The following is an 89,167-nucleotide window of genomic DNA, read 5'->3' as shown; positions in this document are numbered from 1 at the left end:
ACTGCGTCGGTATCAGAAGCATCGACGGGGACCAAAGAAACCTACCCCCAAACGCCAAGGCACTCAGCCCCATGTCAGTACCGCTCGACTGCTTGCTCAACAGAACTAACACCTTGAAAGGGGTGGGATTCTGGTGGTAGGCGACCCTCAAATGTAAATTGCAAATTGCGACGAACAAAGGGCTTCAGACGGAGCGGGCGAACGAGCGTTTTCGCAATAGTTGCTGAATCACGCCCGCCCGCTGAACCCTGCCGTTCGCCTTCAGAATTCTTTTTCCGCCGTCGGATCTACGCATGTGCTAAAGCCAAAACGCCATATCGATGTTGCCCGCGACCTGATTGGTGAAACACCGATCGGCGTCGTCGGTGCGCTCCTTCAGTGGCTCACGCTGGCCATCCTCATTTCTTTGGCTCTATGGACGAACTCTCTCGCACCGCGATCCGTAATCGCCTTGGCACTTGTTGGCGTGTCGTCGCTTATTGCAGGCATCGCCCTTTCGATTCGCGGTGACTCACTTGGGCCAATCGTCGTGATGCCCGGCGTAATCGGTATCGTAATTCTTGTCATCGTAACCGCGTTGCTGTACCCTATCAGATGGATCATGAACGAATCGACAGACAATGACCCTCCTGACCAATAATAATCGCGTGATGTGTGTCGACCGACTTTCGGTCATGCATGGCACTTAGCACTAACCGATGTCTTACATTCAATCGTATTGGGTGATCCACTCACGAAGGACCAGGCGAACCAAGCGTTTCACGCCGAGCCGCCGACGGCGCGTTTTCAAATATCAGAGTCACTCGCGGCGGCTGGGTTACCGCCAACGTTAATTGGCAAAAGAACACACATGGATTCGTGGAATCCCACACACGAAGAGATACGTGATTGGGGACGTGATCCGATCGCTGGCTGGCCCGATGAAGAATGGGACATGAGCGTCGCAATTAGCGAAAATGCAGATTTGATATTCCGCCTGGCCGATGAGGCATGCCCACAGGCCGACTTTTTCGTTCATTGTCTTTACGTGCTCGTGGGTTCTTTCGCTGCTGCCGGCCCTTCGTTTAGGTCAAACGGAGAAATCGAGGCGTTGGTAATGATGGCCGCAAGCAGCCACAATATTGACGTGCGGCGTTGGGGCGAACGATCAAGAGTATTCCCTGCCGATCCTGGCGCATTCGATCGTGAGTCTTGGGTGGAAGGTGGATGGGAATTGGACGACGAGATTTGGCGCTCAGACCGAGACGGAGCCAATTAACCATGCCGTGAACCGGAGCGGCCGAAAGCGACTTTCCTGAATGCCGAGCTCTTTGGCGGCCGCCCAGTTACGGCCCCCGTTCGCCACTTTTGATGTGATCGACAGGCCGAGAAATGATAGGCACCACGAAGGACACGAAGAGCATGAAGATGGAATTCGACGATTTATCCAACCGCTTAATAGGTTGCGCTATTGAGGTTCATCGACACCTAGGGCTGGAATTGCTCGAGTCCGCCTACGAACAATGCCTGGCTCATGAATTGAGTCGACAAAAATTGCCTGTCAGCTTCAACTTGCACAGCCGGTGCGATACAAAGACGTTATGCTCGACTGTGGATAGCGCATTGACGTCCTGGTTGAGAACCAGCTTATTATCGAGTTGAAGAGCGTAGAGAAACTGTTGGGCATTCATGAGGCCCAATTGTTGGCCTATATGACATTGGCGGAAATAGAGATCGGACTGCTGATGAACTTTAATGTCACCAAACTTAAAGCGGGCATCAAGCGTTTTGTGCTCTGATTTGCTTCGTGCTCTTGGTGTCCTTCGTGTTAGGATCTTCGATTGCAAACCTTCCCGGCAGTTCGAGGCTGCGGGGAAAGGCGGCGAACCATGGGATGCAAAAAAGTCGGCCAACAGTGCGTCTCGTCAAGGGTGAGTGAAGTGGTCCCCAATTCTTGGACCACGGAGGCGCGAACTTAGGCTACTTTTCGGATGGTCATCAGCTTGTCTGGGATCAGTTAGTGGTGGTGAAACTATGCACAATAAAATGCACGGGAGTCGCGGGCTGCGAGTCTTTTGATGGTCAATCGTTCGGCCGCAACCCCGTGGTTTTTGACGTTATACGGCCTAAATTTAGCATCAGCTAGTTTTTATTATGCGCTTCAAAACTCGACTGTTTGTCATTTTATGGTTCGCAGGCTTGGCGGGAATTCTCTCGTTTTTACTGGTTGACTTGGAAGGGCTATTAGCAATTTCGCAGATTCCGGCGGGAACAGAGATTCCGCCGATTCCGGTGTTGAAACTTTTGAGCTTGATTCAACAGGCGATTATTTTGTCAGTTACCGTTCTGATCGGAGTTGGTCTTGCTTCAAAAGTCGGTTTGTCGTCGCCAGTGGCGGAAGCGGTGGCGAGTGGCGGCGATTCGGTATCAGCCTTCAAGCCGCAAATCATTCCGGGCATCGTTGGCGGTTTGGCGGGCGGCGTTGCCATCGTTTTAATCGCTGCGGTGGCGAAACCGTTTTTGTCGCCCGAAGCTGTAGCGCGAATCGGGGAGTTTGGCAAATTGCTCCCGCTCCCGACACGCCTGCTATACGGCGGCATCGTTGAAGAATTACTGCTGCGTTGGGGGTTGATGACATTGCTCGTGTGGGCGATGTGGCGACTCCTGCAACAAGGACAAGACAGACCGAAGCCCGCTTTTGTTGTCAGCGCGATTCTGATTTCATCGCTGGTATTCGGTATCGGTCATCTGCCCGTCGCTTTGATGTTGTTTCCCGAACCCACGCCTGCTTTGACCGTGTTTGTTATCATCGGCAATTCAGCTTTCGGTTTGATTGCAGGTTATCTCTACTGGAAGAAAGGGCTTGAGTCAGCGATGCTGGCTCACGCACTAACGCACGTCGTCATGCTCATGGCGAGTTACTTTGGAGCGTATTTTTAAGTTTACCGTTTGTCGCTGTGCCGCGCACGGCGGCACAACAGCGTATTTGACCGGAGCACGCGAAGCTGATTTTGCATGGCTACTCGGCGTGTTTGTCGCCCGCCAGGTCAACACGAGTGTTCGTCAGGACAGTTGTACTCGTACTCGAAAGCAGCCTGATGGCTGAACCCACCTTCGACCAGCAACGACGGGACGTCTATCGAATCTCTCGATTGAGTACGTAGCATTCTCCTTTCAGATCGCGAATTCGCTTGGCGGGGCGAATCGACAGGCTTGCGATCAATGGCTTCGCACGGCACAATCGATTCCATTAAATATTGCCGAGGTAAAACTGATTTGAAACGGATTGTGTCGATGCTGACTCGATTGATTCAACGAACCGCCGGGAAGATTCTCCGGGGACACAGGGAAGATTCTCCGGGAACACAGCAAAATGGCAGGGGGGGGAATTCTGTAAGAGTTGAGAATGCCGATCAAAGAATGAGGCGTCACGCCCTTCCAGCTAGGTACCCGTATGGCCTATCACGCACTACACCTCTGCGCGCCGCTGATAGTCCCACTCCCCTTTGTGGCTCGGTGCCGTCGAGCGCTTCAATATCGACCAGACCACGGCGGGCGAGCTGGTCGAGGTCGGCACGTAAATCAAGAGAACCGGACGCTAGCGCGTTGCGGCTGATAATTTCCTCGACGGTGAGTGGTAGGCGAGCGACCGTGACGCGGGCTAGATCGTCGGCTTGATGTGTAATGAACCGACCGACTATGACGCTGCCTTCACCGTCGGCAATGTCTGGGCAGTCATCAATGGCGGTTACGGAGCCGGCGCCATCGACCTCCGGTTCGGGCCGCGAGTCGTCGTATGGCCAGGGCTTTGGATTCTTGGTGGGAACACAAGCTGCACAAGCCAGCCACCGGAGTGCAGTGTCCCCGGGGATATCCCCCAACCGGAGTGTAGTGTTCCCAGGGAGATCGCCGCCTGCTGAGACCTGCTGATGTTTCCACGGAAAATCAGGCGGCCTGAGGATTAGCAGGTCGTCGTTACTGCGCTCGGATCACACACCTGAAACTTCTTAAGCAGGGCGTCCGTAATTTCAGGTGCGATCTGTTTTTGGTGTTCGAGCTCCAGAATCGTATTCAGCGTTGCCAGTTCTTGGGCTTCCTTGTTAGCCTGTTGGCTAAGAAGATTGTTTCGTACTGCCCAATAGGCGACCTCGCACCAATAGTACAATGGTGCACCGTCGGTAATGTTGCAGGCTGGAGCAGGAAAACCGCCTGGTCCGCGACTGCCGGTGATGTATTGGTCGATCGCCTGGCGACTACGACCAAGCCGTCGACCGATCTCCGCTGGAGTCACCAAATTGCATGAGTCAATACGCATGACGCTGGCGCCAACATTGGCACGCTTGACGTCGCCGATGGCGCTGACAACCGCTTCGACCAAAGAATTGGCTTCGCGGCTGAAAGTGATGTAAACCCTGCCGTAGCGTCGTGCAATCGTAGCGTCGCTACAACCGGCTTCGACAAGCCGATCTACGATTGCGTCATCAAAATCAGTGAGACCTGACAGGATCAGGGTGAAATCAAATTCAGTCATTTGTCGTCTCATCTGGGCTGCACTCGCAAGCATCTACTTCGCTACAAAGGTGCCGCGCATGGTTTTGAGGACTCTTGGGAGTACAGAAAACCGAGGCCTTGCACCCATCCCTACTACGCCTGGGGCAGAAGATTGTTCCCCAACAATGGGCCGATCCGCCTGGGGATTTCCTGACTTTCCAGCCTCGCGACTCAGCGTATTTGGAGCGTTTGCTCGATGTGCTTGTCGGGATGGCGTGGGCGATCAGGCATGGCATATCCGATCGCAATCCTATGATCGGTTGTTGACATGTGTCAACTGTAGGGTTGATATCAAATTGAGCAGAATGCTATAACTGCCTAATAAACGAACGATTTACCGGTTTCTTTGGGATTCAGGGGAACGTCGCGGCATCCAGGCTAGTGCGGGACAATTCTACCACCGCCACGCTGGACGGTTGCGGGCCTAACTCTGTGAAGGAGATTGCGGTTAGCAGCCTTCGAGCGGGACATTGACGGAATACGCGTTGATTACTACGCTACCACAACAGCAACGCCGCATGGACTGAGTCGGATTCAACAGCATGTCCAGGAGTTTACTCGAATCAGAATGCGGCGGGCTGGTGCATCAAGTCAAATTTGTTCGTCGAAGCTATTTTGGAATTTTTGCAGGGAATTTATGGGAACAGAAAGAACTCGAGAACTTCGTCGTCGTCGTCATCGCAAGCAGAAGGTGGCTAAACTGCTGTCACGCGTAAAGAAGGGTGATAACTCGGTGGTCGTCGAAAAGCTGCGAAAGCTAACCCCTGGCGCGGCTGTGATTATTTCCGATCGCGGTCTGGTTAAGTAATCCGCCGGTCTGTTGGCTGCGCTTGTCGGACAAGTTGCCAACCTGGCACTTTGCCTACCTGACACTTCCGGCCAGTGTTTCCCATGGCCAGTCTTGTCCATGAATGAGGGGCCTAGTAACGTCAGCCACCACCCTCTACCCTCTGGCGACGGTAGCTAAAAAAACTACCGCCTGGCGAGGGTGGCAACATCAATCAGCAGCGAAAACCAGATTGGAACGCAGGTCGGTCAGTATCCGCCTGGCGATTCGAAGGTGGCGTAGTTGTCGAATTCGGTGTGGCGATCTGGAGCCCGATCGCTGAAGCGTGTGAAGTCCTTTTCCCACGTCAATTCAACCTCGCCGATGGGGCCGTTACGCTGTTTGGAGATAATCAGCTCGGCTTGTCCAGCATACGGCAACGCTTCGTCGCCACGATGGTAGTATTCTTCGCGGTGGACGAACATTACCACGTCAGCGTCCTGCTCGATGGCACCTGACTCACGCAGTTGGCTCAGTTTGGGGCGATGGTCTTTCCCTTCTTCGGATTGTCGGTTCAATTGCGATAGGCACAGCAGCGGCACTTTGAGTTGTCGGGCGAGGCCCTTGAGTCGTCTTGCGATTTTGGCGACTTGTTCCTGCCGCGGGTCCTTGGGATTATCTGGTTCGATCAATTGCAAATAGTCGATCACGATCAGTCCCAAAGACTTTTGTTGCTGCTTGATGCGGCGAGCCACGGCGGCAACTTCGCTGACGGTTCGGCTGGGCGTATCGTCGACGAACAGCGGTGCATTGCTGATTTCCATGGCCTTGCGAACCAGTCGCTGGCGGTCTTCGTGGCTAATGGTGCCGGTGCGAAGTTTATTTCCGTTGACGCGCGCAACGCTGCACAGCATGCGGTCAGCCAATTCAACACCGGACATTTCTAAGCTGACGAACAGGACCGGTTGACGTCCGATGAGTGCGACATTTTCCGCCATGTTCAGTGCCAAGGCCGTCTTTCCCATACTGGGGCGGGCAGCCAAGATAATCAGTTCGCCATGATGAAAACCGCCGCAAAGATGGTCGTATCCGACAAAGTGTGTGTCGATGCTGCCCGAGGCTGCGTCGCCTTTCATGCGGGCATCGATGCGCTCCATGGCCACCGTCAGTAGTTCGCCGATGCTGGGAGCGGACCGCTTGTTGCCGTCCTGGCGAATGTTCAATACCTGAAGTTCTGCTTTTTCCAGCAATCCCTTGTGATCGGCGGTAGCGTCATAGGCTTCGCGTAGGATTTCTGTACTGACGTCGATCAAGCCTCGCAGCGTCGATTTTTGACTAACAATTTCAGCGTAGTAGATCGCATGAGCTGCATTGGCCACGCTATTGGCCAGTTCGGCCAAATACGCGCTACCACCCACGGCTTCATAAACATCTTCGGTCTTGAGTCGATTGACCAGCAGCGTAATGTCTAGACGCTGCTGCTGTTCGACCATCGCCATCATGTGGTGGTACAGCTTGCGATGGGCGTCGTCGTAGAAATCATCCGCGCGCAGCAGCAAGGCCAACTCGTCACACACGTCGGGCATCAGCAAGATACTGCCCAGCACCGCCTTTTCCGCTTGCAGATCGCACGGCGGCTGACGGTCCAGAATGGGTTGATCGCGGCGCTGCGAGCCATCGCGCCACTTCTGCTTGCGAGAATCCGTTGTTGCCATCGCGTGAGAAGCTCCTAAAAAGCGCGGCTGACTTCAATATCCGTCGATCATGTCAGATTCTAACGACCGATTGCGCGATAGCCGAGATGCCAACTGGATTTTGAGGTCTCTCCCCAGCGCACCACAATGTATGGGTCGGTCTCTGGCCAAGAGTGACGGTTAGGGTGTCACTTCGACCCACACCGGCATACTGGCAATCCATTTTCCTTCCGCAGTCTGCGCTTTGGCTTGCAATCGAACCGGTCCCATACCTAACTTGGCGGGATCGACTGATAACTCATGGCGTGTACCGCTGGGATTTTCCAGGCTGACTAGCTGTTCCCAATGGTGCCAAACCGTGACTTGACTAGATTGCTCTGGCGCTTGCACCGTTAGCTGGATCGGACCGGAGCGCAAAGAGGCGGTCGGCTTGTCTGAAGCCAATGGTTTATCGCCTTGTGAAGCGGAACTTGGGGCAGCGACACTCAGACTGACCTGATCAACGGGCCCGATCCAAACAGGCAACATCTGACTGGACCGCTGATTGAGAGGGTCTTCGGCAATTTGCATGACATGGATTTCGTGGTATCCAGGCGAGAAGTCTCGCATATCCAAGTTGTAGCTCGGCTGTGCTGTTGCGGCTGTGGGGGCCGAGCCATCGACTTGGAACGCAAGGCGGGATGGGGCCAGGGCAGCAGTCCGCTTTGCAGGGGGGGCAGGCAGTTGCAGCCAGTCATCGTACGTCGGGCCGCTTAGATCGGGTTGGATTTGAACGGAACCCGGACTTTCCAAAATTCGCAGGCTGCTGTCCAACGATGCCTGCGGGGCATTGGAAAAAGGTTGGCATAGAGGGTCTCCCACGATCAGCAATTGATACGGACCGCTGACGCTTTGGTAAAATGCCTCAACCAGCGAGGCGCCTTGTGCATAGTGGACATACAGATATGGGGTTGGGAACTTGAACGCCAAGGCATAAGGTTCGATCACGGTACCGCAACTGCCGGCAGCTCCGACTTTGATCAGTTCGGTTAGTTTGGTTTGGCTGGGGTGAGTCAGCGCTCCGCCAAAACTGGTCAAATTATCGGCGATTGCACCCGGAACTAACGTGCTTCCGTATTTAGCCCAGTCAAACACGGCTTCACCAAATTGTGCTCCCAGCATCGACTTCTTCTTCAAGGGCAGCGGGGTGCGGACCACCTCGGCGTCGAAGCCTAGCTTTTTCAGCTCCTCGACCGCGTCGGCAAACAGTGGCGCGCGGGTAGTTGAGCGAACGTTATCTGTCGAGCAGAAGTAAAAGGTACCTTCGGGATGAGTGAAGTCGGCTGCTGCGGAGCGTTTCAGGGCCGCGATGGCTTCGGTCAGCGTGTTGCCGCTGCCTCGGGTAACACCCAAGACAATGCTCATTAAATACCGCATACCAGGAGCTTTTCCTTCGGCATTGGGCAGAAGCATGACGCCGTTGGGTGCCCAGAAGACGCGCTGATTAAAGCCGGCGGTCGGCTGCCATTTGCCTAAGTCATCATCCAAGGTTAATTCCAGGAGTTGATAATCATCACGGTTACGCAGTGACTCGAAACGTTCATCGCGTCTCAGAAAGCCCCGAGAATTCCAGCCCGCATTGATCGCAGATTCGAGCAATTTAATGGCGGTTTCCGGCTCCTTGGCGAGTGCAGCTTGAGCGGCCGCCAAATAGTGCAGCGGGAATTGGGCTGGCAGTTTTCGAGCCAAGTCTACTAACTGTTTGGCGGCCTCCTCGTGGTTTCGCTGGCGAATGGAAGACTGGATGGCTTTCCATTCATCTTCAATCGCGCCGCCGGCCGGATTCTCAAAATATCGCTCCATCGGCTGCCGCGCATAGAAATTGATGTCGGCTGTTACATACAAGGGATTGGCTGTCTGGCTCAGTTCGTACAGATAGGTCATGCTGTTGATCGAGGCAGCCGGGGTATATATTTGACGTGAATCGTTGAACTTGCCCAAGTCATTCTTGATGTCGATCGACGTCGGAAAGTCCGCAGAATAGGCGACGCACTGAATGTGTTTGTCCAAGCCGCGTTGAGTCAATTCGCTGAACAGTGGCTTGAGAATCAGCTCACGAAATTTTTCAGCCGTGGTGGACTCGGAATTGGGAACGTCCTTCAAGACGATGACGTTGGCCGACGGAATGCCCCGCAGTTTGACAAAATGATTGGCCAGCGTCCGCGAGTTCAGCGAGCCACCATTGACGACGACGACGACCTCCGAGGAGGTCAGTCCGGCCATGCACCAGCCACCCGACACCAGGCAAACCAGCCAAGCTAGACAAGCGGCAGCGGAGAGCCCAACCTTTGGCCGTGCCGCTGAGGCCTGAATCAGTGATCTTAATACTGGCGTAGTATGAAAAAGCAAGAAACGCCAACTGGATCGGGAAAGCCAACTCGCAGGGGGACGGCTCAAGGGTACAGATTGAGTAAATGGAGGTCGATTCACTGATTTTGGTCTCCGTTTTCAGCCGAACTAGAACGCTAAACCTGTCTTGCGTAGTCAAAGCCGAGCTTTATAATTCTCGACAACTGACGCGGCACGAGTAGAACTGCGAGTTCGCGTTGGCCGGTTCGATTTGTTAGTTCGGATTGAACCAATCAAGCCGATTAAGCGCGCCTGGCAGTGGCAGGAATTACCAAAATTCAGCTTGGATCGCTAGCGGCTTAAAAGTCTAAGGGATTGTATCCCGCAGCAAGTAGTTAAGACATACCGAATTTTGGACGGCAGGCTGGAAATCGACTCAAGTCTCAAGTCTCCCGCAGTGGGTAGACAGAAGTCGAAATCGCGGGCGTAGCTCAGTTGGTAGAGCACAACGTTGCCAACGTTGTTGTCGTGGGTTCGAATCCCATCGCCCGCTCTCACCAGCCTGCCGTTATTTGTTTTGATGGAGTGATCCAGCCATGGCTACCACGAATCCTGATGTTGAGTCAACCACCGACGAAAAGCCCGAGTTGACGCTGGACGTCAAGGTCGAGGTGAAATCAACTTGCGAACGTCATGTGGTGGTCACCGTTCCGCGAGCCGAGGTCGAACGTTATCGTCGCGATTCGTACGATGATATCGTTCCTAAGGCCGAGTTGCCTGGCTTTCGGGCCGGCAAAGCGCCTCGCAAGCTTGTGGAAAGCCGCTTCAAGGAGCAAGTCGCCGAGCAGGTGAAAAGCTCGCTGGTAATGGATAGTCTCCAGAAGGTAACATCAGGCGACTATTTTTCTGCGATCGGCGAGCCGGACTTTGATTTTGAAGCGGTTCAATTGCCTGAAGAAGGCGATTTTGTGTATCAGTTTCGCATCGAGGTTCGCCCAGACTTTGAGACTCCTCAGTGGGAAGGTCTCAAGCTGCAGCGACCAGTGTGCGAAGTCACCGAGAGCCATCTTGAAGAACGCTTGAGATGGACGCTAGCCCGATTCTTGCCTGGCGAGCCTGTGGATGGAGCTTGTCAAAGCGGTGACTCGGTAACGCTCAACGGTCAGTTTTCATACGAAGGCCGGAACATTAGTAGTTTTGACGAAGAGAAGGTTGTTGTCCGCCAGCGGTTGTGTTTCGGCGATGCTCAGGTCGCTGGGTTTGACGAGCTGATCTGTGGCAAGCACGAGGGCGAAAGTTTCACTACCACACTGAAGATTTCCGATTCCGCTGCCAATGAAGAGTTGCGTGGAAAGGAAGTTCAGGCCCAGTTTGAGATCGTTGAAATTCGACGGGTCAACGTAGACGAAATTGGTCCTGCCGAGTTGGATAAGTTGGGATTTGAAAGTACCGACGAACTGCGAGATTTCGTTCGTACCGAGTTGCAGCAGCAGTTTGGTTATCGCCAGCAGCAGTCGTTGCGTAAACAGATCGTGCAAATGTTGACTGCGGGTGCCAACTGGGAATTGCCTGAGTCGCTGGTTCGTAGCCAAACCAACCGCGAGCTTCAGCGCATGATCCTGGAGTTGCAGCGTAGCGGCATTTCCCAAGACGACATTACCGGCTACGTCAACATGGCTCGAATGAACGCTCGAGAATCAACGATCGCCGCCCTTCGAGAACACTTTGTCTTGGAAAAGATCGCCGAAGACCTCAAGCTGGAGCCATCTGAGGCGGATTACGATCGCGAAATTGGTCTGATCGCCGAGCAGAGCGATAGTACTCCCCGCCGAATTCGGGCTCGTCTGGAGAAATCTGGACAAATGGATGCTCTCCGTAATCAAATTGTCGAGCGGATGGTCATCGAGAAGGTTGTTGAGGCAGCCCAGTTACAAGATCAACAGGACACCGAATTCTTTAAGTCGCTGGGCAAGGACAGTAGCGATATCGACTTTACCATCGCCGGAGATTTCGCGATAATTCCCGAAGCCAAGCACGATAACGCTCCGCCTGAATTGCCGGGAGCTGCCAAGCTGCCGGAGAAAGATAAGGAAGACTAAATTGACACTGGATGTTCAAGCAGGCCATGTCTCGGCCTCGTACGCTGCCACGAGTTATCAACGTCAGCGCCAATTGACTTTGGGCGATTTGCTGTTGGAAAACCGGATCGTTTTCCTGCAGGGAGAGATCTATACGGGCAACGCCAACGAGGTGGTGATGAAGTTGTTGTACTTGCAGAGCGAAAACCGCCGCAAGGATATTCACTTCTACTTGAACAGTCCGGGCGGTGACGTCATTGCTACCCTGGCGATTCTAGATACGATGAAGATTCTCTCCTGTCCGGTGTCTACCTACTGCGTTGGTCAGGCGGCTAGCGGCGCGGCGGTACTGTTGGCTGGCGGACAAAAGGGCAAGCGATTCTGCCTGCCACATTCGCGAGTCATGATTCACCAGCCGGCTGGTGGCGTATCGGGCCAAGTTTCGGATATCGAGATTCAAGCCAATGAAATCCTACGCTACCGTTCGCTGCTCAACGAGATATTGGCCGAATCTTGCGGCAAGACTTCCGAACAGATTGCCCATGATTCTGACCGCGACTTTTTCTTGACGGCCCAACAAGCCAAGGATTACGGCTTGGTTGACGAAATACTCACCAAGCCGCCCGTCGAGGCTACCGAAGGCAGTAGTTCGTAGTTTTTTGCGCGGTGCCACGGTTGGCAGATGCGAGCTGCCGACAGTTCGGTGCTTGGTCCTGATGACATTTTCAACCGACAGGTTTTGACATGCCCAGTATTCCCTACGTAATCGAGAAAAGTGGTCGCGAAGAGCGGGTCTACGACGTTTACAGCCGATTGCTCAAAGACCGCATCATCTTCTTAGGGACCCAGGTGAACGATGAAGTGGCCAACGCGCTGGTGGCGCAGATGTTGTTCTTGCAGTCGGATGATCCCAAAAGCGACATTCACCTGTATATCAATTCTCCCGGCGGCAGTGTGTCTGCGGGCATGGCCATCTACGATACCATGCAATTTGTGTCCTGCGACGTAGCCACGTACTGCATTGGCCAAGCAGCTTCGATGGGCGCTGTATTGCTGGCTGCCGGTACCAAGCAGAAGCGGTTCGCTTTGCCCAATGCACGTATCATGATTCACCAACCGCTGGCTGGCATGCAAGGAACCGCAGAAGAAATCTTGATTCACGCAACAGAGTTCAAGCGCATCAAGCAAAAACTGAATGAGATTCTGATCAAGCACACCGGTCAGACCATGGAAGCCATCGAGCGAGACACGGATCGCGATCGCTTTATGTCGTCCGCAGAAGCTGTTTCTTACGGGCTGGTCGATCGCGTTGTAGAAAGTATGCCTCGGCCAGTCGCCGCAACCAATTGAGTACCGGCGCCGCAGCGATGAGTTTTCTCGCGTTGGTATGCGTCGAGGCTTCAGCTGAGCCATCTAATTCAGGGGGCAGACGCACATGCACGATAGCCATGTAGACTTGGATGACATCCAGGCCTACGACTATCATCTGCCGCGAGAATTGATCGCTCAATATCCCACCGAGCATCGTATTGATGCCCGGCTGATGTTGCTCGAACGACAATCAGGCCAGATTTCTCATTATTACGTGCGCGATTTGCCCGAACTGGTTCAGCCGGGCGATGCGCTGGTGCTCAATAATTCCCAAGTCATTCCGGCGCGACTGGTTGGAATTCGTACTGCCACCGGCGGGCGCTGGGAAGGCTTGTTTCTACGCGAGGATCAACCGGGAGTCTGGGAGCTGTTGAGCAAGACGCGCGGGCATCTGAATGCTGGCGAGTCCATTTCGCTGCAAGACCGTGAAGGTCGTTTGGCGCCCGCTTTGACCGTGTTGTCGAGTTTAGGACACGGACACTTGGCGGTGCGTCCTATCGAGTCGGACGTTGGACTTGCGCAATTCTTAGAGCGCTATGGTCGAGTTCCACTGCCACCCTACATTCGCGACGGTCAAATGGTCGATAGTGACCAACAGCGGTACCAAACAGTCTATGCGGATCAGCCAGGCTCAGTCGCAGCTCCAACCGCCGGGTTGCATTTTACTGCCGACTTGATTCGCCACTTGCAGCATCAAGGCGTGCAGACCGTTCCGGTGACATTGCATGTTGGCCTGGGAACATTTCGTCCGGTCGCTGCCGCTCGCCTCAGTCAGCATGTCATGCATAGCGAATGGGGTGAACTCAGCTCCGAGTCAGTTGCCAAATTGCAGCAGTGCCGATCCAGCGGCGGTCGAATCATCGCCGTAGGCACGACGTCAGCCCGGGTGCTCGAGAGTGCCGCCCAGGTTCACGGACGAGCGTTTCAGGCTTGGTCTGGGCAGACGAATCTCCTGATTCGCCCACCCTATCAATTCCGCGCTCTCGATGCGCTGATGACTAATTTTCACCTGCCCAGTAGTACTTTATTGGCGCTGGTTTGCGCATTTGCAGGCCATGAACTGACGATGGAGGCTTATCATACAGCCATTCAGCAGCGCTATCGGTTCTACAGTTATGGCGATTGCATGTTGATCGTCTAGTGTCGTCCAGGGGGGTCAAGAATGTCGGAAGAGCACGTTTTGGTTATTCCCGAGACTCGCTTACAGTTATTGGGCCAGTTTTATGGGTTTCGGCCCTTCTGTCCAGATACGTTTCAAGCGCTGCTGAATCCGGACTACATGGAATTCCGTCCGCGCAGCAGCGTCGAAGACGATCCGAGCTTCAAGCAGTTGATCCCCTACATCATCTTGCAGACGCACATCGACGGTTCGCCACACGTATTTCAATACACGCGCGGTTCTGGCCAAGGTGAAAAACGTTTGCACGCTCTGCGCAGCCTAGGCATAGGCGGTCATATTTCACGCGAAGATGCAACTGGTGCAGACCTGTATCGCAGCGGCATGATGCGTGAATTGACCGAAGAGACGATTATCGAGTCAGATTACCAGGAAGAGCTAGTCGGCTTCATTTATGACGACACCAGTCCGGTAGGTCGGGTCCACCTGGGAGTTGTCCATCGCCTGGTATTGCAGTCGCCAAACGCAAGGGCTCGCGAAAGTCATTTGACCGAAAGTGGATTTGCATGCGTCAGCGATCTAAAATCGGAGCTGGACCGCTTTGAGACTTGGAGCCAATTATGTTTGGTCAACCTGTTCTGATGCGCCATGATCTATCTTGATCACCACGCCACGACGCCCTTGGACCCACTGGCGCTCCAGGCCATGCTGCCCCTATTTCAGCAGCAGTTCGCCAATCCCGGCAGCCTAACGCACCAGGCCGGGCGCGAGGTTGCCGAAATCGTACAGTCATCCGTAGTGGAGCTGGCTAGGTTGATCGGTGCCCAGGCGGATGAGCTGGTGATGACCAGCGGCGCTACTGAGAGCAATAATTTAGCGCTGCAAGGTGTGATGCTGCATCCGCGCCAAAAAAGGCGAAAGATCGTGAGTGTTGTCACCGAACACAAAGCCATCTTAGACCCACTGCACCGCCTGTCACAGCAAGGCTTTCAAGTGGATCTGCTGCCGGTCGATGGCCAGACGAGTTCCACACCGGGCCGCATTGATCTTCAGCGATTGGCCGATGCAGTGGATGACCAGACGGCGCTGGTCAGCGTCATGCTAGCCAACAACGAGATTGGTGTGCTGCAGCCGATGGCGGAGATTGCAGAAATTTGCCGGAAGCGAGGCTGTTATCTGCACACCGACGCTTCGCAAGCCGTTGGCCGCATTGCCGTTGACGTGGATCGGCTGGATGTTGACCTGCTGAGCTTTTCGTCACACAAGTTTTATGGCCCCAAAGGCGCGGGTGGCTTGTTCGTTCGACGACGTGAGCGCATGGTACGGCTGCAAGGGCAAATCATGGGCGGTGGCCAGCAGCACAATTTGCGCTCCGGCACGCTCAATCCGCCTGGAATTGTGGGTATGCAGGTAGCACTCAGCAGCACGCTGGCCAGTTTGTCAGAAGATCAACGTCGCATTGGTCAGCTACGCGATCAGCTTTACCAGCGGTTGCAAGCCATGCCCCAATTGCAACTCAATGGGCCACCATTGATCGACTCGCAGCGTTTGAGCGGCAACCTCAACTGTTGTTTCTATCCGCTCGAAGGGCAGAGTCTAATGATGCACGCACCGGAGCTAGCCATCAGTAGTGGCAGTGCCTGTACCAGTGCCAATCCTGAACCCAGCCACGTACTGCGCGCACTCGGGCTCAGCGAAGATCATGCTCGCAGCAGTCTACGATTCGGTCTCGGGCGGTTTACCACCGCCACGGAAATCGATCAAGCCGCCGAAATGCTATTGGGCGCTGTCCAGCAGCTCGAACAATTGCGGTGAGGAAGGTAAATCACTGCGGCGCGTTGCTGAGTGTATGAGTCGGTGCTTACTCCGACCATCAGCGACAATGCCACTGCTGGTACCACCGATACGAGTTTTGTCCGAGATTTTGAGTCTACTGAAAGGCTTTGCAAGCATTAAGTGGCCGGCTAGACATCTTGTCCTGCTGGTAGGTGATCCTGTATTAGCCAAGGGCTATGATTAACTCACAGTCCATTCAGGATTCTAGCGGCCCGTGGCCCAGTCTGCGCATTCTGCGTTATGGCGCACCACGAGCGTTGGCTGTATTGCGGTTGGTGGGTGGGGCATGGCTGTGTTTGTGCTTGGGCTGCGGGGCTACCAAGCAGAATACCGCCACCGAGCAATTGCTGATGAGCAATGCGGTAGATGCAACCATTTCTAAGCTCGATTTCAGCGAACTTGCACATCGAAAGGTTTACTTAGACTCAGCATTCGTTAATAAGCCGATTACCACAGTCTCGCCTGTGGCTCAGCCGCTGGCAATTGACTCGAACTACGTTCTCAGTTCATTGCGCCAACAGATGTTTGCCGCTGGCGTTCTGCTGGTGGAGAACCGAGATGAAGCCGAAATCATTGCCGAACCGAGAATTGGTGCCTTGGGGATCGACGGTCATGATGTGACCTACGGCATCCCTGCTAGCAACAGCATTGCTACCGCCTCGTCCGCCGTTGCGGGTACTCCACTGTTGCCGCCCATTCCAGAGATTTCGTTTGCGCGCAAGGAAGATCGCATGGGCGCGGCCAGGATCGCAGTTTTTGCCTACTACCGAGATACCCGTGAGGCGTTTTGGCAAAGTGGGGTGGCTCAGTCCAATAGCGATTCCAAAGCGACGTGGATACTAGGAGCTGGACCGTTTCAACGTGGCTCAATACGCAGTGGGACGGAATTTGCCGGTTCACGCGTACTGGCGAGTCCAACGACGCCGGAGCTTAAGCCCAGCGACAATTTAGAGAAGTATCTTTCCAATCGCATTTTTGAAAAGTCGCCCTCCAAGGAAGTGGTACAACAAGCCAGCCATCAGCAGCAACCATCGCCCGAGCCCACCTCGAATCCGCAGTCCTCATCAGTGCCGCTTCCCGTGTTGCCGACATCGCAGTAGTCAGCTTTAGGTCAGCCAATTCATGGTGATGTCCAACTAAATTGAGATGGAATGGATTCAGTACAAGCATGTCGACAACTACCGTCCATACCAGCCGACCTCAACGTTGGGATCATCCTCTGGATGAAAGTATGGACGCGACGCAGGTCGCTTGGTTGATGCGGCTGTCGCCGTTCTCGCAGATGGATGCGAGCAGGTTTTCCGAGCAGGCACCGCTAGCTGATATTCTGCGGAATGATTGTCGTTTACTGCAACTTGAGCCAGGCGACATGGTATTTCGTGAGGGGCAATACGGCGGTTCAGCCTATCTTGTGTTGGACGGACAGGTGCGTGTTCTACTGACTAGATTGCTAACTGACGAAGAATTGCAGCGTCGCCGTCAATTTCGACAGAAACGGTCTGGGGGGCTGGGATGGCTAGGCTTCTCCCGGCTAGCTGTGGCCGGGCGCCAGGATAGACGTGCACAAAAGAGAACTCGTTCACAACCGCGAAATTCCAGCACAGGTGGACGCCAGGAACAGCCCGTTCGGCTGGCGTTGCGCCAGACGCGTGGGACAAGTCGTATCTATCTGCAAGACATTCCTGGCGTGCTGTCATCCCACCAGACGGCAGCAGTTGGGCCTGGGGAACTGTTTGGAGAAATGGCCGCAGTGACTCGCACGCCTCGCGAGTTCACTGCGATCGCCGAGAATAAATGCCTCGTATTGGAAATTCGCTGGCAGGGCTTGAAGTTGTTGCGGCAAGATCCTGCGTTTCGACAACTGCTGGACGAGCGTTATCGTGCGGAGGTTCTCAAGTCGCATCTGCGTGAAAGTCCGCTCTTTCGCTTTGTTCCTGACAAGAATCTAGATCAAATCGTCGCTGCGACGCGATTGGAGCAGTTCGGCGAGTTGGAGTGGTATGCCAAATATCGTCGCCAAGCAACGCAAGTCGCCAGCCAGCGCATTGCTGCCGAGCCGCTGGTTGCCGAGGAAGGGCAATACGCTGGTGCGTTGTGGATTGTACGCAGTGGCTTCGCACGGCTCAGTCGCCGACAAGGAGCCGGCCATCGCACGCTCTCGTATCTTGGTAAGGGCCAGATGTTTGGGCTGGCTGAACTGACGCACAACGCCTGCTACGCCGCCCATTGCCCTCCCCTGCCCTATCAAGAGTCGCTTCGAGCGATTGGCTATGTCGACTTGCTGTGTATTCCCAGGCAGGTCGTGGTGGATCACGTTCTACCGTACATCCGCAAAGAGAGTCGGTTGCCGCCTATCGAGTCGCCGCGCTACGAGTATGGACAGCCCGTCCTGGACGCTCCACTGGCGAGCAATCATTTTGCAATCGAGACAGGATTATTAGAGTTTCTAGTCGAGCAGCGCCTCATGAATGGTCGTCAGGCAATGATGATCGACATGACGCGCTGCACACGTTGCGATGACTGTGTCAGGGCTTGTGCGACAACACACGGTGGAACTCCTGTATTCGTTCGTCAAGGCCCACAGTATGGTCGTTGGATGTTTGCCCAAGCCTGTATGCATTGCGAAGATCCGGTGTGCATGATTGGCTGCCCCACCGGGGCCATCCATCGCGACATGCAAACCGGATTGGCAAAAATTAGTGCAGCTTCATGCATCGGTTGCAAGAGTTGCGCTGAGAGTTGCCCCTATGGCAACATACGCATGGTGGTTTCTAAAGATCATCGCGGCAGAGCCAGAGTCGATCAAGCCACCGGTCAACCGATTGTGCAAGCCTCCAAGTGCGATCTCTGCGCTGATGGTCCCGGTCAGGCTACATGTCAAACCGCCTGTCCGCATGACGCCCTGGTACGCATCAATCTGTCGGATATACAGCAGCTCAGCCAGCATCTGCAGCGGAGGGCTGCTTGATGCACAGCTCGCGCCGAATTCGCTCGCTGACCATTACGCTGGCCGCTGTTGTCCTGACAGTGCTGGGGCTGAGATGGACTGCTGGACGATTGGGTGATGAATCCACATTCTCTGGGATCGTGCTGTTGTTGGCGACGGCAAGCCTATATCTGTTGTCAGTTCGCAAACAATGGATTGCGCTGCGACTGGGGCCCGTGTCCGCCTGGTTGCAGTGGCACATGTACGCAGGAACACTGGCCAGCGTAGTCTTTTTGATGCACATGGGCTGGCCTACGGGTGGCACTTTCGAAATGTGCTTGGCGGCTTGCTTCGCATTTGTAGCCGCCAGTGGCATGGTGTTGGCAGTTATGAACCGTCGAACTCCGCAGCGGTTAGCGGCCATTCAACGCGACTACGCACTGGAACAGATTCCCGGATTGCAATTGGCCGTCGCTCAGGATGCGCATCAACTCGCGCTCAGCTCAACGCGTGTTGGCGAAGGCGCTACTTTGTCTGAGTATTATCAACGTCGTCTCGTTACATATTTTCACACTCCGCGCGGCTGGCTTTACCGTCTGATACCGACCGGGCTGCTGCGGAGGCAACTGTTGCGTGAACTTGAGGATTTGGATCGCTACTTGGCCCGTGAAGGCTTAAGACTTCGTCGTAAATTGTCGCTGCTTGTTCAGTCCAAGGATGATCTCGACTACCACCAAGCGCTGCAGTTGAGATTGCGGCTGCTGTACGCAACTCACTTTTCGCTCACTTGGACGCTGGTGATCTTGATCGCGGTTCACGTCGTTCTTGTATGGCGATTTTCGGGAGTCATGCTATGAATCAGCCAACTCCCAATCCACATCAACACGACTGGGCGGGGGTGAATCGACCGCGTCCCAATCCTGCCGCGCCATATCAATGTGGGCTCAGTGGACTTGGGACATCGTGTGCACTAGGACCGACAGCTTCGGGTCAGTGCTGCCAACAGCAATGGGTTGTACAGTGTGGCGACAAAGCATGCGCCACCAGTTGCACCGGAGCCAGCCAGTGTCCTGTCAGCCAACTCAAGCATTCTGGTTGCGAGGAGGACCGCCAAGATTATCAACCATGCCTGCCGATCAAAAACGTCTGGTATCGTCGAAATTCGTTGGCACTAAATCTGGCGATCTTGGCTAGCGGCGTGTTGCTGGTCTGGATGGCCTTGCCGGTTAGCGAGGCGCCATTCGTGCCTGGCGGTTTGTCTACGCCGCACGCACAGATTTTGGAAAACACTCTGGCAAACGAACGATGCAGCTTGTGCCATCCACCTACGCAGTTGTTTACGACCACTGTGACGCATGAGCAACTGTGCATGAAATGCCACGCGGCGACGATGCCTGCGGCAGTCGATGGAAATCCACACGACTTGCCGCCAGAGGTCTTGGTAAAGCTGGTTGCAGCACGATCCTTAAACTTGAATCCAATAGATGTGAATGTGGCGGCGACATCCAGCCCATTGAATCACCTATCTAAAGTTGAGACTACACGTTGCGCCCAGTGTCATACGGAACATCAGGGGAGCGGTCACGACTTAAAGGCAATCACGGATGTTCGCTGCCAGTCATGCCATCAACAGCGGTTTACCAGCTTCAGCGCCGATCATCCGGAATTTACTCAATTCCCGCAGCAACGCGAGCGACGTATCGCTTTTGATCATCGAGCCCATTTTGAAAAATACTTCGCACAGAAGAACACTACATACGATTGCAAGATATGTCATCAGGTTAACTTAGGAGGTGGTGTCGATGTGACTCGAACGGTCTCGTTTCAGGCGGCCTGCGCCAGTTGTCACGACCAACCCTTGCGCGCCGCTGCAGCCGACGGCTGGGCGATTCTACAACTGCCCAGCTTGCACCGCTCTGATGTCCAGTCTGGCGACCCTCAACTGGCAAAGTGGCCCCAAGGCGCACAATATGGCTACGACGGTGTGATCAGCTTTCCGCTGTGGGCGCTGTTAGCTAGTGATCCGCAAGTTGCGTCAGCCTTGGCAACCTTTCCCCACGGCGATTTGAGTCAAGCCACGCCATCAAATCCCAACCAAGTTGCTGCGATGCGGACGATTGCGGCTGGCCTGCGCCGATTGCTATTAGAAACCGCAGTGGAAGGTCAATCCGCTTGGCAGCGCCGACTCGTGGTGACCGCCACCGAAGTCCTGGGGCGACAACTCAGCGTTTCGGAGAACAGTCTTGTAGAAGCGATGGTCGTTGGACTGCCTCCAGACCTATTTCGGCACGTAGATTCGCATTGGTTCGGTGATCACTCATCGTTGGCCAGTATCCAACAGTCGCAGGTACCAGTGCGGCTGGTGGGGCTCCAAGATTTGTTGTTGCTGGAGGACGCTGAGGACAACGAGTCCCCAGAGGATTTATTGCGAGGTTCTTCGACGCAAGGTCTCAAGTACCAGCAGCAGTCGGGTAAATCGAGCCAGCAAGCGCCAACAGATATCCTGGACGCGGGCTCGGATACTACAGAATCTGTACATGAATTGCTTAGCCAACCGCTGAATGAGCGCTCGCGGCAGCAAGGCGTCCCGCCAAACGCCCCGTCACCTGAAACCTCGCAAGAGCCGGCAATCGCTGTACCCGGAGAAGGCAGTGATACGAAGTCAACCAAAGTGCCCAAGCTGATCGGTGCGAAGCACCTGTTCGCCGGAGGTTGGTATTTGGATTCTCAACTGTTTGCCTTACGTTATATGGCTAGCGGGCACGGTGATCCGGTGATTGCCGCTTGGTTGCAGTACGCGGCACTGGTCGCTGGTGCGGAGCGCAAAGAAACTATTGCAGATGGCACCGCAGTGGGCACGACATTGTTACGGACAGTGGCCGCAGGAATGTTAACAGGCGTGATGGCAGAGTGCAGACAGTGCCACTTACCTGCCCAGCAGCATAACCTGGTTAGCTCGCCTATGGTATGGAAGGGGCTATCGAGCCAGCCAGCCAAGCGTCTCACGCGGTTCGACCACCGGCCACACTTGATGCTGTCCGGCACGGCCGACTGCCGCCATTGCCATCGACTCAATGAAGCGGCTGCGGAAGGTTATACAGCGATTGTTAAACTACTTCAGGCCAACGATGCAACTGCACTGCACTTTCATCAGGTCGCCACACAGCAACATTTCCAGAGCGACTTTCGGGCTATGGAAAAGTCGCAGTGTACGGCTTGCCACCGTCAAGGTGGAGCGCCACAAGGCTGTACACAGTGTCACGACTATCACATCGGGCCGAATCAGTTGCCTGATTAGGTTCCGGTATCTTTGTCCAGGGCTTAGAAGTGTGGGACCAGTGGGGACGTCCTAGTGTTCCAAGACCTCCCGTCAACATGTTCGGTAGTAAACTTTAGAACTTCGACCGCGATGGGTTCGGCTCACGCGCAGGCTCGCCACCGTCTGGATGGCATACGGCGAGATCGCTGCTACGGTCGATAGGGTCCAAGACTGAACCAAGGCAGCTTGCGTTCATCGATGAGCGGGACAGATGGTGCCGTACTTGGTAGATCCTCTGGCGCTGGATAGACCCAGCCTTCGGGTGGATTTTCAAGTTGATGAGCCCGGTGATACATCCGTTGGTTGTAATCTAACCAAATCATTGTTTCCGCTGGCAACCGCCAACTCAGTGGTCCACGCGCTTTCCGCAGCTCGAGTTTGGCTGCCGGGAAATCCTCGCGCGCGGCCATGGCAATTGCCAGGTTATGATGCGCAGCCGGCGTCGGCAGCCACCAGTTGGTCCCCTTGCGCCAGTGATACTCTGCCATCTCCCATTGTCCCAGTTGTGCAGCGCGATTGCCGCGCTGTACTCGCCAAGCCGCCGGTTGTATCCAGGGGGACGACAATCGTACCCAGTCTTTTTGGACCGATGGCACAATCGACTTCCACGACTCGCGCGCAGCAGCGGTCAGCAACTGATTGGCAGGCTGGCCGGCAAGTGCGTTGAGATCAGGATACAACTCGGTAGCTTGACGCGAGTCGAGTCTGAATTGTTGTGAGGCCAGAGATTTTCCACTGGAAACATCCAACACATTCCAAGACATCAGGATGTGAAAGCCGGCGTCTGGCTGCAACTGAATCCCCAGGCGCTGGAAGAAAACTTGGTTCATATTGGGGCTAGATTCTTCCGGCTTGGCAACATCGCCTGTCAGGTCGATGTTACACGAGCAAACTTCGCCGTGTAGCAGGATGTCGGCTCCGGCAGCGCGCGCAGCTGTTAGCGCCGTCAGGTCATTGCTCAACGGCATTGTAGATGCCAAGCGGACTGGCGAAGCATCGAGCAATTGTTGGGTTGTTAGGACAGCCAAGTCACTGCGTGCGGTAGTGCGCTGCGTTAGCATGACAGCTTCGATCGCGGCGGCCAGTTCTGGTGACGCCACGACCGGTGCGAGCGCGATTCTGGCGTGGGGTTGTGCGGAAACCTTGCCAGGCCGCCAGACATGGATGGGTGCCGTCGATCGGCAGCCAATCAGCGAACTAAACGCCAGCAGACTCAGCATCCACAGTCGGCATGGTACCCTGCGACCACACTTCGGCAGCTCGCGCATGAGATGGTGATGCATCCAGGCATATCGCTTGCAAAAGGAACCCCCTGCTAACGACTTTGCTATAGCAAAATGCTGCGTTTGAAGTCAAGTATTTACCAGGCTGATAAACCGCCTATTAGTAGCTAAGGGAATATTCACATTGAATGCTCACCTAAGTGCGGTCGTTGGAGGGCGGCCAATAAAAACGGCGGCCACCGTTGATGGGAATGGTTTGCCCAGAAATAAACTGCGCAGGGGAGCTGGCAAGCCAGCAAATCGCTTCTGCGACATCGGAGGGCTGCCCCCAACGCTGTGCCAGAGCTTCATGAACTGCGCGCTGGACCCAATAGTCATCAGCCTGTTGGCGACCCCATTGGGTCTGAATCCAACCCGGAGCGACGCAGTTCACACGAATATGTGGGGAGACCGACAGGGCAAATGCCGACGTAAAGGCCATCACAGCCGACTTTATTGGGCAGAATAACTGTCCAGCGTCTCCTTCCATGCCCAGGTTGGCCTGATCCCAGCCTACATTGACAATGCTTGGCGCGACAGCGCTGCTGGACAACTGCATCATTCGTGAGGCCACCAAGCGGCTGAGACGAATCGTGCCAGCGACATCAACGGCCCAGAGCTTCTGCAGCTTGGTTTCAAAATTGTCAGTCAGGTGTGGCTCGGTCAAAACGTCTGCACCAGCATTGTTTACCCACAGGTCGATGCGCGGTAGCCAATGAAAGCATGCATCTACCAATTGGCGGCATGAACTTGGGCAGGTGAGGTCGGCAACGATGCACCGCACTGCATTCGGATTTTTGCAGGAGCTTTCGCGGTTGGACCTCGACCTCAATTCTTGCACCACCGACTGCAGGGCTGACAACTTCCGATGACCGTGAATGACTACCTGATACCCGCGACTTACAAGTAGTTCAGCGGTGGCTAGTCCGATACCAGAGGAGCTACCGGTCACGACGGCGTATGGCATGTTAGGTTGACTCGAAGTGTTGGCGTCGTTGAAGTCGATTCGTCCCATTCACTGGTCTTGATTGTAGTGCACCATGCGAGATTCGTGGGTGAACGTCTCTGAAAACGAAGGGGACATTCACAACGATACTTAGTGACGCAAGTCACGATTACAAAACAAAAAAACCGCTGAGGCCGGGGCATCAGCGGTTCTTTGGGCACTGATATGCCGGGTGAGACATTCAGCGTTCAATCGAATTTCTTAGGCCCCGCGAACGGGCGATCGAGTTCGCCTTAGGGCATTGGAGTGGTGCCCAGTTCGGGATTGCCGCACATGTGGAAGTGGTTGTGGTCGATATACACAACCTCCACAGCTTCATCGTTCTCCAGTGTGTAAGGTACTGGCCAACCATTAATGATCCGCTCGCTAAAGTAGATCGTGCACTTGTAATGCGCATGATGCAGACTGGCCATGCCGATCAACGGAATAAATCGTGGAGGATCGGTGTAGTCGGCGATCTTCTCTTTGACAATGCGCACTCGATTACGCTGTCGTTCGTGCAGCAGCGGAATGCCGCCGCGAACCGGTCGAGCGCGTTCGAGTGCCTGCATCACTTCGTCATCGCTGGGCGGATCCAGCGCTACCGGGGTGCCTCCGGCTGTTGTCGGACCGAGAATCGGAACACGCTGATAGCGCTTGTGATTGTGAAAATCCAGCTCTTGCTGATCCTGTGTGTGGGGACTCACTAACAGCGGGATTCCAACGCAGCCGCTACATGTAAGCGCGCAGGCTGTTAACACAATGATTGTCAAGGAAAACTGGTATGATCGCGTCATCGAACGATCCCTCGTGTCCATTCAGTGCTTGTCGAAGGTTTGGCAGCAGCCCGTGGCCCACCCGGCAAATACACATTCCGCTCTACTACATGCACAGTTGGTTCATGCGAAAGTAGATACGAAATCGGCTGCTGGCTCCGATCTAATTGCTATATCGTTGTTAAAGTGCGCAAAACTTGCGGGTTTTTCAGATTTTGCTGAGCTAATCCGGTATTGGGCGGTGGCTGCCGGATATTGCTTGCATTGTCTCGTCGGTCATTCAATGCCTGATAGATGCGTTCGTCCGGCAGGCACAACTGCCAATGCAGACGCGACCGCCATCGAGTCCTAGCCCGGTCGTCGAGATCAACCAACCAATTCTGGCCGTCTGCAAATGACTTGACCCGGCAGAATACTGGGTGTCTGCCGGGTCAGCGGGACGGGTCACGCGATTTTTTCGAGGCTGTTACAGGCTTGTCACATGCTTACGGACTCACGAATCAAAACGGCTGATTCGTTACTTGCTAGTGAAGTCCAAATACCACAGGCCATCATCCCATTGCAGGCATACCTTGCGCCAACCCAACGGAACTTGTGGATAGGGATAAAACGGTCCAATGTAGGGCCACGCCGAGGGGCTGTACTGCTTCGGATAGGTGACCGCAGCATAGTTGGGGTAGGCCGCGTAACTAGGCCAGGCATAATTGGGCAGGTTCGGTTGATCGTAGCGCGGAGCGCCCATACCAATTTCAGCACCGCCGTACTGCATGGGAGCCGGATTGTTGACAACCGCTCCGCCTCGCACCATATGACTTGCCAGGCCGCTAGGAGCAAACGGTTGAGGTGCTGTAGGCATAGGATGTCCCATGACCGGCATGCTGGCAGCTTGAGGTATGGGGCGCTGACTGGTCGGTACCGGAGACGGCGGGACAGGTTGCGGAGCCCCAGCGCTCATCGGGTACTGAGGTGTGTCAGCCGAAGCGGGTTGCACACGGTTTGCGCCGCTAATGGAGATTTCATCAATAACTCGCGACACGCCAGGCGTATGCCGAGCGACATCCAATACCAGTGTCTTCTGGGCCTCAGTGGCAACGCTGCCTCGCAGCCAAACATCACCATGGATCGTACTGATATCCAGTTCAAATCCACGTAGCTTACCTGCCGACTTGGCCCATGCGAGCTTGTCGTAGATTAGATCGGTTACTGCAATGTCTTCACGTGTAGGACTGGTCGAAGCCGGAGCTACTCGGTCGTTTGAACGATCAGCACCTACCGCCTGAGAGGTTGGTGTGGCAGGTGTCGTACGCATGAAAATATCATTGACCACGTTATTGACGCCCACAGCGTTGGCCGCAGCGGCCGTAATCAACGTTCGCTGCTTGTGATTGGCAACTTCGCCGGATAAGTAGACTACGCCTTGGTCTACCTGGATATTGACGTCAAATCCTTTCAGCTGCCCGGCTTGCTTGAAATGTTCCAGCTCGGACAATACAGCTTGAGCGATCTCACGGTCTCCGCCCAGCGCCCAGGCCGGCGCCGCAGCCGTAATCGACGCCATCAACGCGCCACAGAGAAATCGTCGCATCGGAAACCCCTCCTAAGATCTTTGCTTTCGAGTATCCACAATCGAGTCAACTGCCAAGGCAGAACTGGTCTAGGACTCACGTCGACCAGTGCCAGGCGGCATCGTATTTGCGGGAATAAATGGTCCTCAGGCAGACGCACGCTATGTGTCGCCACGTCGCTATTGCTTGAGATAAGTCCTAGTCACGTCGACCGTGCGCGTTGAGGGTTCAACCGCCCTAGCCTATCGGCCCCCGGCAGCGCATGGTCTCACGCGCTTCCGCTGCGATCAGTTTTCGCAGAATGTGCCGACGCGCATCAAAAGATTGCCCCCCTTTGTGCACGGTCGCGACTTCCAAACAGACACCATTTCACCGGAACTGTTGAGAAGTCTATCCGGGGTTAAGTTTCGGCAAGCGATCCTGGAATCAGGTAACGTTTTTTACAATTTTGACGGTCTAGCCAGAAAAATCAGATAGACCTCTCAGGTCGCAGCTTTCTTACACAACAGTCAGGCAACATCGGTAAAGTTTGCGGGCGCCCTGGCGGCCGACGCCCAGAGTGTGGCAATTCAAACACTGGGTGTGGCAATTCAAAATAATTGACTTAAGGCCGCACGAATCGGCGTATCCAACCAAGCAATGCTACTAACAATGATCCACACACAACCAGGATGGCGGCCAGGGCGCCTAGCCGGGGGCGAATTGAATACAAGATGATCACTATCACCACAGCCGCTAGCATTGTTCCGCGAAGGCGTTCCCAGCCATACCGCTCCAGTTGAGGAGCCGCCAACCAGGCGATGCCCAGTACCACGGCCACCTTCCAAGTGGTACCCGCGATGAATCGTACACTGCCAGCGTCCAGTGATGGCACAAAATGGACAGCGACTCCGACTGCAGCCAACAATACAGTTATTCCAGCTAGCAACGCGCGCTGCCATTGCTGCTCGGCGGTTGGGGTATGTTTTCGTGACGAGGGCATGGAGGTCGTTTGCAGAGAGTTAGAGCTGACCGAGCGATTCCAGCCAGCGCGCTAGTGTGGCGAACGGAACCGTATTCCACTTGCTGGTGTCGATGTCGGGAGCGACCACAGCATGAGTCACGTAGCCGAGCCGATTCAGCCGTTCGACCAGCGGATCCAGAGGTTTGTCAGACACAAACAAGAAATCCATGGTTTGCAACGGTGCCCCGGGCTGTCTAGGTGCGAATGACCGCAGCGCGGTACCCAGTGTAAAGACTCCGGCCACTCGCTGGCTGTGCATCATGCCAGCCATGATCGCCAACTGCCCACCAACACCAATCCCCCCAATCACCGTACGTCTTGAGTCTAAAACATACTCTTGCTCCAGCCTCGCCAGTAGCCGCGCGGCCAACTCGATTTCGTCGCGCGACCAAGCCTGCGGATCCGCCGCTGCCGGAGCAACGACGATCCAGCCATAGTTCTTGGCGAACTCTTCCCATTGGCTCTTGAGCCGTTCTGAGTCAGTCTCGCCAGGTTGACCAAAGAGGATTAGACACCCCAGCGGTCGCATGCCCACAGCCGGAGGAATGATCGCCGCGATCTGGTTGGGGATGTCAGCTAGTTTTAATTCGGTTATTTGTGCCTTCGCATTCTCGTCTAGCTGCCCATCTGCACCGGAGTAGACGATAACTGGCCAATCTTGCTCAGGCAATTGCGCCGGCCAGCTTTGAGGTTCAATAGTAACGCTTTTCGAGGCTGGGCTGTCCGCTGGGCGAACCGACAATGTTAGTGGGATTCCCAGTTCGGACACGGCCAGTAATTGGGCCAAATCACTTGCGCTTCGTAGCGGCTGTGCGTTGCAGTCCGTCAAGAGTTGGTCGGCACGCAGTCCGGCGCGCTCTGCTGGAGAGCCTTTGGCAACCGACGTTACTTTCAATCCATCACTGGCTGCTTCTACTCGCAGTCCCAAATAACGCCGACGATAGGTCGGGATTTCCGCCACAAGCTGGCAGTTGAGTGTTACGCGTTTGCCGTCTCGCAATACGCCCAGTTCGAACTGCTGACCGGCGTCTGTCTGGGCTAGTGCCTGTCGCAAATCGGCCAATCGCTGGACGGCCATCCCCTGGGCCTGGATGACCACGTCGCCGCGCAAGACTCCGGCCCGAGCCGCCGGCGATCCGGGCGCTGAACCCGACAATCTGACAGGACCTTCCAGGTCATTCTGCGAGCGTGCGACAATTCCCAAACGACCGGGATGAATGTCTTCGCCAGCTTGCATGGTGGGCAGCCGTTGCAAAACGTCTGTTAGTGGTATGGCGAATCCGATTCCCGAATCATACAGAACGGATCCGTCGCCCTCCAGCATTTCACTGGCTGCAATTGGAGCTAGTATTCCAATCACCTGCCCGTGGAGGTCGACCAGCGGACCTCCGTAGTTGATTGGTGAAACTTTAGCATCGGTCTGAACGGCGCGTCCGTATGCTCTTCCCAATGCGCTGATGATGCCGTGCGACTGAGTTATGGATTGAGGGTCGTACGTTTTGCCGATGGCAATGCACCACTGCCCTACCCGCAACTGCCCTAGGTCGCTGGCGGGAGCTGCGGGCAGTACAGCTGCGGTTTCCAGCTTCAGCAGAGCCAACTCGCGCGAAAAGTCGCGGGCGACGACTCTGGCTGCCACGCGCTGGCCATCGCCTAAAGCCACCAGAATGGATGCTGGTTGTTGCCGCAAGGCATGCAGCGAGGTGATGACCCAGCCGTCTGAACCCACGATAGTGCCTGTGGTTGGACCTTCGGCGACAGATTGCTCCTCAATTCTATCAAGGCCGCCAAACGTTTCGATCTGCACCACGTACTTCGATGCGCTGTCAGCGGCCTGGCGGAGCGCTTGCTGTTCAGCCTGCAGTATCACGCTATCGTCGGTTGTCTGCGCAAACGCGGTCGCAGCATATCCGGTCCAGGGCCAGCCCCACAGCACGGCATATAGCACCAAGCGGTTCAGTGGCATCTGCTTGTGGACGTTACTCATGGACGAATCACCAGCTCCTTGAGTTCACTGCCGCGCTGAATCATCAGCGAAACGGAATCACCCTGATCGATAAAGCCCAACTCCTCGAACAACAACGCTTGCGCAGGCACTCGACGGGAATTGACGAACAGAATCAGGTCATCGGGCTGCAGACCGGCTGCTGCGGCTCGCGAGCTGGGTTGCACCAAGTCCACGTACGCCGGCGTTTTGTTGAGTACATTGGGAATCAATCCAATACCCAGTAGCGACAGACTGGTTGGCCGATCGGCTGGACGTCGAGTCGCCTGAACACGGGCAATCGACTTGCCCTCGACTAGACTGATTGCCGATGCCTTGAATTGGCTGACGGGTATCGCGTAGTTGATCCAAATATTGGCGCTAGTATCGCGTAACTCTTTGCCCAAGATGCCCAACAGTTGTCCCTGCAGGTTGGTTAGCGCGCCGCCGGCGGCACCGGGGTTGTTGGTCATCGCATCCACGATTAGCGCTGGACCCTGATACACCGATTGAAAATTGCCACGCCGCGCCCGCAAGGGGGTCACCGTCATGACAACTCCTTTTTGAACGCTTAAGCGTTCGCTGCCGGCAGCAATCCCGAACAGATTGCTAAAGGCCAAGACCCGCTGCCCTGGCAGCGCATCGGCCGCGTCGTCGAATGAAAAGTAGGCTGGTGGCGGTTGATCGGCCTTTAACACAGCAATTTCAAGATTGGGATCAATACCCAATACCTGAGCCTGCATTCTTCGACCGTCGCTAGTCACAGCGATAACGTCGGCTACATCCAGTACTGTGCTCCATACCGTAGCGATGTGCCCCTCTGCCGAGAAGAAGAATCCGCTTTGATACGCATCCAATGCCGCTCGGCCCGCACCATATAATTTGACCGTTTTCAGTTCGCTGGTCAGCGATGTCTGATGCACCGAGCCCAGTTCGGCCACTTGGGCTAGTCCGCATCGCGAGCACAGACACACGCCTAGAAAAATCGACCACGTTAAATCTTTAACTGCACGTGCGACAAGATACAACTTGCCGAAACCATCATGGATCAAGTAGCCACCGTTGCTAGATGGTGGAACTGCACGGAACCCGACTCCACTCATGGTGATGACTCCTCGGCGGGTTGCGCCGCCTCTGCATCGGTACTGGCCGAGTCGGCAGGAGACTTTAAGCCGATGTCTGTTTGAACTATTTCGATGGCCAATGCGATTTCCGCGCCGTATTGCAGTCGAATTCGGCTGGGAAAACGATGGCTCGGCGAATCGCCCACCGGTCCGTACCGATCCAGATAGACTTCAGCAGGATCGACGCCTTCGTCGCCATAAACCTCAATTAGTGAAATCGCCTGATTGCCCGAATCCCAATGATAGCGAACGCGAACGTCGTACCAGCCCGTTTCTATAGCATGGTGCCACGGTTGTTCGGCCAAACGTAGCGATTGAGTTTGATAGACTGGCAGTCTACCAAGGTATACAGAGTCGCCAATCTTTTCTGGACCGAGCAGTAGCAATTCTCGCAGGGCTCGCATCGCCACCAATAATCCGCCCTGCTTACGCGCAGCGATTGCGTCGGATAAGGTACCACTTAATTCGCTGCGACGGCTACCCAACTCAATGGCCGCGCCATCGGCACCTATTTCTAATTCGACGGGTGTAGACTCACCCGCTAGACGTCCAGAAATCTTCCATATGCCAGACGCGGAAAAATCGCCCAGGGATTGCACTTCGGACCATACTTGTTGCCGTAGACGTCGATTGTAGAAGTAGTTGGAAAAGCCTGGTCTGAGTTCCAGCATGGATTGAACTAATTTTCTGTTTGGTGCAAGTTGTGCCAGCTCAGCGCTGCTGGATTCGCTGTCAGGCTCATTTTCATCGGCTGCCGAATCGTGACTCTCGGACGCATCGGAATCATGCTTGTCTGGCTCGCCGCGCTTTGGTTTTTCCGGGTGAGGTTTCTTGTCTGGTCTAGGTGGTCCGCCGTCCAATCCCATGCGCACGATTTCAATCAACTGGGTTGTTGAGTGCACGCCGGCCAGTCGTACCAACAACGTTTGGTTTTGTCCTGCGCGGCGAATTTCGACCGGCACACGCAGTTCTCTGGGCAGCGTTCCCAGAATGTTTTTGAAGACATTGGCGCTGGTGACCTCGCGATCGGCCAGTCGCAGGACTTCATCTCCGTAGCGCATGCCGCGCCGATAGGCGTCGCTGCTACTGAGTATATTGCTAACCAACACCCGGCCGGAATCGTCCGAGGACACCGTCGCGCCCAATGTTGCGTGATCCAGCAGACGTCCGCTGTGTAGCAAATTCAGAAAAGTACGGATCTGGTTGATGCTGATCGCGTATCCCACACCGACATTGATGCGTCCGCGCTTCTCGAAGGAGCAGCGTCCGTTGATGCCAATGATTTCACCCGCCAGATTGAACAGAGGACCACCTGAATTTCCAGGGTTGACGGCAGCATCGGTCTGAATGCAATCGGCATATTCCAGGATTGTGCCTGCCGGGTATTGGTAGCGCCCCGTACCGCTGATCATTCCCAAGCTGATCGAAGGCTGGAGGTTGGAAGCCAATCCGAAAGGGTTGCCAGCGGAAAAACACCAATGGCCCACTTGCACTCGGTCGCTATCGCCCAGGGGCGCAGTCGGAAAATCGTCGCGCCCAAGCAGTTGTATCAGCGAGAGATCGCCCACCGCGTCTACGCCCACGATCACCGCGTCATACATCCGCCCGTCGCTAAGTCCGCAGCGCATGTGATCGCCGCAAGCGCTGGACACGTGATAATTTGTCAGAGCAAATCCGTCCGGGCTGATTAGCACTCCACTGCCGCCACCCCCGCCGTCCAGCCCAAAAACTGACACGGTGGCTGCAGCCGCTCGCTGCATAATCTGAATGCGACTAGCCTGCGCCACCAGCACTTGGTCAGGTACCGATGCCGTCGCCTGGTCGGCTGAGGCAACTTGGCACGGGGCAGCCAGCGGCATGACAGCCAAGAACCAGCCGAACAGGCGGCCCACACATTCAATCTTCGATAAGCGGCCATTCATGGCAACAGGTCAACATTCATTTGCGAGGCACAGACTTGCAAGAACGGGATGAAACGGTTAGCCGTTACTTCAGCAAACGTATTTCTTCCCACACTACCACGTCGCCAACCGGGAATTGGACTTGGGGGATGACGCTCAGTTGGATGCGCGTGTCCGGTTGAACGTCCAAGTTCAATTCCACCCTCTGCCTGGGTTGTTCCAACAATTGCTCCCACAACACTTCATTTTCCATTTTGACTTGAGCCTTGCAGGCGGTGAAGCGGTTGCCCGTAGGTGCCAAATAGACCGAACCTTCCAATCGACAATAGTCCTTGGGCACGCGATAGGTAACCGTTCCGCTGCCAATAAAGCACAGACTTGGACCATTGCCTTTGGGCAACTGCACAGTCTGAGCGCCAAACAACTGCTCACCGCCTACGATTGGCAGCTTGAGTTCCATGCCCGCCAGTCGCTCGTGAGCCAACGGCGACAGGTCTGCGATGTACTTTAGGCTGCCAACCGAAAAGTCGATTTCCAGCAGGCTGTGCAATGGTAGGTTGACAGTGGCACCGCCAGTTAAAGCAAGAGTAACGGTATCGCTACCAGCCCCACATTCCAAGCTGGCAGCATTCCATACATTTCCCCAAACGTCGCGGACGACACCACTGGTTGTTGCGGCGGCTATCGCTGGATTCAACAGTCGCAGCCCAGCCAGTTTCGCACGTGGTGCTGCTATCTTCTGACCAGCAAAGTCAAATTCAATTGTCTCGGGCCCTATTTGCCCAACTGAACCTTCGATCTTGTCCAGCGACTCGGGCGAGCGAATCAAGACTAACGTGTCTCCGCTGATCCGCGAATCCATGATCGCATCCCATTGATTTTGCTGGGCCGGGCTGAGCGCCTGAAATTGGACAGAGGCCAATTGACGCATCGAAAGCGTGACTTTTGTCTCTGGCCCCAGGTCAAGGTCCAGATTCGCCTCGCTACTAACGACGGCACGTGGAGCAATGCGGCTACCATCCAACAGTCGAATGACGATCGACGACGACGGACTCTGTTCGACGCGGTGCCCGGGAAATCGCAAGCTGCGCAGACTTGTCAACGCTATTTGTCGTGACTGGCCGCCTACAGTTAATTCGATTTGCCGCGAGCCCAACGACACCAGTTGAGCGGTGGAGGGTGTCGTCGCTTGGGCTGGGAAATATTCGATCGTGGTTGGCTGCGACGCCAATAGGCACGTGAGGAGCAACCCAACCTTGCTGAGCAGCATTCAAATTCCTTCCAGTAATTGGATCAATATACGTCCATGAGACGAACCAAGCGAGTGATTGCAGATTCCTAATTATAGATGTCACCACAGTGTGGCCTACCACGCACGCAGGCACACACGGAAAAATTGTTACGATTGCAGGCTGGTGAATCTGCCCTGAGAAGCGTGTTGGGCCAGCCGTTGACCAATCGCATTTGTAGAAAAAACCGGCCAAGACAGGTTGCGGATTTTCGTTAATCTGCTTAGATAATAGGCTTCCAGCCAACCGGTGTAGCGCACCGCCCGTGCATTCCCATCCAGTTGGCTACAGTTCGGTGCAGCGGCAGTCCACATGGTAACCAGTCGGCGATTCCGGCTTGGAAATCAGCGTGGCCTGTTCAGAGAAAACTGTTTTAGGAAAACTGTTCAGAGTGCTCTTTGTAGAATTGGGAGAGCTCTGTAAGGTAGCAACCGGAATTCGGAGAGGTGGCTGAGTGGTCGAAAGCAGTTCATTGCTAATGAACCGACCGGGTCAAACCGGTCCGCAGGTTCGAATCCTGTCCTCTCCGCTTTAAATCGTTGCGCTTGGTCGCAACCTGCCGTTTTCTCTGGAAATTTGGCAGTTCTTGCTCACTGGCTGCAGCGCTTTGCGGCCAAGATCTTCGGCGGCTGCACCGGAATCCGGTGAGCGGCTGTCGTCTATTCCAGCGGACTGACTTGGACAAGCCGCTCCGCAAATCGCCGCAGCCAGTGATACTAAAGTCGTCATCGAGAACAAGCTGGACTGAGAGCTAACCTTTGTTCGGGAGCATTCAGGCATGAAATGGCTCGAGGTGCACCAGCACGCCTCGGATTGCCGGAAAGCCATCTAGCAGTCGGCTCTTGACGGTGTGCCCAATGTGATGGCCTGCATCGACGCTGAGCGTTGGAGCAACCTGAATGTGAATGTCGACAAAGTATTCGATGCCTGACTTACGGATCCATAACTTTTCGATGGCCAACACCCCGGAGGTTGCTTGTGCGGCCTGACGCACTGAATCTATCAGCCATGGATCGGCCTGCACATCCATGAGTTCACTGGCGCTTCTCAAATATAAACTGGTTGCGGCCACCAGGATGAGCATCACCACTACCAGCGCGGCTGTTTCATCCGCCCACATCCAGTTCGGCCCACCCAGACGGATGGCGGACAAGCCGACCAAGACTGCCAGAGCACACAGAGCGTCGCTGCGGTGATCCCAGGCATTGGCGATCAGCGCCATCGATCCGGTACGTCTGCCAATGGCTAATTTGTAGCGAAAAAGAGCTTCCTTGATCAGCACATTGGCACCGGCGATCCAGAGCGTCCACCACGGCGGCACACCGTGCTGCACCGACAGCCGTTGTAAGGCCTCCCAGCCGACCATTGCGGCAGACATGATGATTAGCAGCGAGACGGACAATGCCGCCACTCCTTCGGCTCGCGTATGTCCATAGGGATGTTCTTGGTCGGCAGGACGCTGAGCCACCTTCAACGAGTACAAGACGATAACGGTGGTTACCGCGTCGCCCAACGAATTGACTGCATCGGCTACTAACGCAAAGGAATTGCCAATGAGTCCGCCCGTTAATTTGGCTATTCCCAAGCCCAGATTGACGCACAATCCCAGCCAACTGGCGCGTTGTACTTGTTGATAGAGCGGTCGCGATTGTGGATTGTCGTACATGGTCACTGATGGTGTCGAGGCGAGCTGCTGGCCGTGACTTTTGGCCGATCGACATCGCCTCACGCGAGTATGCTGGTGAGTACGTGGCCATGCACGTCGGTCAAGCGAAAATCACGGCCGCTGTAACGGTAGGTGAGCCGGGTGTGGTCGATGCCCAGCAGATGCAAGGCTGTGGCCCACAAATCATAGACTTGGCAAGGGTTCTGGACGGCATAATATCCCAGTTCATCGGTCGCGCCCAAGATACTGCCGCCACGGATACCCCCGCCGGCCAACCATACGGAGAATCCCATTGGATTGTGATCGCGTCCGTTGGCGCCCTGCGAGAATGGCGTTCTACCGAACTCGCCGGCCCAAACAATCAGCGTCTCATCCAGTTTGCCGATGCGTCGCAAATCCTGAATCAGGCCCGAAATTGGCTGATCGACTTGGCGGGCCATCGCCCGGTGGCCGCGTTCAAGTTCGCCATGTTGATCCCAAGGATTGGGTGCATTGCCCGCGCCGATGCCTTCGTTCAGGCAACTCAGTTCGATAAAACGAATACCGCGTTCAATGAGCCGTCGCGCGAGCAGACATTGACGAGCATAACCGGCCTGAGTTGGATTGCTGGAATCAACCCCATACAGCGCCCGTGTTTCGGCCGTCTCACCTGAAATGTCGCAGACTTCTGGAACCGAAGTCTGCATGCGAAAAGCGGTCTCGTAGTTGGCCAGCGCGGAAGAAATTTCCGGCGAGCTTCCTACGCTGGCTAAGAAACCTTGATCTAATTGCTGCATCAGCTTCAGGCGTGGCCGCTGCCAGTCGCTGGAATCCAGAGGACGAATGTTGGCGATGGCCGAGGCTGCGTCGGCGTTGAGAATCGAACCTTGGTGCAGCGCCGGCAAAAAGCCGTTGCTGAACAGGCTAACTCCACCATGCGGAGGGACCGCTCCGCCGGATTGCAGGACCACGTAGCTTGGAAAATTTTCGTTCAAATTCCCCAGTCCGTATGAGCACCAGGCACCGGCACTAGGGTGTCCCATGAATGGGAAGCCACTGTGCATTAGAAAATTGCCTTGCGCATGCTCGCTGACAGGAGTCGTCATTGAGCGCACGACCGCTAACTCATCGGCGACTTTGGCAATCTCCGGAAAAAGCTCGCTGATGTCGATGCCCGACTGCCCTGCCCTGTGAAACTGAAACGGGCTGGCCATGATCTTGCCGTTGTCATTGAATTGAGTGCGACGAATCGGTACTGGCATCGGTTGTCCATGCAAGCGCTGCAGTTCAGGCTTGGGGTCAAAGGAGTCGATATGCGAGACCCCCCCCGACATGTAGCAAAAGATGACATGCTTGGCCTGAGCCGGATGATGCAGTTGCGGCAGCGCTGCTGATTGGGGCACTGCCATGTCCTTGATGCCCGGGTTAATGCTGTCGTCGGCTGTTGTAGGTGTGTGGAGCAGCGCCGCCAGCGCTGCGGCACCGAACCCAAGCGAGCCTCGTTCCAAAAAAATACGACGAGAGTGTAATGAGGAGCGTCCAGGTTCGCAGAGCCCGCTGGCACAGCTTGAGTGGAGTCTACGGAACATAGATGAACTCCTTGAGCGTGAACATAGCCCGAGCTAACTCAGTCCAGCAGCGCAGTTCGAGTTCAGTTAGCCCTGGATCTTTAGAAATCTCATTGTCTGATGGCTGTCGGCTCTCTTCTAGATGTTGGCGAGTCGTCCTCAGAAATTCTTGAGCGGCGGAGGTCTCGTCTGCCGAAGGTGGTCGCGCCAGACTGCTCTCGAACATTTGAACAATTCGAGATGGTTCCTCCGCGGTGGCGCTAATCACCGATCCTGCCCAACGTTCAGCCAACTTTGAGACCAGCGGATCATTCATCAAGGCCAGCGACTGAGCCGGTACATTGGTGTGGTCACGACGTCCGACAGTCGTAAATGGTTCAGGAAAATCAAATGTCCGCAGCAGCGGCACCAGCGCGTTGCGCATGACCGGTAGGTAGATGCTCCGCCGATATCCATCGGGTTGCCCAGGAGGACCGAATGCTGTTGTGTCAAGTGTGCCTGAAACTGCTAACAGAGCGTCGCGGAGCGCCTCGGCCTCAAAACGCCGAATAGTGGCGCGACCCAGCCAGCGATTGTCTGGGTCAGCCTCGAGTGAGTGGTCCGATAGGGTCGAGCTGCGCTGCCACGTTTCCGACAACACGATCTCGCGGATCAATGGCTTCAGAGACCAGTTGAGCTGAACCAATCGGTTGGCCAGCCAGTCCAACAGCTCTGGGTGTGATGGCTGATCACCTAGCCTGCCAAAGTTATCAGGAGTACTGACGATGCCTGTACCAAACAGATGATGCCAGACGCGATTGACCAACACGCGCCGCGTCAGCGGGTTTTCGGCATCCAATACGCGATCGGCCAGTTCCAAGCGACCACTTTGTTGGGTCTCGAATGCACGACCATCGATGGCTTCCAGAAACCGTCGGGGCACTGGTCGCTGAGGAGAGTGATGGTCGCCGCGCACGAGCAACGGGAAATCGCGGCCGCCGGCTTCTTCTAGACACGGGACACGCGTGGCAACTAGCACCTGCTCCTCGACGGCGCGATACTGCTGAACCAGGCTGAGGCATTCCGCATTTTGCAAGTCATTGGGCAACACTCCACAGGCTAGGCACAAGTCTAACAACTCAGCTTGTTCGGGCGCGAGTGTGGCTTGTTGCCAATCTTGAATGGCCTTCTCTGTCGCAGCCGACATCTGCTCAAGCCAAGTCGAGCGACTCAAAGTGGCAGATTCAATCGTGTCCATGTTGGCTGCCAGCCGCTTGATCAGCGTGGACTGTTCAGGTGGTCGAATGCCTGTGGGTAGCACACAAACCTGTTGAACATGGAACCAACTGCGGGACTGATCTCCCGTCAACAACGGTGCGTCACTGGAGGTAGTGAGTTCAACATGCAGACTATCGCCAGCCCAGTAACTGAGGTCGCTTTGCATCCAACGCAGGCCCGGTTTGAGGGGATACACCGGATAAACTGTGCCGTTGCGGGGGTAATGCTGGACCGCATAACGCATGGCGGCGCCCCCATCGCCTTCGCACAGCACCCATAGAACGCTGTCTGGTGGGCAGATGAAATCTGGAGAACTCAATCGAGCCGCCTCTTTGTCAGACAGAGTTCGCGAGCAGACTCCGCCACTCAGCATGGCTGCCACAGCGCGATCACCGTCCAGCGATACGACAAACTCTCCGCAGCCAACTGGTTGCCGATGTTGATCTTGCTGTACCCCCGAGCCGACGCAGTGCCACTGCGATAGCTCAGCCGGTTGACTCAAATCCCAAGCAAGGGCAGGCGACACCTTGCTTCCGTGCTGGGCCTCGACCGTCTCTTTGCGACGTTCAGTCCACGCAGCTCGCAGACGTTTGTCAGCGTCGGTGCGCTGTTTGTCTGGTTTTTCCAGCGCAGCATCCAGCGCAGCATCAAGTCGTTCAGGCAATTCGGGAACGACGCTTTGCCAGCGTCGCACTAGCGCATCGCGTAATTGCCGCTTGATACTTTCAAGTGCCTGATGATGCTGGAAGATAGCTTCAGGTGAGTCGGCGGTCAGGCGGCCCGGTCGGCATGAGGACAAGATGCCGAACAGGGCGTAGTAGTCGGCCTGACTAATCGGGTCAAACTTATGATCGTGACACCGGGCGCACGACACGGTGAGGCCCAAAAAAGCCTTTGAAAATGCGTTGATCTGGTCATCTGTGAATCGCACGCGTTCTTCCAGAGCGTCGACTGGTGCAAATCCATGAAACACCATTCGCCAGTGAGCGGTGGCGATCAAGGCTTGGTTCAGCCCCGTCTGGGGATGGAATTGGGCGGGTAACAAATCGCCGGCAATGTGCTGGCGAATCATTTGATCCAGTGGAATTGACTCGTTCAGCGATCGTATCAAGTAATCGCGGTACCGCCAAGCATTGGCAATTGGCGGATCACCTTCGCTGCCGTGCGACTCGCAATAGCGTATCCAATCCATCCAATGCCGCGCCCACCGCTCGCCAAATCGCGGATCATCCAACAGGCTATCAACCAGTTTTTCGATCATGGCCACATCGCTTGCCAGCGCCTCATTCCAGCGATGGAACTCTTGAAGGTTGGGTGGTAGACCGATCAAATTCCAATACAGTCGGCGGATCAGAGAGTGGTTGGCTGCACGTGGGTTGGCAGGCACGCTGAGCAACTGCAATTTCTGAGCGATAAACTGGTCGATGGGTTGTAGTCCGGAATCTGGAAGAGGAGGTGGTGCATGGCTGATTGGTTGAAAGCTCCACCATGACTTGCGAGATTGAAGAATGTTAGACCAATCGTCCATTTGAGCATTTGGGTCAATGGACGGTGGCTGTTCGCGCGGGTCGATCGCCCCTGCGGAAATCCAACTGCGGAAATCGGCCAGAATTTCTGGGCTGAGTTGCAGGCCGTTGGGCGGCATCTTCAAGTCGCCCGAACGATGCTCAATGGCCGCCAACAATCGACTTTCATCGGGTCTTCCAGGCACAACGGCTGGCCCAGAATCGCCACCGCTCAGCAGTCCCTCGCGGAAGTCAACCGCCAGTCCAGACTCGCGAGCCTCAGTTGAATTATGGCAGGCATAGCAATTTTGGATCAGAATCGGACGGATGCGAGATTCGAAGAATTCAAGGCTAGCAGCATCCTCGCCCCAGGCGATGGCTCGCGAAAGCAACCAGAGTGCAACAGCCAGGGAGCTTTCGCGAAATGCCATAACATGTTTGGGGTCAGAGGGGAGAGGCTTTCAATCTAGTCCTCTCATTATATCGACTGCAAGCGGGCTAGGGTGGCTGGAGTCGAATGGCTATACAGTGAGTTGGCCGTTCAGGGAGAAATCGGCTGGCGACCCGCCCTCAGACTCGCCTGACGATATATGTGTAAACCGTTTTGGTTCGTAACGCTTGGCACCCCGACGCGGGTTCTCCCGCTAGGGACGCAATATTGGTAGGACACACGACGCCCGGTTTCAAGGCGTTTCGTAGGAACGCGATAATCCCATATCCACAAATCACCTGCTACCAATATCTCGCTCCTGACGGGGCTGGGCGGATGTTGTGGCATTTGATTGCAACGGTAATTCTTCAACTGCCACTTGTATTAGATCGCCAACAGCGACTTCAACTGACGCGTAAACTGCTCCAAGGCTCGGCCTCGGTGGCTCAGTACGCTCTTTACGGTATTGCCCAGTTCGGCAAAGGTTTGATGGTACTCCGGAATTTCAAACAGCGGATCGTACCCAAAGCCGCCTTGACCACGCTCGTCGAGCAGGATGCGTCCCCAGCAGCGACCTTCGGATTCGATGTGAATCCGGCCCGTGGGATCTGAGAGGGCGATGGTGCTTACGTAGAAGGCTTGTCGCTGGTCAGGTGCCCGGCGGTTCAGTTCGGCCAACAGCTTTGCATTGTTGCGCTGGTCGGTGGCACCCGGATCGGAATAACGTGCCGAGTAGACGCCGGGTTCGCCGCCCAGGGCTGGCAGGCACAGGCCACTGTCCTCGCCAATCGTCCACTGGCCCAGATGAACGGCCTGCTGACTGGCCTTCAGTCGCGCATTTTCGATAAAGGTCTGACCCGTCTCGGCTACTTCAATCGCGTTGGCTACATCCGCCAGCGATAGAAGTTGAAAGCCCAGCGGTTCGAGCAATAGCCTGAGTTCGAAGCACTTCTTTGTATTGTGAGTGCCGAGGATCAGAGTCGATGGTGGTGGATGCACGGTAGGTCTGCAAGAGCCAAGCGGTCGTGGATGGAGACGACCATGCTACCGGAACAACGATCCGCTGTAAATTCGCGATGTCTGAGCGCGCGGCACGGCGGTCGCCTTGCCTTCGATGTCGAACGGAATGCGATCTTCTGATTTGAGTGACAGATTGCGGCTGACCGCGCCGGTAGTTGGATCGCGAGCCGTAACCTCACGGTAGCCACAGAACTCAGCCAGAATGCTCTGAATCTGTGGATCGTACTGAAAAGTGCCATTGATCTCCTGGCCTAAAGAATCAAAACTGCCAATCATTACATAGCTGCCATAGCGATCATGAAACTCGTAGGCGTCAACGCCGCGTTTGCGAAGCGATGTGGTCATCTTGTGAGCTTGATTGGCCGCCCTATCCAGTGCGCTGCTGGGATTGGATATGTTCGTCTTTGCTTTGGCGGCGACAGTCACGACTTCTGGACCTCGAAACGAAGCAACGCGGACCGTAAATCGGCCGGGACAGTCCAGCACGCTGTATTTGACCCATTCTTGTCGATTCAAGTCTTCAACAAAGGAATCGACCTTGGGGGCCTGAAAGAAATCGTCCGGCAGCATCGGGTTGCGAGTTAGAAAGGCGATGCCTCTGCCTTGCATCCCCTCGCTTTCTTTTGCAGGCTGAAAGGCCCTCACTTTGGCCAATATTCCGTCAATCTGCGGGTCATCTTTGGAGTGAAACTCGCCAGCCAACACTGCGACAGATTGCGGATTGGTGTGGTTGGCGTACCGAATCGATAACTGTTTCGGAACCAGCTTGCCCAACGAGTCGGTCAGCATCAGTTCACTGACCCCCATTTTGTCCGACGTCTCTGAAGCACGCGACAGGATGAAAGTTGGAACGCGCAGCGATTCCTGAAGCGCCGACGCGAAGGCAGACGCGCGGGCTCGCGCAGTGTCGCCAGTAAAAGTGCCAGCCAATATGAGCCAAGGGCCATGTTTGTCTTGGAGCTCTGTCACCGTCGAACCGGCCCCGCGCTTTTGAAACATCTTCTTCATGACGTTTGCAGGCTGAGCAAACGTGGTGTTCCATGAAGTCAAACAACCTGCGATGAGCAAACTGGCTCTTAGCAGTCCAACGCGATTCATTCCCGGCATACTCACTGGTTCCATTTGCATCCGCTTCAGGTACAGGCGAATGTCAGTTACATAGCAAGAACCGCTCTATCAGAGCTACCGCAAATCACGCTTAGGCGCGCGGTGGTTGAAAATTTACCGAGGCGACTGTCGCCATACGCTGGGCTTACGCGGCATTTATTTCTCCAGCGCCGCTCGCGATATCTCTTCTGCCTGACTTTAAGAGCATCGAACGCTAGCGTTGTCTGGGGTGGTGGGGTGTGTGGGGTGCTTGAGGGGTATGGGTGGTGTAAGTGGTTTCTTCCGAAAAAGGTGACGCTAACGAATCGGTAGGGGGATTTTATGAAAAGGATTGGGAAGAGTATGCCGATTAATCCATCTGAGTCGTGTTGGGCGCCGAGGTATCGCCACAAGGGCGTCAACATACAAGCAATGCAGTCATAACGCAGAGCAAGGAAAAGGTTAATACGATGAGACGACCCGAAGGGAAGCTGACAATCCTGCCAAATGGAATGCAGAGCTGCCAAGCAATGGCGAGAATTCTGTCCGGTACCGTGCTCTGTGCATGCACAGGTTTAGTCTCTATAGCCCAACAGCCATTCCAGCTCCCATCGCAACAGACTTTCGCGGGCGACAACAACACGCTTAGACCCACCGTCGGAAACGAGCTTCCGGGTGTACCAGGGACACTCCAGCCAGAAGCTTCTGTGACCGTGCAGACCTATCAAGTTCCCAGCCAGTTGTCCGGAACGGTGGGTGCCCACCTACAGCTCAAATACCACACAACGCCTGGGGTGACGATTACCACCGATCCCAACACACAACAGTTAATGGTGGTGGCCCCTCCAATCATCCAGGCAGAAGTGTCGGAAGTGATAGGCAGATTGCTCAAAGACAACCCCGCTACCGCCAGCGATCGAGGTCTGCCTGCTGCAACGCACCAAGAGAGCGTCTACATTCTCAAGAATCTGTCATGGCGGGAGCTGGAAGATGCCATTTCCAAACTTGTCGGATCGAAGATCAGTGTCACCACGGAGCGCAACGGCGAAGTCGCACTGCTAAAAGCCAATAACCAACAAGGCGTCAATGATGTCTTTCGAGTGGATCGTCGGACGAATCAATTGACTATTCTTGGACCACGTCCCAACGTATCGTCATGGATTCGCGTGATTCATAGTTTGGATCAAGGGCAAGCCGACCGTCGAGCTACGACGCACGTTGTTCCACTGGCCCCTGCGCAACCGCGGAGCGTGCAACGCATGATTCGGCTGGTCAGTGCACAATTACCGAGTGAACAGGACGAAGAATCAGAAGGCAATTCGTCGCAGCAGGGGGATCGCCAAGAAGCGGTCACGGCTCTGGGCAGCGTCGATAGTCTGTCTGCCGCTGGCGGGCTGTTGGGCGACGTGCAAATCGAAGTCGTCTCAGATATCGGTCTGATCATTGTTAAGGGTGCTAAGCGGGACGTTGAGCGAGCATTAGCGGTTATCGATCAAATCAAGGCTCAAGCCAAGATTACTGAACCGATGATTGAGGTGCTGCAACTGCAACATGCCAATTCGGAAGCCATCGCCGACGAGGTCACGCGATTGTATGAGAACATATATCAACCTCGTCAGGGAACCGTCAGCATCACCGCCTTGGTTCAGCCCAACGCGCTGTTAATTATTGGCCGCCAGGAGATCGTGGATTCGGTCAAATTGTTGGTCGCCAAGCTGGATCAGCCCTTGGAGCCACAGGATCAAATGCGCGTCATCCGACTGAAACACGCTTCGGCCGTTGACTTGGAGGGCCGCGTGCGTGACTTTTTCGTGCAGCGTCCAGGCAGCGATCAGGAAAACCGCAAATCGCTGGGTACACGAGTGCGCGTGACCAGCGACTATCGCACCAATGCCTTGATTGTCCAAGCATCTCCGCGAGAATTGACTGAAGTTGAAAAACTGATTCTGGAACTAGACGTCGAAGGTAGCGACACAGAGAATCGCGTACAAGTCTTCCGATTGCGTCACGCCATGGCCGAAGATTTGCAGCGTGTCATCCAGCAAATCGTGACCGGTCAGGTGCTCACTAGCCCCACCGGCGGCGGCGGAGGGGGGCTAGGCGCTGCACTGACGGGGGGGGCCAGCGCTGCCAGCAGCGGTTCATCGGCAGCCTCGACTCCTAGCGGGCGATTGAGCATCATGACAGTTGATGGTGCCAAAGTCGAGTCGGGCGTCCTGGCAGGCGTCGTGATTACAGCCGATCCAAGCGTCAACGCAATCGTGGTCAAGGCTCCAGCGCCTAGCATGCCGCTGTTGTCCAAACTGATCGAAGAACTGGATGCGCTGCCCAGTGCCGAAGCCAAAGTCAAAATCTATCAACTTCGCAACAGCGATGCCACAACAGTCGCACTGACTCTACAAAATCTGTACGGCTTGGCTCCCACTGCAGGCCAAGGAGCGCAATTCAGTCTGCAAAACAGTTTTGTGAACAACCTCGCCCGTAGCGGACTGACTGCGGGTGGAGAAAGCTCGCTTGTGCAGCTCAAGATTACGCCAGAGGCACGCACCAACAGCGTCATTGTCAGTGGTGGGGAAGGTGATCTGCGGGTGCTGGAAGCCATGATCCTACGCCTGGACGAAGATGTCTCTGACTCACGGCGCTTTGAAGTTGTCTGGTTACGCAACGCGGATGCGGAAACGGTTGCTCAAGCCTTAACCAGCTACTTCCAAAACTATTTTTCCACTCAAAGCCAACTGGTGTCGTCGGGGGTGATTAGCGCTCAGGAAGCTCTCAATCGCCAAGTGCTTGTTGTACCAGAAGTAGCTACCAACAGCCTGTTGCTTAGCGCCAATCGGGAATTATTTGAAACTGCTATGCGGCTGATTGAACGCATGGATCGCCGGCCTCCAATGGTAGCCATTCAGGTCTTGATGGCCGAGATTGAACTGAACGACTCGTTCGACCTTGGTGCCGAATGGGGGCTGCAGGATAGTTTGTTGTATAGCAGAGGCACCACGACGGCTGGCACGTTAGGTTCGCCTATTTTTAACTTGCGAGCCCCCACGGCGCCTTTGCCGCCAGTTGGCGCAAAAAATATGGCCGGCCAGGCCATGAGCACGTTCGGCACGGGACGAGCCAATTCGGACGGTGTCGGTGGCCTGGTACTGTCGGCTTCAAGTGAGTCGGTGGGAGTGTTGGTCCGTGCACTGCAAACGGCTGGACGTTTACAGGTACTCAATCGCCCTCAGTTGACGACACTTGATATGCAAGAGGCTACAGCAACCGTTGGTGGCTTGGTGCCGCGTGTGACCGGCATTAGTCAGGCTGGCGTTGGGGTGCCGCAACAGATTCAGACTTCGGACGTCTCCGTAGGATTAATTCTGGCGGTTCGCCCCCGAGTCAGTCCTGACGGACTTATCCTCATGAACGTTGGTGTCGAGAACTCGAGTGTGGGTGATCCTAATGCAGGTATTCCCATCGGTTTCGGCTTGGGAGGCGAAGTCATTCGATCGCCAATCATCAATCAAACTCGGGCCGAAACTGTGGTCAGCGCCTATTCTGGGCAGACCGTTGTGTTTGCTGGCTTGATTTCCAAGACACGAGCCTCAACCCGTCGACAAATACCATTCCTGGGCAGCCTACCATGGGTTGGAGCCGCGTTTCGCTTTGATACCGAAACAGAAAGCAGAAAAGAGCTGTTGGTGGTCCTAACCCCGCGCATCATACAAACCGACGAGGACTACGAAATGCTCAAGCAAGTGGAAAGCGCTCGAATGAGCTGGTGTCTGGCTGACGTGGTCAACCTGCATGGCGACGTGGGCCTGTCAGGAGGCAACGGTCTGTGGGGGCCGGCGCGTTCTCAGATGTTGTACCCCGATACCCCACAACGCAGTTTGCCAGATCGCACTCTGCATCAGCGCGGAGATTACTATCCGCTGCCGATGATGCAAGATGAGCAATACTTCGATCCCGGACAGTCCGCTCCTGCACCTCTCCAGCAGCAGCCCGATGCCGAATCATCGCGACGTGCGCAACCAGAATTGAAGCAAGCCGTCTACTCCCTGCCGGTACAGACTTTACCAACAGCCGGTCGGACCGGAAACAACTGACGTAATCGTTCTCGCGATGTGCAAGCTGGGACAAGCGAAGCCAAATCATCGGTACAGCCTGGCCTACAGATAACGGTTGGAATCGAAGTGAACATTGAGCGCAAGCAGGTCGGGCCTCAGGCCGGCCCACCACTTGTGAGAATAAAAATTGAAATGGATTGATATTTGATCAGTTTGGAACTTGCGCTGATACAAGGATGGAACAAGCATGAAACGTTTTGGCAAACGAGTTACACAACTATTGTGTTGCACGCTATGCATTACGGGGACCGGATGCAGTTCGTGGAATGGGGCGACATCCAGCAACAAGACCTGGAATCCCAAAACGTGGTTTAAAGAGGACTTCCAAGAGCCGGCTTCGGTCGCCACTATCTGGAAGTCCGACGTGATAGCACCTCCTGGAGAGGCCGAGCAGAGCGGCTTCGGCGGGCGGATCTATTTTTACAACGAGCGTTCGCAAGCCATCCCTGTTGACGGGGACTTGGTCGTACACGGATACGTGACGACTCCCAGCAGTCGCAAGCAAGACAAGGTTGAAGCTGAACAAAAATTCACCTTCTCTGGCGAGCAGCTGGCCAGCCAGTACAGTCCTTCCGATCTGGGAGCCTCGTATAGCGTTTGGGTGCCATGGAGTTCAGAGGGCGGTTATCGACAAGAAGTTACGCTCATCGCTACTTTCAAGTCCAAGCAGGGAACGGTAGTACAAGGATCTCCCACCCGACTATTCTTGCCGGGAGCATCGCCGATCGAGGGTGACAAGAGCGATGCTTCTGCGGTGCGCCCGGTTTCCTACCAACGCCAAAGCCTGCCGACATACGATATCGCCACTCCGGCAAGTACTTCGGCGGCGACCTCGACCCGAATCACAACCATCGAGATACCGCGTGAATCACAACTGGGTCGCCACAGCGAAGGCGTTCGCGTTGGTGGCGGACAAGGTGCGCCAATGAATCATTCGTCGTCCTACCCAATGCCCAGTGAATCGCCGTCTGCGGATTCATCTACAGATGACAGGGCATCCGGTGTGTCTGTTGGAGCAGGTCACAGGCTGCAAGCAGCCAATCTGCCAAGTGTCTTGCCGTCGTTTGAGATGCAAACACTACCGCCTCCACCAGCCACAGCCATCCATCGCTAGAGTGCGATTTATTCCCAAGTAAGGCTCGCCATAACGTGGCTCTTCCTTGGTCATTCAGTCTCTAAGGCCCGTGGCTGCACAGGCCAGACTGGAATCTTGGATCAGTCCCCAGTCTAAAACAAGAGTGGTTACCGCGCCGGCCGAGGCAGCGGAACGACTTCGACAGTGGACCGGGACTCCGTGTCGTACTGGCCACTACCGGCAGCACGTCGATCGCTGCCGGATGACTGGCTATCCGCGAGCGACCTGACGTCGACCTCGTATATGCCGGGTTCCAGCAGCAGCAACTGCTTAAGTACATCTGCGTCTTTCGAGTTGGGTAGGCTGCCGGTTACGACGGCCTTACTACCAACCATCTGTACGTTGACGCCTGTGAAGCGGCCAGGCTGAGGCAGCTTGCTGAGATTCACTTGAACTTGGTTCAGGCGTTGCTGATTCGTGGGGCGATCGACTTCAAAATCCACAGATACAGTGGGTCGTAGCTTAGGCCGTTGCTGCTGGTTTCCGCCCATGCCTCCCATCCCAGAGCGGTTCATGCCGAAGCCACCCATACCGAATCCCCCCATGCCCATACCCATGCCCATACCCATACCGATGCCCATTCTGTTCATCCCTGACATGTTGCCAGTGTTACTTCCGCCAAATGGGGTCGCCCCAAAGGTCGGGTCAAAGGAGAAGCCGCTACCAAAACTCGCTCCTGAAGAACTGCCACTCCCAAGGCCGCCCAAGCCGCTTGAACGGGAATTGGAGCCGGTGTTCGATCTGCCCGCTGAGCTGGAAGCGCCCAAATTCGAGTTGCCCATACCAGACCGCCCACCCGTTGAATTTGCCGTCGATCTAGATCCAAACTGCGCAACCTGCGCCATTGAAATGTTTGAAGCCAGTATTGTAATGGCGGCGGCCAGTAGCATATGTGAGGCGTTTCGGGTTCTCATAATCGTGGACTCTCCTAGAGCCGGTTGACATCAAGCGGTATGGACCGCATCCCGAGGCTTCACCCATGGGAGAACGGGGATGATCTATTGACCCAGGGCATTCCCCGCAGTGCTAAACGTGGGAATTTCGATCGACGCATGTCTAATGCTAAAGGACTGTTTCGACCAAGGCAAGCATTCTATGCAGGCTTTGCTGAAGAATCATGATTATCCGGATCAAGTAAACCGGTCCTTTGATCCGACAAGCGGGGTTTCAGTATAATGAGTCGCGTTCCAACCGTAACTAACATCATTCCCCCGTCAGACCCTGCAATTTGACGCTCGTAAGGAGCATTTGATATGGCCAAACCGTTGTTTCAGCTTCAACTCCTGGGTGTTTGGCAGCGTTTATCCCCAACCATACACCGGAGTGAAATGATCGGCAGCTGGCGTCGTGCGGCTAGGATTCGGTTGGCACTCTTGGTCGGTAGCTTGCTGGTCGTATCGACTTCGGGTGCTGCCTGCTTGTCTGCCAAGGAGCCTGAAGGTCGTCTGTCCGCTCCTAAGCTTTTTCCGGACAAGACAGTAGCCTATCTGAGAATCGACGACGTTAGAAAGCTTCGCGCCGACTATGCGCAAAGTACCTACGGCAAGTTGTCGGCAGATGAACAACTTAAGCCGATCGTTGGCGAGTTTTACGGATCGATGATTCGATCCACAGAAGAGGCCATGGGAGGCATGGGGTTGAATCTGGATGAATTCCTGTCGATACCCAGTGGTGAGTTGGCGATCGCCATCCTACCGCGCCCCAAGTCTGAGCCACGTGGACGACCGGCGCGGAATGAGGACAGCGAAGATGGCGAAGAGCCGCAACGGCAGATGCCGTCGCCACCGATGGCGCTGTTGATGGACGCAGGAGACGAAATTGCTGGCATACAAGTCATGCTCAGTCGCTTTGAGTCTCAAGCGGCTGCCGAGTCCGATCATTTGCAAAAGCGGGTCGGTAGTTTGACATTACACAGCTACCAAAACCGCACCCAGGCCGACCAACAATTCGCCTACTTCATCGACGATGGCGTCCTGATCGCTTGTACGCGCATCAGTTACATTGAAGACTTGGCCAAGGTATGGCTTGGGGATGCTGGCGAGCGCAAGACACTGGCAGAAAACCCACGTTTTACAGCGTTAATGACACGCTGTGTAGGAACCGAAGGCGAGCGGCCGCAGGTGTCGTTCTATCTGGATCCACTGGCAATGTTGCGCGAAATGTCGTCAGCTTCGGACGAGCCGCAGGCGATGATGCTGGTGGCCATGTTGCCGCTGTTGGGATTGGATGGACTGGAGGCAATCGGTGGCAGCCTGATCGTGGCTCCGGCTGATTTTGATTCGATCGGACATATTCACGTACAACTGAAGAATCCTCGCAAAGCGCTGCTGGGGCTCTTGAAGCCCAAGGCGGGCCAGACGATTCCCGAAGATTGGGTGCCCGATACAGTTTCAGGCTACTCAACATTGAATTGGGATTTTGCAGATTCATTCTCTGGCCTTGAGCGATTGTATAATCAGTTGCGCGGCGAGGGTGCATGGCAGCGAGACGCTTTGGGACCGGCCAACGAGCAGATCGGCATCGATATTCGCCGCGATATCATCGACAGCTTGGAGGGTCGCGTCACGATTCTGGAGGGTTATACGCGACCCGTAACAACCAATTCGCGTTCCAATGTGTGGGCCTTCAAGTACAAGAATATCAAGAAGTTCCAAAAAGATGTGCTGCCGAAGCTGATGGAGCAAGCGGCCCAGCGTGGGCAAGTCAGCACAGTCCGGTTCGGATCGATTGAGGCGCAGGTCGCCAAGTTCGACCAAGAGTCTCAGCAGCCATCAGCTGATTTGCCGATGCGCGACAGCGAAACCTGCATTGCGATCTTGGATGACTACATGTTGGTTAGCGACAGTGGCTACATGTTGCAACAAATCGCTGATGCTCTGGGCGACTCATCCAGTCGGCTGAATCAATCCCTGGAATTCCAACTAGTGCACGATCGCATTCAATCGCAGCTACATGGCAAACCGGCCGCCGCCATTACTTTTAGCCGGCCCGAGCAGGCGCTGCAGCAATTCTATGAAATGGTCCGCGAACCCGAGAATCGCCAGAAGTTTCAGCAGTTCGATCAAGCTGCTCGCGAGCGCATGCAAGCTCGGCAGCCACAGTCGGACAATCCTAGAGCGCGTGAGCTACGCCAACGTTTTGCAGGTTCCAATCCGATGTTCGGGGCACTCAACCAGGCCTTGGAAAAGAATCAATTGCCGCCGTTCGCCGTGATTTCCAAGTACATGTCTCCCAGCGGCGGCTTCCTGGTTGATGAAGAGAGCGGACTGCACTACACGACCTTTACCCTGCAGCGAGAATAAGAAAATCGGTCGTCAACTGAATTGACGACCGATGGTGGTAGCTTTGACAGACTTGTTCGGTCATGTTCTAGAAGAACATCAGCACGTTGACATTGAAGCCGTGCAGAATCAGGTCCTCGCGCATCCGGAGCGCTGTACCCGTCCCCAATGTTAAGAATGGTTGTCGCTGTCCTGGCACCGTGGCTAGGCCAGTCGCATACCAGACTTCGTATCCCCCACTAAAGCGGACGCTCGGTGTGCATTGATAGTGTCCAAACACACCCAGTTCAAAGAGGCCTGCGAAATCGGTGCGGTCCTTGCCATTGCTGAACACCACATTGTTGAGTGGAACAGCAATCGGATCGGGAACTCCGGCGATCAGTGGATTATCAGCAGGCGTCGGACCCCAATTCGCATTTAGTCTGGATTCTCGGCTAGCGATATTCGCGAATGCCCCTGCTTTGCCCCGCAGGCTAACGGAGGTCTTCATGCTGTAAAGGAAGAAGATGTCTCCACCAATCTGCGGGCCAATCAGGTTGTTCTGGACTTGGTCACGATAGAAACTGAAGTCTGCGCTGTTATTGAACTCTGCTTCCAGCGAGTAATCTTCCTCGTAGTTGAAGTAGCGCATGCCGATTAACGTTGATACCGCATCCCATGCCCAACGTCGTCGGTTGAGTTCAAAACTCTGCGACCGCATTTTCCAGGTCTGCAAGTGACGATCTGCATCATTAAAATACGAGTATGGTTCACCGTTATCATTGAAGAATCCAGAGGTAACTCCACCGAATACTCCCGTAACGAATCGACTGTCGACGTTGGCATTGCCAGTCACATCTGAGAACCGCGTCCACTTAAATGGACCAGCATACACGAATTCGTAGGCGTTTACACAGTCGCACATCTTGCCGAGCGTGACACGACCGCCAAATTCGAATTCCAGGTCGTTCAAAGATGTACCACTCGTGAGTGAGAATCGACGATCGCCTTCGCGGCGGAACATGAGGGCATCGAAGCCCAGGTACCAGTTGATGTCGCAACGATTGCAACTGTACGCACAGGGGTTGCTCTCAGCTTGGCAATACTCCTGGTAACCCATGTCGCTGAGGTATTGCGTGGGCTTGACTTGCTGGCTGTCACCAAATCCCTGAAAGCCCGCATCAACAGTGGGGATATCGCTTCGCGACGAGACGGGATTCGGCCCCAGTCCCAGCGTGGCTGCACTAATCGGGTAGCCGATCGCGTTCTGCTGCGCCGCCATTTCGGTCCTCACCGGTGGCGTGGCGTATTGAGCGGATGCCTGACCGCATATCGACATGGCACAGCATAGGCCGATTCCGATCACTGCGCCCGAAGGTTGCACAGTACTCCGAAAGGCAGTGTGGGCGATTTTGAAAAATCTTAGGATTCTACGCATGGCAGTCCTCGTTTGACATCCTTGCTGGTAATTGCACCGCTGGCCTCAGTGAAGCCTGGTTGACAGCGGCGTACGGGTTCGGACGAATGGAATCAGTTCAAACTGATGGTTAGGCGATCTACTACTGGAATCAAAGTTGTCTTGCGAACCAACTCCAATACGCGTCGCGCAGCTTGGTCGCTGTCGGCAACTCCGGACACAATAATCTGTTGTTCTTCAATAGCAATTCGGATTTGGCTGCGCGGATACATCTCACCAATTATGTGCCGTATGTCGCTGACCAGCTTATTCAAGTCGACAGCATTCAGACCGGAACGGCTGATGGTTACTTGTCGAATCTGGACCTGCGATTGACCGGCGTTTTGGCTAATCACGGCGACTCGCGTCGAGCCCTCACGCAGTCCGACAAGCGTATAGTTGTTTGGGCCGGTCTGCACGGCTTGGCACAAGTCCTCGTGTTCGACCGACAGCCCTTCGATGGTGTGCTCCGATTTGAGTTTGACTGAGCAATGCAGTCCCAGCCCAACTGGGCTTCCGTGTTGGCTCGAAGTACCATGTACCTGAGTACTTTCGGCTTCAGCAAATTGTCCACGGCGATCGGCTTGCTCAAGCCGTTGCAGGCCATCGGTGGGCTGATCGGCGGATGCCGGTCGCACCAACAGCGATGTCAGCGGTTTTCGCTGGAGAGAACTTGTGGCTGTTGTCGCGCTGGCTGTAACTCCTGAGCTGTCTAAGTCTTTTGGCTGTGTAGGCTTACTCTGAATCGCAGCTTGGCGGCGAGACGATTGGTTGGCGGGGAATGATTCAACCGAAACAGGTCGATCCGATCGCACCAATTGCGGTGGGCGTGAATCTGGGGAGACGATAGTCGGGCGACCGCTGCGCGATTCATTGGTGAGTGACTCTGGCGCACGTGGTGTGGACGTGATGATCGGTGGATCGTCCGACTTGTTAGATTGCACGGTGCTCGATGGCACTGTTCGAGTTTGATCGCGCCAGCGACTTCGACTCGACGAGTCGGACTCTGGCAGTGGCTCACCAGGCGTTGGCACCGATTCCACAGCTGCTGGGTTTGCCGCGACGTCCAGTGAATTCAGCAAGTCCTGCGGATCGACGACGTTGGCTGTGGCTGCGACCGGAACCACAGGCGCTGGGAGGCTGGAGCCACCGACGGCTTGATGCGGCGAAGGGTTCGAGCTGTAAGCGGTTAACTCATTAAGGTGTTGGGGCAGCGGCAATTGGAGCATTGCGGTCGAACTTACGACCGGTGCTGGCCGTGACAGTGGTTGCTTGGTTGCGCTAGAACTCAATCCCAACCAGCGTGCCACGGTCTGTGATCGGTCAGCTTGCGGCTTCGCGATCGCACTATCCTTGTGCGAGACAACTGCCGGCTCAGCTTGGGGCGGAAATGGATAAACGGGAACGTCTGCTAGCGTACCCTGAGCTATCCCAACCTCCGGCAACTGCTGGGCTGAGGCGGAAGCCGCCACCGAGCCAGCGGTAAACTGAACGGAAAGCCCCAGAAGTAGGCGCTTGAGTTGAGTGCCGGCAGGATTGTGTTTGGTTAGGATCATTCGGATACCTTTGCAGAATTGGAAATGGTCGCGGGGCAACCTGAGTTCCTATCCCATCGCGGTCCTGACCGCGCTAATCCAAGCCACCAGATTGGCTGGCGCTCGACTAGCCCCAGGGGCGCAGTGGTCGTCAATGCAGGTTATCGGGAATGACTGGTGAGAAAGTTAAACGATTTTTCCGTCAGTCCCTGTTGTAACGACAGAAGCAGCTCGTTCGGGAGTGCCGACTGGCGAGAATTTTCGAGGCCAGTGTGAGGTTTGTGACGTAGAGTTCTTATTGCTACGCGGCGTTCTAATCCCCAGGTCTTGGTGAAGGTGTCTCTATGCGTCCATTGCTAGCAACAAGTTTTTTGTTAGTCAGTTGTTTTGAATTCAACAACGTCAGTACGGCGGCAGATTTTTTGTTGGCCGACCAAGCTGCCTGGCCTGGGCAGATTTTGGCGATTCGTGGTGACAGACTGGAGCCGATCTGGCAACGGGGGCAGTCAAGCGACGAACGCCTTGTCTCGAAAATCCAGAGTTTGACACCAGCGCCCGACGGCGGCCTGATATTTTGCAGCGGCTTGGATCGCAGTGTAATGCAGTGGAACAATGGCGGTGAGTCCGAATTGCATTATGGGGGGTCCGTGGTTCGCCAGGTTCGCACCGACACCAACGGAGACGTGTACTGGAGTGGACTAGAGACGCCACTAGATAGCAATCCGTTGCCGGACGGGTATATCCACCGCCGGCATCATGCGACTGGTCAAGTCGAGACGTTGCTGACTTTTTCCCAGGAATTGGTAGAGAAGGATTGGTGGGGGGCCTTTGATGTTCGGCAGGGAATCGTGTACGTGGCGACGCTGCGCGCGCCATCGAAGCTCTACCGAATCGAGAATTCCATTCCTAAACTGCTTGTAACATTACCAATTCCCGTCTCCGCCTTTCGGCTCGGCTCAAGCAATTCGGTGCTGGCTAGCGACGGAGTCGGAAAGCTGTACCGCTTTGCCGACCTATCGAGGCCAGAAGAATTCGAGGTGATTTGGAGCGGGCGGCAGCCCATAGTGGACTTCACGCCACAACCACAGGCAGCCAAATTTTAACGAATTTGGCCAAGTGAACGCACAAACACACAAACGAAAAAACCCTCGGTTGGCGAACCAACCGAGGGCTATATTGAAATTTGGTGTGGATAAGCTCTCGAAAGCCAGTCCTTGCGTCTTGCGACGCGAACTGGCCAGGTTGTGCTCACGGATAGAGATCGGTCGTTACCGTTCGATCTCTGGATATCCTTAGAAAGGAGGTGATCCAGCCGCAGGTTCCCCTACGGCTACCTTGTTACGACTTAGTCCCAATCGTCGAGTTGACCTTCGGCACCTGCCTCCCTTGCGGGTTGGCTCAGCGACTTCGGGCCCTCCCAACTCTCGTGGCTTGACGGGCGGTGTGTACAAGGCTCAGGAACACATTCACCGCGGTATGCTGACCCGCGATTACTAGCGATTCCAGCTTCATGCAGGCGAGTTGCAGCCTGCAATCCGAACTGAGCGCCGCTTTCTGAGGTTTGCTCCCCCTCGCGGGTTCGCTTCCCTTTGTACGACGCATTGTAGGACGTGTGCAGCCCTAATCATAAAGGCCATGAGGACTTGACGTCATCCCCACCTTCCTCCGGTTTAACACCGGCAGTCTCTCTAGAGTCCCCGACTTTACTCGCTGGCAACTAGAGACAGGGGTTTCGCTCGTTAAGGGACTTAACCCGACATCTCACGACACGAGCTGACGACAGCCATGCAGCACCTGTGCAAGGGTTCCCGAAGGCACCCCACCCTTTCAGGTAGGTTCCCAAGCATGTCAAGACTAGGATAAGGTTCTTCGCGTAGCCTCGAATTAAGCCACATCCTCCACCGCTTGTGTGAGCCCCCGTCAATTCCTTTGAGTTTCAGCCTTGCGACCATACTCCCCAGGCGGAGCACTTAACACTTTCGCTACGTCCGAGAGAATGTGAGGGTTCCCACGGACTAGTGCTCATCGTTTACGGCTAGGACTACCGGGGTATCTAATCCCGTTCGCTACCCTAGCTTTCGTTCCTCAGCGTCAGAAGAGACCCAGTAGGCCGCTTTCGCCACCGGTGTTCCAGATGATATCAACGCATTTCACCGCTCCACCATCTGTTCCGCCTACCTCTATCTCCCTCAAGCCCAGCGGTTTCAAGCGCAGTTCCACAGTTGAGCTGTGGGATTTCACACCTGACCTGCTGAGCCGCCTACGAACTCTTTAAGCCCAGTGATACCGAATAACGTTCGGAGAGCTCGTCTTACCGCGGCTGCTGGCACGAGCTTAGCCTCTCCTTCCTCCTAGGATCACTCAAATACAGGGGAGAACCCCCGTACACTTGTTCCCCTACGACAGCGGTTTACAACCCGAAGGCCTTCATCCCGCACGCGGCGTCGCTTGTTCAGACTTTCGTCCATTGACAAAGATTCTCGACTGCAGCCACCCGTAGGTGTCTGGGCAGTTCTCAGTCCCAGTGAGGCGGGTCATGCTCTCACACCCGCTACCCATCATCGCCTTGGTAGGCCATTACCCCACCAACTAGCTAATAGGGCGTAGACTCATCCCCGAGCGGAATCACACCTTTGGTCCGAAGACGTTATCTGGTATTACTGTCAGTTTCCCGACGCTATCCCAGTCTCAGGGGTAGATTTCTACGTATTCCTCTCCCTTTCGCCGCTGTCCGCTCCCCGAAGGGAACTTCTCGCTCGACTTGCATGCCTAATCCACGCCGCCAACGTTCATTCTGAGCCAGGATCAAACCCTTCAATTCTGTATGCTTCATCCACTGCCAGCGATTGCTCGCCAGAGCGAATGTTTACGAACGAAATTGAACAGGCCTTGCGGCTCTATATCAACTTACAATACCGGCCAATTCGAAACCTAAACGATCGAAACCGCTAAGGTACCGATATCAACCAGCAGCGCACCCTTGGTCAAAGAGTGCATTTAATTTAACAGTTGCTTCCACAGATTCGAGACCAGCCTCACTCAATGAGTGAAGCCAAACTCGGGCCACAGAAACAACCACAACCTTGCTGAAAACTTGCAGTTTTCAACGGAGAGCTTATCTACCAAATTGTCAAAGATCAATGTAACCGTCGTCGCACTCGAATTCCGAAAGCGACGTCCCTCAATCTATCGAAGACAAGTTTTATCGTCAAGCGCTGTTGAAACCTTGACTCGCTCGTCATCCAATCGGGCTGCATCGGCAAATGCTCCCGTCGAAAGGGTCCAACAGTCTATCCAGGGTTTTGTAAACGGGCAAGTGGCTGCCGGCGATTTCCAGCAGAAAAATTTGGCGGTACGGTCGTGCTAGTTGTACTGCCTGTGCAGGACTAGCGGGGGATGGGTCCATGCTGTTTGTAGCGATCGTGATGGAGTGTGACTGAGCGTTGCCCGAGCGCTGAGGTTTTCCAGTAAGTGTAGGGCTTGGCAATTTGCCTATAGCGCTGTGTGAGCTAGCCTTTTCTGGCCTTTTCGTCCTACATCGATCGCAAAAACGATAGCTTGTTCATGACTTCGCGCAACTCCCCAGATCAAGCACAAGAACCGCTCGACGCCCTGCTCAAACGTATCGACAGCATGTTGGGTGGCACAACCGCCGGCAGTCGAGGCAGCTACTCACAGGATGCGGTTGACGGTCCGCCAGCGGCATCTTCAGAACCGGTAGCTACTCAGACCTCTGACGCCGCAGACGCGGATCTGTCTGCAGCTGCGCTCGACACGGGCTCGCAATCGTCTTGTACCTTCGGCACGCTGACTGGTCAACGCGATGAACCGTTTGTGCCTTGCGTCCCCAAGTCGCTCGCCGATGCTGGACTGAGTCAATCGCAGGTAGAGGAGCTGATCATGCGCTACCTGCTCAGTCGTGGCGAAGCCACAGGGCGCATGATTGCCGGCCAATTACGTCTGCCATTTCTGCTGATCGAGCCCATTTTGTCGCGTCTCAAGTACGAACAGTTGACGGCCTATCGTGGTGCTACATCGGTTAATGACTACATTCACGTTCTGACCGATCAGGGACGAGAGAAAGCGCGTCAGTACAACCTGCGCACCAGCTATTTTGGATCTGCGCCTGTCCAACTAGCAGATTACTGCGAGGCGGTAAAGTATCAGTCGGTGGAAGGCCAGCGTCCGCGGCGCGACGATTTACTGAAGGCGTTTCAGGATCTGCTGATCGATCGCAAGATGCTTGGCAAAATTGGGCCAGCAGTCAACAGTGGTCGCGGCATGTTTCTGTATGGCTATCCTGGCAACGGCAAGACCAGTATCGCCGAACGTATAACCTTGGCCTTTGGTAAGTATATTTGGATTCCGCGCGCTCTGTCGATCGACGGCGAAATCATGCGGCTGTACGATCCCTTGTCGCATGACCCTGCTCCACTGCAGCGCGGGGAAGGCTTCTTGAAAAACACTGAAGTCGACGAACGCTGGATTCGCATTCGTCGTCCTACGATTGTCGCTGGCGGCGAGTTGACCATGGAGATGTTGGAGGTGGTTCGCAATTCGGAAACCAAAATCAACGAAGCCCCTCTGCAACTTAAGAGCAATTGCGGTGTGCTGGTGATCGATGACTTTGGCCGCCAGCGAATGCGCGTGGATGAATTGCTCAATCGCTGGATTGTGCCCCTCGAAAAACGTTATGACTTTCTCAATATGTCCAGCGGTAAGAAAACTCAGGTGCCATTTGACCAACTGGTGATCTTCTCCACCAATCTCCAGCCCAAAGACCTTGTGGACGACGCCTTCTTGCGGCGCATACCCTACAAAATCGAAGTGGAAAATCCCAGCGAGGCCGCCTTCCGCAAGCTGTTCGAGATCATGAGTCCACGATTGGAGATGTCCTACAATCCGGCGGTTATCGACTATCTAATTCAGCAGCACTATAAGCCCGTCAACCGTCCGTTTCGCAATTGCCATCCGCGCGACCTGCTATTACAAGTCAAAAATTATTGCTTGTACCACGATTACCCACTGGAACTCAAAAACGAGTACATGGACGTGGCCTGCGATATCTATTTTTCGATCATGTAACGGGCATTGCGCTACCAGCACTGTGGCGGCCCCCAGCACCTGATCCAGCCGCCAGCGGTTAAGTTATGTGCTTGAGCCATCGCAGAGCTGCATCCGTGTCGGACAGTCCGCCGTCCAGCTGTAAATTGCGGGCCGCTTGCAACAGTACCTTGAAGCGCGGACCGGGACTTAGGCCGGCGCGCAATAAGTCCTGACCGGTCAACAGTGGTGATGGATTCAGCCGCTGTGACGGCCACGACAATCGCTGGCGAATCCAGGCAACGGTATCAGCTGACGTTTGACCAACGGCTGCTCGCATTGCCAGCAATTCCACAGCGGTTGAAATCCACGGCGACACCAGCAGTGGCTGCACCTGTGACCAGGGCAACGTGTCGGCTTGAACCAGCGTCTCCTGGTGATGAATGGCAAATCGCATGGCTATGGCATCTTCATTGGCCAGTTTCAATCGCTGCTGGCAGGCTTTTACGCAATCAGCGGCCAGAGGTCCCAGGGCAGCCCACAACAGACCGCTCAGCCGCGCTAGCCAGCCTGCGCCACTGCAGTGATCCAGCAACGCGATGGCTGTCTCGCTGCACTCTGTTCGATGCCAAACGCTAGCCACTTCCGGCAATAAGACTTGCAGCAGACCAGTTGCAGCCCACGCCTGCACCGCCCAAGGAGCGTTATTGGTTTCCAAGGTCTTGTACAGCTCGACGGCCAATCGTTCGCCGCTGACCTGAACTGCTTCAGATGCATGGCGTGTGATAGCTTGATAGGTCTGAGATTCTATGGCAAAACCGAACCTGGCGGCAATCCGCACGGCCCGTAGCATGCGCAGCTTGTCTTCGCCGATCCGGGCATCCGCCTGACCGATGGCTCGAATCAACCCTTGCGCCAAGTCGGCTTGTCCACCAACGTAGTCGATGACCGCTTGAGCAATCGGGTCATAGAACATGCCGTTGATCGTAAAGTCGCGGCGTTGGGCATCTTCCTGGGCGGAACTAAAGGTGACGTAATCGGGGCGCCGGCCATCGGAGTAAGTGCTATCGCTACGAAACGTGGCTACCTCGACCTGAGTCTGGCGATTGGCGGCCAGCACGATAATCACACCAAACGCAGCGCCCACAGGCAGAGTCTGCCGATGGCCAAACAGCTGGCGAATTTGCATTGGCTGGGCGTTGGTGGCGATGTCAAAGTCCGCCGGCTCGATGCCCAACAGCAAATCACGCACGCAACCGCCCGCCCAATAGGCCTGAAAGCCCGCTTGCCGCAATTGCCGAACAACCTGAGTAGCAAAATCGCGCTGTAGCACGAAATCAATTTCCCTTTGATAAGGCAGGTGGCGAACTCAAACCGAACGGTAGCCAGCCTGTGGGCAGATGCTCCCGAGAACATTCGCCAAAGCTGCATTGCTATCATACTCGCCAGCCCACAATCTCGTGCTGGAAAGTCCGAATGGCAAGATTTTCTGATTGCGCCAACTTTGTCGGCCGATAGTAAAGTTGCAAACACCGTGTGCTCTTGCTAGCACGAAAGGAAAACCTTGATGTATCGTCTTGCCGTCTCTGCTGTGATATTGGCAGCCATGCTGATCGTTTCGCCTGGCTGCATTTGCTGGCAAACAGGCCAATGTGGATCCTGCGGTATCGCGTCTGGATGCCGCCCGGCATGTGATAACGCTGACGGGGATCCCTGCGCTGGCGCTTGTGTTGGGCCATGTGCAGACGACTGCGAGAATTTCTACATGGGGCGCGGACCGCTAGCCCGGTTCTTCGGCATGGTAGGATGTGGTGGCGGCACCTGCGGTGATCTGTACGTCGACGAATGGCTCAACGAGCCTCCAACAGCCGATTGCTGCGGCTATCCTGATCGGAGCGGCTGCGCGCGGGCAGTGGGTGGAAGATTCGCCACTAGCTGTGATGACTGCGGACAGTGCTGTGATAGTGGTTCTGCTGGCTGTGATGATGGCTGCTGCGGGGCCGGACTCTGTGCTGCCGGTGGACGTGTACCACTGCGTGGACTACTGAGTCAACTGTGGGGGCGACAGTACCATGGTGGCTGTGAGAACTGTGACTGTGATTCACATGGCGTAGTCCACGGTCAGCCGATTATCAACGATGGTTACGCACTGGGGCAGTGGGCGGCCGGCAAGCGCTGCGGTTGCAATTCCGGCGGTGATTACGAGTCGTCGGATTCGTTTGGGTACGAAACCTCGGTGGCTCCGAGTCACATCGTGCCGACGCCGCCACCACCAACTGAAACCCTGAAGGTGGTACCCACTCCGGCACCGGACCTACCTCCGGCCTCTGCTCAGCGGCTCAATCCAGCCATGCGCCGCGTCCTGCGTTAGCCAGAGGGTGCCTTTGCCCAGCATGGCAGCATTGGCCAGAACGCGGAAGTCGCCATCCGAACTAGCAGCACCACCCAGAGCCGCTACATACTCCACTCAGAAGCTTTCGGTACTCGTGTGCCACGGGCGATACGGCCGGGGGGAGTATGGCTACCGCGTATGCAGACTGCGTTTGCGGCGTTCTTCACGGCGAATGTCGTCTATCAGGCTGGCCACCTCAGGAACTTTGTCGATACCGCGCAACGCCAGTTGTGGATGACTTTGATCGCGACCGCTCAAGCGAATCGTACCCACACCCAGCAGGCGTTCGATGATGGTTTGTGTGTAGCTGACATCCTCAATGTCGATCACTTCGAGACGATCGGTACGCTGCATGAAAACCCCTTCTCGGTGAATGAGCCGCTGCGTCGTCAACTCATATTGGACCCCCAGGCGACGATACATATAGGTCACCAGCACCGATCCCCACAACAGCAAGATCAAGCCACCCACCGCATACCATACAGTTGGCTGGCTGCCAGAGGCAAACGATAACACTGCCACCAGCGCCAGTACACTGACCAGTATCAACAGGCACCATGTGCCGTACATTGCCTTGGGAGAATACCTCCCCTGCCACAAGCTGCGCTCGGGGATTACTGACTTATCACCGTCGCTGAGTTTCTCGGCTACCTTTTCTTGATACTGCTGTATTGGAGTTTTGTCCTGCATCAATGTCCTGCCGATCTAGGTTAGTGTTCTAAGGCGAGTTGCGGGTGCACTTGCAGCCATCCGCTGCATTTTTCGGTTGGCAATCAGACTCGACGGCGGCGACGAAGCTCGTCCTGCCAGTCCCAAACCCCTTCCCATGATAGCCCATCTGACAGCTGATGAAATGTGGCATCAGCCAAGGTCGGGTTGATCGCCGTCGGATTTACCAGAGCTGTCTGTTCTGCGCCGCCTTCGCCCTCTCCTTGCGAGCGAAGGTTCATCCGATTGATGACCAGCAGTGCATCATGGGCTGTTATGCGTCCGTCTCCATTAACATCCACAAACGGTTGCACTAACGGATTGCTGATTTCGTCTACGATGCGGCTGGCTCTGGGATCGTTAAGCCGATTGATAATCAACAAAGCATCCTGGGCCGTGATGCGACCATCTCCGTTGACATCCCACTGCGACCACGGGTTCTGCTTCGCCGAAGCCGGAACACCAACGCGGACAAGAGCGGTTTGCGAAACCCCTAGTCGCGAGTCTCGAATGGCATACCGCATGGTGGCGATGCCCACAAACGTGCTGGCAGGAGTAAACCGAATCAGGTGCTTATTGACAATTTGCGCTGTGCCCATCGAGCTTTGAGGCGGACTGGTGATTTCTACAATCAAGTCGGCCAACAAACTCGACGGATGAGAATCGTTTTGAAGCACAGCTATATTCACAGCGGCTCCGCGTCGGGTGATCGCCGTATCCTCGACAGTTGCCAATATATCGCTATCCAAAACGGTTAGTGTTTTAGAGGTACTTAAGTATCCGGTTGCGGTGGCGTTAATCGTTACGACTTTAGGCCCATCCGCAATGTTGTCGTGGACAGCGGCAATCACGAACGTGGTGCTAATTGCGTTTGCCGGGATTGTCACCGAGGCCGGCACGGTGGCCTCTTGTCTGTTGCTGCTGGACAGATTCACTACCAAACTGGTGGTCGCAAGACTATTGCGACTTACTGTGGCGGTCATGGAACCACCGATTTCATTGATCGTTATTTGTGGGAGTTGCAGGCTCAACTGGGGCTGCTGAACTCCAAATCTTCGGTCGCTGGCGGTCTGGCCGGCGGTGAGGGCGACGGAGTGTGTTGCGGGTTGAGAGGTCTGTCGCCAACCGGTCTGCAGATCAATCCCAATGCGATAGGTGGCTCCTGCGGCGAGGTTTCCAAACGAGTAACTCCCGGCAGCGTTCGTGGTGGATGCAGGCTCGCCAGGGTCGCGTTTACCATTGTTGTTAACATCAATGTAGACAGCCCAGTTGGCAAGTCCTTGTTCACCTGAATCGACGGATCCATTTCCGTTGGTATCATTATAGACTTGCCCGCTGATGGTGCCCGTGGAATGGTTGCCGAAGTCCATTTTAACGTTCTGGCCTTGCAGGGTGACATTGGTCACCTTAGTGGTATTGATGCCACCACCGCTGGCAGTGACCACGTAGGTTCCATTGGGTAGCTGCAACGCATATCCTCCAGAACTACCTGTAGTTGTTTCAAAGGCCGCACCACTGAGTACGTTTTCCGCACGAATTTTGACCCCCGCCTTGCCTTCGTGTTTGTATTGTCCGCCAACCCATTGCACCGTGTAGAAATTGTCTCTGGTCAAATTGTCGACAAAGGCCACGCCGGTTAGAAATTTGTCGCCAACTCGACTGCCAAAATCTTGGGTTACCATCAGTACCGATGCGCCCCGAAACGTACCCTGAGGCGCACCGATACCGATCTCTTGGAACCTAGGGTCAAAGATCGTCTGTCGGTGGCCAGACGTGCTTTTAATTAACTGCGAGTGTACCTCTAAAGCTTGATTCACAGGATTCACAGGGCTGCCCGTTTGCCCGACATAGGCAAGGTTTTCACCCCACAGCGTGAATGAATATCCGGCATTGCTCATGCGTTGTCCCGGCGTTTTGCCATCTCTTGAGTCGTGGGCAAAATACTGTTTTTGTAACATGTCAGACGAATGGGCATTGGCCGTGTTCGTAAGAATCTGGTTGGGCGCCAGCGGAGCTTTGGCTGCTGTCGAAATAGAGTTAGCAGGTATGCCCGAGTTGAGTCCGATTCCGTGGCGCGCCGCCTCCACAGCCGGATTGGCGCGCCCTCGATTGACTAGCTCAACGATCAATTGTCCCACTGGGCTGATATCTACAACGGGTCGGGTCGTCACCGACAATAGTTGGCGGTCCTCCAACGGTTCAAACGTCAAGTCTCTATTCCGAGCGTTTCGCCGCGCAGATACTTTCTGAGCCATGGACTGATTCCAAATGCAGCAGGATTCTCAGGTCAACGGCCTGTTGGCAAGGACCGTGGCCAAACAGTGGTCGAGTCGGGTAACCACCGTCTGGCGATGGCGATTAGTGGGATTTCTAATGGGCTGCGCGTCTCGAGAAGTGCCTTTGATACTAGCATGATACTGGCTGGGCTCAAAGGTTGTAATATCTCAGTTTGGGGCTCCAGTTGCGACTTGAATTCTCCAGATGATGTTGTGCGCACCCGTCGAAAACCTGTATTCAAGGTTGGTGATTGGTCGCGCAGTGAGTTTCGTGGGAGTTAGGGACAGGTATTGCCAGCAAATGTTCGACGATGTCAACGCCAGAGTGGTCAGTCACCGCAAGGCGGCAGCGGCTTGGGCGGCAGCACTGTTTTTGACTGTCTCTGGCCTAGGCTGCACGCCGATTACCCCGCGACCGATCAGGGCGACTCGCGTCTATCAGTCGCCACGGATGGTCAGCGACCAACCTCAAATCCAACGTGGTCAGCGGCGACCAATTATAGACGGTGTCGGATGGCTGGTGGGCATTCCCGGCAAGATTTTATTGTGGGATCGGCGCGTCGATAACCATTCGATCGGTGCGGAGACTGAGCAGAGCATCGCACAATACATCGCAGTCAATGATTTATCGACAGTTCGAGTTCGTTTGAATCAGTATCGACCGTTGGAGGATTGGGAACGGTTGATCCGCAATGACTCGACAGGTGTTCTGTGGCGATTGACGTTCGGTACCGTCAGCGTGCTGGGTGAGACTCTGCTGCCTGGACGAATCTTTGGCGGTGATCACTACAATCCGTATACCGACACGATCCATCTCTACTCGGATATCCCCGCCATCGCCCTGCACGAAGGTGGTCATGCCAAGGATTTCGCTCGTCGCCGCTGGAAGGGTACTTATGCATTTGCGTATGCTCTGCCAGTGGTCCCGCTGTATCACGAGTCGATCGCCAGCAGTGATGTACTGGCCTATTTGGAAGCCCACGGAACAACGGCGGACCAGGCCGCCGCCGCCAGAATACTCTATCCGGCGTATGGTACCTATGTTGGCAACGCTGCTGGTACTTTCGCTCCATCTTATGGTGGCCTATTGTACTATGGCAGTCTGATCGCCGGTCACGCTCTCGGGCGATCCAAGGCTCGCCAATTGTTGCAATTGCCAGAAGCAGAGTTGGCCGATTCGAGTTGGTATCTGTCGGGTTGGAAGCGGCCGTCTGGACTCTCTCACTGGGATTGGGATTACAATGAGAGCGGGGCGACGACATCAATGACGGGTCGTTCGACAGTAGAAGTCGTAGAAGCCGAGGATGGCCATAGACCGCAACAAATCGAACACTAGCCTGACGCGACGAATCTCCATGTATCTCGCCGACTCTACGCCATGCGGACTGAAGTCTAATTCCGCTCAACAAAGATACAGCGTACACTAATTGGCCAAGATTCGCGCGGCGGTCATTTTACAAGTCGCTGCAGCGGAAAAAGGGTGCAACTGGGAGCGACGCATGATCTGTCCGAATTGTAGTTCCGACAATGATCGAGTTATTGACTCGCGGGCCAGCGATGATGGTCGTTCGATTCGCCGCCGCCGTTTTTGCAATCAATGTCGCCATCGGTTTACCACCTACGAGCGAGTTGAGCAGCAAGCGTTTCGGGTGATGAAGAAGGATGGGGCTCGCGAACCATTCATGCGTGAGAAGATCGAGCGTGGCGTCGAGCGGGCTTGCTGGAAACGACCGATTAGCGGTCAACAGATTCGAATGTTAGCGTCGCAAGTCGAGGCAGACCTGCAGAGCGATCTGGAGTCCGATGTGCACAGCAGCGCCATCGGGCATTTGGTTATGCAGCGTTTGGCCGAGCTAGACCAAGTGGCATACGTGCGATTTGCCAGCGTGTACCGCGAATTCAAAGACGTCGAAGATTTTGTGGCTGAGTTGGCGCCTCTGCGGTTGCATTCAAGTGATCCCTCGCTGTGAGTGCGTACGTTATTCCGAGGATTCGGCGGCTAATAGTTCCTTGATTCTGGCGACCTGCCCGGCGGCCCAAGGCTTGCCTTCATACAACAGCAGCAATTGTCGATAGTGGTTGCTGCGCTGCTGTGGCGACATGGATTGGTCCACGTTGAGAAGCAGTTGCTCGAGATAGTCCTGAGCAGCCAGGTCTTGATCGGCTGGTTGTGGAGCCTTCGCACGGGCAGCATGTTTGGCCAATTCAATCAATCGCCGCTCAGTCGGAGTGAGTTCTTCAGAAGAAAATAGTCCGACGAATGCTGCCAGTTTTTCTTGGCCAAGCTGGAAGTCCTGGCTGCGAATCTGGATACAGTCCAAGAATCCTTGCTCGATATGGGTTAGCCTTTGCTGAGCATCGGATCGGCTGGCTCTGCGCTGTAGGATGCGTACAGTGCGCACTAGTTCGGACTCGTCCACCAAAGCCTGTATTTCAATGGCGCGTTCGTCGTTAGGGTACAACTGTAGAAATTGCCGCATCCAATCCTTGGCTGAGCGAGACTGATCCTCGCCACTGGCTTGGGTAACTTGCATGATTTTTCGATAGAGTTGATCGGCCGATGGAGGCTGCAACATCCACCAACCAAACGCCAGACTGGCCACAAGCGTGACTACGATGCCGGTCAACGATGCAAAATGGGACCAATCCCATCGCGGCTGGTGGCCGGATGATCCACCGAGCGTTGTATAGCGAGCGGTATCCTCGGTAGTGATGGGCGTGTAGTGGTTTTCATGTCTGCGGCCGGCCTCCGACAGGTTAGACACACCCGTCAGCTGCAGACTGGTTTCAGAATTGGCAGACGGTGCAATGGTAGGAGACGATCGCTCAATACTGCCCGTGTTATCCGAGGATACGGATGGATTGGGTGAAACTTCAGATGCCGCCAGTGTTCGGTGCTCGTGGGTCCCAAAGTGGGAGTGCTCTCCGCTCGGCCCGCTATCGGATGCATCCGGCCACTGAGTGTTTGCTTCCAGGTGGTGGTCCTCCATGTCCAGCGACGTTAGTTGTTTGCCAACCACCGTGGTGCCGGTGGGAGGCCCTGCCGGCGACAGAGACGAGGGATTGCCAGCCGTTAGCACAGAGCTGCCGCCAATTGCTTGTTGAATTGACTTCAGTCGATTACCGACGACCAGTGCGGTGGGTGGGCGTTGCTGCGGGTCCTTGGCCAGCAGTTGATGAATCAGTTCAATCAGTTCCCCAGGTGCATCGCCAGCCTGCGCTGCCAGGTTGGGGACCGAACTGTAGCGCACCGCATAGAGGACTTCGGGGACGCTCTTGCCAGTAAAGGGTGGTTTACCGGTTAGCAGCGCAAACAGCAGGCAGCCCAGACTATACAAATCGCTGCGGTTGGTGACCACTTTGCCTTCGGCCTGTTCCGGCGGCATGTAATCGGCTGTGCCCAACACGGTGCCGTAGGCCGTTTCGTCAGTTGACCCAAATAGCTTGGCAATTCCAAAGTCTGTTAGCTTGACTTGACTCTTCGAGTCGAGCATCAAGTTGGCAGGCTTAAGGTCGCGGTGGATGATGCCTAGGTTATGCGCGTGTTTCAGCGCGGCGCTGGTCTGGATGCCGATGTTGAGCACCTCTTGCCACGATAACCTCCCACGATCTCGCATCAGTTCGTACAGCGACTTACCAGAAACGAATTCCATGACGTAGAAAAGTAGACCCTGCTCCTCGCCATAGCCAATCAGGCTGACGATATTGGGATGTCGCAGTCGTTTGAGCGCGTCGATCTCAGCCGCAAATCGTCGTCGAAATCTGGGTTGATTGGCGATCCCCGAGGCAATCACCTTGATGGCCACTTGCTCACCGCTTCTTGAATGTAGGCCATGATAGACGGCACCCATGCCACCGCGACCGATCAGTCGCTGGACCTGGTACGGGCCAATGTATTCAAATTGCGGGGGACTCATGGACGCGGCGGTACCTGCGACCGACGGACGAAGTGGCCAAGGAATTGGAGTCAAGCTTGACGATGCACGCTAAACCGAGCGATGGCTTCTAAAGCTGATTTGGCTGGCGATTGAGACAGGGTTTGCAGACCGGCTAACGCCTTGTCAATCCATCGACGGGCCGTGCGTAACGTCCGCTCTCCCGCACTGGACTGTCGAATCATTTCGCAGGCATCCTGACGCTGTTCGACCGAGCCTGAAGTCAATAACTGCAACAGCCGTCCTGCTTGTTCAGGTGAACTGTCACGCAAGAAGTACAGCAGTGGTAAAGTAGGCTTATGTTGTGCCAGATCAGTCCCCAGTGTCTTGCCAACTTGGCTGGTACCCCAGTAGTCCAGCCAGTCGTCATAAATCTGAAAAGCCAGACCAAGATGCTTGCCGAACCTCTCGAGCCCGCGCTGCTGCTGAAGCGGTGCACCCACCTGCCAGGCTCCTAAACGGCAGCTCGCGGCGCACAACGAGGCCGTCTTTTGGACGAGTTGGCTGTAGTAGTCACTCAGTGGCAGTGTCCAATTGTCGGCTGACATCTGTTGTCGCAATTCGCCTTCGCACAGTTGCGTGGCTGCGGCTGCGATCCGGCGCGCGGGCAGTGTTGAACGACAACCGGCGGCGGAAGCGTAGGCTTTGGTAAACAGAAAATCGCCCACCAGTATGGCTGCCGAATTGCCTTCTAATTTGTAGATTGTCGGCAGATGACGCCGACTTTCGGCATGATCCATAACGTCATCGTGAATTAGACTAGCTGCATGGACAAGCTCGACAGCTACGGCGATACGAGTCAAGTCTTGTTGATCGCGGGCTGAGGGTCGGTTGGAGTCTGGTGGCGTCGCGGCCTGTGCCGACAACAGCACCAGCATCGGACGTAGCCGCTTGCCGCCCATGGCCGATGCTTGCCGCGCTAAGTTAGCCACCGCCTGGTGACGACTCTCGAGAGTTGCGGCCAGAGCCAATTCGACCTGATCCAACTGGCCACCCAGACAGTGTTTTACCAACCGCTTCAATCCCGCTGTATCGGCAGCTAGCTGTTCGGCATCCTGCGGCAAGGCCGTGGCATGGTGGCTTTGCTGGTCGGAGCTTCTGATGCGAGAGTCATCCAGTTCCACAGGTTGTTTCATCATGCTTTCGGGGTCAAAAAACTAAATCAATCTGGTGTCCTATAGCCAGCCTGGATACTCAGGTGGAGTCTGCATTGGGTGGGCGCCGATAGTCACCCCGCAGGCCACCGCTCTTACTGAGCAGTAGCACTTGCGAAATGCTGAGGCTGCGATCGCTGGACTTGCACATGTCGTACACCGTCAAGGCTGCCACCGATGCGCCTACCATGGCCTCCATTTCGACTCCAGTTCGCGCAGTTGCTTGGCTCTGCACAGTGATTTGTAGCTGGCACGGGCTTAGCCACTGAAATTCCACGTTGACTCCGTCCAACCCCACGTTGTGGCATAGGGGGATCAGTTCTGACGTGCGCTTGCAAGCAGAAATAGCTGCCAGTTTGGCAACGCTTAACACATCCCCCTTGGCAACCTGGTTGTCGCGAATCGCTTGGGCGGTAGCTGCATTCATCGAGCATAGGGCGCTGGCCGTGGCCGTGCGCAGACTAACGGGTTTATCAGCCACATTGACCATCCGCGCCTGTCCGCTGGAGTCCAGGTGCGTCAACTGCTCTGCCGCCGATGAAACACTGCCCTGATTTGTCATGGTTGTTTTTAGAATATGCGACTTGGGGCCAGCGGAAGTTTGGCAATAACATTCCGCTCAGCGTGCGGAACATGCCTAGAATTATAGCCCGTCGAGTTGGCTGGCAGAATCCCTGACGGCCAGGTAGCCACCGTCGCCGAGATCGTGGCACGTCTGAATCGGATTTCCAACTCCGGGCTTCGTGGCCCCACGAAAGCAGAAAAGCCCGCTAGCGGAAGGCTAGCAGGCTGATCGTGCGTCGTGTTAGGTAAAATTTGGGGTTTAGCCGAGTGATCGCGGGGCCGGTTGAGGCAACTGAGCCGTAACGAAGTCCGTTAGACCAACTCTTTCTTGCCGCCAATGAGCGTTCGCAACCTTTCGGCCAGAAGCCGAGCGTCGAAAGGTTTCTTGAACGTTTCATTGATTGCCGAACGATCAAAACTAAACGTTTGGCCATCGTCGGGCAGCAACGCAATCAGAACGATTTCGGTGAAGTCGTTGTTCTTGCGCAGATTCTGGCAGATTTGCAACGCTTCAACCTTGCCGATCGAGAAGTCGACGATCATGCAATCCGGGTGGAAGCTTTCTGCCTGAATACCGGCCTCGAAACCGCTGGCGGCAGTGCCTACTTTGAACGATTTCTCAGGCGGCAGTTCGCGCTTGAGGTTCTCGATCAAGACAGGGTCTTGGGCCACGATCAGGACCTTAGCCATTGCCTCATCTTCAAGATCGCCCAAAGGCATGCCATGCTCTTTGAGAAATTTGATGAGGTATTCTCGCGGGATACGACGGTCTTGCGATCCAGGGATGCGATATCCCTTCAAGCGGCCCGAGTCAAACCATTTACTAACGGTTCTCGGAGCCACTTTGCAGATCTTGGCGACCTGTCCAGTGGTGAACACCTTCATATACAGGATCTCCGTTTTCCTTACGTGATTTTGGAAGCCGTCAAAAATCGCAGGCGATCTTCAGCGGCCGTGAACGCCCCTGTCTGCAAGTTTGAGACAGAGAGGCTCTGTCACCTGGCCATCAATCCGTTGATGACCGACCTGCAAACACTTGGGTCAGGGCTAGTTGTTTGAATTGGCTGCGATACCCACAGGCTCAGCGTTCCCATGAAAGCATCACCGATTCAATTGTTTCGGCCAGCATGCCCCCGCGATCCCTTGTCCACGGATGCGACCGGTCATGACCACACCCCCGAGCGATCATGCTATTGATGCGTCAGCGCTCTGAAGCGTCTGGAAACAACTAGGAGCGGAGCACTGTGTCGGCAGTGCCCACGGAATCCACGCACCTACCAGCGGCGATTTGGAATCGCCGGGTGGCCAGCTATCATCGAGTGACTGGAAAGTTACCTCTCCAATCGGATAGCTCAGTTAGATTCCCCCCTAACTGAACCAGCTCTCCCGCGCGCCCGCCGCATCATTCGATCCGTTGGGACTTTGCAGAACAAACTGTCCGCAGATAGTATTCGATTCCAGCGGGGTAATTACTTTAGTGAGAATCCTCGTTTGCTAAGTTCCAGATCACAAAACGTCTACGACCGGCACTTCCCCGGCAATTCCGACAACGAGAACGTAGTAAGGTTTGCCTGGGCTCTCCAGCCCCCCAAATCGCGTCTGCCCGTCGGTATTCGTGTCGTTCGGGAGCCAGCCTCAGTCTATATTACGCTATGCGCTCGCTAGCAAACGGATTACTAGTCCAGTTTTCTCTCTTTACATCTTTTGCCTTAATGATGTACTCTAACTAATGGACCCAATGGAGCAATCATGCAGTTGCAAGGTTCCATTGTTCGCCGGCGTGCCGATGGCCCAGAACATCCGCGCGTCGATCCACTGGCCCACGATGGGATATTCACATGAATGGACTCAGTTTCTTATTTTCGTTGTCGCTGTTGGCTCAGACTCAGCTCGCCCCATTTCCGTCGGGCCCACCGGGTGTACCTTCAGCAGGTACCACGCCGTTAGGTTCTGCTACCGTAGACGCTGGCAGCGGCGATGTAACCAAGTACGGCTGGCAGCTGAACAATCAAAATGAACTCGAATACTTGGTTCAAATCGCCCCCGACATGTTGCCGTTTATGAATCGCACGACGGACCAAAAGGAGTTTACCAGCGAGATTCCCAAGCAGTTGGCGGGCCGTATTCAGCGAGTGGTGGTCAGTATTGGGACACAGATTCTGCCGAGAACTCCTAGTCTTCAGGAGATCGAGCGCATGATTCCAATGACTGCCGGCTTACCGCCAGGACGGTTTCAGAATTTAGAACCCGACGCGCCGGTGGTGAATGTCAATGCCACCAATAACAACCAGCAAGGCTATAGCCAAGCACAATCAGGCAACAGTCAACCCGCTTTGCCGGAGTATCCGCAGTCCTATCCGGCGCGTACCAATGCTGCACCAAATAACAATTCGCCAGCTACAACGCCACTTGGAAGTGCATTTTTAGAATCCGCCCGCAGCGGTAACCCAGGGCCAGCCAACAATTATGGCTCGACAAACAACTCGAACTCAACAGCTATGTCCGGGTTACCGAACTGGAGTTCTCCACCTCCACAGAATGCTGCGACGACCGCGCAGCGCGGAAATAGCCTCGCCAATTCGGGCGGATTCGGAAACCAGACGAATCTTCAGAACAATTCCGGACGTTACACGGAGACCGCGCGGGAGGCGTTAAGCAATCAATCGAGTCGCACTGCCGCCAATCGCCCCTCAGACAACTATCCGAGCGCAAACGTCGGCAATAACAATTTCGGTAACAACAACGGTTGGCAATCAGTCAGTGACCCAACGCGCATCGCTGATAATAGATTTGGGGCCGGAGCGATTGGACAGCCAGCGCAGTCGTCAATGACGGGGCAAGGCGGGCAGGATTGGAATGCACCAGGCCAAACAATGATGTGGCCAAACGCTCCGCTGCAAAACGATCCACAGGCCATGTCCGGCCAATACGCCGGCGCCCCTCTGGGATACCAATACAATTACGGGCAACCCACGGGGTCGGGTTTTGGGCAAGCTGATTTCGCGCGGACCAATCCCGGTTTCGCTAATCCCTACAATGGAGTCGGCGATTCAGGCGCGCGACCTGGCATGTCGATTGCCGACCAAATGCGGGCTCAGAACCGGTGGCAAGACACAGGGATGAACTCCCCGCAGATGGGACGTCAGGATACTTTGATTGCCTCCAACAATCGCCTGCACAGCGATGGTTATCCTACGACAAGTCAAAGTCGCGATCCGTCTCGCATTAGCCAGGCTGACGCGGGGAGCGCGAGCGACTATTCACGCTCGGATATCGGGAAGGGGGCTGCAGGCAGTGCCGTAGATGCTAACGACAACTATCATTTGTTCGTGCTATTCGTCTTGTCGGTAGCTGTAAACCTGTGGATGGTCCACTTGCTTCGAAGTCTATATGTGCGCTATCGCAATCTACTTGCCAGTCTTCGCAGCCCAACTGCGTAGTTTGCGCAGTTCTCTCTGCGGTTTCAGCCTTGACAAAAAACTCACTATTCGAGGCACATTTTGACGGCGACCAAGCATTTTTCTTAATTGCTGGGCACTGACGCTAGCAATTGACTACATTAGTGTAGTGGCAGCGCCATCGGATCAGGCCAGCGTTTCTAGGCGAGCCGATTTTGGGGCGTTGGGGTGAACCTAAATTGAGACTATTGGCCGTGTCCCCACATTCCTTGAGATCGCTTGTGCAGCAAATCCCGGTATCGCATTGGCGTTATCCGGCCGCGCTCCTGAATTGCGTTATTGGGCTGAGCGTTCCCGTGTTAGCCGTGCTGGCTGGCTACATAGTCCAAGCCTTAATCCAGCAGCCGTTTGCCGCATTTACAGCGCGCTTGCCCCATGTGACGTGGCTACTTGGTGAACTTTCACCAATGGCGCGAGTCAGTTGGCTATTGCTGGCCGCATTGGCGGTGGTTGTGGTGTCGCAAGTCCTGCTGTTTGTAATCTATCGGCTTTCGCAGCGAGCGGCTGTAGATTTTGAAATTGCCATGATCGACAGGTTGCGTCAGCATGCTCGTCGCTTGGCCAAAGTGCGCACCTTGTCGGCTCAGCAGACATCACTGCAGGACTGCTTGGAGTATCACCTGCCGCGCGTCCGCAATGTTTTGAGCATGCACTGGCGATCGATGCCACGGCATCCTGTTCAATGCACCGCCGGTTTGTTGACCGCCGGACTGATTCATCCGCAGTTTACTTTTCTGGCGGTGGTTACGGCGGTTCTGGTCCTGCTGGTCTATCAATTTCTGGATCGACTGCGCCGCTCACATTTGCCGGTGATACGCGAGAAGGCGGCACAGCATCGAACTGCCCTGGTGAATTTGAGTCTGCGTGGACCGCTGTTAGAAGCGGTCCATAGCCAGCCGGAGATCGAAAGCAAGGTTGCAGAACGACTGGAGCTGTATCGTCGCGATGCGCTCCGCAGTTTGACCAGTTCAGCGTGGAAGGTACCCTTGCTGTTTCTTGGTTTGACCTGTTTAGCCTGCTTGTTGCTGTTTGTGACATCCATCCAAGTCTTGCGTGAAACTCTACAGTTACCAGCGGTCGTCGCTTTTCTAGGTTGCTTGATCGGCGCGGTTTATAGCGCTCGGCGAATCATGCAAGTGACGCGAGACAACAGTCATATAGCCACGGCCGCCGACGAATTGAATCGTTTTTTGGGGCTGGTGGTCCCTGGGTTCGATGACGCAACCTTTCCGCGAATCGATGCTGTTCGGAGTCGTGCGGAGTTGGAGCACGTTACTGTCCAAGACAGTCGTGGTCGCAAGCTGCTAGAGGATGTCAGCGTGGTGTTTGAACCTGGGCAATTGATTGGCATCGCCGCACATCAATGGCTGGAAGGCAGGGCCTTGGCCGAATTGTTGATCGGTCTTGGACGGCCCACCAGTGGTCGGATGTTAGTCGATGGGACACTGGTCAGCGATCTTCAGTCCGACTGCTTGATTCGGTGTGCCCATTGGGTAGCCAGCGACGGCGGTGTATTGACCGGTTCGGTGGCTGAGAACTTGCGGGCAAGTAGTCAGCCAGCTTTCGAAAACGCCGTTCGACAAGCTCATCTGACCGACCTCATGATCCGTATGTCCGAGGGGCCAAGTACACTTATCACTCATGACGACGATCGTTTCGTCGGCGACGACGCCTTTCGCATGGGCATCGCCCGCGCTTTGCTGAAGAACGCTTCCGTCGTGGTTATCGAAGAACCTGACTCAGGGGCCGACCCCGCCGTTCAGCAGGCGACGCTTCAGGCCATATCGAGCCTGGTCGATGCACGCCGGATAACGGTAGTCCTGCCTCAGCGGTTGAATACCCTCAGGCAGTGTGACCGGGTAATCTTTGTTTACGAGCACCGAGTGTTAGCAGTCGGTTCGCACGCCGATTTGATTCAGAAAAACGATTTGTATCGCCATCTGACGTACCTGCGCTACAATCCGTTTCAAACGGGCGGTCCGTCCTAACTACGGTCAGCGTTAGTTGCTCATTTTCTGGCCGCTAGACCCACTACCGCTACGCTAGAATGTTAGAATGAACGCCAGCGGTGATGTGGGTAGATTCTGATTCAATGTCGTCCTTGGTATTCAGCAGGAATGCCTGTCGAGTTGGCCGTTGATGCTGAATTCGGGGTGGGGAGAGTGAGTCATGTCGAACATCTTACTAGTTGAAGACAGCCCAACTCAAGCATTGCAGTTGAAGTTGTTGCTAGAGTCTGGTTCGCACAAGGTAGAAGTCTGTGACGACGGTGTCCCGGCGCTGCAGTTGCTGGCTGACGGAGTGTGCGAGCTGGTAATTTCGGATTTGGAATTGCCTGTCATGAATGGATTGGAACTCATCCGGCGGATGAAGTCCGAATTTCCCGATGTGCCAGCGGTGTTGATCACCGGCCAAGGGTCAGAACGTTTGGCAGCTGAAGCGCTGAGTGTCGGCGCTACCGCATACGTGCCCAAGTCTATGGCCAACGATCTGTTGCTGAGTACCGTGGAGGATGTGCTGGGCGTGATGCGGACCGATCAGCGCTACAGCGAGTTGATTGACTGCACCTTGGAAAATCGTATGGTGTTCTTGCTGCCTAACCAGCCCGAGCATTTGATTGCTGCGATCGACTTGGTGACGCAGATGGCTGCAGGAATGGAGTTATTGACTGTGATGGACCGCTATCGCGTCTCTCAAGCGTTGCAACAAGCCGCTTCGAATGCGATGTTTCGTGGCAATCTGGAACTCAGCCGACAGCAGTGTCCCCAAGCATCGATTAGCGATTGCCGGATAGATTCGTTGCCTAGCGTGGTTCGCGAGCGGTTGAATGCGGCCCCGTACAGAAATCGCAAAATTCATTTCGATGCGCGGCTGATGCGAGACCTCATTCGCATCGTCATCAAAGACGATGGGCACGGATTTGACGTCAAGACATGGGAGTCGCGGCATCAGGTACACGAAGGAGCTGCCCCGTTTACCGGAGACACGGGACGCGGCTTCGCGTTGATCTACCGATTTATGGACAAAGTTTCGTTTAATGGTTCCGGCAACGAAATTACACTGGTGAAACATTGTCTGGCCTCCAAGCAATCCTAGGCGATTATGGAAACGCTTCGCATCCAGCGGCTGCCGCGTGAACATCAGCCGATTTTGGCCGTGCTGGATTGTCTGTCGGACCTCGTGCTCGTCCTGTCCCCCGACCTTCATCGCTTGGAATTCCTCAATCGCAAAGCCATCGCGTTGACCGGCTGGCCGCTGGATAGCGGCAGCGATCTGGCCAATTGGCAAGGGCAGCTTTTGCGAGGTCCAGGACTGGAGCAGCTGGCGATTGGATTGCAGTCGTACGGTTCGGAACCAACCGCCCTGCCTTGCCCCGAACTTGAGATTCGCAGTGTGGTAGGGACGTTTATCCCCGTGCGGGTCCACAGCCTGTGGGTGTGTCCCAATCAGATTATCTTGCTGGCCGAATGCATCGCCGACAAGCAGGTGGTCAGCGATGTGCTGCGTCATAATCAGGCGCGTTTTCGATCCATTGCCGATAGTCTGTCCATCAGCATGATGCTCAAGGATTTGAAGGGGCGGGTGATTTACGCCAATCGGCACTGCTTAGAATACAATCGCTGGACAATCAAAGATGTGTTAGGCAAGACCGATAACGATCTGTATCCACCAGAGCTGGCAGATAAGTTCCTAAAGGATGATCGTCGTGTACTGGAGACTGGCCAAGCTCTGCACCAGTTGGAGCAGAATCGGCGTGCTGACGGGTCCACGGCCTGGGTAGAAGTAATCAAGTGCCCCATTCGTGACGCTGATCAGCAGATTACCGGCATCCAGGTCTTGTACTGGGACGTGAGTCAACGGAAATTGACCGAGCAAGCCTTGGAGCGCGAGCGCCATTTGCTACACACGCTGCTGGACAATAGCCCGGACTCAATCTATTTCAAGGACGCTGCCAGCCGCTTTATTCGCGTCAGTCGCGGAATGATGATCAAGTTTGGTTTCTCCGATTACGAATCACTGCTCGGGAAATCTGATGCTGATGTGTTTACCAGCGAACATGCGAGTAAGGCTCGACAAGATGAATTGCAGATCATGCAAACTGGCCAAGGGGTCATCGGCGTTGTCGAACGTGAGACGTGGCCTGATCGACCCGATAGCTGGTCCTATACAACGAAGCTGCCGCTACGGGACCACACCGGAAAGATTGTGGGTACCTTTGGCGTCGGACGAGATATCACCAAACTTGTTCTGAGTGAGCAAGCACTGCGAGAAGCTCGAGATGCCGCCGATCAAGCCAATCGAGCCAAGAGTGAGTTTCTGGCCAATATGAGCCACGAAATACGTACTCCCATGAACGGCATCATCGGCATGACCGAACTGTTGGCGCACACGCGATTGACCGACGCACAGCGATCTTTCGTACAGATGGTGGAACAGTCGGCTCAATCGCTGCTGCGCATCATCAACGATATCCTTGATTTTTCAAAGATCGAGGCCGGTAAAATGGAGTTGGAATTAACTCCATTCGACTTTCGCAAGTGCGTTAGTAATGCCACCAAAAGTCTAGCTACGCGGGCGGCCCAGAATGGCACTGAGTTAATTCTGGTGATCGAGCGCGATATACCCGAGCTGTTAGTTGGCGACGAGATTCGTTTACGTCAAGTGTTGGTCAATTTAGTGGGCAACGCCATCAAGTTTACCAAGGCAGGTGAAATCACGGTGCGAGTTGCCATTGCTGACGGTCCGCCAGCCGCCGCCAACTACAGTTTGCATTTCTCAGTAGCCGATACCGGAATCGGCATTCCTCAAGCGAAGCAGGCGGCGATTTTTGAGGCCTTTGCCCAAGCTGACCGCTCAACGACCCGGCAATATGGCGGCAGCGGATTGGGCCTTAGCATTTCTAGTCGGCTGGTCGAGATGATGGGCGGACGCATCTGGTTGGAAAGCGAGGTAGGCATAGGATCGGTATTTCACTTCACATGCGAGTTTGCTGCGGCGCCGGTGACCGGCAGTTCCAGACTGGTGTTTTCGGATCAACTTCAAGGTATGCCGGTATTGATCGTCGACGACCACGTCAGCAGTCGCCTCGCTTTGGCTCAAGCGCTACAGCGTCGCGGACTGCGAGCGCACCACACGGATTCCTGCGCTGAAGCCAAGCAACTCTTGCAGCAGTGTCTCGACGAGACGCCAGGGCCAGTTTGCTTGGTCGTCGATCAAGTGATGCCCCATATCGACAGCCTGTCCTTAATTGCCCAACTGCAGGCTGTGGCAGCTTCGCGGCCCATGATTACTTTACTGCTAACCACTGCATTGCAACCTGTTGATGAGCCACAGATGTCGCAATTGCGTATCGACGCACTGTTGCAAAAGCCGGCGTTGGCGTCCGAAGTCTGCCATGCAATTTGCCGGGAGATTGGCGACGAAGACCGCGATGCTGAACCCGTGGGTAGCTTGAATGAGCAGCCGATGGTCCCACCGCGAAAACTCCGGATTCTGCTGGCTGAAGATGGTGCAGTAAACCGCGCTGTATTTCTTGGACTGCTCAGCCAACGCGGACATGAGGTAACCTGTGTCGAAGATGGGGCAGCGGCTGTCGAGGCTTGGCAGCAGTTCAACTTTGATGCCATCTTCATGGATGTGCAGATGCCGCTGATGGATGGTCTGCAGGCAACCGAGCGCATCAGACAACTGGAACCAGCCGGCCAGCATGTTCCCATTATCGCCATCACTGCCGCAGCTCGAGCCGAGGACCAGCAGCGTTGTCTGCAGGCGGGCATGGATGATTACTTGAGCAAGCCGATCGACTTTCGGAGACTGGATAAGTTACTGTACAGCCTCGGCAATCCATCGTCTGGAATGGACGGCCATTCGGGTGCAGCAGTCGAACTGCCCGAAACGACTCGGTTACGACCGGAACCTATGCGAGTCAGTCTGTTGAATATTGAAGCACCGTTGACTCGTCTACGCTGTTCGCCAACACAGCTTCGAGAATTGGTCGTCACATTGCGAAGTGAGGCCGTGCAGCGACTGCAGGAAATGACTCGCGCGATTGAATCCCACGACGACAAACTGTTGGTGCGCGCGTCGCATTCGCTTAAAAGTGCAGCGGCTCTGTTCGATGCCACGCAAGTTGCTTCGGCAGCCTCAGCTATCGAGAAGGCTGCACGTTCTGGCGATACGCTGACCGCACAACAGCAATTCACCAAGCTGCACTTGGATACCACCGCCATGATTGCAGAAATTGAACTGTGGTTAGAGAAGACGTCGACGTAAATACGGCAACGCCAGTCACCACGTGTTTCAGAGCGGTCCGTGGCGTGAGCCAAGGAGACCAACAGAATCGGTTGCAAGGCACCACGCGGCCACGGGCTTTGCCGCCAAAGGCTGCCAGAGATTAAACGGAATTCTCGATTTCGCGGCGATTCTTCCACAGATATAAGATGCGTTGCTTGAGCGATGGATGGGAGCCGTGCTCACTGTTCATCGCATCAGCCACCGGGAACAGCTCTGCCGATGGTTGGGCGGCCATCAACTGGATCAAGGCCTCGGCTGAGTGATCATCCAGTTCTGGGGTTGTGGGGTCGTCGACCAACGATTCCCACAGAATGCGGGGCTTCTGTCGAGCCAACTCATACCGCTTGATTGTGGCTGCGTATTCTTCGTCGGCTTCGGCATCAGCATCGGATTGCCAAGCGTAGCGCAAGAATCCTGCCACCGAAGGCCCGGCCAGGGCGCGATTCTGGAGTTCTCTTTCAACTGCAGCCATCAACTGCTCGTGCGAAGCGTGTCCGTATGGTATGGCGGCTTCGATCGCCTGAACAATTTGCATCGCCTGTAGCTTGCCGCTCCGCGCAGCCTGGGAAGCCTGGATGTGAATCGATAGTTCCAATTCAGACTCTACGCCTAACTTCATTAACGCCGAAATTGAATTGACCACGCCGTGGGTATGAGCCCCCATGTCATCGCACAAAAACTCGATTGACTTCGAGTGGCGGACTCGCTGTAGATTGCAGATGTACCAACAGCTTCCGTTGGTAATTAACAACGGAAACGGGCCAAACATTCCATCTGCGAATAGTGACTGAGAAACATACATGCCTAGCAACGCACTAAAGACGAGCGCTAACCAAAGATAGCGATCCAGGGTCAAATAGTAGCGATAATAGTGTCCCAGTTCATGACCAAGCGTGTCCTGGACTTCGCGTGGATTGAGCTTGTGCAGCATTTGCCGATGAAGGTAAATGCCATGGAACGATCGCGACAGCCACCCCAATCCCGGATGGACCACCATTGCGTTTAGGCTCTTGTCCGCCGTGATGAACAGTGGAACGCGTTGATTGGGTAACTGAAGCAGCCGTAGTGTATCGTCATACAGCCGGCGTAGTCGATGTTTGTCGTAGATGCCGAATCGAGTCTGCTCCATCAGGTCTTCAATGAGTTTTTTCTTTCTAAAGACAATGCGCAACAACTCCATTGTCAGCGGCCCGGCAACGACACCCAGGCACACAATCGCCAGCCATGGATCGCCTGCAGCGTGCTGCCAGTCGACCAAGGCTGCTAGGCCTATGGTGCCCATCCCCATCAGCAGCACCACCACGCGACTGATACGGTTCGCCCGCTCGAGGCGGTCCAGGAGCTGTTGCCGCGCAGGGGCTTGAGCCAATAAGTCGTTGGAATCCACACTCACGCTAGAACGCTGCATTGAACAACGAGGCCAACCAACCTGCTGCCGGTTTAGAGCGGGTTTGGTAATACACTTTTCCAGGACCGGTATAACGCACGACTAGTCCTTCCCCAGACAAAACGGCATCCTTAATTTTCTTGGTAGCTTTCACCAATTGATACTGGACGGTATCGGAAAAAGCGACCACAAAGCGATTGTCGATAAAGAATTTTTCATCGTCAGCCAGTTGCTTTTCGAGGATGGCTCCGTGGGTCTGACAAAAGACCGTACCGCTACCGACAGCGTGCATTAAAAAAATGCCGGTCCGCGCCATGAGTCCTTTCACGCCACCGTATTTGATACTCATTTCGCACTGGCCATAACTGGCCAGAAACGAGCCTCGAGTCAAATAGTAACCGCCGCGCTCATGCAGCGGTATCACCAGGATATCCCCATGCACGTCGGGTGCCAGAATCAATGTCTGCTGATCGCGCTTGGCACAAAACTCGGCGGCGAAAACATTTTCCCCACCAAGGAAATTCTTCATTCCACCCATCCAGCCGGAACTGGACGCCGAGCCGCTGCGTCCCAACGCCGCTGACAGCTCCAACCCACCAGTCATCGATAACATACTATTAGGCTGGGCGATAACCGTTTCTCTCTGGTTGAGCCGAAATTCGACAACGGAGAAAACCGGGCCGAATCGTACGTCGTATTCCATGCGCTGATGGCCCTGCTTCCCATTGCCTGCTCGACGAAACCTTAGTCTTCGACGCCTGGCGACATACGCTGTTTCATAATATAGCCACCAAAAGCGACCAGCCCCATAATTCCCAGGAAGATAAACAGTGCGACCATTCGGGGTACCCCCAGGATGTCTGAGATACCGGTGATGCAAATGTCATAGATCACGATGCGAACAAACCAGCCGATGATCGAGCCTAGTCCACCACCGCGTCGAGCCAATAAGAGATTCCCAGTGGCCATGATTTCGCCCTTTTTAATTCTACTTGAATGCAGCCAACACGCACAAATCACATTGAAACATGAAATTCGAGTCGATCCATCGGTAGGGCAGCCGACATATTCGGTAGCGAACCGCATGGCGACACTTTATAGCAAATGCAATTTTTCACGTCAAACTCAAGGAGTTCGTAACCTGTTTCACATAACTGCGAATGTCTTGTTCCAAGGTTGATAGTCGCCTTGATACGGTTTCCTTAGCAGCCTCTAGATCGCGGCTGTCCTCGGGCGAGCAGTAGCCGAACATGTAAAACTTGACTTTCGGTTCCGTGCCTGACGGGCGAACTGCGAAATAGTTGCCATCCAGTTCCAGGTCAAGCATGACCATGTCGGCAGGCGGCGCTTGTAGTGGCTGAGTCTGACCATTGGGCAATCGGATCGTCAACGACTTGTAATCGCGCACTCGGGCAACGGGGATGCCGCCTAACTGCGTGGGTGGAGCGGTGCGAAACGCCTCCATCAGTCGCCGCATCAGCGACATGCCTTGGCTGCCTTCCATTTGCACGTTGACCAGCGTTTCCTGATGGCAGCCATGTTGCTGTAGCAATTCATCTAACCGCTGATGAGGCGTCTTGCCTTGGCTCTTGAGCTGGGCGATTAACTGCGCCATCAACAGGGTTGCCGTCGCACCGTCTTTGTCGCGCACGAATTGCCCAATCAAATAGCCATGCGACTCTTCTGTGCCAAATATAAAATCGTCGGGTCCAACTTGATCCATAACACCAGCAATCCATTTGAAACCGACGTGCAAATTGCTGTGGCAGGCAACACCGTAACTGGCAGCGATTCGAGCCGTCAAACGCGTAGTCACGAGCGTGGTGATCACGTATGATCGCGGCGTAAGCCGTTCCAGTTGTCGCATCTTGTCGCACACAAAATCTGCCAACAGCGCGCCGATCTGATTGCCATTTAGAGTTGCCCAGGAGCTGCCGGTCTGGGTGGTCAATGGCACGGCGCAGCCGATGCGATCGCAGTCTGGATCGGTGGCAATGATTCCATCGGCCCCAATTTGCTTGGCCCGCTGGATGATGGCATCAAAAACTTGAGTGTTTTCCGGATTGCTGACATGGCCCGGTACGTTTGGGAAATCGCCACTCGGTTCGGCGTGCGGCCCGTAGACTTCAACATCGGCAAAGCCAGCACTGCTCAGCAGCGGCATCGTTGCCAGGGCACCTACGCCATGCAGCGGTGAGAAGATCAGCTTAGCATCGCGCGGGCCGGGCCAGGCATACTGCATAGCTTGCTGCAAAAAGGCCGAGTCGATTTCGGCGGTACAAATCTGGATGCGGCCATCAGCTAGCGCTTGCTGGAAATCGACTTGTTCAATCTGCTGAACATTCATCACACGATCGATAATCGCCTTGTCGTGAGGCGGTAGAATTTGAGCGCCTGTCGACCAGTAGACCTTGACCGCGTTGTCCGATGGTGGATTGTGGCTGGCGGTGACCATGATTCCGCAATCGCAGGCTTTACTTCGCACGGCAAAGGAGAGTTGCGGTGTGGCTCGATACTCGTCCAGAAAATAGACCCGGAATCCGTTAGCGACCATAATGCCCGCGCACAGTTCGGCAAACTCTCGCGAGCGATGTCGCGTATCGTAGGCGATGGCGCATTTGAGCTGTCGATTCTGGCTGCCCGGCTGTTCCAGTACGTAAGTGGCCAGTCCTTGAGCGCTTTCGCCGATCGTGCGGCGATTGATGGCGTTTGAGCCAAACTCGTACATCCGTCCGCGCCGTCCGCCCGTCCCAAACGGAATGATCGTCCAAAAGACATCATCCAACTGTTTCCAAAGGTTTTGCTGAATATGCTCCAAGATGGCAGGTTGGTACTCGGCGTATCTGGATTGCGTCAGCCAGTTGGTCAAATTCTCAAACGCCGTACCGGACAGATGTCCGGCCTGGACGGCTTGCTGGGCGGCTTCAACCGCCTGTTGATGGTTCATGGAAACCTCGTTGTTGCCGTGAAATGGTGATTCTCGATCGCCGGTGGGCCGAATTGTACGGCAACCAACTTTTGGCGTACAGTCACCGCGATCAGAATAGCTGATCACGCAACAGGCGTTATAATCGCAAACGCTCACGCGATTTGTAGCGGTAGACTGGGTGCAGATTCGTAGAGTTGAACACGCGTGGCCGCTACGAACGGGCTATAAACCTCAAGGTATCCAGAAGGTGGCAACGCTTGTCTCAATACACTTAGCTGGTCCCAGCGCCGGCCCACCACAGGCGCTAACCGTCAAATCGCATTATTTCAACCAATACTTTTGCCTACCTCACAGCATCTCATGAGCGAACCCATCATCAGCGTCAGCGGACTACGCGGAGTCCTTGGAGAACAACTAACGCCGGCTGTCGCGGTGCGCTATGTTGCAGCCCTGGCGGCCAATCTGCCCAAAGGACTCGTTGTTATCGGTCGCGACGGTCGGCACAGTGGAGCCCTGTTGGCTCAGGCAGTTAGCTCGACACTGCTGGCACATGGCTTAGATGTTGCTGATTTAGGACCAGCCGCAACGCCGACTGTTGGAATTCAGGTTCGCACGCTGGGCGCGGTGGCAGGCATTCAGATTTCGGCCAGCCACAATCCGAAGCAGTACAACGGCCTTAAGCTGTTCGGTGCCGACGGACGCGTGTTGCCCAAAACGCAGGGCGAGTCGGTGTTGGAAGGTTATCGAGCGTCACTGGCACGCTGGAGCAACGTCGAGCACCTTGGAAGAATTGTCGAGGTGGCAGATGCACACGCTGCACATTTGAATTTGGTGCTTGGCACCATCGCTGGTGCCGCAGTGCGTAAGCGACAGTTTCGCGTGCTGTTGGACAGCAATCACGGTGCCGGGAGTATTCTCGGCCGGCGATTATTAGAAGCTTTGGGTTGCCAGATTACCGTGTTGGGCGATGTTCCCGACGGGCAGTTCTGGCACCCGCCCGAACCGCTCGCCGAGAACTTAGGCCAAGTGTGCCAGCGCGTGGCCGATGGCCATTACGATGTTGGATTTTGTCAGGATCCCGATGCGGATCGGCTGGCTGTGATCGACGAGCGCGGTCGGTTTATCGGCGAAGAGCTGACCTTGGGCTTGTGTCTGTTGCAGGCACTGCCACAGCACGCTGGTTCAGGTGGCTGTGTAGTTACCAACTGTGCCACCAGCAGCGTCTCTAGGTATGTGGCCGAGAAGTTTGGTTGCCATGTAGTGCAGTCGGCGGTGGGTGAAGCCAATGTGGCCGATGCTATGTTGCAGCAGCATGCAGTCTTTGGCGGTGAGGGTAATGGTGGGCCGATAGACCCAGCCGTGGGCTACGTTCGTGACAGCTTTGTCGGCATGGCTCGAATCCTGAGCTTGTTGGCCAGCAGCGGTCAAACCGTTTCGCAGCATGTCGCGGCCCTGCCACCATTGGCAATGATCAAAGACAAGATTCAGTTGTCCAGTGCCGAACTACCCGCACTATTCAAAAAACTAGTCACTGCGATGCCAGAAGCTGCCAGCAGCACGCTGGACGGGCTCAAACTCCAGTGGCCCGACCGCTGGCTACTCGTACGTGGTAGCAACACCGAGCCCATCGTCCGCTTCATGACCGAAGCTCCTACCACCCAGCAAGCTCGACAGCTCTGCGACCAAGCCATGCAAATCGCCGCTATGAAGTAGCTCTAATTGGTCAATCCCATTCGATTTTTTTGACTGGAGAACTCTTCCACTGCGAAAACAAAATCTTCTCCGACTCCATGCAATTTCCAGATATTGATAGCCTATCCCTTTAAGCACTATTACAATTTCTCGCACCATCGTTTCAATCACGGCCAGCGCGCAATGCAAGGCTGCCTAGGTAGTCTAGCGCGATACGGATTTCTTTGGTAAGACCATAGGCATGCGCGACGAGACTTTTTCTGCGAAGGCCGTGGAAGCTGTGTCGCTGCTTGGTCTACGAGAGAGCCGATCATGTCCACTGCAAAAGCGGTTCGAGTCGAACTGGTCAGCCAATACTTCGAGAGCTTGTCCGATCCGAGAGACACCAAGAACCGCAAACACAAATTGACGGATCTGATCGTGATCTGCATTTGCGCGATTATCTTAAGTGCCAAAGGTCCGACAGGCACCCGAGCGCTGGGCCAAGGGCAAGCGAGACTTTCTGGAAAGGTTCTTGGAGCTTCCCGGTGGCCTGCCATCACGAAATTGTATTCGCAGAGTGCTCATCGCGCTTGAGCCCGAAGCGTTTCAGAAATGCTTCATGCGCTGGCTAGCCTCGCACATGGAGCAAACAGAAGATGGTCAGCCTCGGCTAATCGCCACCCGATGGCAAGACCTGTCGCGGCTCACATGATCGCTCGCAAGGACTGGGGCCGCTGCACATTGTGAGCGCATGGGCTAGTGAGCAAGGAGTGGCACTTGGACAGATCGCTACGCAGGAGAAATCCAATGAAATCACAGCGATTCCAGAGCTACTGGAGCAGATCGACTTGAAGAATTCGATCGTCACGATCGACGCCATGGGATGTCAAAAGCAGATCGTAGCCCAGATCGACAAGCGAAAGGGAACCTACGTGGTAGCTGTCAAAGCCAATCAGCTGAACCTATTTGATACGGTCGAAGAATTGGTCTTTGATGTACTCGAGGGAGTACGGGAAGACCTGTACTGCCGCAGCCTCCAAACCACCGACCAGTCACATGGGCGGATTGATGAACGCAGCTACGGAATGATCAAGCTGAAGAAAGATTCGCCAATCAAGAAAGCCTGGCCCTCGGTCAAAGCCATCGGCTATGCGGTTCGCGTCAGTACAGATGCCAACCGACAAGAGACATTCCAGACACGCTACTTCATCCTCTGGCCGGTTGCTGACAGTATCTGCGGTTGCCGCTGCCGTGCGCGATCACTGGTCGATCGAGTCGATGCACGGGACGTTGGACGTAACCTTTCGCGAGGACGCGCAGCAGACCAGTGAGCGGGCCTTAGTCAACCAATCTCAGTTAGCTACAGCGCTTCGCTATCTCGCTGCTTAAACGCCGTCAGAAGAAGAACGAGAGCATCGTCGGTCGCATGGAATTGACAGCCTACAATACCGACATCCTTGAGCAAGTCCTTGGCGGACAATGACTTAATTACGCGCTGGCCGTGCTCACTCGCCTAGGCGCAGCGAGTCTTCGAGCGGAGCACATGGTGAGTGTCGAATTGTGACAGAGAAGGCACAGATTTCATTCCCCTGCCTTTGTTGGTGATTTCCGAGCGAACCATCTTAATCGCTATTTTTTACCCAACTAACTTATGAGAATCACTGTCTACTGTTCGTGGGGAATTCCACACCGTCCGTCGATACTGGGCAATCGCACCAGCTTATCACTCTTTTCCTTCACTTTGCGCTGCCTTCACATCGCCTTAACGCCGCCTTCACAAGCGACTTGTAGGATGAGGTTCGTGAGCGTGGCCTGCCGAGGCGCTGCGCCGCAACCTCCATTCGCGATGCCGGGAACACGAAGACTTAGAGCTGAATCGCGACGCAGACTTTCGATAAAAATCTCTGTCGAGGTAGAAGAGGCCGAAAGGCTTGACTGACAGCCAAGTGAATAATGAAAGTTAATAACAAATGGAAATATTGTTAGACAGGGAAAGCATTCGACTGAAATACCCATTCTTATATCGCGCTGGCCGAGGTTTTCGACGGCTAGGTATGTGCGTTTTGACATTCGCCCTAATCGCTCCCCTGAGGGCTGACACTGCGACCAGTGGTAGGCAGGCAGACAGCCCGAGCGTTCAATTGCTGTGGCAGGCATGCATTCCAGCCGACAGTACCGATTGCAGCGGACAACATGAGTTGCTTAGCGATGGCACGCCGCACAACCTCTTGGGTGGGTTATCCGCCATTGAATATGCAGGTCAAGGCGACTTGTATTGGGCCTTGGCCGATCGTGGCCCAAAAGATGGTGCTACCGACTACCGTTGTCGCATTCACTTGCTGGAAATCAAGCAGCTTGCGCTCAGGCAAGTTGAAGTAACAACATTGGTCACAAAATTCATTCAGCTACAGCCCGGAGTATTTTTGAGTGGATGGCTGAAGCATCAACTAGAGGATGCCAAGACCAGCGTACCCAAGGCGGCACTTGGCAGGCAAGCCGATGGAGATCAGCCTAGCATTGTGCGAGGCCTTGCTTATGATCCAGAAGGAGTTCGCGTGGCACGAGACGGAAGTCTGTTGGTTACAGACGAGTATGGTCCTTACGTCGATCGATTTTCGGCGGATCTCGTATTATTGGAGTCGTGGACTTTACCCGACTGGATACGAACCGTCTCGGAGAGCGCTATCGCGACAGCCAAAGTGGGTGCGGTGCCCAATCGTGGACTGGAGGGGTTGGCCTTGATGCCGGATGGCCAGACGATGGTGGCCGCTTTTCAAGGGCCGCTGGTCCAGGACAGTCATCCGGTGGGTGACAAACGCTTGGGTGACTATGTACGGCTGATCAAGCTGGATGTTCGTGCGTCGGGACCACCGGTGTATCAGTTCGCCTATCCTTTAGAAGATACACACTTCGGAATCAGTGAAATCTTGGCGGTGGACGATCATCGCCTGCTGGTTCTGGAACGCGACGGCAAGCCAGCAGGCACTTCAAAATGCAAAGCCATTTTTCTGATTGATACTACGATGGCTACTGACATTAGTACCGTGAAATCTTTGCCTGCCCATGGACCATTACCGGCTGCGATCAAGCCGGTGGGCAAAACCTTATTCCTGGATTTGCTTGATCCGAAACATGGCCTGAACGAGTTACCAGGACTAGAAAAGGTAGAAGGCTTAGCCTTAGGGCCACCCCTACCAGATGGACGGCGTCAACTAGTGATCTGCACCGACAATGATTTTGATAGCCGGCGTGGCAGTTATATATTTGGGTTTGCAATCAACCCGTGAAGGCGTGGACTGGGGACACAGCAATCTGTCGGGGGACAGTGGATTGACAGAATAATTTGATGGGTTTGGGGGATAAGGGCGAACGACGCGATAGATATTCGTTTAGTTTGGTCGTTGCTGCTTCGGTGCAACGCAAGATCGCCCGAGTACGGCTTCCTGAAATTGGAATTCAGCTTAGGAACCTGTCAGTTGACGTGAGGCAC

61 protein-coding genes, 2 tRNA genes, 1 rRNA gene and 1 pseudogene are annotated in these 89,167 nt (G+C 55.0%); 33 read left to right on the top strand and 32 right to left on the bottom strand.

Annotated features, from left to right (window positions below):
- Positions 1-220 precede the first annotated feature (220 nt).
- The 4 genes and pseudogenes from KF752_20965 to KF752_20950 all read left to right on the top strand — a co-directional run bounded on the left by KF752_20965 (position 221) and on the right by KF752_20950 (position 2,919).
- Positions 221-640, top strand: a complete 420-nt coding sequence (locus KF752_20965; protein MBX3424034.1) for a hypothetical protein — start codon at positions 221-223, stop codon at positions 638-640.
- A 210-nt stretch (positions 641-850) separates the two neighbouring features.
- A complete protein-coding gene (locus tag KF752_20960) occupies positions 851-1,258 on the top strand; it encodes a hypothetical protein (protein MBX3424033.1) in 408 nt (135 codons plus the stop codon).
- Between the two features lie 149 nt (positions 1,259-1,407).
- Positions 1,408-1,778: pseudogene (locus tag KF752_20955) on the top strand (GxxExxY protein).
- A gap of 511 nt (positions 1,779-2,289) precedes the next feature.
- Entirely contained in the window at positions 2,290-2,919 is a 630-nt protein-coding gene (locus KF752_20950; protein MBX3424032.1) for a CPBP family intramembrane metalloprotease, read from the top strand.
- A 1,021-nt stretch (positions 2,920-3,940) separates the two neighbouring features.
- Here KF752_20950 and KF752_20945 read toward each other — a convergent pair.
- A complete protein-coding gene (locus KF752_20945; protein ID MBX3424031.1) occupies positions 3,941-4,510 on the bottom strand; it encodes a hypothetical protein in 570 nt (189 codons plus the stop codon).
- A 657-nt stretch (positions 4,511-5,167) separates the two neighbouring features.
- Here KF752_20945 and KF752_20940 point away from each other — a divergent pair.
- Positions 5,168-5,338, top strand: coding sequence for a hypothetical protein (locus tag KF752_20940; protein ID MBX3424030.1), 171 nt, complete (start codon positions 5,168-5,170; stop codon positions 5,336-5,338).
- 227 nt (positions 5,339-5,565) lie between these two features.
- Here the strand turns inward: KF752_20940 and dnaB are convergent, their stop codons facing one another.
- Both dnaB and KF752_20930 read right to left on the bottom strand, forming a co-directional pair.
- Positions 5,566-7,011, bottom strand: coding sequence for a replicative DNA helicase (gene dnaB / locus KF752_20935; GenBank protein ID MBX3424029.1), 1,446 nt, complete (start codon positions 7,009-7,011; stop codon positions 5,566-5,568).
- A 159-nt stretch (positions 7,012-7,170) separates the two neighbouring features.
- Positions 7,171-9,252: a TIGR03790 family protein gene (locus tag KF752_20930; GenBank protein ID MBX3424028.1), complete on the bottom strand. Its 2,082-nt coding sequence runs from the start codon at positions 9,250-9,252 to the stop codon at positions 7,171-7,173.
- 546 nt (positions 9,253-9,798) lie between these two features.
- Between KF752_20930 and KF752_20925 the strand changes: the two genes are divergently transcribed.
- The 11 genes from KF752_20925 (at position 9,799) to KF752_20875 (ending at position 21,944) form a co-directional block, all read left to right on the top strand.
- Positions 9,799-9,871, top strand: a tRNA-Gly gene (locus KF752_20925).
- A 43-nt stretch (positions 9,872-9,914) separates the two neighbouring features.
- The gene (gene tig, locus KF752_20920) at positions 9,915-11,417 is read left to right on the top strand and encodes a trigger factor (protein ID MBX3424027.1); all 1,503 of its coding nucleotides are present in this window, start codon (positions 9,915-9,917) and stop codon (positions 11,415-11,417) included.
- 7 nt (positions 11,418-11,424) lie between these two features.
- Positions 11,425-12,051 (top strand): ATP-dependent Clp protease proteolytic subunit, encoded by a 627-nt coding sequence (locus KF752_20915; protein MBX3424026.1) that lies wholly within the window; start codon positions 11,425-11,427, stop codon positions 12,049-12,051.
- 89 nt (positions 12,052-12,140) lie between these two features.
- The gene (locus KF752_20910) at positions 12,141-12,746 is read left to right on the top strand and encodes an ATP-dependent Clp protease proteolytic subunit (protein MBX3424025.1); all 606 of its coding nucleotides are present in this window, start codon (positions 12,141-12,143) and stop codon (positions 12,744-12,746) included.
- A gap of 106 nt (positions 12,747-12,852) precedes the next feature.
- Entirely contained in the window at positions 12,853-13,908 is a 1,056-nt protein-coding gene (gene queA, locus KF752_20905) for a tRNA preQ1(34) S-adenosylmethionine ribosyltransferase-isomerase QueA (GenBank protein ID MBX3424024.1), read from the top strand.
- A gap of 21 nt (positions 13,909-13,929) precedes the next feature.
- Positions 13,930-14,526, top strand: coding sequence for a phosphoesterase (locus KF752_20900; protein MBX3424023.1), 597 nt, complete (start codon positions 13,930-13,932; stop codon positions 14,524-14,526).
- Positions 14,527-14,532: 6 nt separating this feature from the next.
- Positions 14,533-15,699, top strand: a complete 1,167-nt coding sequence (locus KF752_20895; GenBank protein ID MBX3424022.1) for a cysteine desulfurase — start codon at positions 14,533-14,535, stop codon at positions 15,697-15,699.
- Between the two features lie 197 nt (positions 15,700-15,896).
- Positions 15,897-16,820 (top strand): hypothetical protein, encoded by a 924-nt coding sequence (locus KF752_20890; GenBank protein MBX3424021.1) that lies wholly within the window; start codon positions 15,897-15,899, stop codon positions 16,818-16,820.
- Positions 16,821-16,888: 68 nt separating this feature from the next.
- A complete protein-coding gene (locus KF752_20885) occupies positions 16,889-18,688 on the top strand; it encodes a cyclic nucleotide-binding domain-containing protein (protein MBX3424020.1) in 1,800 nt (599 codons plus the stop codon).
- On the top strand, positions 18,688-19,503 hold the full coding sequence (locus tag KF752_20880) for a hypothetical protein (GenBank protein ID MBX3424019.1): 816 nt from the start codon (positions 18,688-18,690) through the stop codon (positions 19,501-19,503). Before KF752_20885 ends, KF752_20880 begins: the two co-directional genes overlap by 1 nt.
- Positions 19,500-21,944 carry a hypothetical protein gene (locus tag KF752_20875; protein MBX3424018.1) on the top strand — a complete coding sequence of 815 codons (2,445 nt, stop codon included), beginning with the start codon at positions 19,500-19,502 and terminating at the stop codon, positions 21,942-21,944. Before KF752_20880 ends, KF752_20875 begins: the two co-directional genes overlap by 4 nt.
- 170 nt (positions 21,945-22,114) lie before the next feature.
- Here KF752_20875 and KF752_20870 read toward each other — a convergent pair whose 3' ends face one another.
- The 9 genes from KF752_20870 to KF752_20830 form a co-directional block, all read right to left on the bottom strand.
- Positions 22,115-23,248 (bottom strand): hypothetical protein, encoded by a 1,134-nt coding sequence (locus tag KF752_20870; GenBank protein MBX3424017.1) that lies wholly within the window; start codon positions 23,246-23,248, stop codon positions 22,115-22,117.
- 136 nt (positions 23,249-23,384) lie between these two features.
- Complete coding sequence (locus KF752_20865; GenBank protein MBX3424016.1) at positions 23,385-24,194, bottom strand: SDR family oxidoreductase; 810 nt, start codon at positions 24,192-24,194, stop codon at positions 23,385-23,387.
- 272 nt (positions 24,195-24,466) lie between these two features.
- Positions 24,467-25,009: a hypothetical protein gene (locus tag KF752_20860; protein ID MBX3424015.1), complete on the bottom strand. Its 543-nt coding sequence runs from the start codon at positions 25,007-25,009 to the stop codon at positions 24,467-24,469.
- 496 nt (positions 25,010-25,505) lie between these two features.
- Positions 25,506-26,573 carry a BON domain-containing protein gene (locus KF752_20855; GenBank protein ID MBX3424014.1) on the bottom strand — a complete coding sequence of 356 codons (1,068 nt, stop codon included), beginning with the start codon at positions 26,571-26,573 and terminating at the stop codon, positions 25,506-25,508.
- 584 nt (positions 26,574-27,157) lie between these two features.
- Positions 27,158-27,535 carry a hypothetical protein gene (locus tag KF752_20850; GenBank protein ID MBX3424013.1) on the bottom strand — a complete coding sequence of 126 codons (378 nt, stop codon included), beginning with the start codon at positions 27,533-27,535 and terminating at the stop codon, positions 27,158-27,160.
- Between the two features lie 19 nt (positions 27,536-27,554).
- A complete protein-coding gene (locus KF752_20845; GenBank protein ID MBX3424012.1) occupies positions 27,555-29,543 on the bottom strand; it encodes a PDZ domain-containing protein in 1,989 nt (662 codons plus the stop codon).
- Positions 29,540-30,643 (bottom strand): trypsin-like peptidase domain-containing protein, encoded by a 1,104-nt coding sequence (locus tag KF752_20840; GenBank protein MBX3424011.1) that lies wholly within the window; start codon positions 30,641-30,643, stop codon positions 29,540-29,542. The genes KF752_20845 and KF752_20840 overlap by 4 nt, the downstream gene beginning before the upstream one ends.
- Entirely contained in the window at positions 30,640-32,586 is a 1,947-nt protein-coding gene (locus tag KF752_20835) for a trypsin-like peptidase domain-containing protein (GenBank protein MBX3424010.1), read from the bottom strand. The genes KF752_20840 and KF752_20835 overlap by 4 nt, the downstream gene beginning before the upstream one ends.
- A 64-nt stretch (positions 32,587-32,650) precedes the next feature.
- Positions 32,651-33,835, bottom strand: a complete 1,185-nt coding sequence (locus KF752_20830; GenBank protein MBX3424009.1) for a hypothetical protein — start codon at positions 33,833-33,835, stop codon at positions 32,651-32,653.
- 459 nt (positions 33,836-34,294) lie between these two features.
- On the opposite strand from KF752_20830, the gene KF752_20825 reads away from it, so the two are divergent.
- Positions 34,295-34,383, top strand: a tRNA-Ser gene (locus KF752_20825).
- A 243-nt stretch (positions 34,384-34,626) separates the two neighbouring features.
- Here KF752_20825 and KF752_20820 read toward each other — a convergent pair.
- The 5 genes from KF752_20820 to KF752_20800 all read right to left on the bottom strand — a co-directional run bounded on the left by KF752_20820 (position 34,627) and on the right by KF752_20800 (position 42,377).
- Positions 34,627-35,520: a cation transporter gene (locus tag KF752_20820; protein ID MBX3424008.1), complete on the bottom strand. Its 894-nt coding sequence runs from the start codon at positions 35,518-35,520 to the stop codon at positions 34,627-34,629.
- A gap of 59 nt (positions 35,521-35,579) precedes the next feature.
- Positions 35,580-37,088 carry a DUF1501 domain-containing protein gene (locus KF752_20815; protein MBX3424007.1) on the bottom strand — a complete coding sequence of 503 codons (1,509 nt, stop codon included), beginning with the start codon at positions 37,086-37,088 and terminating at the stop codon, positions 35,580-35,582.
- A complete protein-coding gene (locus tag KF752_20810; protein MBX3424006.1) occupies positions 37,078-40,260 on the bottom strand; it encodes a PSD1 domain-containing protein in 3,183 nt (1,060 codons plus the stop codon). Before KF752_20810 ends, KF752_20815 begins: the two co-directional genes overlap by 11 nt.
- A 383-nt stretch (positions 40,261-40,643) precedes the next feature.
- Positions 40,644-41,258, bottom strand: a complete 615-nt coding sequence (gene rdgB / locus KF752_20805; protein MBX3424005.1) for an RdgB/HAM1 family non-canonical purine NTP pyrophosphatase — start codon at positions 41,256-41,258, stop codon at positions 40,644-40,646.
- A 45-nt stretch (positions 41,259-41,303) separates the two neighbouring features.
- Positions 41,304-42,377: a hypothetical protein gene (locus tag KF752_20800; GenBank protein ID MBX3424004.1), complete on the bottom strand. Its 1,074-nt coding sequence runs from the start codon at positions 42,375-42,377 to the stop codon at positions 41,304-41,306.
- A gap of 458 nt (positions 42,378-42,835) precedes the next feature.
- Between KF752_20800 and KF752_20795 the strand changes: the two genes are divergently transcribed.
- Positions 42,836-46,456, top strand: coding sequence for a hypothetical protein (locus KF752_20795; protein MBX3424003.1), 3,621 nt, complete (start codon positions 42,836-42,838; stop codon positions 46,454-46,456).
- A 208-nt stretch (positions 46,457-46,664) separates the two neighbouring features.
- On the top strand, positions 46,665-47,591 hold the full coding sequence (locus tag KF752_20790; GenBank protein MBX3424002.1) for a hypothetical protein: 927 nt from the start codon (positions 46,665-46,667) through the stop codon (positions 47,589-47,591).
- A gap of 128 nt (positions 47,592-47,719) precedes the next feature.
- On the opposite strand, the gene KF752_20785 is transcribed toward KF752_20790, so the two are convergent.
- Positions 47,720-48,193 (bottom strand): hypothetical protein, encoded by a 474-nt coding sequence (locus tag KF752_20785; protein MBX3424001.1) that lies wholly within the window; start codon positions 48,191-48,193, stop codon positions 47,720-47,722.
- A gap of 672 nt (positions 48,194-48,865) precedes the next feature.
- Between KF752_20785 and KF752_20780 the strand changes: the two genes are divergently transcribed.
- Entirely contained in the window at positions 48,866-50,914 is a 2,049-nt protein-coding gene (locus tag KF752_20780) for a hypothetical protein (protein MBX3424000.1), read from the top strand.
- Between the two features lie 67 nt (positions 50,915-50,981).
- On the opposite strand, the gene KF752_20775 is transcribed toward KF752_20780, so the two are convergent.
- Entirely contained in the window at positions 50,982-52,310 is a 1,329-nt protein-coding gene (locus KF752_20775; GenBank protein MBX3423999.1) for a hypothetical protein, read from the bottom strand.
- A gap of 92 nt (positions 52,311-52,402) precedes the next feature.
- Positions 52,403-53,884 (bottom strand): hypothetical protein, encoded by a 1,482-nt coding sequence (locus KF752_20770; protein ID MBX3423998.1) that lies wholly within the window; start codon positions 53,882-53,884, stop codon positions 52,403-52,405.
- Between the two features lie 323 nt (positions 53,885-54,207).
- Here KF752_20770 and KF752_20765 point away from each other — a divergent pair, with 323 nt between their 5' ends.
- Positions 54,208-54,966: a hypothetical protein gene (locus KF752_20765; protein MBX3423997.1), complete on the top strand. Its 759-nt coding sequence runs from the start codon at positions 54,208-54,210 to the stop codon at positions 54,964-54,966.
- 193 nt (positions 54,967-55,159) lie between these two features.
- Here the strand turns inward: KF752_20765 and KF752_20760 are convergent.
- Positions 55,160-56,684: ribosomal RNA gene (locus tag KF752_20760) — 16S ribosomal RNA — on the bottom strand.
- 743 nt (positions 56,685-57,427) lie between these two features.
- Here KF752_20760 and KF752_20755 point away from each other — a divergent pair.
- Positions 57,428-58,948, top strand: coding sequence for an AAA family ATPase (locus tag KF752_20755; GenBank protein MBX3423996.1), 1,521 nt, complete (start codon positions 57,428-57,430; stop codon positions 58,946-58,948).
- A gap of 58 nt (positions 58,949-59,006) precedes the next feature.
- Here KF752_20755 and KF752_20750 read toward each other — a convergent pair whose 3' ends face one another.
- Positions 59,007-60,239: a CCA tRNA nucleotidyltransferase gene (locus KF752_20750; protein ID MBX3423995.1), complete on the bottom strand. Its 1,233-nt coding sequence runs from the start codon at positions 60,237-60,239 to the stop codon at positions 59,007-59,009.
- 234 nt (positions 60,240-60,473) lie between these two features.
- On the opposite strand from KF752_20750, the gene KF752_20745 reads away from it, so the two are divergent.
- Positions 60,474-61,277 carry a hypothetical protein gene (locus tag KF752_20745; GenBank protein MBX3423994.1) on the top strand — a complete coding sequence of 268 codons (804 nt, stop codon included), beginning with the start codon at positions 60,474-60,476 and terminating at the stop codon, positions 61,275-61,277.
- A 150-nt stretch (positions 61,278-61,427) separates the two neighbouring features.
- Here KF752_20745 and KF752_20740 read toward each other — a convergent pair whose 3' ends face one another.
- On the bottom strand, positions 61,428-61,988 hold the full coding sequence (locus tag KF752_20740) for a PH domain-containing protein (GenBank protein MBX3423993.1): 561 nt from the start codon (positions 61,986-61,988) through the stop codon (positions 61,428-61,430).
- Positions 61,989-62,071: 83 nt separating this feature from the next.
- On the bottom strand, positions 62,072-64,261 hold the full coding sequence (locus KF752_20735; protein ID MBX3423992.1) for a carboxypeptidase regulatory-like domain-containing protein: 2,190 nt from the start codon (positions 64,259-64,261) through the stop codon (positions 62,072-62,074).
- Between the two features lie 322 nt (positions 64,262-64,583).
- Here KF752_20735 and KF752_20730 point away from each other — a divergent pair, with 322 nt between their 5' ends.
- The gene (locus KF752_20730) at positions 64,584-65,618 is read left to right on the top strand and encodes a hypothetical protein (protein ID MBX3423991.1); all 1,035 of its coding nucleotides are present in this window, start codon (positions 64,584-64,586) and stop codon (positions 65,616-65,618) included.
- 163 nt (positions 65,619-65,781) lie between these two features.
- The gene (gene nrdR / locus KF752_20725; protein ID MBX3423990.1) at positions 65,782-66,252 is read left to right on the top strand and encodes a transcriptional regulator NrdR; all 471 of its coding nucleotides are present in this window, start codon (positions 65,782-65,784) and stop codon (positions 66,250-66,252) included.
- A gap of 9 nt (positions 66,253-66,261) precedes the next feature.
- On the opposite strand, the gene KF752_20720 is transcribed toward nrdR, so the two are convergent.
- The 4 genes from KF752_20720 to KF752_20705 form a co-directional block, all read right to left on the bottom strand.
- Positions 66,262-68,199, bottom strand: a complete 1,938-nt coding sequence (locus KF752_20720; protein ID MBX3423989.1) for a serine/threonine protein kinase — start codon at positions 68,197-68,199, stop codon at positions 66,262-66,264.
- A 50-nt stretch (positions 68,200-68,249) separates the two neighbouring features.
- Positions 68,250-69,356, bottom strand: coding sequence for a polyprenyl synthetase family protein (locus KF752_20715; protein MBX3423988.1), 1,107 nt, complete (start codon positions 69,354-69,356; stop codon positions 68,250-68,252).
- Between the two features lie 55 nt (positions 69,357-69,411).
- Entirely contained in the window at positions 69,412-69,933 is a 522-nt protein-coding gene (moaC, locus tag KF752_20710; GenBank protein ID MBX3423987.1) for a cyclic pyranopterin monophosphate synthase MoaC, read from the bottom strand.
- A 314-nt stretch (positions 69,934-70,247) separates the two neighbouring features.
- On the bottom strand, positions 70,248-70,820 hold the full coding sequence (locus KF752_20705) for a response regulator (GenBank protein ID MBX3423986.1): 573 nt from the start codon (positions 70,818-70,820) through the stop codon (positions 70,248-70,250).
- A gap of 953 nt (positions 70,821-71,773) precedes the next feature.
- Between KF752_20705 and KF752_20700 the strand changes: the two genes are divergently transcribed.
- The 4 genes from KF752_20700 (at position 71,774) to KF752_20685 (ending at position 79,666) form a co-directional block, all read left to right on the top strand.
- Entirely contained in the window at positions 71,774-73,375 is a 1,602-nt protein-coding gene (locus KF752_20700; GenBank protein ID MBX3423985.1) for a hypothetical protein, read from the top strand.
- 212 nt (positions 73,376-73,587) lie between these two features.
- Positions 73,588-75,381: an ABC transporter ATP-binding protein gene (locus KF752_20695; GenBank protein ID MBX3423984.1), complete on the top strand. Its 1,794-nt coding sequence runs from the start codon at positions 73,588-73,590 to the stop codon at positions 75,379-75,381.
- A 181-nt stretch (positions 75,382-75,562) separates the two neighbouring features.
- Positions 75,563-76,489 carry a response regulator gene (locus KF752_20690; protein ID MBX3423983.1) on the top strand — a complete coding sequence of 309 codons (927 nt, stop codon included), beginning with the start codon at positions 75,563-75,565 and terminating at the stop codon, positions 76,487-76,489.
- A gap of 6 nt (positions 76,490-76,495) precedes the next feature.
- Positions 76,496-79,666, top strand: a complete 3,171-nt coding sequence (locus KF752_20685; protein MBX3423982.1) for a response regulator — start codon at positions 76,496-76,498, stop codon at positions 79,664-79,666.
- Between the two features lie 121 nt (positions 79,667-79,787).
- Here the strand turns inward: KF752_20685 and KF752_20680 are convergent, their stop codons facing one another.
- The 4 genes from KF752_20680 to KF752_20665 form a co-directional block, all read right to left on the bottom strand.
- Positions 79,788-81,080 carry a M48 family metalloprotease gene (locus tag KF752_20680; protein ID MBX3423981.1) on the bottom strand — a complete coding sequence of 431 codons (1,293 nt, stop codon included), beginning with the start codon at positions 81,078-81,080 and terminating at the stop codon, positions 79,788-79,790.
- Between the two features lies 1 nt (position 81,081).
- Positions 81,082-81,777 (bottom strand): TIGR00266 family protein, encoded by a 696-nt coding sequence (locus KF752_20675; protein MBX3423980.1) that lies wholly within the window; start codon positions 81,775-81,777, stop codon positions 81,082-81,084.
- A 41-nt stretch (positions 81,778-81,818) separates the two neighbouring features.
- Complete coding sequence (locus KF752_20670) at positions 81,819-82,043, bottom strand: hypothetical protein (GenBank protein MBX3423979.1); 225 nt, start codon at positions 82,041-82,043, stop codon at positions 81,819-81,821.
- A gap of 145 nt (positions 82,044-82,188) precedes the next feature.
- The gene (locus tag KF752_20665) at positions 82,189-84,021 is read right to left on the bottom strand and encodes a phospho-sugar mutase (GenBank protein MBX3423978.1); all 1,833 of its coding nucleotides are present in this window, start codon (positions 84,019-84,021) and stop codon (positions 82,189-82,191) included.
- A gap of 342 nt (positions 84,022-84,363) precedes the next feature.
- Between KF752_20665 and glmM the strand changes: the two genes are divergently transcribed.
- The 4 genes from glmM (at position 84,364) to KF752_20645 (ending at position 88,964) form a co-directional block, all read left to right on the top strand.
- On the top strand, positions 84,364-85,716 hold the full coding sequence (glmM, locus tag KF752_20660) for a phosphoglucosamine mutase (protein MBX3423977.1): 1,353 nt from the start codon (positions 84,364-84,366) through the stop codon (positions 85,714-85,716).
- 427 nt (positions 85,717-86,143) lie between these two features.
- Complete coding sequence (locus tag KF752_20655; GenBank protein MBX3423976.1) at positions 86,144-86,389, top strand: transposase family protein; 246 nt, start codon at positions 86,144-86,146, stop codon at positions 86,387-86,389.
- Between the two features lie 13 nt (positions 86,390-86,402).
- A complete protein-coding gene (locus KF752_20650) occupies positions 86,403-87,008 on the top strand; it encodes an ISAs1 family transposase (GenBank protein MBX3423975.1) in 606 nt (201 codons plus the stop codon).
- A 639-nt stretch (positions 87,009-87,647) separates the two neighbouring features.
- Entirely contained in the window at positions 87,648-88,964 is a 1,317-nt protein-coding gene (locus tag KF752_20645; protein ID MBX3423974.1) for an esterase-like activity of phytase family protein, read from the top strand.
- Positions 88,965-89,167: the final 203 nt, after the last annotated feature.

This window comes from Pirellulaceae bacterium (assembly GCA_019636385.1).
Classification (GTDB): domain Bacteria; phylum Planctomycetota; class Planctomycetia; order Pirellulales; family Pirellulaceae; genus Aureliella.
Note: the sequence above shows the minus strand (reverse complement) of the source record. Positions and strands in the feature narration are given on the sequence as shown.

Excerpts from the sequence above, each read along its gene's own strand:
- KF752_20885 (MBX3424020.1), top strand. The coding sequence starts at position 16,889 with ATGTCGACAACTACCGTCCATACCAGCCGACCTCAACGTTGGGATCAT.
- KF752_20870 (MBX3424017.1), bottom strand. The coding sequence starts at position 23,248 with ATGCATCACCATCTCATGCGCGAGCTGCCGAAGTGTGGTCGCAGGGTA.
- KF752_20835 (MBX3424010.1), bottom strand. The coding sequence starts at position 32,586 with ATGAATGGCCGCTTATCGAAGATTGAATGTGTGGGCCGCCTGTTCGGC.
- tig (MBX3424027.1), top strand. The coding sequence starts at position 9,915 with ATGGCTACCACGAATCCTGATGTTGAGTCAACCACCGACGAAAAGCCC.
- KF752_20810 (MBX3424006.1), bottom strand. The coding sequence starts at position 40,260 with ATGGCATTTCGCGAAAGCTCCCTGGCTGTTGCACTCTGGTTGCTTTCG.
- KF752_20790 (MBX3424002.1), top strand. The coding sequence starts at position 46,665 with ATGAAACGTTTTGGCAAACGAGTTACACAACTATTGTGTTGCACGCTA.
- KF752_20875 (MBX3424018.1), top strand. The coding sequence starts at position 19,500 with ATGAATCAGCCAACTCCCAATCCACATCAACACGACTGGGCGGGGGTG.
- KF752_20845 (MBX3424012.1), bottom strand. The coding sequence starts at position 29,543 with ATGAGTAACGTCCACAAGCAGATGCCACTGAACCGCTTGGTGCTATAT.
- KF752_20745 (MBX3423994.1), top strand. The coding sequence starts at position 60,474 with ATGTATCGTCTTGCCGTCTCTGCTGTGATATTGGCAGCCATGCTGATC.
- KF752_20880 (MBX3424019.1), top strand. The coding sequence starts at position 18,688 with ATGCACAGCTCGCGCCGAATTCGCTCGCTGACCATTACGCTGGCCGCT.
- KF752_20930 (MBX3424028.1), bottom strand. The coding sequence starts at position 9,252 with ATGGCCGGACTGACCTCCTCGGAGGTCGTCGTCGTCGTCAATGGTGGC.
- KF752_20685 (MBX3423982.1), top strand. The coding sequence starts at position 76,496 with ATGGAAACGCTTCGCATCCAGCGGCTGCCGCGTGAACATCAGCCGATT.
- KF752_20960 (MBX3424033.1), top strand. The coding sequence starts at position 851 with ATGGATTCGTGGAATCCCACACACGAAGAGATACGTGATTGGGGACGT.
- KF752_20855 (MBX3424014.1), bottom strand. The coding sequence starts at position 26,573 with ATGCGACGATTTCTCTGTGGCGCGTTGATGGCGTCGATTACGGCTGCG.
- KF752_20815 (MBX3424007.1), bottom strand. The coding sequence starts at position 37,088 with ATGTTCCGTAGACTCCACTCAAGCTGTGCCAGCGGGCTCTGCGAACCT.
- KF752_20705 (MBX3423986.1), bottom strand. The coding sequence starts at position 70,820 with ATGAAGGTGTTCACCACTGGACAGGTCGCCAAGATCTGCAAAGTGGCT.
- KF752_20820 (MBX3424008.1), bottom strand. The coding sequence starts at position 35,520 with ATGTACGACAATCCACAATCGCGACCGCTCTATCAACAAGTACAACGC.
- KF752_20730 (MBX3423991.1), top strand. The coding sequence starts at position 64,584 with ATGTTCGACGATGTCAACGCCAGAGTGGTCAGTCACCGCAAGGCGGCA.
- dnaB (MBX3424029.1), bottom strand. The coding sequence starts at position 7,011 with ATGGCAACAACGGATTCTCGCAAGCAGAAGTGGCGCGATGGCTCGCAG.
- KF752_20945 (MBX3424031.1), bottom strand. The coding sequence starts at position 4,510 with ATGACTGAATTTGATTTCACCCTGATCCTGTCAGGTCTCACTGATTTT.
- KF752_20900 (MBX3424023.1), top strand. The coding sequence starts at position 13,930 with ATGTCGGAAGAGCACGTTTTGGTTATTCCCGAGACTCGCTTACAGTTA.
- KF752_20670 (MBX3423979.1), bottom strand. The coding sequence starts at position 82,043 with ATGGCCACTGGGAATCTCTTATTGGCTCGACGCGGTGGTGGACTAGGC.
- KF752_20840 (MBX3424011.1), bottom strand. The coding sequence starts at position 30,643 with ATGAGTGGAGTCGGGTTCCGTGCAGTTCCACCATCTAGCAACGGTGGC.
- KF752_20675 (MBX3423980.1), bottom strand. The coding sequence starts at position 81,777 with ATGGAATACGACGTACGATTCGGCCCGGTTTTCTCCGTTGTCGAATTT.
- KF752_20715 (MBX3423988.1), bottom strand. The coding sequence starts at position 69,356 with ATGATGAAACAACCTGTGGAACTGGATGACTCTCGCATCAGAAGCTCC.
- KF752_20765 (MBX3423997.1), top strand. The coding sequence starts at position 54,208 with ATGCGTCCATTGCTAGCAACAAGTTTTTTGTTAGTCAGTTGTTTTGAA.
- KF752_20865 (MBX3424016.1), bottom strand. The coding sequence starts at position 24,194 with ATGCCATACGCCGTCGTGACCGGTAGCTCCTCTGGTATCGGACTAGCC.
- KF752_20780 (MBX3424000.1), top strand. The coding sequence starts at position 48,866 with ATGGCCAAACCGTTGTTTCAGCTTCAACTCCTGGGTGTTTGGCAGCGT.
- moaC (MBX3423987.1), bottom strand. The coding sequence starts at position 69,933 with ATGACAAATCAGGGCAGTGTTTCATCGGCGGCAGAGCAGTTGACGCAC.
- KF752_20740 (MBX3423993.1), bottom strand. The coding sequence starts at position 61,988 with ATGCAGGACAAAACTCCAATACAGCAGTATCAAGAAAAGGTAGCCGAG.
- glmM (MBX3423977.1), top strand. The coding sequence starts at position 84,364 with ATGAGCGAACCCATCATCAGCGTCAGCGGACTACGCGGAGTCCTTGGA.
- KF752_20645 (MBX3423974.1), top strand. The coding sequence starts at position 87,648 with ATGGAAATATTGTTAGACAGGGAAAGCATTCGACTGAAATACCCATTC.
- KF752_20795 (MBX3424003.1), top strand. The coding sequence starts at position 42,836 with ATGAGACGACCCGAAGGGAAGCTGACAATCCTGCCAAATGGAATGCAG.
- KF752_20735 (MBX3423992.1), bottom strand. The coding sequence starts at position 64,261 with ATGGCTCAGAAAGTATCTGCGCGGCGAAACGCTCGGAATAGAGACTTG.
- KF752_20895 (MBX3424022.1), top strand. The coding sequence starts at position 14,533 with ATGATCTATCTTGATCACCACGCCACGACGCCCTTGGACCCACTGGCG.
- KF752_20910 (MBX3424025.1), top strand. The coding sequence starts at position 12,141 with ATGCCCAGTATTCCCTACGTAATCGAGAAAAGTGGTCGCGAAGAGCGG.
- KF752_20850 (MBX3424013.1), bottom strand. The coding sequence starts at position 27,535 with ATGCCCTCGTCACGAAAACATACCCCAACCGCCGAGCAGCAATGGCAG.
- KF752_20830 (MBX3424009.1), bottom strand. The coding sequence starts at position 33,835 with ATGCTGCTCAGCAAGGTTGGGTTGCTCCTCACGTGCCTATTGGCGTCG.
- KF752_20700 (MBX3423985.1), top strand. The coding sequence starts at position 71,774 with ATGAATGGACTCAGTTTCTTATTTTCGTTGTCGCTGTTGGCTCAGACT.
- nrdR (MBX3423990.1), top strand. The coding sequence starts at position 65,782 with ATGATCTGTCCGAATTGTAGTTCCGACAATGATCGAGTTATTGACTCG.
- KF752_20720 (MBX3423989.1), bottom strand. The coding sequence starts at position 68,199 with ATGAGTCCCCCGCAATTTGAATACATTGGCCCGTACCAGGTCCAGCGA.
- KF752_20770 (MBX3423998.1), bottom strand. The coding sequence starts at position 53,884 with ATGATCCTAACCAAACACAATCCTGCCGGCACTCAACTCAAGCGCCTA.
- KF752_20665 (MBX3423978.1), bottom strand. The coding sequence starts at position 84,021 with ATGAACCATCAACAGGCGGTTGAAGCCGCCCAGCAAGCCGTCCAGGCC.
- KF752_20755 (MBX3423996.1), top strand. The coding sequence starts at position 57,428 with ATGACTTCGCGCAACTCCCCAGATCAAGCACAAGAACCGCTCGACGCC.
- KF752_20860 (MBX3424015.1), bottom strand. The coding sequence starts at position 25,009 with ATGACGCGATCATACCAGTTTTCCTTGACAATCATTGTGTTAACAGCC.
- KF752_20940 (MBX3424030.1), top strand. The coding sequence starts at position 5,168 with ATGGGAACAGAAAGAACTCGAGAACTTCGTCGTCGTCGTCATCGCAAG.
- KF752_20775 (MBX3423999.1), bottom strand. The coding sequence starts at position 52,310 with ATGCGTAGAATCCTAAGATTTTTCAAAATCGCCCACACTGCCTTTCGG.
- KF752_20800 (MBX3424004.1), bottom strand. The coding sequence starts at position 42,377 with ATGAATCGCGTTGGACTGCTAAGAGCCAGTTTGCTCATCGCAGGTTGT.
- KF752_20690 (MBX3423983.1), top strand. The coding sequence starts at position 75,563 with ATGTCGAACATCTTACTAGTTGAAGACAGCCCAACTCAAGCATTGCAG.
- KF752_20785 (MBX3424001.1), bottom strand. The coding sequence starts at position 48,193 with ATGGGCATCGGTATGGGTATGGGCATGGGTATGGGCATGGGGGGATTC.
- KF752_20890 (MBX3424021.1), top strand. The coding sequence starts at position 15,897 with ATGATTAACTCACAGTCCATTCAGGATTCTAGCGGCCCGTGGCCCAGT.